We start from the raw sequence: 110,551 nt of genomic DNA on the forward strand, positions 1-110,551 counted from the left end.
CTTCACATTCGGGCGGTCGATGTCGAAGCGGTGCGGATCGGGGAACACGGCCGGGTCGCGGTTGGCACCGGCCAGCGACAGGATGACGGTGGTCCCCGGCCGGAGCCGGACGCCGTCGAGTTCGACCGCCTCGAGCACCTCGCGTGCGGTGGTCTGCACCGGCGGATCGAACCGCAGCGTCTCCTCTACCACGTCGGCCCAGCGATCCGGATCGCGCTGCGCGATCGCGAGCTGATCGGGATGGGCCGACAGCGCGGCCACGGCGTTGCCGATCAGATTGACCGTGGTCTCGAAACCGGCGCCCATGAGCAGGCTCGCCCCGGCCTGGAGCTCGCGCAGGTTCAGCTCACCCGAGACCACCAGTGTCGAGAGGATGTCGTCGCCGGGCTCGCGGCGCAGCTTCGCGATGTGGGCGGCCAGGTAGTCGTCCATCGACTCGATGGCGCGCATGGCGTCGCGGTAGGCGGCCCATGGGGTGCCGATGTCGAGCAGCGGCGTCACCCGGTCGCCCCAGCGCAGGAACATCTCCCGGTCGGCGGCGGGGAAGCCGAGCATCTCGGCGATGATCGCGATCGGCACCCTGGCCGCGAAATCGGTGATCAGGTCGACCGAGCCGTGCGCGGGCATCGCGTCGAGCAGTTCGGCGGTGACCACCTCCACCCGATCGCGCAGCCTGGCGATCGCGCGCGGGGTGAACGCCGAGGCCACCGGCTTGCGCATCCTGGTGTGCTCGGGCGGATCGAGCACCAGCATCGAGGGCGGCTCGACGGGATTGGGCGGGACCGTGACCCGCGCGGCCAGCGATCGCCACGGCGCGGGCAGGTCGCCACCGAGTGCCTGACGAACCCCGAATCGGTTGTCGCGCAGGATCGCCCGGACCTGGGGATGATCGAAGGCCGCGTAGGACACCGCGGTGCGAACCGGTCCGCCGGGCGCGCGCAGTTCGTCGATCAGCGGATACGGATCGTGCAGCCCGCGCTGTCCGCTGAGCAGATCGGCGAACGGATCACCCTTGCGGCGTCGCCAGCGCAGGATCGCCCGCGCCGCGCCGTGCTCCGCCGACCATCGCAACCAGTACTGCGCGATCATGGGCCACCCCTGCCACTGTGCCGAATGGATTCCTCCACCGTACGGACTTATCCGACAGAGCGAAACGTGTTCCAGTCGGAGTACGACCTATACCTGGGTAGGAGCCTCAGCGGCGTACCGTCACGCGCTCGGTGGCGACGCGGTGTTCCAGCGCGGCCGGATCGGGGTTGACGACCTGCACCAGCGAGGCACCGGCCACCAGGACCGCGAGATAGCCCTCGATCAGCTCCTCGGCGGTGTCCCAGCGCGCGCTCGACAGCACCCGGTCACCGGCGGTGATCCCGTGCAGCGCGGCCGATTTCCTGGCCTCGGCGAGCACCTCGGCGACCGAGCGCCCGTCGAGCGCGGCCCGGAAACCACCGGGGTGGAACTGGTCGCCGTGCACGCGCACCGCGGTCGCGAAATCGGTGACGCCGACCGGCAGATCGCGCACCGGCGTGCCCATGGCGTCCAGCGACAGCACCGCCACCTCGTCGACACCGTCGGCGTCGTCGAGGCGGTCGGGGGTGACCAGCGCCAGATCCGCGTCGGGATCGGGAGCGAGCACGACTTCGGTTCCCGCCCACCAGCATCCGAGCAGGGCAGCGGCGGTCTGCCAGTGCGCGGGCAGCAGCACCGCGACCCGGGCGCCGGGGCTGAGCGCGAACTCGTCGCGCAGCAGGTTGGCTGTCTTGGCGGCCCAGTTGGCCAGGGTCAGACCGGACAGCTCGATGCGGGCGCCGGTGGCGTCGTCGTACCAGGTGACGCGGGGGCCGGCGGGGTCGCGTTCGAGGATCGGGTCGAGGAGGGCGTCGGTGAGGGTGGAAGTCGGCTCACGCATTGTTCAGTTCACGCATTTCGGTCCGTTCTGGCCTGCGTCGATCGGCGGGGCTGGCGGTACTGGCGTCGCGGTCGCGGAGGACGTTCCGTCGAAATCGAACATGCCTCCGGCGGCCGAGCCCGGACCAGAGTAGTCGCTCGCCAGCACGGCGCTCACGGTATCCGCCGACAGTGACGGATCCGCGATCACCGGGAGACCGCCCAGTGCCTCGGCGACCGCGGCCGCCTTCGGATCCTCGGCGTCGACGGCGAGCACCCGGCTCGAACTGACGCTTCCCCCGGTGTAGTTCCCCACCAGGCCCTCACGGAAACCCTTGCCCGTCAGGGCCGTCGACACCTTGCCCGCCAGGCCCGTCGCGCCACCGGCGTTGAACACGCTCACCGTGACCGTCGACGGGTCGACCTTCGGCTTGTCGTCCTTCGCCTTCTCCTCGCCGACCAGCCCGGCGACGTAGTCCTGCACCGCCTTGGGTTCCACCCGCACGACCGATTCGCCCGCCGAGGTCATGGAGTTGAGGTCGGCCACGGGGATGGTGTCGAATTCCACCTTGCCGCCGGAGAGGTCCTTGAGTTGCTGCAGGAACGCCAGCACGTCCCAGTCCTCGTCGAGCACGACGGTCCGGCCGACGGCCTCGCTGATCTCGCTCAGTTTGCCGGGGTTGGCCAGGATCTTGGCGTTGAGCAGCTGACCGACCAGCTGCGCCATGAACACCTGCTGGCGCACGATGCGGTCGATGTCACCACGCTGCAGGCCGTGGCGCTGACGCACGAAGCTCAACGCCTGCTGGCCGTCGAGGCGCTGCTGCCCGGCCGGGAAGTCCGCGCCCGACATGTACTCGTCGACCGCGTTGTTCAGGCACACCTCCACCCCGCCGACGGCATCGGTGAGCAGCACGAACCCGAGCAGGCTCACCTCGGCGTAGTGGTCGACGGTGATGCCGGTGAGCGAGGCCACCGACTTGATCAGCGCGGTGCGGCCCGCCTTGGTGGAGTCGCGCTCGGCGTCGGCCTCGGAGGCGCCCTTGTCCAGCAGTTTCGCGCGCTCGGTCTCCTTGGTGGCGCCGTAGGCGGAGTTGATCTTGCCCTTGCCCTGGCCGGGGATGTCGACGTAGGAGTCGCGCGGGATCGAGATCGCGGTGGCCGAGCGGCCGTCGTTGGGCACGCGCACCAGGACGACGGTGTCGGTGTTGGTGCCCACCTCGTCGCCCGCGTGCAGCATGGCGCGTTCGGCGGAGGTCAGCGGGTTGCCGTGGGCATCGGTGCGGCTGTCGACACCGACGAGCAGGATGTCGACCGCGCCGTCCCGGCCGCCGCCGAGCCCGAGCCCGCCGATGCGGTCGATATTGGCGATCAGATTGTCGACGCTGCGCCACGCGAATCCGGTGAGAGCCAGCACCAGGACCGCCGCGATCGCCACCATCACTTTCGCTGGGCCGAAGGCGCCAACGGGCGTGGCCACCGTCGGTGGTCTGGTCGACTCTCGCATCGTGCATCCTCTCGACGAACTCCGCGCCCAGCTCCGCATCTCCCCCGGCAAACTCCGCCATCTCGCACACCCGGGCTCGTCCGCCGAAACCGGCCATCACAGGCTAACCAACAGTTACCACACTCGGGCCGAACCGCAGGTGTCCCGGCGTGCCAGACTTGCCGCGTGAACGCCGATTCCCCCGCCCCCACCCGCCTGATCGTAACCGGAGCGCGCGGGCTGCTGGGGCGTGCGATCCTGCGGCTCGCGCCACATGCCACGGGCCTGGGCAGGGCCGATCTCGACATCACCGACCGGGCCGCCGTGGACGCGGTCCTCACTCCGGGCACGGTCGTGCTCAACTGCGCCGCCTACACCGCCGTCGACGCCGCCGAGACCGATCGCGAGGCAGCCTTCGCCGCGAACGCGACCGGGCCCGCGGTGCTGGCGGCCGCGTGCGCGGCGGCGGACGCCCGGCTGATCCAGGTGTCCACCGACTATGTGTTCCCCGGCACGGCGCGCACGCCGTACGAACCGGACGACCCCACCGGGCCCGCCACCGTCTACGGGCAGTCCAAGCTCGCGGGCGAACAGGCGGTGCTCGAGCTGTGTCCCGCCGCCCAGGTCGTGCGGACCGCCTGGGTGTACTCCGGGGTCGAGGGGGATTTCGTCGCCACCATGCGCAGGCTGGAAGCCGAACGCGACACCGTCACCGTCGTCGACGACCAGGTGGGCTCACCCACCAGCGCCGCCGACCTGGCCGCCGCGCTGCTGGAACTCACCACCCGCCCCGACGCGCCCCGCGTCCTGCACGCCACCAACGCAGGCACCGCCACCTGGTTCGACCTGGCCCGCGCGGTCTTCGGCGAGCTCGGCGCCGACCCCGCCCGGGTGCTGCCGTGCACCTCCGACGCCTTCCCCAGACCTGCCCCGCGCCCCGCCTATTCGGTGCTCTCCCCTGCGGTCTGGGACGCGGCCGGGCTCACCCCGTTGCGTTCCTGGCAATCCGCGCTGACCGACGCACTGCGGCCGGTGTCCGGCTAGGCTGCCCAGTCGTGAACGCAGCCGAATCCGCGGCCCCTGCTGGCCTTGCCGTCGTCACGGTGACCTACTCACCGGGCGAGCACCTCGAGCACTTCATCACCACCCTGGCCGACGCCACCAGCGAGAAGCCGCAGGTCATCCTGGCCGACAACGGCTCCACCGACGGCGTGCCCGAACTCGTCGCCGAGGCCAACTCGCACGTGCGGCTGCTGCGCACCGGGGGCAACATCGGCTACGGCGGCGCGATCAACCGGGCCGTCGCCGAGATCGACCCCTCGATCGAGTTCGTGATCCTGGCCAACCCGGACATCCGCTGGGGCGTCGACTCCATCGACAAGCTGCTCGAAGCCGCCAAGCGCTGGCCGCGGGCGGGCGCGTTCGGCCCGATGGTGCGCGAGCCCGACGGCAGCGTCTACCCCTCCGCGCGCCGGGTCCCCGGCCTGGCCGACGGCGCCGGGCACGCGATCCTGGGCACGATCTGGCCGAAGAACCCCTGGTCGGTGCGCTACCGCCAGGAGAACGAGGAGATCTCCGAGCGGGTCGTCGGTTGGCTGTCCGGCTCCTGCCTGCTGGTGCGCCGCGCCGCGTTCGACACCATCGACGGCTTCGACTCGCGCTACTTCATGTACATGGAGGACGTGGACTTCGGTGACCGCATGGGCAAGGCGGGCTGGCACAATGTGTTCGTCCCCGACGCCGAGGTGACCCACGCCAAGGGTCACGCCGCGGGCAAGCATCCCGAACTGATGCTGCCCGCCCACCACGCCAGCGCCTACCGGTTCCAGGCCGACCGGCATCCGCACTGGTGGCAGGCGCCGCTGCGGGGCGCGCTGCGCGCCGGACTTGCGGTCCGCTCCCGGATTGCGGTTCGATCGGCGCTGCGCGAGAAGGCGCGAACCGGGGCCTGAGTGGGTCCCGGTCCACTGTGAACAGGGGAAACTCGATGGCAGGCAATGCAGGCACCGACGCGGTCATCCTCGTCGGCGGACAGGGCACGCGGCTGCGTCCGCTCACCCTCTCGGCGCCCAAGCCGATGCTGCCGACGGCCGGGCTGCCGTTCCTGACCCACCTGCTGGCCCGCATCGCCGAGGCCGGGATCACGCACGTGGTGCTCGGCACCTCGTTCAAGGCCGAGGTGTTCGAGGAGCACTTCGGTGACGGCGCCGACCTCGGCCTCGAGATCGAGTACGTCACCGAGACCGAGCCGCTGGGCACCGGCGGCGGTATCCGCAACGTGCTGCCCAAGCTGCGCGCAGACAACGTCATGGTGTTCAACGGTGACGTGCTCGGCGGGACGGACCTCGGCGCGATCCTCGACACCCACGAGTCGACCAATGCCGATGTCACCCTTCATCTGGTCCGGGTGAGCGACCCGCGCGCGTTCGGCTGCGTGCCGACCGACGCCGACGGCCGGGTCACCGCGTTCCTGGAGAAGACCCAGGACCCGCCGACCGATCAGATCAACGCCGGCTGCTACGTGTTCCGCCGCGAGTACATCGAGAAGATCCCGACCGGCCGCCCGGTGTCGGTGGAGCGCGAGGTCTTCCCCGCGCTGCTCGCCGAGGGCGCCCGCGTGCAGGGCCACGTCGACGCCTCCTACTGGCGCGACATGGGCACCCCCGAGGACTTCGTGCGCGGCTCGGCCGACCTGGTCCGCGGCATCGCCCCCTCGCCCGCCCTGCCGGGGCAGCGCGGGGAGTCGCTGGTCCATCCCGGTGCCGGGGTCGCGCCGGGCGCGCTGCTCATCGGCGGCACCGTCGTCGGCCGCGGTGCCGAGATCGGCGCGGGCGCGCGCCTCGACGGCGCGGTCATCTTCGACGGCGCGGTCGTCGAGGCGGGCGCGACCGTGGAACGTTCCATCGTCGGCTTCGGCGCCCGGATCGGCCCGCGCGCCCTGGTCCGCGACGGCGTGATCGGCGACGGCGCCAACATCGGCGCCCGCTGCGAACTGCTGCGCGGTGCCCGTGTCTGGCCGGGCGTGGAAATCCCCGACGGCGGCATCCGCTTCTCCACGGACGTGTAGTCGGACATAGCGCACACGTATCCGATCCGGGTACGCTGCGATCCATCTCAAGGGGAGGGATGTAGTGATGGTTTGGTCGATACGACGTGTCACTGTCGTTGTCGGCGTCGTCGGCATGATCGTCGCAGTCGGCAGCTGCGCCTCAGCAGAGGATGGCGGAATGAATCCGACCTCCACTCTGTCAGTGAATGGGCATGAGCTGGCGAAGGACGTTCCCGCCGGGTTTGATCCGTGCCGAGATATTCCCGAACAGGTTCTCGCCGAAGAGCGCCTCGGCCATCAAGAACCGGACATCACCGAAGCGCCCGGGGGAGTGGTGTGGAAGGGCTGTGATTGGGTCTACAAGGGTGGTGGCGGCTACTCAACGAGCGTCCGCGTCACGAACCTGACAGTTGAGATGGTGCGTGACAAGAACTTTCAGGATGCGCAGGAATTCACGATCGGCGGGCGTGGGGCTATTTCCACGCGGCAGTTCGACGGACCGCACGTGAACGAAGTCTGCGATATTAACGTGGCGGTGCGCGGCGGCAGTGTTGAGGTGAATGTGGTGAATCCGCCGTCACGTCGGGATACTGGCCACCTGGACTCTTGCCAAATCGCTCGCTCGCTCGCGGAGAAGATCGCCCCTTCGATTCCCGAAAGTCTTTGAGAACCAACAGTTATCGGCGTAGGAGGGGAGTTCTGTGGCAGGCGAGAACGATCAGAGTGCCTTCTCAGGATTGATCGAGCAGGCACGGGGCGGGAGTCTTAATCTGCGGATGGAGCCGGAGGAGTTCGCACGAATTGAACGCGAATGCACCGAATTCCAAACTGCAATCGGACAGATCCAACAGGTGATGACCGATATTTCGAAGATTGAGACGTGGGGTTTCGGTGATCACGCGAACTCAGGACTGTCCTCGGCGAGAGTGATGGCGGATCGGTTCAGGTCAAAGGCTCGCGGCGGGGAAGACTCGTTCTTTGATGTCCTCGAAGAGCACTACGCGATCGTCGAAGACATCCGCGTACTCCATCAGGTGATCCGCGACCGGTTCATGGCCGAAGATGAAGCGTGGGCCGCACGCTTCCAAGCAGAAGTCGCTGCTCTTGACGCAGGAGGATCAAAATGACAGGTACGGAGCCCGTCCAGATCCCCCCTGCCACCGAGATACCGCTGTGCTGGACCCACAAGGGAATTCTCAACGCATTCGAGCAAGTCGCCACCGAGCCCGCGAACGGTGCGGCCACGAAATACCGTGAGTCCGGGACGAAGTGGACGAATGCTCTCGAACAGTTCCGCCAGCGCATGCAGGTCTCGATCGCGTCAGCGTGGGAGGGCGACTCGGCGACGGCATCGGTCAACGCCATCCGCCAGTACACGTCCGACGCGGACAAACTCACCCCCGCGTTCACGGCCATGAGCGATCAGGTCACCGCTGCCGCCGCAGCAGCGGTGAAGACGAAATCCGCGCTCCCCGGAGAAGTGGACCCGGGCTTCCTAGACAGCATGCCGTGGAACAAGGCCGTCGTTCGCGGCCAGCGCGAGGATGCCGAAGACGACGCACGTGACGTAATGGGCAACCAGTATGTCCTGCCCTTCTCCGGAACGGACAACTCGATCCCGGTTCTGCCCCGGCCGACCAACCCCACCCAATCCACCGAAGACCCCGGCGGAAGCACCGTCACCGACAACACGAATGGTGATGGCAACCAACCCGGCACGAACGACGGGACGCAACCGGCCCAAACGACCGACACCGAGAACCCAGAGGCGGAGACTCCATCCGAATCCTCGCCAACAGAGGATCCCTCGTCGTCGAACCCCACCTCCACCGAAGAAGACGACTCCACAGATACCGCTGGAACAAACAACCCGACCACCGACTCGCCGTCGACTTCGCCTGCGGCCACAAACCCGGCCACCACCAACCAGCCGACGGGGCTGGGGAGTGGAAGCGGTGGCGGATCGGGTGTCCCTGGCGGAGCGGGCGGCTCGCCCGGCACTGGCTCGCCAGTCGCCCCGAAGTCGGGTACCGCATTGCCAGGCGGCCTCGCGGCATCCGCGCCGGCTGCTGCGGCCGCCGCAGCGGGCGCCGGGTCAGCCGGATCCCGCGGAATGACCGGCATGCCAGGCATGATGGGCGCGGGTGCGGGCCGGGGTAAAGACGACGAATCCGAACACAAGATCCCCGACTACCTGATCACCGAAGCCAATGCCAGCGAGCTCATCGGCGATCTCCCACCAGCGGTGCGCGGTGGAGTGCTCGGTAGTCATTTCCCCGCCGCGAACCCGCCACGTACGGACGACCGCGCATCGGGAGGCACCTGATGTCCGAATGGACCTGGGATCCAGACCATTTTGCTGCGCTGTGGCTGAACGAAGGCCGTGACCGGTTCCCTCGCCCGCTGCATTTCACCAGCCGCTTCCGCTACCGCGAGGAGTTCGACGCCTATGGCAGGGAGATTCGTTCGCAATACTCCGGGGAGGAATCATCGGCGATCGAGCTGACACTGAATACTCTTGCAATGGCAGAGATTCGCGTCGAAGTCATCGCCGAGACAGGCCGATCGGGCAGCCACACTCATAGGATCGTGGGCGCAAGGGATCTCCACCATGCTGTGATCGCAGCGCAAACAGTCGTCGAGGGTGTTGATGGCCCGATTTGGGTTCGCCGTGGTCGACCAGAGAACCTGGGCAAGGGCATTGCCTCTCGAATCCCCCGATGCGCGCCTGGGGGAGGCCGGCCCGAGGAATTTTTCACACGTGATCTCGACACCAACTGCGAAAAATATTTCACTGACGTCGCCCACAATGCGCCAATCGAACGCTACCGGCGTTTGATCAATTGCCCTCGTGATGGATCAGGTTCTGCTGCGATCCGAGTCGGCGACTTTCAAGCTCGTAACGAGCCTCGCCGCTATTTCGAATGGCTCGATACGGCAGATGATGGGCGGTATCTCCTTCGCAGAACACCGGATCGCATCGTGGTTGAACCAGGCGATGATGTGAAAATTTCGTCGATATTGACGCATTGGATCCAAATCGAGTTGGACGAGTTACGAGAGAGCGTTCGAAATTGGTAGGGGATAATACGACGACGACTGCAGCAACTCGTGGTGGTCGCATCAACCAGGAAGCGACGATGGCACACGTTCCCGCACATGGCATTTCCGAGCCGACCCTCGCTGCAGCGTGGCGTGGTCCACTGAAGAGGCGTGCCGCCATCCTCGGTGCCGCGATTTGCGCGACGATAGCCCTGTGCGGGTGCGGAGGCAAGAATGACAATCTGGCATCCGATACAACGACGAGTTCAGCGGCACCCACCATACTGGTGACCGTCGAACCGCCCGAGACCGATCCAGATGAGAAGCCCGTCGGTGCCGACCCCTGCACAATCAGCGACGCCGCAATCGTGCGAGCGGGATTCGACCCCGCAACGCGTGAACGCAGTGAGGCCGAGATCTCCTCAAGCCTGAGTACCTCGCGGGGCTGCACGTTCGGCAAGTTCGGGATGGAGAGCGGAGAGCCCAAACCGACTGGTCGATTGGACATCCTGACAACATCCCGGCCATTGGCAGAAGCTCGGGAGCGAGGCGAGTCGATCGTTTCGACGGCACCGATCAACGGCGTAGACGCCGTCGTCTATCGAGCGTCGAAGGCCGCCGAGGGTGTCTACAACAGCTGCACTGCCGTCCTCGCGACGCCGCAAGGCAGCTTGGAGATTCAGGTCGGCGAATACCCGACAACTGCACCCGACGGAACTCTTCGGGCCGACGCACGATCGTCATGCGCGGTAGCGACCGAAGTTGCGCGAATCGCCGCAGAAGCGCTGGGCATCGGGTGATGAGGGTGTTGGAGTTCCTGCGGAAGTACGGGTTGTTGGGACCGGCCGGGCGCCTACTGGTGGCACTTGTGGCACTGGTCGTCGGAATCGCCGCGATCGTGTGGATCGGGAATCCGCACATATCCGAGGGGCAGCAGACAGCGTCGCCAGTGTGGACGAACGAAGAGCTACCGGAGCCGGAAACGACGGTGGTGCCGCCGCCTTCGGGGTTCCCGTATATGGAGTTTCCGCCGCCGATGCCGCCGGCCAGGAATGGTCTCCAAGAGGTTCCGACCAGGTTCGGGCTCAGCTACTCGGTGCCTGATTCTGAAAATTGGATGGCAACCAATGACATGGTCTTCGGATTTACCGGTCCGGGGAGAAGTCCGATCACATTCGGTGCCGGGAGCAGATTCTCGCGTGGCTACTGCAGTGGTGATGAGTCTGCTGTCACCGCTTATGTCGGACTCACCGGAAGGAACGGTGTAAGTCTGGACGCCGCAGCGCGGGAGGCCGTCGTGGGGGCGGAATGGGTCTACTCCAATTCGGAGCGAAAGAAGCCGCGGATGTCAATTTCTGGGCCATTTGAGTCGGTGGTGTCGGGTCTTCCTGCGATCAGGTATTCGGCTCAGCTATCCGAAATCCCTGAAGATGGCCCCTGTACTCCCCGTGAAGCGACATACGAGATTGTGGCGACCAGGGGGTATGCAAACGCTGAAGTTGCAATCTTCATGCTGGCCAGAAATGCGGAAGGTGAGAGTCTTCTGCCGACTGGGATAGCGGAAATGATCGTGGGATCTCTGCGGAAGACTGGAGCGTAGTAACTATGGCTGAGGTATTTAGCGCTCGGCCCGGACACATTGCCGGGCTGAGTAATCTCGTGAAGGAGATCGGCGACGACGCCGGCAAGTGCGGTACATTCGTGCGCACCGAGGGCCCGCCGAAAGGCGAGCTGTTCACCGGTGTGATAATCAGCGACCTACTTACCCCGCTACAACTGCTGTGCGATATGACTAGTGGTCGGATGTCCGACCTTGGTACCCATACGATATCGACTTCCACCGAGCTGAACAAGGCTGCGTGGATGTACCACAACCAGGACATGAAGACCTATCAGGCCCTGAACCAGCATACCCACGATGTACCAAGTGCCACTCCACAGAATGTAGACGGATCTACCGAAAAGGTGGGCACCACTGACCCGTATACTGCTGCTGAGAATTACCCTAAGAAGAGTGAGTTCAAGCTGGAAGCGCCGAACGTGAATCGGGAGGATCTAGCGGGCCTCATCGGTGAGGTGTCGCCGGTTATCGGCGATGTCAACGAGTCGATCAAGAGCGTCACTCGCACGGTCGGGGAAGAGTTCGATCCGCTTGCGAAGCTCTTGACGCCGATAGAGGGGAACTGGAACGAAGTACGGCGTATTGGCGAGGTCTACAAGGCTGCTGGTAATGCCATGGAGATCTGCGGAGTAAATCTCGAAGAGGGTGTTAAGAAGGTCGGACCGAACTGGGATGGCAAGGCGGCGATCTCCTTCGAGACGAACTGGGCGAACCGGCAAATAGCGGCGATGAAATGGGAGGGGCCGGTAGGGCGCCTGATTGCGGACTTGTTCGGCCGGTTCGCTGACTCTATTCGGAATGGGATCAAGCGCGCCCTCACGGCTCTGAAAGAAATGCTCGAGGACTACCTCGATATCAAATCTATCAAGGGTATATTCAAACAAGTCATTAAAAAGATTCCAGGGCTCGGCGCAATCGCTGAAGTGATGGACCTTGCGCACAAGATCCTCACCATCATGAACAAGGTAAAGGCGATCGTCGACGAGATCGAGCAGGCCAAGAATCAGCTGAAGGAGTTCCTGTCGTTCCTGCAGAATCCGACCCAGGTGGCAGCGGACAACCTTAATCAACGGCTGGAGCCTGCGCTGCGTCAGACAGCGCGTGCTGTGGACCTGAACTCTGCAGTGCGCGTAAACAATACGTTGGATCGCCCCCGCGAGAGCTACGAGGTCGGCGCAGGCACAGACCCGTGGAGCAATGGATGAAGCCGCAGTGGGAGCAGTCGTACGATCCGGACCTCGATCCCGCGGTTGAGGCGGCCGCTCGACGAGTCGACAGGGCTATTGCCGATCTCGACACTGCCTCGCTTCAGGTGGCGAGCATAGACGTGCACGCCATCCTGTCAACTCCGACAGTGGTTACCGAGGAGTTCATGGCCAATCTGGCTGCGGTGCCAGGGATGTCGGCCGAACTATATGCTTACGCCGAGCGAGTACGAGCGGGTGAATGCCGGTGGTCCGAGATCGAATCATGCGCGCGCCCCGTTCCCCCGGAGGTAGTCGATCTCAAGGCTTCGCCGCAGTTTGTCTGGAACTGGTCGCTCCACGATTCGTATGCCCAGCCGACTAGCCCGCTCGCTGGCCCTGCCTACTTTGACGATGACGAGGAGGAGAACCAGATGCCGGACAGCTGGCTGGAATGAAGATAGCCATGTCGGTCGTGTCGCATCTCAGGGTCTATGCCCCCGCTCGCCAGCGGTAGCGGGTCTTCGGACGACCCGCCCGGCCGTAATCGGCGCGGCGCTCGGCGAGTCCGTCGTCGGCGAGCTTCTCCAGGTAGCGCCAGGCGGTGATGCGGGAAACACCAACGGCGGCAGCGGCATCGGTGGCGGTTATGCCCGCTTCGGCCGAGCGCACAGCGCGCGAGACTTCTTCCAGGGTGTGCTGGACGACGCCCTTCGGTGCGCCGGCGCGCTGGTCGGCGGTGCGCAGGGCGCCCAGCGCCCGGTCGATGTCGTACTGCGAGAGGGCGGCCTCGCCGGCGGGTAGCGCGGTGTCGAAATCGCGGTAGCGTTCCAGCTTTTCGCGGAAGGCGGCGAAGGTGAACGGCTTGAGCAGATACAGCACCACGCCGTGCGCGACGGCGTTGCGGACCATGGTGAGCTCGCGGGCCGAGGTGATCGCGATGACGTCGGGGCGCGGTTCGAGGCCGTTGAGCGCGGCCGCGACCTCGAGGCCGCTGATGTCGGGCAGGCCGATGTCCATGAGCACCAGGTGGAACGGCTTGCCGTCGGCGATCGCCTCGGCGGCCAGCGTGAGCGCGTCGCGTCCGGTGTGCGCGACACCGCCGGTGACGAAGCCGTCGAGCCGCTCGAGGTAGGCCCGGTGCGCCTGCGCGATCAGCGGTTCGTCCTCGACGATCAGGACGCGGATCATGATTTCTCCCTCAGCGGAATGCGAACGATGACCGCGCTGTGTGGTGCGGCCGTGGTGGTGATGGTGCCGCCGTGCCGGTCGACGAGGCGGTGGACGAGCGCCAGGCCGAGGCCGGCGTGGTCGGTCTTGGTGGTGTAGCCGCGTTCGGCGGCGCGCGAGAACATCTGGGCCGACATGCCAGGTCCGCTGTCGGCGACCTGGACCAGCAGCTCCCGGTCGCGGTGGCGTATCGAGACCTCGACGCGCTTGTCGACCGTGCCCGCGGCGGCATCGATCGCGTTGTCGACCAGGTTGCCGACGAGGGTGACCGATTCGTGCGCGGACAGCGGGTCGGTGGAGTCCAATGCGGTGTCCTCGCTGATGGACAGGCTCACCCCGCGTTCGGCGGCCTGGTCGACCTTGCCGAGCAGCAGCGCGGCCAGCGCGGCGTCGCCGACGGAGGCCAGCAGCCGGTCGATCAGGACCTGGGAGAGCCGCAGTTCGGCGGTCGCGAAGGCCACGGCCTCCTCGGGCCTGCCCAGCTCGACCATCGTGACGACGGTGTGCAGCCGGTTGGCCGCCTCGTGCGCCTGCGCGCGCAGCGACTCGGCGAAGCCGCGCACCGAGTCGAGCTCGCCGAGCACGGCGCGCAGTTCGGTCTGGTCGCGGATGGTGAGGACGGTGCCGATGGCCTTGCCCTCCCAGCTCACGACGTCCTGGTTGACCAGCAGCACCCGGTCGGTGGTCACGTGGGTCTCGTCGCGCACCACGCCCCAGCGCATCTGCCGCAGCGAGACCGGCAGGTCACCGCGGTGCACGGCGCCGTCGGGCAGGTCGAGCAGGGTGCGCGCCTGGTCGTTGACGACCTCGGCCGGACCGGGACCGGCCCCGAACACCACCAGGCCCTCGTGCACCGAGTGCAGCACCGCGTCGTGGTGTTCGTACATGGCGCGCAGTTCGTCGGGCGCCAGCCCGTGGGTCTGGCGGCGCAGCCTGCGGCTGATCAGGAACGACGACAGCGCGGCCAGCGCGAGACCGGCCGCGGAGACCCCCAGGATCACCGGCAGCTGCGAGGCGACCTGGGTGCTGATCTTGGCGCGGGTCACGCCCGCCGAGACCAGCGCCACCACCCGGCCGCCGTCGTAGACCGGGGTGACCGCCCTGATCGAGGGACCGAGTGTGCCGGTGAAGGTCTCGGTCAGTGTCTGCCCGGCCAGGGCGCCGTCGATGCTGCCGATGAACGGCTTGCCGATGAGTTCGGGGTTGGTGTGGGTGTAGCGGGTGCGGTCCGTCGCCATGACGACGATGAAGTCCATCCCGGTGTCGACCCGGATCCGCTCGGTGGTCGGTTGCAGCAGGCCGCTGGGGTACGGCGAGTTCACCGCGGCCAGCGTGGACGGGGCGCGGGCGACCGTGACGGCCACATCGCGGACCTTCAGCTCGGTGGCCACGTCGTGGTCGTGCCTGGCGTCGAGGACGGCCAGGGCGGTCCCGGTGCCGATCATCAGCGCCAGCACCACCAGCTGCCAGAGGAAGGCCTGTCCGGCGAGCGACAGCCGCCGACCTCGCATCTTTCCCTCCGACCTCATCCTCTGAACCTTATGCACCAATTGTGATGGGCATCACAGCACATGCTCATGATTGGTCTCCATGAGCACAACCGCCGCATCAACGCGAAAACGCGACCATACCCACTGGCTGTACATCGCGGTGATTATCGCCGTCCTTGCGGGCATTCTGGTCGGCCGGGTCGCGCCGGAATTCGGACAGTCGCTGGCGCCGCTGGGCACCCTGTTCGTGAATCTGATCAAGATGATGATCGCGCCCGTCATCTTCTGCACCATCGTGCTCGGCATCGGTTCGGTGCGCGCGGCGGCCACCGTCGGCAAGGTCGGCGGGCTGGCCATCGCCTACTTCCTGGTGATGTCGACGATCGCGCTCGGCATCGGGCTCGTGGTCGGCAATCTGATCGAGCCGGGGTCGGGGCTCGGCACCGGGAAGGCCGGGGCCGGGGCGCAGTACGCCGAGCAGGCGCACGGCGCCGGCGGCACCTGGGACTTCATCCAGAACATCGTGCCGACCACGCTGGTCTCCTCGCTGACCGCGGGCAGCGTGCTGCAGGCGCTGTTCGTCGCGCTGCTGGTCGGGTTCGCGGTGCAGGCGATGGGGGAGACGGGCGCGCCGATCCTGCGCGCGGTCGCGCTCGCGCAGAAGCTGGTGTTCCGGATCCTGGCGATGATCCTCTGGCTGGCTCCGATCGGCGCGTTCGGCGCCATTGCCAACGTGGTCGGCCGCACCGGCTGGTCGGCGGTGGTGCAGCTGGCGACGCTGATGATCGCGTTCTACCTGACCTGCCTGGTGTTCGTCTTCGGCGTGCTGGGTGTGGTGCTGCGCGCGGTGTCGGGGGTGTCGATCTTCAAGCTGTGCCGGTATCTGGCGCGGGAGTACCTGCTGATCGTGGCGACCTCGTCCTCGGAGTCGGCGCTGCCGCGGCTGGTCGCGAAGATGGAGCACGCCGGCGTCGAGCGCACCACCGTCGGCGTCGTCGTGCCGACCGGGTACTCGTTCAATCTGGACGGCACCGCGATCTACCTGACCATGGCGTCGATCTTCATCGCCGACGCGATGGGCAAGCCGCTGAGCATCGGCGAGCAGATCGGCCTGTTGCTGTTCATGATCATCGCCTCGAAGGGCGCCGCCGGCGTCACCGGCGCCGGTCTGGCCACCCTCGCGGGAGGCTTGCAGAGCCATCGGCCCGAACTGCTCGACGGTGTCGGCCTGATCGTCGGCATCGACCGCTTCATGTCCGAGGCCCGCGCGCTGACCAACTTCTCCGGCAACGCGGTCGCCACCCTGCTCATCGGCACCTGGACCAAGACCGTCGACGCCGACCGCACGCACCGCGTCCTGAATCGCGAACTGCCCTTCGACGAGGAGACCATGGTCGACGACCACCCGGTCGAGCCGCCCGTCACCGACGCGAAACCCCCTGTCCCGGTGCGGTGACACGCGAAAGGCCCCGCGGGACACGCGGGGCCTTTCGGCGTGCCCTGGCTCAGGCGCGCGCCCACTTCTCCGGATGCAGGTGGTACTGCACGAGCGCGGTGGCGTGACCGTGCCCCATGCCGTGCTCGTCCTTCAGCCAGCTGACCAGTGCCGTGTGTCCGGTGGGCTCGGCCGTGCCGAGCAGGGTCAGCCACTCGTCCACGCTGCGGCCGTACTTCGCCTCGATGGTGGGGAAGTAGGACGCGGGGCCCTTCGGTGCGTCGGCCATGGTGGTTTCCTCCTCGGTACGTGATCTTCCTCCGTGCAGACGGTGGCTCCGCGCCGAACTCATCGGCGGTGCGCGAGGTCACACGGTGAGGGGCTGGGTGGTCGCCGACTTGCGGTGTTCGCGCAGCAGCAGGATGCCGCTGGTGGCGACAATGGCCGCGGCGACGCCGTGCATGCCGAACGCGAGCGCGGTGGAGCCGCCGCGGCTGAGGACGATGAGCATGTCGCCGAAAGGAGCCGCGGTCATCGCGAGCATGGCGACGCCGAGCGCGAGGCGCTGCCGGAGGGCGACCAGGGCGAGGATCACGAGGCCGGAGGCGATGTCGCGGTCGCCCTTGACGTTGAGGAAACCGGCGGCCTCGCCCTCGGGCCAGGCGGGCAGGCCGAATCCCGATGCTGTGGCGACGGGATCGATCAGGAACGTGATGCCGGTGTAGATGATGAAGACCCCGGTGACCAGGGCGAGGGCAGTGGCGATGCGTGTGGCGTTCATGGGGCGCTCCCTAGACCGTATTGCGATGCTCTGAAATCTAGCGGCGCTAGATCGTGAATGAACGATAGCGCGAGCCTCGCTAACTTGTCTAGCGGTGCTAGAATTCGGTCATGAGCACCCAGCTGCGCAAGGAACGGGAACGCGCCCAACGCCATCAGCGGATCATCGACACCGCGCGGGAGATGGCCGAGGCGGAGGGCTGGGACGCGGTCACCATCCGCAAGCTCGCCGAGCGCATCGAATACAGCCAGCCCGTGCTCTACAGCCACTTCGCCAACAAGGCGGCCATCGTCGGGGCCGTCGCCCTGCAGGGCTGCGTGGAGCTCGCCGAACAACTCCGGCTGGCCCGCGAAGCGGCGAGCACGCACACCGAGGTGATCGCCAACGTCGCCCGCGCCTACCTCGATTTCGCCGAGGCCAACCCGGCCCGCTACGACGCGATCTTCCAGCAGAAGACCGACCTGGCCTTCGGCCTCGACGCCCCCCAGCCCTTGCGCGACGCCTTCGCCGGGCTGGAGGCGATGTTCGCGCCCTTCGCCGAGGGTGACGACTTCGGCGCCCGCACCGAGGTGGCCTGGGCCTCCCTGCACGGCCTGGCCACCCTCGACCGCAGCGGGCGGCTGCGCCCCGAACTGCGGGAACGCCGAATCTCGCTGCTGGTCGACGGGGCCGCCGAGGGCGCGACAGACCCGTCCTGAACGGACCCGCCGCGCTGTCGGTGTCGGTTGCCGCGCGACACCGGGTCCGGCGCACCCGCGCGCCGCGAACATCCCGGCGCGGCGCCGGGCAGTCGGCGACCCGGTGATCGAGCACACGGCACCGGACCTCGCACGCCGCGTAGGTTGGAGACGACGACGCGGGTCGGACACGAAGGGGACGACGGATGGCGGAAGTCGTAGTAGTCGGTTCGGGGCCGAACGGCTTGGCGGCGGCGGTGATCGCGGCGCGCGCCGGAATCTCGGTGCGGGTGCTCGAGGCCCAGGAGCAGCCGGGCGGCGGCTCACGCACCGCCGAGCTCACTCTGCCCGGTTTCCACCACGACGTGTGCGCGGGCGCCCACCCGATGGCCTTGGCGTCGCCCTTCTTCCGCGCCTTCGACCTGCCCGCGCACGGCGTCGAACTGCTGACCCCGACGATCTCCTACGCGCATCCGCTGGACGGCGGCATCGCCGGACTGGCCTGGCGCAACCTGGAATCGACCGTGGCCGACCTCGGCGTCGACGGCGCGGCCTGGCGCGCGCTGTTCGGCCCGCTGGTCGAGCACTGGCCCGACGTCGTCGACCTGGCCATGTCGGATCTCCGGCATCCGCCGTTGCGGCGCCCGGCCACGGCCGTCCGGTTCGGCCTGCGCCTGCTCGAGCAGGGATCGCCGCTGTGGAACAACCGTTTTCGCGAGCAGGTGGCACCCGCGCTGCTCACCGGCGTCGCCGCGCACGCCATCACCCAGCCCCGCGCGCTGCCCGCCGTCGGCGCCGGATTGCTGCTGGGCACCCTGGCGCACGCGGGCGGCTGGGTGATCCCGCGCGGTGGCAGCCAGGCGATCCCGAACGCACTGATCGCGGAGCTGCGACGGCTCGGGGGCGAACTCGTCACCGGCCACCGCGTCGACGATTTCGCGGAGCTGGCGCGGGCGCGCGCGGTCCTGTTCGACACCTCGCCCGCCGAACTCCTGCGGGTGGCGGGCGACCGGCTGCCCGACCGCTACCGCAACGGGCTCGGCCGGTTCCGCTACGGCGGGGCGGCGTGCAAGGTCGACTTCGCGCTGTCGGGCCCCGTCCCGTGGGCGGCGCCCGGCTGCGAACTCGCGGGCACGCTGCATCTGGTCGGCACCCGCGAGGAGGCGATGCGGGCCGAACGCCAGGTCGCCGCGGGCGAATTCGCCGAGCGGCCGTATGTGCTGGCCATCCAGCCCGGCGTCGTCGACAGCACCAGGGCGCCCGAGGGCAAGCACACCTTCTACACCTACGCCCACGTCCCCAACGGATCCGACCGCGACATCAGCGAGGCCGTCATCGCCCAGGTCGAACGCTTCGCCCCCGGCTTCCGCGACCTCGTCCTCGCCACGCACGTCACCCCCGCGGCCTTCATGCCCGCACACAACGCCAACTACGTCGGTGGCGACATCTCGGCGGGCGCGATGACCCTGCGCCAGACCGCCTTCCGGCCGCTGGCGCGCTGGAATCCGTACGCCACCCCGATTCCCGGCACCTACCTGTGCTCGTCGTCCACCCCGCCGGGACCCGGCGTGCACGGCATGCCGGGGCTGCACGCCGCCCGGCACATGCTGCGCGAGCGCTTCGGCATCATCACCGATCCGCTGGAACTGCTGCGCGGAGCGACGCCCGCCTACCACTGAATCAGGGCGCCGCCGGGGCGGATTCGGGATCGAACACGTGCGGTTCGAGATAGACGGTGTAGACATTGGGCGCGGCGGCCCTGATCCGGCCGTCGGCGGCGTCGATGGCGGCGCCCACCTCGGCGATGTCGAGGCCGGGCGACAGCGCGATCCGCGCGTTGACCAGCAGGTCCTCCGGACCGAGGTACTGCGACTGCATGCGCAGCACCGCCACGATGCGTGGATCCTCGAGCAGGGCCGCCCGAATCGCGGTGTCCTCCTTGGCCGTCGCGCCCTCGCCGATGAGCAGGCTCTTGGTCTCCACGATCAGCACGATCGCGTTGACGCCGAGCAGCAGGCCGATCAGCAGGGTGCCGATCCCGTCCCACACGCCGTTGCCGGTGAGCACGGTCATGCTCACCCCGCCGAGCGCGAACAGCAGGCCGACCAGTGCGCCCATGTCCTCGAGCAGCACCACCGGCAGTTCCGGGTTGCGGGTGTTGCGGATGAAATGCCACCAGGAGTGCTTGCCCTTCAACGGGGCCGACTGCCTGCGCGCGGTGCGGAAACTGGCGGCCTCGAGCACCATCGACACCAGCAGGATCACGATGGCGACCGACGGTGACTCGAGCTCGTGCGGGAAGCGGATCTTGTGCACGGCCTCGTTGAGTGCGAACAGGCTGCCCATCGTGAACAGGATCAGTGCCACGACGAACGAGTAGAAGTATCGGTTGCGTGAGTACCCGAAAGGGTGCAGCGTGTCGGGGTCCTGTTCGGCCCGCCGTCGCCCGAGCAGCAGGAGCGCCTCGTTGCCGGTGTCGGCCACCGAGTGCACGGCCTCGGCCAGCATCGACGAGGAACCGGTGATGAACGCACCGACGAACTTCGCGATCATGATGCCCGCGTTCGCACCGAGGGCGGCCAGGATCGCGATCTTGCTGTCTCCACCTTCGGCCGCCATGGCACCGAACGGTACCCCGGACTCCCCGCCGTACCGGCCACGCGCCGGACCGTGTCGCGCAGACGACGATCGCCGCCCTCCCGGGCGGGACGACGGCGATCGGTGGGAAGGATCAGACGGACTGGGTCCGGTACAGGTCGGGCTCGAGGTAGATCAGCCGGGCGGTCGGCACCGCGGCGCGCACCCGCACCTCGGCCGCGTCGATCGCCTCGGCGATCTCGGCGATGTCGAGATCCGGCGCGATCGCCACCTTGGCGGCGACCAGCATCTCCTCCGGGCCGAGGTACTCGGACTTGAGGTGGATCACCGAGGTGATCTTGGCGCCGTCGACCAGATTGTCGCGGATCGCGCGATCCTGCTCCGGCGTGGCGCCCTCACCGATCAGCAGGCTCTTCATCTCCACGATCAGCACGATCGCGATGAGGCCGAGCAGCACGCCGATGGCCAGGGTGCCGATGCCGTCGTAGACCGGGTCGTCGGTGACCATGGTCAGGCCGACCGCGCCGAACGCGAGGATCAGACCGATCAGTGCGCCCGTGTCCTCGAGCAGTACCACCGGCAGCTCCGGGCTGCGCGAGTTACGGATGAAGTGCCACCAGCTGGCCTCGCCCTTGAGCGGCTTGGATTCTCGCACCGCGGTGATGAAGCTGAAGGTCTCCAGCCCGATCGCGATGCCGAGGATGACGATCGCGACGATCGGCTGACTCAGCTCCTCGGGATGCTGGATCTTGTGGATGCCCTCGTAGATCGCGTACACCGAGCCGAGGGTGAACAGCACGAGGGCGACGACGAACGAATAGAAGTAGCGATTGCGGCCGTAGCCGAACTGGTGCAGCTCGTCGGCGTCCTTGGCGGCCGCGCGCTGACCGAACAGCAGCAGACCCTGGTTCGACGTGTCGGCGACCGAGTGCACCGCCTCGGCGAGCATCGATGCCGATCCGGTGATCGCCGCGCCGATGAACTTCGCCACCGCGATTCCCGCGTTGGCCGTCAACGCGGCGAGAATCGCCTTCTTGCCACCACCAGCCGACATCCTGGCCCGCCCTTCTGCTCCGCTGAACACGCTTGTGCCCGCAACAGCCTAAGCGCCGATCCCGGTGGGCGCGAAGGCGGCAGCGCAGTGTGACCACGCAGGGCCCTCGGGGTCGGCGCCGGACAGCACAGCGGATCGCCGCGAAAGGCGCGCCTCGAGGTCAGTTCTCGCGGCCGACGCAGGCGCTGAACAGCTGTGCCGCCCCACCGACCGCGCGTGCCTTGATCTCGCTGTCGGCCGCCGAGATCCAGGCCGCGCTGCCGCACTCGACGGTGAGGGTGCGCCCGTCCTGGGACAGCTCGACCGTGCCCGCGGTGCACAGCACGATGCCCGGCCCCGCGTCGGCGAGCACGATCGGCTCGGCATCGGCGGTCAGGTCGAACCGGCACAGCGCGAATTCCGGTGCGGGCGTGCGGTACCGCGCGCCGCCGTCGGCGTGTAGCTCCGGTTCGATCACCGGCAGATCGATCGGCTCGAAGTCGAGCACCCGCAGCAGCTCCGGCACGTCGACGTGTTTGGGAGTCAGGCCTCCGCGCAGGACATTGTCGGAGTTGGCCATGATCTCCACGCCGACGCCGTGCAGGTAGGCATGCAGATTGCCGGCGTTGAGATACAGGCCCTGTCCCGGTTCGAGGGTCAACCGGTTGAGCAGCAGCGCGGCGAGCACGCCGGCGTCGCCGGGGTACACCTCGGCCAGTTCCAGCGCGGTGCGCACCTCGGCGGAGAACTCGCGTGCGCCCTTGCCGGACAGGTAGCGCACGCAGCCCTCGAGCACCGCGGGCAGCAGCGTCGACAGGGCGGCGGCGGGCAGGGTGATCCAGGTGGTGAACAGTGTGCGCAGACCGGCCGAATCAGGCTGGGCGGCAAGCAGTTCGGCGTAGACGTCGAGCCCGGGGACGGCGAGCGCGCGCAGCAGCTCGACGGTGCGGTGCGGGTCGCGGAACCCGGCCAGCGCCTCGAAGCGGTCCAGGGCGACGACCAGTTCCGGCTTGTGGCTGTCGTCGCGATAGTTGCGCAGCGGCGAGTCGACCGGGATGCCGCTGCGGTTCTCCCGTTCGAAGCCGACCCGCGCCTGCGCCGAACTGGGGTGCGCCTGCAGCGACAGCGGCTCCTCGGCGGCCAGGATCTTGAGCAGGAACGGCAGCCGCGGGCCGAAGGTGTCGGCGACGGCGCCGAGCTCACGGACCGGATCGGCGCTGACGACATCGAGCAGTGAGCGCTGGCCGCCGTCGGCCTTCACCCGCGCGGGGTCGGCGGGGTGTGCGCCGAACCAGAGTTCGGCCTCGGGATGGGCCGAGGGCACCGGCCGGCCGCACAGCTGAGCGAGCGCGGTGCGCGAGCCCCAGGCGTAGGAACGCAGCGCACCAACGAGTTCCTGCACTAGTAGCGACCCCCGTCGTGGTATCGATCCGGGTCCGGCGCGGTCTCCCCGCGCGCACCCGTCAGTCGGAGATAGGCGGCGGCCATGTCCAGGCGCACCGCGAGCACCGCCAGCTGCTCGATCTCGCTGCCGTGCCCGCCCCCCGCGGCGGACGTAGCTGCCGCGCCCTCGGTGGTCGGGGCCGCGCCGGGCTCGGCGAGCTGGGCCTGCAGGACGTCGACGTCGGCGTGCACGAGATCGGCGTCGACGAGCCCGCGGCCCGCGCCCTCGAACACGGCCAGCTTGCGGCGCGCGGCGGCCTGATCCGGATGCACGCTCAGCGCGAGCACCCGCACCCGCTCGACCGGGGCCGGACCGTCGAGTTCCTCGTCGTGGAACAGCGGGTCGAAACCGGGCGCAGCGCCACCGACGGCCTCGCCGAGCCTGCCCACCGCGGCGACCGTCTCGGCCAGATCGGCGGCGGCGACCACCTTGCCCGCCGACTGCAACAGCACCTCGGCGCCGTGCCCGGCCAGCTCGACCGCGGCGGGCGCGTCACCGGCCAGCACCACGCCCACCCCGTGTATGCGGGCGGCGAGGGTCTTGGCCGGATTGCGGAAGACCTCGTTGTGCGGGCCGCCGCGCAGCGCCTCGGCGTCGAGCATGTCGGCCAGCTCGGTGAGTTCGGGTGTGGCGGGCACACTGCGCTGGGCGTCGACCCCGCGCAGCACCGCGATGCCGACGGCGAGGAAACGCAACAGGCGATTGTGGTCGAGCACCGGGACGCGCGGTTCCAGCACGATCGCGCGGCCTGCGGCCACCGCGCGCAGCGGGCCCTCGTTCGGCGCGGCGATCACCACCTCGGCGCTGCGGCGGATGGCCCGGTCGACGGCGTCGATCAGGCGGGGGTCGCCGGCATCGTCACCGGCGACGAGCACCACGTCCAGCGGGCCCACCCACGGCGGCAACGAGGTGACGGGCACGATCGGCAGCCCCGCCCTGTCACCGAGCGCGGCGACAAGGAGCCCGGCCGCGCGGGTGGCGCGGCCCGAACCGGAGACGAGGACCAGGCTGCGCGGACGCAACTCCGCCAGCCGATCGATCAGCGAGGTCTCGGCGACCGCCGCGGCGGTGGCGCGCACCTGCGCACCGCCGGAGGCCGCCGAACGTAAGGCGCCGCCCGTATCGGCCGCCTCCAGCGACGCGGCATCGTCGAGGTCGAATACCGGTGTTCCAGCGATCATCGCCGATCCCACCTCCCCTCATCGCGCTGTGTCGTCTGCCGATCTGTCGGCGAATACAAGGTCTGTGATTCCACTATTCCAGTCAGGCGCGGACGATGGCGAGGATCTCAGTCACGAGTGTGTTTACTTCGGCCTGCGATCCGGCTTCGACGTTGAGCCGAAGCAGCGGTTCGGTATTCGAGGCACGCAGATTGAACCAGGCGTGCTCGCCCAGATCCACGGTGACGCCGTCGAGGCGATCCACCGAGACGGTCCGGTCGGCGAAGGCGGCCAGCACGGCGTCGGTGCGCTCGGCGGCGTCGGCCACGGTCGAGTTGATCTCGCCGGAGGCCGCGTAGACGTCGTAGGCGGCCATCAGCTCCGAGACCGGACGCTGACCCTCGCCGAGCGCGGCCAGCACGTGCAGCGCGGCCAGCATGCCCGAATCGGCGCCCCAGAAATCGCGGAAGTAGTAGTGCGCGGAGTGCTCGCCGCCGAACACCGCGCCGGTCGCCGCCATCTCCTGCTTGATGAACGAGTGGCCGACCCTGGTGCGCACCGGCTTGCCCCCGAGCTCCTCGACCAGCTCGGGCACCGCGCGCGAGGTGATCAGGTTGTGGATGACGGTGGCGCCCGGCTCCTTGGCCAGCTCGCGCTGGGCCACCAGCGCCGTGATCGCCGAGGGGGAGACCGGCTCGCCGCGCTCGTCCACGACGAAGCAGCGGTCGGCGTCGCCGTCGAAGGCGAGGCCGATGTCGGCGCCGCTGCGGCGCACCAGCTCCTGCAGGTCGACCAGGTTCTTCGGATCGAGCGGGTTGGCCTCGTGGTTGGGGAACGAGCCGTCGAGCTCGAAGTAGAGCGGCACGATGGTGATCGGGCCGAGCGTGCCGAGCACGGCGGGGACGGTGTGGCCGCCCATGCCGTTGCCCGCATCGACCGCGATGGTCAGCGGGCGGATCTCGTCCAGGTTCACCAGCTCGCGCAGGAAGTTCGCGTAGTCGGCCAGCAGGTCGACGGTGGCCGCGGCGCCGGGCGTGCCGTCGTAGGCGGGGACGCCATCGACGATCTCGGCCGAGATGGTCGCCAGGCCGGTGTCCTGCCCGACGGGCAGCGCGTTCGCGCGGCACAGCTTGATGCCGTTGTAGCGGGCGGGGTTGTGGCTGGCGGTGAACATGGCGCCCGGACAGCCGAGCTTGCCGGAGGCGAAGTAGAGCTGGTCGGTGGAGGCCAGGCCGATGTGCACCACGTCGAGGCCCTGGGCGCGGACGCCATGGGCGAAGGCCTCGGCCAGCTCGGGGGAGGACTCACGCATGTCGTGGCCGATCACGACCCGGCTCGCGCCCTCCGCGCGCATCAGCCGGGCGAACGAGGCGCCCACGTCTTTGACGAACCCCGCGTCGATCTGTTCGCCCACCACCCCGCGGACGTCATAAGCCTTGATCACGGCGTTCACGAGTTCGCCAGAGCGCGCGACAGTCGTCATGGGAGATAACCCTAGCTGGTCCGCCTCGCCGCGTACTCAGGCCGTACGAGTCCGGGAGCTGGACCGCTTTCGGCAGGTCCCGGGCCCCTACGGGTCGGGCAGGACGCGCAGGTGACCGCGCCGGCCGGTGCGGGTGGTGCGCGGCGGCGGTGGTGTGGCGTCGCGGTAGCCGGGCTGGTCGGCGTCGGCGGGGCGGCGGCGCAGGCCCGCCTCGCGGACGGCCTCGGCCAGTGCGGTCAGATCGTCGTCGTCCGGGGTGCTCGAGGAGAACCCGCCTTCGTGGCGCACCAGTTCCCAGCCCTTGGGGGCGGTGATGCGGCAGGCGTGGGTTTCGCACAGATCCCAGGAATGCGGTTCGGCGACGGTGGCCAGCGGTCCGACGACGGCGGTCGAGTCGGAGTACACATACGTCAGCGTCGCTACAGCCGGGTTCTTGCAGCCGGGTCGGCAGCAACGACGCATGGGGATCACGACGTCGAGATTAGCCGTCCGTATCGCAAAAGTGGATACGGACACGCCCTTATTCGGGTTCCGGATCGATCAGATCGGGGTCGACGCCGAGATAGGTGGCGATCTGCTGGACCAGAACCTCGCGCAACAATTCGACGAGATCGTCCGGATCGGCGGCGCGCAATTCCAGCGGTTTCCGGAACAGCACCACCCTGGCGCGGGTGGCCGCGCCGTGCCGGTCGACACCCGCGGGGATCAGCCGCGACAGCGGCACCGGCCCGTCGGCCACCACCTCGTCCGGCCAGGTGACCGAATCAGGGTGCAGCGGACGGATTTTCGGAACATCGTCGACGGCGATGTCGAGCTTGGTGAGCCGGTCGTGCCACCGGGTGTCCAGGGGCGCGAAGGCCTCCAGCACGAGCCGATCGAATTTCTGGCCCCTCGTTCGCCACGCGGGAACGGTGGGCGGGAGCATGGGTCCGCGGACACCACGGCCGCGGCGGGTCACCGAGCGCGCGGTGGGTGCCGGGGGATGACGCCGGGAACGTGCCATGGAACTCGTCCACCTCTCTCGCCTGCACTGCATCGTGCCCGTCGAGCCGGTAGACGGCGCGACCCTGGGCGTTCGCCCGAAGCACCGACGTACTGCGCCTGCGTGCTCCGGGCTGGAGCCTCAGAGTCTACTTTCGAACATTCTCTCAGCCGATTCCACGCTTCAGCCTGCGACGCTCCCGTTCGGAGAGACCGCCCCAGATGCCGAATCGTTCGTCGTGCGCCAGCGCGTACTCCAAGCACTGGTCACGTACCTCGCAGCCCAAGCAGATGCGCTTGGCCTCACGGGTCGAGCCGCCCTTCTCGGGGAAGAACGCCTCGGGGTCTGTCTGGGCGCACAGTGCACGTTCCTGCCACTGCTCTTCGATGGAGTCGAACATTTCGTCGAAGCCCGGCACGACCAGACTCAGCCGGGGAGCCGCGACCTCGTTCGCCACGTCCGGTTCCGGCCAGCTCATATCGGCGCAGACAGCGTGAGCTGCGCCTGCTGTGGAATCGGTCGGCGAGACCATGTCTTCGGTCATCGTTCCGCCTCCTCACTATGTGTTAGCGCAGAATGATTCTTTCCGCCGGGCGGCCGACACAGACCCCGGCAGCAAAACACCGCGACGTAGTCTCGCGGGCTTCCCCGAACCTGTCTTCCGGCGAGCCAACTCGCTCTCGCAAACGCCCCCGCGCCATGTCTTCTCGCGGTGACCGGAATGACATGTCTGTGATTAGACACGCCGCACGCGCCGGTGGTCAACCCGCCGTCACCCTTCCGTTACACTCGCGACCCGCCTTTCGTTTTGATCTTGTTATGTGCTGTGGCAAATGACCAGCAACTTTGCCGGAATTCGCCGCGGAACAAGTCGGCCACCCGCACCGCATAGGCTGTGACCCTGTGACTGCACAACACGCGGTGCGCAAGCCCGAGATCGCCGTTCTGGTCGGCGGCGTCGGCGGTGCGCGGTTCCTCCAGGGCGTCAGGCGGCTGCTGCCCGACGCCGACATCTCCGCCATCGTCAACGTCGGCGACGACGTCTGGATGCACGGTCTGCGGATCTGTCCCGACCTCGACACCTGCATGTACACCCTCGGTGGTGGCATCGACCCCGAGCGCGGCTGGGGCCACGCGAACGAGACCTGGCACGCGAAAGAGGAGCTGGCGAAATACAACGCCCAGCCCGATTGGTTCGGCCTGGGCGATCGCGACATCGCCACCCATCTCATCCGCACCGAGATGCTGCGCGCCGGATATCCGCTGTCCGCGGTCACCGAGGCGCTGTGCAATCGGTGGCAGCCGGGTGTCCGTTTGATCCCGGCAACCGACGACCGTTGTGAAACCCACGTCGTCGTCAGCGATCCCGACAACGCCGGCGAACGTCGCGCGATCCATTTCCAGGAATGGTGGGTGCGGTACCGCGCGGCGCTGCCGACTCACGGATTTGCCTCGATCGGGGCGGAACAAGCCTCCCCGGCCCCCGATGTGACCGAAATCATAGCCTCGGCCGACGCGGTGCTGTTGGCCCCGTCGAACCCCGTCGTGAGCATCGGCGCGATCCTCGCGGTGCCCGGGATCAGGGGCGCGCTGCGCACCACCGAGGCCAAGGTCATCGGGCTCTCGCCGGTGATCGACGGAAAACCGTTGCGGGGCATGGCCGATGAATGCCTGTCGGTGATCGGCGTCGAATCCACCGCCGAGGCGATCGGGCGCCACTACGGCGCGCGCTCGGCCACCGGCATCCTCGACGGCTGGCTGGTGCACTCCACCGATACCGCCGAGGTCCCCGGTGTCGAGGTGCGCAGCGTGCCGCTGCTCATGTCCGACCCGGAAGCCACGGCCGAAATGGCCCGCGCGGCACTGGAACTGGCGGGGGTGAAACCGTGACAGCGCTGCCCGACCACGCGGCAGGCGAGCTGCGGATCCTGCCGGTGACCGGGCTGCCGGAGTTCCGGCCCGGTGACGACATCGCCGAACACCTTGCGGCCCAGGCGCCGTGGCTGGCCGACGGTGACGTGGTGGTGGTGACGAGCAAGATCGTCTCCAAGGCCGAGGGCCGCATCGTCACCGCGCCGACCGACCCCGACGAGCGCGACACCGCGCGCCGCAAGCTCGTCGACGACGAGGCCGTGCGGGTGCTCGCCCGCAAGGGCCGCACCCTGATCACCGAGAACCGGCTCGGCATCGTGCAGGCCGCCTCCGGCGTGGACGGCTCCAACGTGGCCGAGGGCGAACTCGTGCTGCTGCCCACCGATCCCGACGCCAGCGCCAAGGCGCTGCGCGGCGCGCTGGCGCAGCGGCTCGGGGTGAACGTCGCCGTCGTCATCACCGACACGATGGGCCGAGCCTGGCGCAACGGCCAGATCGACGCGGCCATCGGCGCGGCGGGCCTGCGGGTGCTGCACGACTACGCGGGCGCGGTCGACGGGCAGGGCAACGAACTGCACGTCACCCAGGTGGCCGTGGCCGACGAGCTCGCCGCCGCCGCCGATCTGGTCAAGGGCAAGCTCGGCGGCGTCCCGGTCGCGGTGGTGCGCGGCCTGCGTACCGACGACGACGGGTCGAGCGCGGCGGCGCTGCTGCGCGGCGGCGTCGACGACCTGTTCTGGCTCGGCACCGCCGAGGCCATCGAGCGGGGCCGCAAAGAGGCTGTGCCGCTGCGGCGTTCCGTGCGCGCGTTCGCCGGCGAGCCGGTGGCCCCGGAGCGGATCAGGGCGGCGATCGCGGCCGGGCTCACCGCGCCCGCCCCGCATCACACCCGCCCGGTGCGCTTCGTCTGGCTGCGCACGCCGGAGCTGCGCGCGCGTCTGCTCGAGGCGATGGCCGCGAAGTGGCGGGCCGATCTCACCGCCGACGGTCTCGCGCCGGAGCGGGTGGAGCGCCGGGTCGCGCGCGGGCGCATCCTGTTCGACGCGCCCGAGGTCGTCATCCCGTTCTGCGTTCCCGATGGCGCGCACGACTATCCGGACGCCCGCCGTCAGGCCGCCGAGCAGACGATGTTCACCGTCGCGGTCGGCGCCGCCGTGCAGGGTCTGCTCGTGGCGCTGGCCGCCGACGGGCTCGGCAGCTGCTGGATCGGGTCGACGATCTTCGCCCCCGAGGTCACCCGGGAGGCGCTCGGCCTCGACGGTGATTGGATGCCGTTGGGCGCCATCGCGATCGGTCATCCGCTCGAGGAGCCGGCGCCGCGCGCGGTCGGCGCCCCCGGTGCCGGGCTGGTGGAACTGTGAGCGCGGAGTCGCTGCACGCCTCGGCGACCGCCCTGCTCACCGAGTGGAAACCGGAAGCGGGGCAGGACAGCTCGTTGCGTGAGGCGATGCTCGCCTTTCTCGGCTCCGCGCCGCGCGGTTGCCTGCGCGAGCACGCGCCGGGCCACATCACGGCGTCTGCGATCGTGCTCTCGCACGATCGGCGTGAGGTGCTGCTGACGCTGCACCCTCGGGTCGGTCGCTGGATCCAGCTCGGCGGTCACTGCGAGCCGTCGGACGAGACGGTCGCCGATGCCGCGCTTCGGGAGGCGGTCGAGGAGTCCGGCATTCCCGACCTGCGGCTGACGCCCGGTCTCTTCGGCGCGCAGGCCCATCCGATCACCTGCTCGCTCGGCGTTCCGACGCGGCACCTCGACCTGTTGTTCGAGGTGATCGCGCCCGCGGGCGCGGTGCCGGTGCGCAGCGCCGAATCGGCGGATCTGCGGTGGTGGCGGGTCGACGAGCTACCGGCTGGCGCCGATGTCCTGCTGCCGCCGTAAAGGGCTCTTGCAATAGATCTGTGACCTGCGAAGACAGCGACCGCCCCCAGGTGGGCGCGGTCGCTGTTCCGTTACCGGGCGATTGCAGCTTTACAAATCGGCCGATTTGTCTAGACGGCGGACAGATCGGGACCTATCGTCTGTGACAGAGAGTTACGCACATCACAGGTGTGATCTGTGCCGCAGGATGGAGACGACGATGTCTACAGATGCCAACGCGTCCGAACAGCGGGTGGCGCCCCCGCAGTGGCGCGACACCAAGCGCTATCTCTGGCTGTGGGGCCTGTTCGCCCCGACCGGGCTGTTCACGATCGCGATCCCACTGATCTGGGGTCTCAACCAGCTCGGTTGGCACCGGCTGGCCGAGGTGCCGTTCTGGCTCGGGCCGGTGCTGGTGTATCTGGTCATCCCGCTGGCCGACCTGTTCTTCGGTCCCGACGGCAACAATCCGCCCGACGAGGTCATGGAGTACCTGGAGAACGACAAGTACTACCGGTATCTGACCTATCTGTACCTGCCGTTCCAGTACGCCTCGCTGATCTTCGCCTGCTACATCATCACCGCCGACAATCTGCACTGGCTGGGCTTCCCCGGCGGCGCGAACGTGATCGACAAGATCGGCATCGCGATCAGCGTCGGCATGATCGGTGGCATCGGCATCAACACCGCGCACGAACTCGGACACAAGAAGGTCGACCTGGAACGCTGGCTGGCCCGCATCGCGCTGGCGCAGTCGTTCTACGGGCACTTCTACATCGAGCACAACCGCGGCCACCACGTCCGCGTCGCCACCCCCGAGGATCCGGCCAGCGCCCGCATCGGCGAAACCTTCTGGGCCTTCTGGCCGCGCACCGTCGTCGGCAGCCTCCGCTCCGCCTGGCATCTGGAGAGGGAGCGGCTGCACCGCCTGGACAAGGGCCCGTGGACGCTGCGCAACGACGTGCTCAACGCGTGGGCGATGTCGGTGGTGCTGTGGCTGGGTCTGATCCTCGCCTTCGGCATCGAGGTGCTGCCGTATCTGATCCTGCAGGCCGTCATCGGATTCAGCCTGCTGGAGTCGGTGAACTACCTCGAGCACTACGGGCTGGTGCGGCAGAAGACCCCGTCGGGGCGCTACGAGCGGCCCGCGCCCGAGCACAGCTGGAACAGCGACCATCTGGTCACCAACATCTTCCTGTACCACCTGCAGCGACACAGCGACCACCACGCGTACCCGACCCGGCGATACCAGACGCTGCGCAGCTGGGACGGCGCGCCGAACCTGCCGAGCGGCTACGCCAGCATGATCCTGATCGCCTACTTCCCGCCGATCTGGCGCAAGGTCATGGATAAGCGCGTGCTCGCGCACTATTCGGGTGATGTCACCCGGGCCAATATCGAACCCAAGCGCCGGGAGAAGGTCCTCGCGCGCTACGGCCAGCAGGGAGATCCGGCATGAGTGCGTTTCGTTGCCCAGTCTGTGATTATGTCTACGACGAGACGAAAGGAGCCCCGCGCGAAGGTTTTCCGGCGGGCACCCCGTGGGCGTCGGTTCCCGACGACTGGTGCTGCCCGGACTGCGGGGTGCGGGAGAAGATCGACTTCGAGGCGGTAGGAGTATCGCGGTGACCGAGTACAAGCTCTACCAGTGTGTGCAGTGCGGTTTCGAGTACGACGAGGCGCAGGGCTGGCCCGACGACAACATCGCCCCGGGCACCAGGTGGGAGGACATCCCCGACGATTGGACCTGCCCCGACTGCGGTGCCGCGAAATCGGACTTCTTCATGGTCGAGATCGAACGTTCGTGAGCGTGGCGGGCACGCCGCGCGCGGGAGCGCGCATCCCGTACCAGGAGGCCGCGCGGGAACTGCTGCGCAGCTCGGTCCTGGACGGGATGCGCGAGCTGCTCACCGAGCGGGACTGGTCCAAGATCACCCTCGGTGACGTCGCCGCGCGCGCCGGGGTCAGCAGGCAGACGCTCTACAACGAGTTCGGCTCGCGCGCCGGGCTCTCCCAGGCCTACGCGCTGCGCCTGGCCGACGAACTCGTCGATCACGTCCGCGAGGCGCTCGACGACAACGTCGGCGACGCGCGCGCCGCCATCCGGGTCGGCATGACCGGCTTCTTCTTCGCCGCCGCGGCCGACCCACTGGTGCGCTCGCTGCTGGCGGGGGAGATGAAGCCGGACCTGCTGCGCCTGATCACCCTCGACGCGGGGCCGTTGCTCGAGCACGCCACCGCCCGGCTGGCCGATGTGTTCCAGCACAGCTGGGTCGACGCGACCGATTCCGAGGCCGATGTCCTCGCGCACGCGCTGGTGCGGATCGCGCTGAGCTACATCCCCAACCCGCCCGTCCCCGAGCGGGACGCGCCCGCGGAGATGAGCGCTCTGCTCAGCCCGTACGTCGAGGCGATCGTGCAGGTACGCGGCATCAGGACACCCGTGGGTGACGCCGGTCACTCCGGCGCCTGAGACGGCCTGAATCGCCCGCGTGTAACCATCACCACGTTTGCCGAATTGGCGCTGTGTAACGCGCCCGGGGTCTGTCAGTATTCACATCGGTCGGCGATTGGTCTTTTTACAGCGGAGCGGGTGTGCAAGCGGTTGGCAAACCGGGGGGATTTCGCGATCCCAAGCGGTATCTCTGGGCTCTAGGGTTGATCGCGCCGGCGTGCGCGCTCCTGCCCTCCCAGCTCGTGTACCGGACCGGCGCCGAAGTGTTCTGGTGGATCGGTCCCGCGATCGTGCTCATCGCCATTCCCGTGCTGGACTGGATCGTCGGCGAGGACGGCAACAACCCGCGCGACGAGGACTACGAGGCGCTGTCCAACGATCGCTACTACCGCTGGTGCACCTACCTGTTCCTGCCGATCCAGCTGATCGGCCTCGTCATCGCCTGCGCCATGTGGGCGGGCGACGAACTCGACGTGATCGACAAGCTCGGCCTGGCGGCCACGGTCGGCTTCGTGAGCGGGATCGGCATCAACGCCGCCCACGAACTGGGCCACCGGGTGGAGCGTGCTGAAAGATTGCTGTCGAAGGTCGCGCTCGCCCAGTCGGGGTACGGGCACTTCTTCGTCGAGCACAATCGCGGCCACCACGCCCGCGTCGCCACACCGGAGGACCCGGCCAGTGCGCGGCTGGGCGAATCGCTGTGGGAGTTCTTGCCGCGCAGTGTGTTCGGTGGCTTCCGGTCGGCGCTGCAACTCGAGCGCGTGCGCCTGGCCAGGCAGGGCCGCGGCTGGTGGTGCAGGCAGAACAACATCCTGCAGGCATGGGCCATGAGCGCGGTGCTCTTCGGTTCGCTGGTCGCGGTGTTCGGGCCCGCGATCCTGCCGTGGCTGGCGTTGCAGGCCCTGGTCGGGATCGGTCTGCTCGAGGCCGTCAACTACGTCGAGCACTACGGGCTGCTGCGCGCGCGCAAGCCCAACGGTCGGTGGGCCCGCTGCTCCCCGCGCGACAGCTGGAACAGTGATCGCCTGGTCACCAACATCTTCCTGTTCCACCTGCAGCGCCACAGCGACCATCACGCCAACCCGGGCCGCCGCTATCAGACCCTGCGCAGCAGCAGCGAATCGCCGCAGCTGCCCGCCGGCTACGCCACGATGCTGCTGCTCGCCGCCGTCCCGCCTCTGTGGCGCGCGGTGATGGACCCGAAGGTGGCCGCCCACTACGGCGGTGATCTGACCCTGGCCAACCGCGCCCCCGCCAAGCCGCGCCGTTTGCTGGCCCGATACCGCGCCACGGCCTGAGCGCACCCGGCGACGGACCGGGGAACGAGCGCGCCGACAGGCGGTAGCCTTGCCTCGGTACTGACTACCAGGAGAGGCTGATGACGACCTCAGAACTTCCCGCGCGCACCGAGCTCACCGCTGACGTCCGCAACGGCATCGATTACAAGGTGGCAGATCTCTCGCTGGCCGAATTCGGCCGCAAGGAGATCCGCCTCGCCGAGCACGAGATGCCCGGCCTGATGGCGCTGCGCCGCGAATACCACGATGTGCAGCCCCTGAAGGGCGCGCGCATCTCCGGTTCGCTGCACATGACCGTGCAGACCGCTGTCCTGATCGAAACGCTGGTCGCTCTCGGCGCGCAGGTGCGCTGGGCGTCCTGCAACATCTTCTCCACCCAGGATCACGCCGCCGCGGCGATCGTCGTCGGGCCCAACGGCACCGTCGACGAGCCCAAGGGCACCCCGGTCTTCGCCTGGAAGGGCGAGACGCTGGAGGAGTACTGGTGGGCGGCCGAGCAGATGCTCACCTGGCCCGGCGAGCCGGCCAACATGATCCTCGACGACGGTGGCGACGCCACCATGCTCGTGCTGCGCGGCGCGCAGTTCGAGAAGGCCGGCGTGGTCCCGCCCGCCGACGAGGAGCACTCGGCCGAGTACACGGTCTTCCTGAATCTGCTGCGTGAGCGGTTCGAGACCGACAAGGGCAAGTGGAGCGCCATCGCCGAGTCGGTCAAGGGCGTCACCGAGGAGACCACCACCGGCGTGCTGCGGCTGTACCAGTTCGCCGCCGCGGGTGAGCTGGTGTTCCCGGCGATCAACGTCAACGACTCGGTCACCAAGTCGAAGTTCGACAACAAGTACGGCACCCGCCACTCGCTCATCGACGGCATCAACCGCGGCACCGACGTGCTCATCGGCGGCAAGAAGGTGCTGATCTGCGGTTACGGCGATGTCGGCAAGGGCTGCGCGGAGTCGCTGGCGGGCCAGGGCGCGCGCGTGCAGGTCACCGAGATCGACCCGATCAACGCGCTGCAGGCGCTGATGGACGGCTACGACGTGGTCACCGTCGAGCAGGCGATCGGTCAGGCCGACATCGTCATCACCTCGACGGGCAACAAGGACATCATCACCCTCGAGCACATGAAGGCGATGAAGGACCAGGCCATCCTCGGCAACATCGGTCACTTCGACAACGAGATCGATATGGCCGCGCTGGAGCGTTCGGGCGCGACCCGGCTCGAGATCAAGCCGCAGGTCGACCTGTGGACCTTCGATTCCGGCAAGTCGATCATCGTGCTGTCGGAGGGTCGTCTGCTGAACCTGGGCAACGCCACCGGCCACCCCTCGTTCGTGATGTCGAACAGCTTCTCCAACCAGGTCATCGCGCAGATCGAGCTGTGGACCAAGCCGGAGGAGTACGACAACGAGGTCTACCGCCTGCCCAAGCACCTGGACGAGAAGGTCGCGCGCATCCACGTCGAGGCCCTCGGCGGCACGCTGACCAAGCTCACCAAGGACCAGGCCGAGTACATCGGCGTGGACGTGGAGGGCCCGTACAAGCCGGACCACTACCGCTACTAGCTCGCGAAACGCGAACCGGCCCAGCGACTTCCCATGTCGCTGGGCCGGTTTCCGTTGGCGGGTCCGATCAGTTCGAGCAGGGATCGGGCCGGCTCGGACCGAGCCCGCCGCTGCCGAGGCCGAGCGCGCACGCCGAACCGGTGAGCGGGTCGGACAGTGCCGCCGAGCCCGCACTGGTCCCGGTGTTCGCGATCAGCGCCGCGAGAATCTGGTTGACGATGACCATCCCGTCCTGGGCCGAGCCGAGCGGGAGGTCGATCGCGGTGACCGTGCCGTCGGTGGCGGCGCTTCCGGTCTCGGGGGAGAACGAGCCGGCGACGACGTCCGGCGATGGCAGCGCGATGGCCGTGCCGGTGGCGCCGGGGTTCGGGCCGGTGCACCAGGGGTTGCTGTCGGATCCGGAGCTGATCGAAGTCACACCGCACAGCAGCGCCCATCCGATGGTGGAGGACCCGGTCGCGGAGGCGGAGCCGCTGTCGACCCCTTCGGCGAGCGCGGGGCCCGCCGTGAGCACGGTGGTGGCGGCCAAAGCTGCGAGGGAGATGGTGAACGTGCGGAACATCGGCGGTCCTTCGGCGGTGCTGGTGCGATATGCGCACACGATGCCGCGCGGTCACATCGGACTCCAGACCCGAAAAGCCGGGGGATGTGAAACGCACTCACTTCTGACCCTGTGTGCTACTGGCGCCTTCGCCGACGGCGTGGACGTGGAAGGCCCGTACAGTTCCGTTGTCGGGGGACGTTCAGCCGACGGGGCTGGTGGTGCAGATCGTCGGACGGCCGTCCGCGCTGGCCGTCAGGGCGCCGCACAACAGGGCGCCGAACAGGTCGGACGAGCCGGTCGCCGCGCCGAGCGCGTTGCTCCCGGTGATCACGGCCTGTCCCGAGCCGGACATGACCAGGTCGTTGAACAGCGGCATGACGGCGTCGGAGCCGCTGGCGATGTCGGCGGCGTGCGCGGTCGCGCCGGCGCCGCACGACGAGCCGCACCGGACCGCGTCGAGCAGTCCGGCGAGGAAACCCAGCGGGGCGAGCAGCGCGCTGCCGCTGTCGGCGACCGCGGTGGTCGGTGCGGGCGCGGGCTGCTGCGCCGTCGCGGTGCCCGTGCCGAGCAGGGCGACGGCGGCCAGGGCGGCGGTTGAGGTGGTCAGTGTGCGAACGAGCATGGTGTGCCTTCGGGGAGAGCGTTCGGGTCCGGTGCCTGGCTCCGTCAGCCGATGATCACACCGGTGCAGAAGATGTTGTGCTGGCTGCTGATGCCGAGGACGGCGCACATCACGGAGTTGAAGGCCTCCGACGATCCGGTGGCGGGGCCGGCGACCGGAGTCTCGGCGGTGGCGGTCGCGGTGGCGGTGCCGCAGGCCAGGGCGGCGGTGAGGGCGAGCGTTGCGGCGGTGGTGTGGACGATCTTGTGCATGGCGGAATCCTCGTCGGGTGCGGTGGGCACGGACCAGACCGCAGTTCTGGTGGCAGGGTCCGTGCCCGTCGCGCTCAGCTGAGCAGCAGGCAGACCGGCAGCGGGACGACGGCCTCGAGCAGCACGCAGGCGGCGAGTTCGGCCGAGCCGCGGGCGGCCGAGCCGAGCGCGGAGGACCCCGCCTCGGCGGAACCGGAGAGCAGGCCGGCGTGGTGGCCGTGCCGGATCGGTTCGGCGGCGGGCGCGGCGGCGGCGAGGCCGCTCCCGGCGAGGGTGAGTCCGAGGGCCGCGGCGGCGACGGCGGCGCGGAGGGTGGTGCGGTGACGCATGGTGACTCCTGGGTCGAGCGGGTTCCGGCCGGGCCGGGGGTGGTGCGCCCCCGAAGCCGGGGCGGGCACCGGCTCCGGGGACTCTGGAATGAGAACACTTCACATATCCGGGAATGGCGGAAACGGCGAATATCGCCCCGCTCAGAGCGTCAATGGGCCTACCTGGGCCGCCCGGCCCGCCCCGCGCGGTCACACCGGCGTCCGCCCTGATTCCGGGCCGGGTAATCTCACCGATCATGGGCGTACTGCTTGCGGTGGAAGGACTCGACGGCGCCGGCAAGCGCACGCTCATCGACGGCCTGATCGAGGACCTGTCCGGTAAGGGCCTGCGCGCCGCGAGCCTGGCCTTCCCGCAATACGGCCGGTCGATCCACGCCGACCTCGCCGCCGAGGCGCTGCGCGGCGCGCACGGCGACCTCGCCGGCTCGATCAGCGCCATGGCGATCATGTTCGCCCTCGACCGCGCCGACGCGCGCGCCGAGCTGTCGAACCTGTTGGACGCCAACGACATCGTGATCCTGGACCGCTGGGTCGCCTCCAACGCCGCGTATTCCGCGGCCCGGGCCGAGCAGGACGCCGACGGTGAAATCGTCTCCTGGGTGGGCGATCTGGAGTTCGGCAGGCTGGCCCTGCCGGTGCCCGACTTCACCGTCCTCATCGACATCCCCACCGAGGTCGCGGCCGAACGCGCCCGGCGCCGTGGTGAACTCGACGCCGCCCGCGCCCTGGACGCCTACGAGCGCGACGGCGGTCTGCAGCACCGCACCGGGGAGGTCTATCGTGAGCTGGCCGACCGCGACTGGTTCGGTCGCTGGTGGACATACCGATCCGATGACGATAGGCCCGCCCTACTCACCCTCTGCACGGAAATCTTTGCCGGATAAGGTTGGATACGCGACGGGTTCACACCATTAATGGCGTGGCGGCCCGATCCTGGCCTGGGAGATGACAACATAGGACTATGAAGCCCAAGATTCTGGTCGTCGACGACGATATGGCGCTCGCTGAGATGCTGACCATCGTCTTGCGCGGGGAAGGGTTCGACCCGCACGTGGTCGGCGACGGCACGCAGGCCCTGTCGGCGGTGCGGGAGATCCGCCCCGACCTGGTGTTGCTGGACCTGATGCTGCCCGGCATGAACGGCATCGACGTGTGCCGGGTCCTGCGGGCCGATTCCGGCGTCCCGATCGTGATGCTCACCGCCAAGACCGACACGGTCGACGTGGTGCTCGGTCTGGAGTCCGGCGCGGACGATTACATCGTCAAGCCGTTCAAGCCCAAGGAGCTCGTCGCCCGCGTGCGCGCGCGGCTGCGCCGCACCGAGGACGAGCCGGCCGAGCTGCTCTCGATCGCCGACATCGTCATCGACGTGCCCGCGCACAAGGTGACCCGCGGCGGCACGCAGATCTCGCTCACCCCGCTGGAGTTCGACCTGCTGGTCGCGCTCGCGCGCAAGCCGCGGCAGGTGTTCACCCGCGAGGTGCTGCTCGAGCAGGTCTGGGGCTACCGGCACGCCGCCGACACCCGGCTGGTCAACGTGCACGTGCAGCGACTACGCGCCAAGGTCGAGAAGGATCCGGAGAACCCGGAGATCGTGCTGACCGTCCGCGGTGTCGGCTACAAGGCCGGACCGCCGTGATCGGTACCCGCGAGGCGCCGCTGTGACCGACGGTCGACCTGCCGGTACAGCGTCAGCGCCTCCAGCGCACGACGGACGTGCGCACACCTTCGTCACGCGGTTGCGGCGATGGGCGGATCCCGTCATGGCCTGGTTCCAGGCCGTCGGGACCGCGCTGGGTCATCTCTGGCGCCGGTCGCTGCAGCTGCGTGTCATCGTCTCGACGCTGACCCTCTCGCTCATCGTCATCACGATCCTCGGCGTCGTGCTGACCGGTCAGATCACCGACCGGCTGCTCGAGGCCAAGATCAACGCGGCGGTCGAGGAGATGGATCGCGCGCGCAGCACGATCGAGAACATCCTCTCCGGCGTGCACGACGCCACCAGCCAGCAGCAACAGCTGGCCGACGCGCGGGCCGCGCTGTCGAGCCGCAGCGGCGGGCAGTCCAGCGGCGCCGCCGGCAGCTTCGACTCGGCGCTGGCGATGGTCGGCGGTACGCCGCCGCAGGAGATCGCGACCAGTTCCATCTCCGAGGTGCCGCAGGAGCTGCGCCGCTTCGTGCAGCGCAACCAGGTGTCCTACCAGTTCACCACCGTCGCCGACCCGGACGGCTACCGCGGCAGGGCGCTGATCATCGGCAGCCCGAGCGCCGAGGTGGCGACGCTGGAGATCTACCTGATCTTCCCGCTGGCCAGCGAGGAGTCGAGCCTGTCGCTGATGCGCGGCACGATGCTCATCGGCGGCGTCGTGCTGCTGGTGCTGCTCGCCGCGATCACGGCGCTGGTCACCAGGCAGGTGGTGCTGCCGATCCGGTCGGCGGCGCGGATCGCGGGCCGCTTCGCCGACGGCAGGCTCAAGGAACGCATGCTCGTGCGCGGCGAGGACGACATGGCCCGGCTCGCGCAGGCGTTCAACGAAATGGCCGAGAGCCTGTCCAACCAGATCACCCAGCTCGAGGAATTCGGCAATCTGCAGCGCCGGTTCACCTCCGACGTCAGCCACGAGCTGCGCACGCCGCTCACCACCGTCCGGATGGCGGCCGACCTCATCCACGGCTCCAGCGACGACCTCGATCCGGCGCTGGCCCGCAGCTCCGAACTGCTGGTCAACGAGCTCGACCGCTTCGAGGGCCTGCTCAACGACCTGCTCGAGATCTCCCGGCACGACGCAGGCGTCGCCGAGCTGCAGGTGGAATCGCTGGACATGCGGATGTGCGCGCGGGCCGCGATCACCACGGTGCGGCACCTGGCCAAGGAGGCCGGGGTCGAGCTGGTCATCGATCTGCCCGAGGAGCCGGTCGTCGCCGAGGTCGACCCGCGGCGTGTCGAGCGGGTGCTGCGCAATCTGCTCGCCAACGCCATCGACCACAGCGAGGGCAAGCCGGTGCTGATCCGGATGCGCGGCGACAGCGAGGCCAACGCGGTCGCGACCGTGGTCCGTGACCAGGGCGTCGGCCTGCGGCCGGGCGAGGAGAAACTGGTGTTCAACCGGTTCTGGCGCTCGGACCCCTCGCGGGTGCGCCGGTCCGGCGGTACCGGTCTCGGCCTGTCGATCAGCGTCGAGGACGCCAACCTGCACGAGGGCAGGCTCGAGGCGTGGGGCGATCCCGGCGTCGGCGCCAGCTTCCGGCTGCTGCTGCCGATGGTGCGCGGGCGCAAACTGGGCGGGAGCCCGCTCGCGCTGGAACCCATGCTGCGCAAGGTGCCCGCGCTGCCCGAGGTCGGCCAGGACGACGAACCCGATACCGTCGAGCCCGCGGCACCCGAGGCCCCCGAGCCCGCAGGCGCGGCCGAGCCGCGGGCCGCCGGGCCCGCCGCCACCGACGCCGACGACGAGGAGCCGATGTCCACCGAGACCGGAGACCGACAGTCATGACGAACGCGGGTCGTGGCGCAGCCCTGCTGGCGACCGTGCTGGCGGGCCTGCTGGTCCTGAGCGGTTGCGCCAGCCTGCCGGAGTCCTCGGCGCCACAGGCACTGGGCACCATCAACCGCGCGCCGACCTCCGAGGGCCCGCCGCCGCCCCAGTCCGGCCGCGATCCCGACCTCCTGGTCGGCGACTTCCTCACCGCCAGCGCGGATCCGGCCAACCGGCACGCGGCGGCCAGGCAGTACATGGCCCCCGACGCGGCGGCCGAATGGAACGACGAGGCGAGCACCACGATCGTCGACCGGCCGGACACCCTGCGCGAATCGCGCTCCGGTGACAAGGCCAGCTATGTGATCCGGGCCCGCAAGGTCGGCGAGCTCGCGGGCGACGGCAGCTACCGCGCGGTCGAGGGGACGCTCGAGAACAAGATCGAGATGAGCAAGATCGACGGCGAGTGGCGGATCACCGACCTGCCCGACGGCGTCGTCTTCGATTCCAGCACGTTCGAGAAGGTCTACCGCCGCTACGTGCTGCAGTACGTCGATCCGGCCAGTTCGGTGCTGGTCCCGGACCCGCGCTGGGTCTCGGTGCCGCGCGCCCAGCTCACCGAGCGGCTGGTCGCCATGCTCGGCAGCGGTCCGCAGTCGACCATCGCGCCCGTCGTGCGCAATCAGCTGGCCGCGCCGATCAGCGTCCGCGGCCCGATCACCAAGGCCAACAACGAACCGGGCGAGGTCGGCATCGGCATCGGCGGGGTGCGCATCGACTTCGCGGGCGCGGGCAATCTCGGCCAGCGCGAACGCGAGCTGCTCGCCGCGCAGGTCGTGATGACCCTGGCCGGCGCCGACATCCTCGGCCCGTACGTGCTGCTCGCCGACGGCAAGCCCCTCGACGACCGGTACGCCGCCAACGGCTGGTCGGTCGCCGACCTCGACCAGTTCAGCGCGTCGGCGCCCGGTCAGAACCGGATCGGGCTGCACGCACTGCGCAACGGCACCCTGGTGCAGGTGACCCAGGACGGCATCGTCACCCCGAGCGGCTCCTTCGGCGAGGCGACCAATCTGCAGTCGGTCGGGATCTCCGCCGACGGGCAGTTCGTCGCCGCCGTCGCCGACACCGGCCGACCGGCGCCGGAGCCTGGCCGGACCCTGCTGATCGGCAACTACGGCGCGAAGGCGTTCGGGGTCGCCGAGGGCGCCACCATCGCCCGCCCGTCCTGGACCGCCGACGGCGGCGCGGCCTGGACGGTGGTCGACGGCGACCGCGTGATCCGGGCGGTCACCGATCGCGCGACCGGCAATGTCTCGGTGCAGGACGTCGACACCTCGGCGCTGTTCGAGGGCTCGGGCGCGCCGCGGCCGCCGATCTCGGAGGTGGTGGTCTCGCGCACCGGGGTGCGTGCGGCGCTGATCGCCGACGGCAAGGTCTACGTCGCGGTCGTCGAACGCGGCGGCGACGGCCGATACGCGCTGACCAGGCCGGTGCCGGTGGCGCTCGGTCTGAGCACCCGCGCGGTCTCGCTGAGCTGGGTCACCGGTGACACCCTGATGGTCGCGCGGGAGGGCAATGTCGATCCGGTCTTCACCGTCTCCATCGACGGTTCCCAGTTCAGCCCGGTGACCTCGCAGAACCTCACCCCGCCGGTGCGCGTGGTGACCGCGGCGGCCGCGACCCAGTACGTCGCCGACTCCAGGGCCGTGCTGCAACTGCAGACCGCCGACCCGGCCCGCAACGACCGCTTCTGGCGCGAGGTGCCCGGCCTGACCGGTGACAGCGTCGTCCCGGTGCTGCCCAGCTGATCTGTCGGTGGCCGGGGTGATACTCGGTCGCTGTGAACACGCTGCTCGATCTGGTGATCCCGGCCCGGTGTGGCGGCTGCGGGGCGCCCGGTACCGCCTGGTGCGGCGACTGTGCCGCCGCGTTGCGTCGCGGCCCGGTGCGGGTGCGCCCACGCACCGATCCGGGCGTCCCGTGCTGGGCGCTGGGTCCCTACGCGGGCCCGGCGGGGCGGGCGGTGCTGGCCGCCAAGGAGCGCGGACGCCGCGATCTGGCCGAGCCGCTCGGTCTGGCACTGGCCACCGCGCTCACCGCCCTGCGGGCCCCGCATCGCCCGCTCGTGCTCGTTCCGGCGCCCACCCGTGGCACGGCCGCCCGGCGCCGCGGCGGTGACCCGGTGACGCGCTGCGCGACCGTCGCGACGCGGTGGCTGATCGATAGCCGGACCGTGCCGCTGCTGCGGATGGGCCGGGGTGTGCGCGATTCGGTGGGCCTGACGATCCATGAACGAGCACACAATCTGCGCGGCCGGATCATGGTCGTCCACAGTGGTGCCGCGGCCGCCGCGATCGCCGCGAACGCCGAGGTGATCCTGGTCGACGATGTGCTCACGACCGGGGCGACTGTAGCCGAATCGGTCCGTGTCCTTAGCCGGTTCGGTGTACGTCCGCGCGCGGTTTTGGTGACTTGCACGGCTTGACTCCGCGAAATTTGCGTGAACAGTGGCGCACTTGCCCGTGGCGGACTAGCGTCGCGATCACACACCGAACGAGCAAGTTTTGGGAGGTGGCGCCGCGGACATCTGGTGCCGAGCGATTCCCGATCGGCACAGCTCAATCCCGCTGTACACATTCCCTCGTGTACAGCCATATCCGGGAGGTACGCGTGACGACTTCTGCACGGGCATCAGTACGAGATGCTGACCCCACGGCGCTGGAGGACAGCGCCGACACGTCGACCCAGGGTCCCAACGCCGAAGTGGTGGTCTCCGGTCGAAATGTCGAAGTCCCCGACCACTATCGAATCCACGTCGCGGAGAAGCTGGCTCGGCTCGAGCGCTTCGATCCGTCGATATTCCTGTTCGATGTGGAACTGTTCCACGAACGTAACCGTCGTCAACGCAAGGCCTGCCAGCGTGTGGAGATCACCGCACGCGGACGTGGCCCGATCGTGCGCGCGGAAGCCTGTGCAGACAGCTTCTACGCGGCGCTCGAATCGGCCACCCAGAAGATCGAGAGCCGGCTGCGCCGCAGCAAGGACAAGCGGCGCGTCGTGCACTACGGCGACAAGACGCCGGTCTCGGTCGCGCAGGCCACCGCGACTCTCGTGGACGACGCGCTGTTCACCGCGCCCAACGGCGCGGCCGCGCACGACCACGGTGAGGAACAGGAGGACCTCAGCGGTCCCGGCCACATCGTGCGCACCAAGGTGCACACCGCGACGCCGATGTCGGTCGACGACGCGCTCTACCAGATGGAACTGGTCGGGCACGACTTCTTTCTCTTCCACGACCGCGAAACAGACCGCCCCTCGGTGGTCTACCGCAGACACGCCTTCGATTACGGCCTGATCCGACTGGCCTGATCGCTTCGACCGAATCCGGGCATCCGCCACCAGCGGGTGCCCGGATCGTGTTCAGCCACCGAAGGTTTCGCGGTGCACGGCCTCGGCGAGCGCGCGCCCGGAGCGCCACCCGAACCGTTCGAGGTCCGGCACCCGCTGGAACTCGCGCACCGGACCGACACACAACCAGGCCACCGGCTCGATGCCGGCGGGCAGGTCGACCAGCGTCCGCAGGAAGTCCGGATCGTAGAACGACACCCAGCCGACCCCGACCTGTTCCGCGGTGGCCGCGAGCCACAGGTTCTGGATCGCCAGCACCGTCGAGTACACCCCGGTCTCCGGGACGCTCGCCCGTCCGAGCACCTGCGGCCCGCCGCGGCGATCGTCATGGGTGACGACCACGCCGGTGCCGCTCTCGACGATGCCCTCGATCTTGATCGGGTCGAAGGTCGCCGCGCGATCGGCGGGGAGCGCGTCGCGGAACTCCACCCGCTTGTCCGCGACGTGCTCGGCGAAGCGGCGCAGGGTCTCCGCCTGCCGGACCACGACGAAATCCCACGGCTGCGAATTGCCGACGCTGGGCGCGCGATGGGCGGCGTCCAGGATGCGCCAGAGGGTCTCGTCGTCGACGGGCTCGCCGGTGAATTCGGCGCGCACGTCACGGCGCAGGCGGATCGCGTCGTAGACGCTGAGCTGGTCGGCACACACGCCGATCAGTCAACCAGACGGTCAGGCCGCCGAACGGCGGGCCAGCTTGCGGCCTGCTGCCAGCGCGGTGCGCAGGCCACGCCTGCGACCGGTCACCGGGTCGACGGTCGCGACGGCGTTGCCGCCGAACAGCTTCTCCGACTTGGTTTCCGGCGCGTCGTCGGTGGTGTGGCGCAGGTATTTGTTCGGCAGCGACAGCTTGAGGATCGTGCGCCACGACTTGAAGTACTGCACCGGCAGCGAGCCGGTGGTGTAGGGCAGGTCGTACTTCTCGGCCAGCTCGCGCACCCGCACCGCGATGGCGGCGTAGCGGTTGCTCGGCAGGTCGGGGAACAGGTGGTGCTCGATCTGGTGGCTGAGGTTGCCGGTCATGAAGTGCATGACCGGGCCGCCGCTGATGTTGGCGCTGCCGAGCATCTGGCGCAGGTACCACTCGCCCTGGGTCTCGCCCTCGATGTCGGCCTTGGTGAACTTCTCGGCGCCGTCGGGGAAGTGCCCGCAGAAGATCACCGCGTTGGTCCACACATTGCGGACCACATTGGCGGCCAGGTTGGCGGTGAGAGTGCTGAAGAACGACGGGCCGGTGAGCAGCGGGAAGATCAGGTAGTCCTTGGCGGCCTGCTTGCCGATCTTCTTCAGCACCAGCTTGCGGTCGGCGTCGAACTGCTGCCACTCCGGCGAGTCCTTGGACCACTTCTTCTTGGCGACCTTGCCCAGCTCCAGGTGCTGAATGGCGACGCCGTACTCGAACAGCATCTGCAGCAGCAGGTTGTAGATCGGGTTGCCCAGGTAGAACGGCATCCAGCGCTGGTCGCGGGTGACGCGCAGCAGGCCGTAGCCGATGTCGTCGTCCATGCCGAGCACGTTGGTGTACTTGTGGTGCAGGAAGTTGTGGGTGATCTTCCAGTGCGCCGAGGGGCCCGCGTTGTCCCATTCCCACGAGGTGGAGTGGATCTCCGGATCGTTCATCCAGTCCCACTGCCCGTGCATGACGTTGTGCCCGATCTCCATGTTCTCGATGATCTTGGCGGTGCCGAGCAGGGCGACGCCGGCGAGCCAGGCGGGCGGTAGGAAGCTGGCGAACAGGACCGTGCGCCCGCTGATCTCGAGCGCGCGCTGTAACCGGATGACGTTGCGGATATAGCGCGCGTCGGCCGCTCCCCGCGAGGATTCGATTTCGCGGCGGATCGCGTCGAACTCCGCTCCGAGGGCTTCGACATCCGCAGCGGTGAGGTGCGCGTATTCCTTGACATCCGAGATCGCCATGCCGGTTACACTACCGTAGGTTACGAGAGCGTAGGTTGGCGATTTCGGGTCTGGAATGTGTGAAACGTCCTATTGCGGAATCGAAACCGAGATGTTATCTCAGTGCTGGCGCGCCATCCGCCGGGCCGCTTTGTCGCGCAAAACGCCCCGCTCCTGCTTGGCCCGCTCGCTCAGCGCGCGCTTGGCCTCGCGCAGCGCCAGCTTCTCCTGCCTGGCCCGCGCCTTCAGCGTCGCCTTGGCCTCGCGCAGCACTTCCTTCTCGTGCCGTGCCTTGATCTCGAGCGACACCTTCGCGTCGTGCAGCGCCGAGCGCAGGCCGAAGCGCTTGCCCGTGTCGGGGTCGACCCGCAGGGCCTCCGGCAGGGTGATGCCCGCGAACTTGCGCTCCGACGAGGTCTCCGGCGCGTCGTCGGCGGTGCGCTTGAGGAAGCGGTCCGGCAGGGCCAGCTTGTGGATGGTGCGGAAGGCCAGCAGGTACTGCTTGCCCAGCGAGCCCGTGGTGTAGGGCAGGTCGTACTTGTCGCACAGTTCGCGCACCCGCACCGCGACCTCCGGGTACCGGTTGCTCGGCAGGTCGGGGAACAGGTGGTGCTCGATCTGGTAGCAGAGATTGCCGCTCATGAAGGCCATCACCGGGCCCGCCTTGAAGTTGGCGCTGCCGAGCATCTGCCGCAGGTACCACTCGCCCTGGGTCTCGCCGTCGAGCTGCTCGATGGTGAACTTCTCCGCGCCGTCGGGAAAGTGCCCGCAGAAGATCACCGCGTAGGCCCACAGATTGCGGACCAGGTTGGCGGTGGCGTTGGCCTTCAACGTCGACTTCCACGCGGGGCCGGTCAGCACGGGGAACAGGACGAAGTCCTTGGCCACCTGACGGCCCGCCTTGCGCGCGAAGTCCTTGTTCGGTTCCGAGAACACCTGGGTGGCCCGGATCCCGGCCAGTTCCTTCTCGATGCCGAGGTCGTGCAGCGCGATGCCCCACTCGAAGGTGGCGGCCAGCAGCAGGTTGGCGGCCGGCTGCACCAGGTGCTTCGGGTGCCAGGCCTCGTCGCGGGTCATCCGCAGGATGCCGAAGCCGAGGTCCTCGTCCTTGCCGAGCACGTTGGTGTAGGTGTGATGGGAGTAGTTGTGGGCCCGGCGCCACTGCGCCGAGGTCCCGGTCATGTCCCACTCCCAGCTGGTGGAGTGGATCTCCGGATCGTTCATCCAGTCCCACTGCCCGTGGCTCACGTTGTGCCCGAGCTCCATGTTCTCGATGATCTTGGCCACCGACAGCAGCGCGGTGCCGCCGAGCCAGGCCCAGCGGTTGCGGCTGCCGAACAGCACCGCGCGCCCCGCGACCTCGAGCGCGCGCTGGGCGGCGATGGTGCGCCGGATGTACTTGGCGTCGCGCTCACCGCGTGAGGTCTCCACGGAGCGGCGGATCGAATCGAGTTCTTTCCCCAGGGTCTCGATGTCGGCCGCCGTGAGATGGGCGAAGGCCTGGATATCGGTGATGGCCACCGGGGTCCTCTCTTGTCGGTTGGCGGCTGGTCGGTCCGGGAACGGAGCGGGCCGGAAACGAGCGGCCGTGCCGCTGTTCCCGGCCCTGGTGCACCGGTCGGCACACGGGCCCTTGACCAGCCGCTGGCGGCCAGTCATATGGCCGACGCATGACTCCGAGGGTACCTGGTGGCCGACGCGGGTGGGGTGTTCAGATGTCGAGCGTGCAGTCACCCGCCGCGGCGGAGATACAGGTCTGCACCTTGTCGCCGGGCTGACGTTCGTCGCCGTTGCGCAGGTCGCGGGCGTGTCCGGCCGACAGTGTCACCACGCAGGTCTGGCAGATGCCCATCCGGCAGCCGAAAGGCAGCTGCACGCCGACCGATTCGCCCGCCTCGAGCAGGCTGGTCGCGCCGTCGACGGTGAGGGTGCGGCCGGTGGTGCCGAAGGTGACGGTGCCGCCCTCGCCGATCGCGGAGCGCTCCACCTCGAAACGCTCGATGTGCAGCTTCTCCGGGATTCCCGCTGTCTTCCAATGCTGTTCGATCGCGTCGAGCATCGGCGCCGGGCCGCACGCCCAGGTCTCGCGCTCGCGCCAGTCGGGGTAGAGCTCGTCGAGGCTGGCCAGGGAGAACAGGCCGTGGGCGTCGGTCAGCTGCAGGTGCGAGACGAAGCTGGGGTGCTTGTCGTGCAGGGCGCGCAGCTCGGCGCCGAACATCACGTCGGCGTCGGTGGGCGCCGAGTGCACGTGCACCACGTCGGTGACACCGTCGCGCCGGTCCATCGTGCGCAGCATCGACATCACCGGGGTGATGCCGCTGCCCGCCGTGAGGAAGAGCACCTTGGCCGGGGTCGGCTGAGGCAGCACGAACCCGCCCTGCGGCGCGGCCAGCCGCACGATGGTGCCCGCGGGCACCCCGTTGACGAGGTGGCTGGACAGCTTGCCCTCCGGCATGGCCTTCACCGCGATGGAGATGAGGCGCTTGCCGCCCTCGCCGGTCCAGTCCGGCGGGCAGGTCAGCGAGTACGACCGCCAGTTCCAGCGACCGTCGATCAGCACGCCGATGCCGATGTACTGGCCCGGCTGATACTTGAAGTCGAAGCCCCAGCCCGGCTTGATCACCAGTGTCGCCGAGTCGGCCGTCTCCTTGCGCACCTCGACGATCCGCCCGCGCAGCTCCCGCGCCGACCACAGCGGGTTGGCCAGGTGCAGGTAGTCGTCGGGGAGCAAGGGGGTGGTCACCCGGGCGACCGCGCCGCGCAGCACATTGAGCTTGCCGCCGCGGTCGGCGACCTGCGCCGCAGGCGCTTCGAGCCATTCCCGGAACTTGTTCATGACCATGCTTGCCGTTGTCTCCCTGTTGTGCATCCGAGCCGCCGTGGGGTGGCTCGCTCGCTGCCAGGTTACGGCATCGTAGGTTTTAGAGCAGATCCAGCAGGAAGGGCAGTTCCTGGGTGGCGTACCAGGCCAGTTGGTGGTCCTCGGCATCGCCGAGCACGAACTCGGCGTCCGGATCGCCCAGATCCGCGGCGTCGATCACGTCGACGGCCTTGGCGACCTGGGGTTCGGCCTCGATCAGGTCGACGTGCACCGAGGCCACCTGGTCGTAGGTGATCGGCCCGGCCAGCTTCACCACGGCGTCGTCGAGGTCAGGACGCAGCTTGGCGCCGGTGACGTCGGCGGCGATCACCGCGCGGCGGTACACCGGGCCGCCGGGGGTGGTGTCCGCGGCGTCGGCGGTGTCGTCGTCGGCGCCGTCGCGCTCGGCGGCGAGCAGCCGCAGCGACGCCCTGGCCGCCTCCTGCATCGCGACCTCGGCCAGTTCGTCGTCGTCGCCCGCGGCGTAGGCCTCGCGCAGGGCGGGCGTGACGGCGAAGGCGGTCGCGCCGAGCGGGAACAGTTCCCGCTCGGCGACGAGCTGACGCAGCATCGGGATCGTGGCCGGGACGTAGACCCGCAGTTTGCCGTTCTCAGAGACAGGCACCGAGCAACTCCTCCATCGATTCGTGCACCGACGCGGCGAGAACGTCGATATCGGCCATGGCGTCGCGGTCGGCGTTGAGTCCGTAGAAGACCTGACCGTCGTACGAGGTGAGCCCGAAACTCAACGTCTGGTTACGCAACAGCGGCGAGACCGGATACATCTCCAGCATGCGCGCGCCGCAGATGTACATCGCGGTCTGTGGTCCCGGCGCGTTGGTGATCACCAGGTTGAACGTGTTGTCGGCGAAGGTACTCGCCGAGCGCACACTCATCGCGTGCAGGCTGGCCGGAGCGAACCCGGCCAGGTGCACCAGGGTACGGGCGCGCACCCCGCGACGCTGCCGTCCGGCGGCCTCGGTGGCATGCGAGATGTGCGACAGGCGCATCACCGGATTCGGTTCCCCGACGGGCAGATCGATGAGGAACGAGGACACCTCGCTGGCGGGCGTCGGCTGGTCGCCACCGTCGACGTAGACCGACATCGGCACCACCGCGCGCAGATTCGTCGACTCCACCAGCGCCTCGTTGCGCGAGAGCAGCCAGTTGCGCAGCGCTCCGGTGACCACCGCGAGCACGGTGTCGTTGATGGAGCAGTCGAAGTGGCGCCGGATGGTGCGGTAGTCCTCGAGATCGGTGCGGACCACGTCGAAGCGGCGGCTGCGCGAGGTGCGGGCGTTGAGTGGGCTGTCGGCGACGCCGGAGGTGGCCGCGCGCACCGCGTTCGCCGCCGCCTGCACCGCCATCCTGGTACCCCTGACCAGTCCGAACGCATTGGACCCCGCGTCACGGGCCACCTTGTAGGCCTCGCGCGGCTGGGCAGCCAGCTGACTCAGCGCGCCGGCGAGCAGCTCCACCTCGGAGGGTTCGCGCGGCGCGCGCCACGCGTCGGCGGCCAGCTCGCGCGGCAGCGGGCTGTTGTCCAGGATCACGTGCCCGATCTCGAGCGCGGTGTCCCCGTCGACGAGCGCCGAGTGCGACTTCGTGAACACCGCGCTGCGCCCGTCGGACAGGCCCTCGATCAGATACATCTCCCACAGCGGCCGCCCCTGGTCCAGCGGCCGGGAGGCCAGCCGGGCGACCAGATCGTAGAGCTGCTCGTCGCTGCCGGGACCGGGCAGCGCGGAGCGGCGGATGTGGTAGCTGATGTCGAAGCGGCTGTCCTCCACCCACACCGGCCTGCCCAGTTCGAGCGGGATCTCGCGGACCTTGCGCCGGTAGCGCGGTACCAGCGGCAGCCGGGATTCGACCAGGTCGAGGAGCTTGTCGTAGTCGAGGACCGGGTCGGTCGCGCCGGGAACGGAGTTCTGCAGGATCGCGAGAGAGCCGATGTGGATCGGGTTGCTGCTCGATTCGAGCCGATAGAACGACGCGTCCTGCGGCGTCAATCTCGTGATCACGCGCTCCGATACTCCTTCCGGTGCCGAATGGCGCAGATCGGGCACGTGGCCCATCCTACGTCACGGCAGGTGAAACGCGGTGCCGGGCAACGAGCCTCGTCGGCCGCCGTGACCTGGGCCGATGCGTCCGCCCGGTACGCCGGGCACGGGTACTCCCGGCCGGGTACGGTGGTCTGCGGACTACGATGGCCCATAACACCGTGGCTCACTAGCCGAACACACTCCGACCAGAGGACTGACGAGACCCGTGCCTGCGCTGACACTGACGAGGTTGCTACGGATTGGTGAAGGTCGCATGGTCAAGCGCCTGTCGAACCTCGCCGACGAGGTCATCGCGTACGGCGACGAGATCGAGCAGCTGACCGACGACGAGCTGCGCGCCAAGACCGACGAGTTCCGGCATCGCTACGCCGACGGTGAGACCCTCGACGACCTGCTGCTCGAGGCCTTCGCGGTGGCCCGCGAGGCGTCCTGGCGGGTGCTGAACCAGAAGCACTACAAGGTCCAGATCATGGGCGGCGCCTCGCTGCACCTCGGCAACATCTCGGAGATGAAGACCGGTGAGGGCAAGACCCTGACCTGTGTGCTGCCCGCCTACCTCAACGCCATCTCCGGCGACGGCGTGCACGTGGTCACCGTCAACGACTACCTCGCCAAGCGCGACGCCGAGTGGATGGGCCGCGTGCACCGCTTCCTCGGGCTCGAGGTCGGCGTGATCCTCGGCGGCATGACCCCGGCCGAGCGCCGCGTGGCCTACGGCGCCGACGTCACCTACGGCACGAACAACGAGTTCGGCTTCGACTACCTGCGCGACAACATGACCCACTCGCTCGACGATCTCGTCCAGCGCGGGCACAACTTCGCCGTGGTCGACGAGGTCGACTCCATCCTCATCGACGAGGCCCGCACTCCGCTGATCATCTCGGGCCCGGCCGACGCCTCGTCCAAGTGGTACGCCGAGTTCGCGCGCATCGCGCCGCTGCTGAAGAAGGACGTCCACTACGAGGTGGACATCAAGAAGCGCACGATCGGTGTGCACGAGGCCGGCGTGGAATTCGTCGAGGACCAGCTCGGCATCGACAACCTCTACGAAGCCGCGAACTCGCCGCTGGTGAGCTACCTGAACAACGCCATCAAGGCCAAGGAGCTCTACACCCGCGACAAGGACTACATCGTCCGCGACGGTGAGGTGATCATCGTCGACGAGTTCACCGGCCGCATCCTGGTCGGGCGCCGCTACAACGAGGGCATGCACCAGGCGATCGAGGCCAAGGAGAAGGTCGAGATCCAGCCGGAGAACCAGACCCTGGCGACGATCACCCTGCAGAACTACTTCCGCCTCTACAACAAGCTGTCCGGCATGACCGGTACCGCCGAGACCGAGGCCGCCGAGCTGCACTCGATCTACAGCCTCGGTGTGGTGCCGATCCCGACGAACAAGCCGATGATCCGCAAGGACCAGGCCGACCTGATCTACAAGTCGGAGGAGGCCAAGTTCGCCGCCGTCGTCGACGACGTGGTGGAGCGGCACGAGAAGGGCCAGCCGGTCCTGATCGGCACCACCAGCGTCGAGCGCTCGGAGTATCTGTCCAAGCAGTTCACCAAGCGCGGTGTGGCCCACTCGGTGCTGAACGCGAAGTTCCACGAGCAGGAAGCGCAGATCATCGCCGAGGCCGGTCGGCCCGGCGCGGTCACCGTCGCCACCAACATGGCCGGTCGTGGTACCGACATCGTGCTCGGCGGCAACGCCGACATCATCGCCGACATCCTGCTGCGCAAGCAGGGCCTCGATCCGGTGAACACTCCCGAGGAGTACGAGGCCGCCTGGCATTCCGCGCTCGAGCAGGTCAAGAAGCAGACCGAGGACGACGCGGAGAAGGTGCGCGAGGCCGGCGGCCTGTACGTGCTCGGCACCGAGCGTCACGAGTCGCGCCGTATCGACAACCAGCTGCGTGGTCGTTCCGGCCGTCAGGGCGACCCGGGCGAGTCCCGCTTCTACCTGTCGCTCGGCGACGAGCTGATGCGCCGCTTCAACGGCGCCGCGCTCGAGGCGATCATGACCCGCCTGAACCTGCCCGACGACGTGCCGATCGAGGCGAAGATGGTCTCCAAGGCCATCAAGAGCGCGCAGACCCAGGTCGAGCAGCAGAACTTCGAGATCCGCAAGAACGTCTTGAAGTACGACGAGGTGATGAACCAGCAGCGCACCGTCATCTACGGCGAGCGCAACCGGATCCTGCGTGGCGAGGACATGGAGGGTCAGGTCCAGAACATGATCACCGACGTGATCACCGCCTACGTCGACGGCGCGACCGCCGAGGGGTACGTCGAGGACTGGGATCTGGACAAGCTGTGGACCGCGCTCAAGACGCTGTACCCGGTGAGCCTGGATCACAAGGAGCTGGCGGGCGAGACCATCGCCGGTGACGCGGGCGAGCTCACCCGCGACGAACTGCGCGAGGCCCTGCTCGAGGACGCGCACAACGCCTACGAGAAGCGCGAGCAGGAGATCGACGGGCTGGCGGGCGAGGGCGCGATGCGCAATCTCGAGCGTCAGGTGCTGCTCTCGGTCCTCGACCGCAAGTGGCGCGAGCACCTCTACGAGATGGACTACCTCAAGGAGGGCATCGGCCTGCGCGCGATGGCCCAGCGCGACCCGCTGGTCGAATACCAGCGCGAGGGCTTCGACATGTTCGCCGCGATGCTCGAGGGCCTCAAGGAGGAGTCGGTCGGCTTCCTGTTCAACCTGCAGGTCGAGGTGCAGCAGCCGCAGCCCGAGGGCGTCTCGGTCGGCACCGGCCTGCGTTCCCCGGTCGGCGCCACCCGCCCGCAGGACACGCCCGCCGAGACCCAGGCCCCGCCCGCCCTGCGCGCCAAGGGCATCGGCGACTCCACCCCGCGCGGCCTGAACTACTCGGGCCCCGCCGAGGACGGTCGCGCCGAATCCCATTCCGACGCCCAGGAATACGGCGGCAGGCAGCAGTCCGGCACCCGCCGCGAGCGCCGCGAAGCCGCCCGCTCCGACGCCAAGGGCAAGCGCCGCCGCTGAGGCATTGATCGAACAGTGCGGGCTCCCACGGAAATCCGTGGGAGCCCGCACTGTTTCCTGACCGACTAAGCCCTGTCCAAAGCGTCGAACGTGACCGCCAAGGTCACCGGACTGTCCAGGACCAGCGCGGTTCGATGTACTCGATGCGGCATATACCGCATCCCCGACCAATCGAGCCGATACTCCTCGACGCGATCGATGGCTTCCCAGCTCTTGTCGAAATGCACGATCAGATAGACCGGAATACCCGCACGCGCGTACATCTGCCGTTTGATCCCGGTATCGCTGTCGACAGTCTCGCGGGAAGCGACTTCGACGACCAACAGGATGTGATCCCGGACGGTGCTCACGTCATACGGTTCGCAGTCCCGAACGAAGATGTCGGGATACCGAACATTCAATCTGCGATCGGCCGACTTGTCCTCGGCGTCGGCGAATCGCACCGCGACATCGGATCCGACGCGAAGGCAAGGGCCCGCGGGGTCACGCGCGTCCTCGAGGGCCGACGCGAGGCGTCGCACCACCCGACTGTGCGCCTCGCTCTGGGCCATCGCTCGCACCACACGACCGTCCACGACCTCGAAATCGCCGAAGGTGCTGCTGAGCGCATCCGGCTCGCCCGTCAGAAACTCCTCGGCAGTGATGCGCTGCGGCTCATCGGGGTGCACCGCGGTCATGGTCGACTCCTCCTAGTAGCAGGCGACCACAGCCTACTGCGGCCGGGAACTCTCCATCCGATCGCGAACGCGCTGGGCATCACGTGCCCGGTACGGGTTCTCGACGAACTCGGACCGCCGGGCGACCAGAGTCCGTCCGCCGGGAGTCCGTCGCGTTCAGTTCCCGACCCCAGGCGGCCCGCCGGTGGGACCGGCGTGGTTCCGGAGTCGGTGGTCGTGTTTCTCAGTGCAACGAACGAACCGTTACGTTCGGAGCGCCCGAGGAGGCGAACCACGAGGCCAGCTCGGCGCCGTCGAGCCATCGGGGAGCGCGCTCACCGACATCGACGGGGCCGTCGATCGTGCCGACCGCGTCGGCCACCTCGCACCGCGCCAGGCGGGCACCGCGGAAGCTGGCTTTGTCGACGCGGCACCCGCGCAGGCTCGCGTCGCGGAAGTCGGTGTCGCTGAACGTGGCTCGGCGCAGATCGGCGCCGGTGAGGTCGGCGCGATGGAAGTTTGAGCTCGCGAAGTCGGCCTTCATCAGGCGGGCGCCGTGCAGGCGGGATTCGCGCAGAGTGCAGTCGCGCGCCTGGGCCTTGCCGAGGTCGGCGCCGGTGAGGTCGGCGCCGGACAGATCGGTGGACAGCATCCACGCGCCGAACAGGTCGGTGTCGACCAGTCGCACCCCGGTCAGCCGGGCCTCGCCGAGTTCCGCGCCGCCGAGATCGAGGCCGGACAGGTCGCTGCCGCCGAGGTCGAGTCCCCAGCCGTTGAACAGCATTTCGGTGGTGCGTGGCGCGGTCGGGTCGGCGGGTAGCCGGTCGAGATAGCGGGCCAGCGCCTGTCGGGCATCCGGGTCGGAGGGCCAGCGAGGGACCGTGTGCTGATCGCCTTTCGGTCGGCGCCGCCAGAAACTCATGGGAGATGTTCTACACGGTGTGCTCAGCTGGCTCGGTGGATGGGATGCACTCGTGACAATGCCCGCTTCGCCTCGGCGAGCGAGATCAGCTGATCCTCGTCGTCGATCTCGGCGACAGCGGCCTCGGCCCATTCCCGCAGCAGCGTGGACACCCCGACGCGGCGTTCGTCGGCCAGGTCTTTCAACCGTGAATGCAAGCCGAGGGGCAACCGGATGGAGGTGGTCACCATGATGTCCTCGTTGGCGGGCAGCCGGGGCGGAGCGTCGGCATGTTCGTCGAAGAAACTCAGCCGGTCCATGAAATCGGCCAGTTCTTCCTTACTCGACGGATAGTCCTGATCGCTCATGAGGCTTTCCCACTTTCCCACTGCTCGAATCGCGCCAGTTCCTCGGCGCGCATCGCGCGTGCGCCGATGATCACCCACGTCCAGTCGTCGCGCTGTCGTGTCACCACGATGAGCGGACGTCCGGCCGTGGTGCGCCCCCACACCGTCAGCACGGCCACCCTGCCGTCGAAGGCCGGGCGCGGCCACCGTCGTGACGCTGCGAGGACCTGCCGAACCTCGCTGGGTTCGATGCCGATCAGGTGAGCGATCGCCCAATCAGGCCACTCGAAACCCATAAGTCCATAATACGCACGTAGTACCAGGCTGGGAAAGTGCTGAGAACCGGTGTAGTTTTGAAGCGAACGCTACAGAACTCGCGAAGGGCTGCTCCATGATCGAACGCGTCCGTGTCACCGCCGAGCCCGACTGGTACGACGGCGCGGGCATCGCGCTGGGCACGCGGGTGGGTGACCTGGTCTTCACCTCGGGGCAGGCGCCCATCGACGAGGACGGGAGGACCGTCGGAGCAGGCGACTTCGCGGCACAGGCCCGCCGCGCCCTCGCCAATGTGGCCACGGTGCTCACCAACGGTGGCTCCGGGCTGGACCGCGTGGTGAAGGCCACGGTGTTCGTCACCGATATCGGTCGGCAGGACATCTTCGCCGAGGTACGGGCGGAGTTTCTCCCGGCGCACTCGTTCGCCGAATCGTTCGTCCAGGTCGCGGCCCTGGCCGAGCCCGAATGGATGATCGAGATCGAGGCGATCGGCGTGGTCGGGCCGGGCGCCTAGGGTAGGGGCGTGGCGCGACCGCGGAAGTTCGATCGGGACCGTGTCGTCGACGCGGCGATGGACGCGTTCTGGCGACACGGCTACGAGGCGACCTCGACCCGCGATCTCACCGAGCGCACCGGGCTCGGCGCGTCCAGCCTCTACCACGCGTTCGGCGACAAGCGCGGCCTGTATCTTGCCGCGCTGCAACGGTATTACGACCGGAGCACCGCCCAGCAGCTCGACCTGTTGCGGCGCCCCGGCCCGGTCCGGGATCGGCTGCGCGCGCTGATGACCAGCGCGATCGATGCCGACCTGCCCGCGGGCGACACCGCCACCGGCTGCTTCGCGATCAACGCCGCGATCGACAGGGGCGCCGCCGATCCCGAGATCGACGCGCAACTGCGCAGGCACTTCGACACAGTGGCCGAGGCGCTGCGCGAGACGGTCACGCGGGGGCAACGTGCGGGCGAGCTCGCCGCCGACCGCGACGCGGACACGCTGGCCCGGCAGATCCAGAGCACGTACTACGGGCTGCGGGTGCTCGCCCCGGTCCAGCGTGATCGGGACGCGCTGCTCGGCATCGTCGACAGCGTGCTCGCCGGGTTGTGAGGCGCGGCGGGGCGTGTAGGTTGCGCTGAATGCTGACCATCAGTCGCCTCGTCGCCGATCCCGCGCTCGGGCTGCGGGTGGTGACGCCCGGGCCGGCGGAGCGGCTCGACGCCGAGATCCGCTGGTTGCACACCACCGAACTGCCCGATCCGTCGCCGTACGTGCGCCCCGGTGAGCTCGTGCTGACCAACGGTCTGTGGTACCCGCAGGTCGGCGCGCGGCGGTTCATCGACGCGGTGGCGGGTGCGGGTGCCGCGGGGCTGGTGTTCGGGCTGACGGCCCAGACGCCCACGCTGCCCGCGGAGCTGGTGACGTTGTGTCTGGCGCGCGGTCTGCCGCTGGTCGAGCTGTGCATCGGCGTTCCGTTCGCCGCGCTCACCCGGGCCGCGGCCCGCATCCAGAACGAGGTGCTGCAGGCGGAACTGACCGCGACGGTGCGCCGCGGTGACGCCTTGGCGACCGCGCTGTCGCGGGGCAGCGGCGCGGCCGGAGTGCTCGAGATCCTGCGCGGCGATACGGAATTGCCGCTGCTGGTCGTCGACCGGCGCGGCCGCTGCCTGGCCGCCATCGGGTGTGAACCGGAGGGCGAGCAGATCCGGCTGGCGGCCGCCGCGCTCAACCGCACCCCGCCACCGCTGGAGGTCGACCTGCTCGGTGCAGGCCCGTCGGCGCTGTACCTCGTCGAGGGCGCGATGGGCGAGATCGACGCCGGCCTGTACTGCCTGGAACCGGCCTCGGCCCTGACCGCGGCCGATCGCGAGGCACTCGATCAGGCCGCGCGTTTCCTGAGCCTCGAAGTGACCAAACAGCAGGCGGTGCAGGCCATCGAGGCGCGCTTCGCGACCGAGCTGCTGGAGATGATCCTGTCCGGTCCGGCCCGCTCCGGCGAGGTGAGTCAGCGGTTGCGCGCCTACGGTGTGCCGCCGGACGGACCGCTGGCGGTGTTCGCGCTGGCGCCGGGCGACTCGACGCCCCTCGACGACGTCGCCGACGCGGCGGGTGCCCTCTTCGCCACCCACGGCCTGCCCGTGTTCACCGCGGCGGGCAGCCGGGACGTGGTGGCGGTGTGCCCGTGGGAGCGCGGCGCCGCGGAGCTGTCACGCTTCACCGGGTCGCTCCCGGCCGATGTCGCCCGGCGCGCCGGTGCGGGCCGGATCGTGATCGGACTCGGTGACATCGCGTCCACGGCGAGCGACCTGCGGGACTCGCTGGTCCGCGCCAGGGAGGTCTGCCAGGTGCTGCGTGCCGGAAACGGCCCCGACACAGCTACTTTCGCCGATATCGCCACCCACCGCATGCTGCTCGGCCTGCTCGACACCGACGTGCTCGCCCGCTTCGCCGACCAGGTGCTCGGCGCGGTCCGCGCCCACGACGCCCGCGCGGGCGCCGACCTCGAGCACACCCTGCGTGTGTTCCTCGCCAACGACGGCCAGTGGGGCGTCACCGCGGCCGCGCTGCACGTGCACGTGAACACGCTGCGCAACCGGATCGGCCGGATCGCGGAGCTGACCGGCCGCGACGTCAACCGGCTCGACGATCTCGTCGACCTGTTCCTCGCCGCGTCCACCCCGCGGCGATCCCCACGCGGGTGAACCGCGGCGGCCTGTCGCCTCAGTGCGGGAAGACCGCCGCGTCGATGTCGTAGGCGGGCAGCGGGCGTACCGGGGTTCCCGGGTCGGCGCGTGCCCACTCCGCGACGTCGCGGCAGCGCGCGAAGGTCACGTCACCGCGGTCGCGCGCATGCTCGATCAGCCTGCGCAGCACCAGCATCCGGCTCGGCCTGCCGGTGAGGAACGGATGCATGCACAGATTGAACAGGCAGCCGTAGTGCCGCATCCCGTCGAGCTCGGCCCGCCACATCCGCTCGACCTTGTCCGGCTCCTCGATGACCGACCCGATGCGCGGTTCCGGCAGGAACGCGTACTGCTCCCAGTCGTCGAGCGACCAGTGCACCGGCAGCTCGACCACCGGACCGCCCGTGTCCGGTACCAGGTACGGCCGGTCGTCGCCCATGAGCGAGGAGTCGTAGGTCAGTCCGTATTCGGCCACCAGGGACAGTGTTTCCGCGCTCGCGCTCCACATCGCGGCCCGATGTCCGCTGACCGGAATGCCCTGCGCGGCGAAAACCTCCAGTGCCCGAACGAAATCCGCGCGTTCGGCGCCCGGCGGCAGTGTGGTCGGGGCGCGGTGGCTGTAGGAGTGGTGGGCCACCTCGTGGCCGCGCTCCACGATCGAGGCGGCGAGGCCGGGACGCCGCTCGGCGACCCAGCCGGGCACGAAGAACGTGGCGGGAACGGCCATCTCGTCGAGCAGGTCGAGGATGCGCGGCACTCCGACATCGGGTCCGTACGACTGGTGCGACATCACCATCGGATGGGCGGCGTAGCGCCCGCCCTCGGCGAGGACGGGGGTCTCCGCGTCCACGTCGAAGGTCAGGGTCGCCACCGCCGCGGCGCCGCGCGTCCAGGTCATCGCCGTGCGCGCCAGGCCGCGGTGCTGTCCAGATTCGCCATGGGATGCAGCATCTCACGGTCGAACGGTGTCAACGGCACCCCGGTCTCGACCCGGCGGGGCAGGTCGGGGTTGGCCAGCGCGCCGGTGCCCACCGAGAGCAGGTCGGCGTGTCCGCCGGTGAGGACATCGGCGGCCTGGGGGAGGGCGTGCATGCCGCCGTTGGCGATGACCGGTCTGCCCGACACCTCGCGAGCGAGCTGGGTGATGGTCGCGCCGTCGGCCAGCCGTGCCGTCTCCAGGAAGTTGCGTCCCTCGCTGGCGATGTGCAGGTAGGTGGCGTCGGTGAGCGCGCCGAAGATCACCCGCGCGTCGGCCTCGGCGCCGGGCCAGCGGTAGGTGAAGTCGTTGACCTTGGTCTGCGAAAGACGAACGCCCACCGGCAGATCCCCGACCGCCGCGCGGACAGCCGCCAGCACGCGTGCCGTCAACCGGATCCGGTTGGCCACCGAGCCGCCGTACTCGTCGGTGCGCTGATTCGTGTAATCGGTGAGGAACTGGTCGAGCAGATAGCCGTTGGCGCCGTGGATCTCGACACCGTCGAACCCGGCCCGTTCGGCGTTCACCGCGGCCGCGGCGAACCCGGCGATCACCGCGTCGATGTCGGCCTCGGTCATCTCCGCCGGCGCGGCCCATGCTCCGCCGGCGCCGCCGTAGTCGGCCATCATCCGCCCGCGCGGCGCGATCGCCGATGGGCCGATGGTGCCGAAGCCGTAGTGGTTGCCCTGCGAGATCGCCCCGGCGTGCATGAGCTGGGCGAAGATCGGCGCGCCCGCCGCGTGCACGCCGTCGACCACCGCGCGCCAGCCCGCGACGTGGTCGTCGGTGACCAGGCCGGGCTGGTTCAGGTAGCCCTGGCTGTGGGTGGCGTCCGGGTAGATGCCCTCGGTGAGGATCAGGCCGAAGCCGCCCTCGGCGTATTCGCGGTAGTACCCGGCCATCTGGTCGGTGGGCGTGCCGTCCGGTGTCGCCGAGATCCGGGTCATCGGGGCGACGGCGAAGCGGTTGCGCAGCCGCAGGCCGGCGAGGTCGAACGGGGCGAGGGCGGGGTGGGCGAGGTCGGTGGTGGTCATCGGTGGTTCTCCTCGGTGGTCTGGACGGTCAGGGTCAGCGGGCTCGGTCCGGTCCCGTTGATGACGTTGTGGTCCTGGGGGCAGGCGGAGACGACGAGCAGGCAGTCCAGCTCGGCGCGGAAGGTGATCGCGTCGCCCGGCCGGGTGGCGGCGGGCAGCCAGGTCAGGTTCGCGTCGGCGTCGACGGGGATGCGCATGAACACGTTGATCGGCTGCGGGATGTGCGTAGGCGCCGGATGTCCGTGCTCGGCCAGGGCCGCGATCAGGTTCTCCGCACAGCTGGCGTGTCCCGGATCGCCGTATGCCGCATAGCGTTCCGGGTCGCAGGCGGCGATCAGCAGGTCGTGCGTGCCCGGCGAGGTGTCGGCCAGGTAGGTCAGGATGGGGCGGCGCCGGTTCGTCACGAACGCCTCGCCCAGCGCCGGGAACAGACGGCTGGTGTGGGTGCGGGTGTGCGCGGCGCTGTGGTACTCGGTGAGATCGGTGGCGTGATAGGCGAAGACGTCGCCGACCTGTCCGCCCGCGACGTCGGTGATCCGGACCGTGTCGCCGGTGCGCAGGAGCACCGACCTGGCCTGCCTGGCCGGTATCGTCACCGGCTCGGTGTAGCTCGCTGTCATGCCGTTCAGTCAACCGGTCCGCGCACCGCCCGGCCATGGAGATACATACATGATCTCAGGTCGTGAATGGATGTTTCTACATTCATGTCGGGGGTGGCGCGCGATAGCGTTCGAGCGTCCGCTTATCGACGACCAGGAGTTCCGATGACCAGTGCGATCGCATCGGCGCGAGCCGTCACCACCGGCGAGACGACCGCGGTCGAGCTGGCCGAGGAAGCGATATCTCGTGCACAGCAACCCGATTCGTCCGCAGTCTTGATCACGCTGACCGCCGAGCGTGCGCGTCGGCAAGCCGAGGCCAGTGACCGGCGCGCCGGTCGCGGCGTCCGTCGCGGGATGCTCGACGGAGTGCCGATCGTGTGGAAGGACCTGTTCGACCTCCAGGGCACCGTCACCACTCTCGGCTCGGCCAGCCACCTGTACGACGAACCCGCCGCCGTCGACAGTCCGCTGGTGCGCCGGGCGCACGACAGCGGCCTGGTCACCCTCGGCAAGAGCACGCTCAGCGAATTCGCGTTCTCGGGTCTCGGCATCAACCCGCGCTTCGGCACGCCGGCCAACCCGCTCGATCCCGCCGTCGTGCCCGGCGGCTCGTCGTCGGGGTCGGCGGTCGCGGTGGCGAGGGGCCTCGTCCCGCTCTCGGTCGGCACCGACACCTCCGGCTCGGTCCGAGTGCCTGCCGCACTGTGCGGAATCGTCGGATTCCGCGCCAGCCCAGGGCGATACGGCCCGCACGACTTCGCGCCGCTGTCCCCGACCCTGGACAGCGTCGGCCTGTTCGCGAGAACCGTGGCCGATATCGTCGCGCTCGACAGCGTGCTCCTCCCGACCGGTTCACCCCGCCACCGGCCGGCGCCGCGACCCAGGTTTGTCGTGCCCGCGGGGGAATGGACCGAGGACCTCGCCCCGCCGGTGGCGGCCGCCTTCGCCGCCGCCGTCGCCCGGCTGCGCGCCGCGGGCGCCGAGATCGAGACCCGCGTCCTCCCGTCCCTGCGTGCGGCCCAGCACCTGATGGACACCCACGGCACGATCGTCGGCGCCGAGGCCTACCGTCTGCACGGACACCGCCTGTCCTCCACGCTGCCGATCGACGAGGCCACCCGTCGCCGCCTCGCGGCCAACGCCGCCACTCCCGACACCATCACCCCCGTCTACACCGCGATGCCCGGCCTGCGCACCGCCTTCGCCGCCGACCTCGCCGGCGCGATCCTGCTCTGCCCGACCGTCCGCCACCCACCCCCGCGCCTGGCCGACCTCCGCACCGACCCCACCCACTACGACACCGCCAACGCCACCCTCCTCCGCACCACCATGCTCCTCAGCTACCTGGCCACCTGCGGTATCTCTCTCCCCACCCCCGAACCCCACACCGCCGTCCTGCTCTCTCTTCCGCCGACCACCGACCCCACCCTTCTCGCCACCGCCGAGTGGACCGAACGAGCACTCGACTCCGCCGCGGCACGGTGACTCCTGAGAACAGCGCCACAAAACCGGACCAAGAGGTTCGCTTCTCCCCGCGCTGTGCGATGATCGCCGATGGCTCATGACCGTCTGGTTCCGGTGGGGGATACGGCGGCAACCTCGACGACGAAGGTTCCGACTATGAGAAGAAGCTGCGCGGCCGGTGGGCTGGCGATCAGCATGACGGTACTGGCCGCATGTGCCGACAATGCCGCCGATCAGGGTGCCGACACGCCGGCGACCGACACCCAGGCGGCTGTTTCCATCCAGGTGAGTGTCCCGCCTGCGCCTACGCAGACCGGTGCCGCACAGGTGCGTTTCGATCCCTGTGTACGGGTGGGTGACGATTTGGTGAGCAGAGCCGGATTCGACCCGGCGACGAGGGAAAGATATGCGGCGGAGAGCGTTTCCTCTCCTTACACGAGAATCGGCTGTCAATTCTGGCGCGAAGCCGTGGTCGACGGTGAGAAGTACCCGACCGGACTCGTCACCCTGACCTCGAGCGATACGACTCTGGACGAGATCCGCAAGAACCCAGACCACAGCGTCTTCGGCTCGGAGCGGATCGGCGGCCGGGATGCCGTGCGATACCGGACCCCGCAGAACAGCACGACGTGCTCGGCGTCCATCGCCTCCGCCGACGGAACATTCACGGTGGCGCTCATGGTGCACCCCGGCCCCGTACCCGTACCGGCGTCATGTGACCAGATCGGGGAGATCGCCGCGATCTTCGGCGAGTCGCTGGGCAACGCCTAGCCGTATCGGGAAGGGGAACGAACATGTCCGAAACCTTCGCGGCGAATCCGGGCGAGATCGCGGGTCTGAGCAACCTGGTCACCGCTATCGCCGCTGACGCGCAGTCGGCGTCCACTTTTGTGGCGACCGAGGGGCGGGCGGCGAACTGGCTACACGGTCCGATCATCGACACACTCGCCGACAAGATCGACGACGCGGCCGAATGGATGTCCCAGCGGCACGCGGTGCTCGCGAACACGACCTTGGCCACCGGCACCGAGCTCAACAAAGCCGCCTGGATGTATCACAGCCAGGATCAGAAAACCTACGCCGCGCTGAACGCGCACACCGAGTCGAACTTCGTCGGCGACGACAGCACGGAAGAGGTCGGCGTCACGATGCAATACACCGGCGCGGCCAGCTATCCGAAACCGGAGCAGTTCAAGCTCGAGGCGCCCGCCGCGAACAAAGAGGAACTGGCCGCGCTCATCGCCGATGTCTTCCCGGTGCTCGGCAATGTGAACGAGTCCATCAAGAGCATCACCCGTGCCGCGGGAACCGAGTACGACCCGTTGGTCAAGTGCCTGGAGCCGATTCCCGGAAACTGGTCCGAGATCCGCAGATTGGGGGACGTGTACAAACAGGCGGGAAACGGACTCGAGGCATGCGGGAAGAATCTCGAATCCGGTGTCAAGCGGATCGACAGCAGCACGAACAATGTTCCGCACTGGGATGGCAAGGCTGCCATCGCCTTCGGCGACTGGGCCACCAAGCAGATCGCGGCCATGAAGTGGGAAGGGCCGGTCGGCCGAGTCGTCAGCGACTGCGCGGGTGAAGTGTCCGACATGATTCGGGACGGGATCAGATTGATCCTCGAGAAACTGTGGGGGATGCTCAACAAGTATGTCGATTTCGACGACATCAAAGGCGCGCTGAAGTCCGTCGCCAACATCTTGTCCGCAGCCGTCCCCGGCCTCGGTGCGGCGCGCATCGCCAAACTCGTCTATGACATCGGAGTGCTCGTCAACGCGGCCATCGAGGTGGTCGGGAAGATCAGGGAGCTGGCCGATGCCTTCAACAAGCTTCTCGACTTCATCAAGGATCCGGTAGGCCAATTGCAGGACAAGGCGAAGCAGAAGCTGGATGAGGCCATCGCGCCGGTCACCAAGAAGATCGATGATGCGACGCGGGTGGCCACCATCGGCAAGGACATCGAACAGATCGCCCACTACGGTGACATGGTGAATCGGCCCACCGAGGGTTACGACGCCGGAACCGGTGCGGCTCCGTGGGAGAACGCGTCATGACGCGACCGCAGTGGGGCAGCATGCGAGAGCCGGATCTCGACCCCACGGTCGAGGCGCTCGCCAGAAAGGTCATGGACGCGGTCGACAATCTGCGCACCGCGACCATCCGGTTGGCGAGTATCGACGTCGACGAGCTCTTCGACGGAGCGACCGAGGTCACCGAGGAGTTCATGGCCACGATCGCGGGTATGGATACCGCGTCGCCTGCGTTGAAGGCGTACGCGGAGCGGGTGGCCGCGGGCGAATGCCGGTGGGCCGACATCGAATCCATGGCACGCCCGGTCCCGCCCGAAGTCGCCGAGATGAAGGGTTCGCCACGGGAGTTCACGTGGAAATGGTCCCCGGAGCCACCGCAGGCACCAGCTTCGGAGCCCAACTGGCCGCCCCCGCCGACCCGCCGCACACGAGCGGGCGAAGCCGTCGTCGGCCCGAGTGACTGGCCGGACGACTTCGAAGAACATCCCGATGAGCGGCGTTGGCGCTGAGGAGTTGAGGTGGCGCGATCCAATCAGATGATCGGCCCGATGTCGCTGGTGTGGACGTTGGGTGTGGCCGCGGGCGCGGTCGCCTTCATGGTCGGTGCGCTGAACGTGGGTTTCGCGGTGGCGGAACGGCTCGGCTCGCCGGTGGCGATGGCGCTGGTCCTTCCGGTGAGCGTGGTTCTCGGCGTGCTCGGATGGATGCTGGTACTCAATGGCGCGTGGCGGGTGCGCCGGTGGTACCTGCGGCGCACCGGCGTTCGCGCGGTGGCCGAGGTGATCGAATCGGAGCTGCGGTGCAAGAACAATCAGGGACCGCTGAACTTCGATCTGTGGCGGGTGCGGGTCGAAGTGCGGTTCCGGCATCCTGATTCGGGCGCTGACGCCCAGGTGGGAAAGCAATACTTCTATTCGCAGTTCCGTGCCGGTCGAGCCGGCGATCTGGCCGAGCGCCTGAGTGTCGGGTCCACGGTTCCCGTGCTGATCGGTAAGAATGCCGCCATGGTGGACATCGCGAAGCGGCCGGTCTGGACCGATATCTGGTGACCGCGCGCCGGGGCGACGAGGTGGGGCGGGCGTTGTCGGCGGGGGAGCGGTGGTTCTGGCTGGTGGATCAGTTGTCGCCGGCGAATTGTGTGGTGCGGGTTCGGGTGCGTGGGGCGATCGGGGGATACGGGCTGGAGGAGGGGGCCGCGGCGTTGGTCGCGGAGTTTCCGTTGTTGCGGGCGGTGGTGGTGCCGGGGCCGCGGTTCGCGCGGTCGGCCGATCCGCATCTGCCGGTGCTGCACCGGATCGTCGACGATCCGGAGGAATGGCGGCGGGTCTTCGACGAGCAGTTGGCGGAGCCGGTGGATATCGCCACGGCGCCGGGACGGATCATCGATCTCGCTTGGCGGCCGGGCACTTCCGAGGAGATCCACGACGTGATCGTGGTGTTCTCGCATGTGTTCGTCGACGGCCGGTCGATGGCGTCGTTGGCCTCCAGGCTGCTCGCCTACACCTTCGGCGCACCGCCGCCGGGCGGTTCCCGTGCCCCGATCCCGGCGCCGGACGACCTGATCCCGCCCGAATACGCCCGCCTCACGCGCTGTCTCCGGGTGAACCTCACCGGGCAGTTCGGCGCCGTCGCCCGCAGGGCGCTCGGCATTCCCGGCACCCCACCGCCGCTGCCGATCCGCCGCACCCGCACGGTGATCCGCACCATCACCGGCGACCGGCTCGCCGCCCTGCGTGCGCGCTGTCGCGCGGAGGGCGTCACGGTCAACGCCGCTCTCGTCGCCGCCCTGGCCGCGGCGATGGGCGAGTCGTTCCGGCCGGGCCGCGACGGCGCCGCCGGGATCGGTATCCCGGTGGACCTGCGCACCCGCCTCGACCCGCCACCTGACGGCGAGGAACCGGGCATGTTCACCGGCGTCGTCCCCACCTTCGTCCCCTTCGGGCCGCGGCGAACGGTCTGGGATGCCGCCCGGAAGACGAAAGAACAACTGGACCAGCGCATCTCCCGAGGAAACGACCTCACTGCCCTGGCCGCGATCCGCTACGGCTGCCCCCGCAGCCTCGAATCCGGCAGGCGCACCATCGAACTCATCGACCGCCGCGCACCATGGAACGTCACCCTGAGCAACCTCGGTCGGCTCGCCGCCCCGAAAACCCCTGAGCCCCTGGACCTCACCGACCTCACTGTCGCGGGCACGAACTCCTGCGCCAGCGCCCTCACCGTAGCCGTCGCCACCCTGGGCGACACCCTGTCGATCACCTTCTGCTACGTCGACACCCTGCTACCCCGCCCCACCATCGACGCCCTCGCCGACCGCACCCTCGTATCCCTCGCCGTGGACAGTTGAGCAATCACACCGCGATGACGTTGAGCAGCGGTCCGAGGCCTTTGAAGTCATCGGGGTTGCGGGTGTAGAGCGGCAGTGCGTGTTGGACAGCGGTCGCGGCGATCTGCAGGTCCGCCACTCGACCTCTCGGTTTGCGTCCGATCTGCTTTACCAGCAACGCCAGCGACCCGTACACCAGCGCGGTCTCGGCATCGAAGGGAAGCGGATCGAACGTCCGCACCACCCATTGGAACTGGAGTTGTCGTTGTACCTGCCGTACCGGATCCTTCGTCGCGTGGATACCGGCAGCGAGCTCGGCCAGGCTGACAGCGCTGATCGCGGCATCGGCGTCGCTGGGTAGCCCGGTGTGAATCTCGGCGTAGTCGATCAGGACGGAGGTGTCGAGCAGGATATGGAGTGGATCCGCCGACTCACTCACGGTCTGGAATCTCCGGGTCGATCATCGCGTCCAGATCCGCGCGCCACTGTCGGTAGTCGACATGGGGAAGCGGAGCGCTGGTCCGGGCGAGCTCACTGACCGGCACGAATGCGCGCCGAACGAGCGGCTCGAGTTTGGCGACCGGGTTGCCGTTGCGCGTGATGATGAAGCTTTCGCCCGCCTCGACAGCGGCCAACACCTTGCCGCTGTCATTGCGGAGGTCGCGTTGCTGGATCTGCTTCATGTCTACAAGCATAGCGAACTGCTACAACGTGTGCAGAATGCTACGCACCGGGGCGCCCTCAGCCCAGGCGGGTGCGGAGGAGGGTGCGGAGGGCGGCGCGGTCGGGCTTGTTGGTGCGGCCGCTGACCGGGATGCGGTCGACGAGGACGATGTCGTCGGGGACGGCGGTGGTGTCGATGAGCTGGGGCAGGCGGGTGCGGAGGCGGGCAGGGAGGTCGTCGGCGCCAGGGTCGGCGACGACGGCCAGCACGATGCGTTCGTCGCCGATCTCGTCGGGCAGGCCGACCATGATCGCCTCGCGGACGCCGTCGAGCGCGGCGATCACCGGCTCGTAGAGGCCGGGATAGATGTTGGTCTTGCCGCGGATCATCATGTCCTTCTTGCGGCCGGTGAGGACGAGTTGTTCGCCGTCCCAGCGCGCGAGGTCGCCGGTGTGGATCTCGGCGAGGGGTTCGGCGCCGAGATAGCCGCGACACAGGTTGGGGCCGGTGAGGATCAACTCGCCGTCCTCGGCGATCCGGGCGCGCACGCCGGACACCGGAGCGCCGAGCAGGTCGCCGGTGTGCGCGAGTTTGGCGGCGTGGTTGGTGACGGCGACCGGCAGGATCTCCGTCATCCCGTAGACGGCGAGGAATTCGGTGTACGGCAAGGACTCTCGCGCTCGGCGCAGCAGCGCGGCGGTGACCGGCGCACCGCCGAGCGCGACCTGCCGCAGGTGCGAGGGCGGGGTGATCGTCCCCGCTTCGAGAGCGTCCAGGGCGCGGGCGAGATCCGCGGGCGTGTAGAAGGCGTGGGTCGCGGAGCCGAGGGACGCGGTGAACCGCACCGGATCGATGTGGGTCCCGAACCGCGGATAACGCGGCATGGCCCAGCGGGCGCCCGCCATCAGCGCGGGCAACCCCATCATGAGCTGTTCGGTGTGCAGGAACGCGCCGGGCGCGAGACTGGTCTGCCCGCCCATCGCCGCCAGCCCCGCGCTGAGCGAAGCACGCGTGTGCACAACGGCTTTCGGATCCTCGGTGGTGCCGGAGGTGAACACGATCAACGCGGGTGCGTCGAGATCGGTGGGCATTCGTGCGACGCGCTCGGCACCGCCGGTGAAGCGGCGCAACGGAATCGAGCGCAGCGGCGTACCCGGCAGCCAGGCCCCGCTGTGGATGTGCCGGACGTCGAGCGCGCCGAACCGGGGCAGGCTCAACCCACGCCTTCGCCCGAACCCGGCCAGCGGGCCGCTCACCGCGTAGAGCAGTGATTCGGTAGCGGCCCAGGTGGGTTCGACGAGATCGACCCGCCGCGCAAACAGTTCCGGTCCCACCCCGGGGTCGACGAACACGATGGATCCGCCCGCCGCGATCACCCCGAAGATCAGGCTCACCGACGCCACACTCGGCCGGATCGAGAACAGCATCCGATCGCCCGGCCGGAACCCGGCCGCGCCGAGATTGGCCGCCACCCGCTCGACGGTGTCGACCAGTTCGCGATAGGTGAGCGCGCGTGCGCCGACCGGGCCGAGCGCCGAGGCATCGGGGATGCGGTCGGCCTGCATGGCCAGGTGGTCGAGGAAGTCGGCGGTCATCGGATGTCGACGACGTCGGGCCGGTAGCGGTGGTCGGCGTACCAGGCCAGGGTCTTGCGGATACCCCAGGCGCGCACCCGCCGGTTCGAGCCGAAAACCCGGACGTCGCGGCGCAATCCGTACTCGGTGGTGATGGTGCGCACGGCGTTCACGAGCGCGCGGTCCTCGTGCAGGTCCTCGATGGCGGTGCGCGGGAACCCGCCGGCGGCCAGGTACAGCTCGGCGGTGATGGCCATGTTGCAGCCGGGCGTCATCACGTAGGGCCCCAGATACTTGGGGTCACGGTTGCCCGAGCGCACCTTGCCGAAGGCCGAGGCCACCTCGAGGGCCACCCGGATGATCATCCGGTCCCGCCACGAAACCCCTTCGTCCGTCCGGGGAATCAACTGCCCGCTCACCAGCCGCAATCCCGTCGTGAACGCCACCTTGATCCGCTCGGTCCAGTCGGGTGCGGGCAGGCAGTCGGCGTCGGTGCGGGCCAGCAGGGTCGCGCCGCGCTCGATCGCGTACCGCATGCCGGTGTCGGCGGCGGCACCGGTGCCCTTCTGCTGCTCGGTGATCACCTCGATCGGGGGAACGGGATGCGCCTCGGCGAACGCGCGCACGATCTCGACGGTGCGATCGGTGGAGTTGTTGTCGACCACCACCACCGTGAAGTGGGTATCACTCTGTGCCGCTATGGCTTCCAGCGTGGCACCGATACCGCGTTCCTCGTCGAAGGCGGGAATCACCACCCACAGCCCGCTCACAGCTCCTCCAACAGCCGGTCGAGTCCGCCGATCTCGGTGACCCAGGCGTGGAATCGGTCCAGCCCGTCGGCGAACGAGACGCTCGGCCGGTAGCCGAGTTCGCGCTCGGCGCGGGAGATGTCGTAGGTGGCCGAGCGGGTGACCAGGGCGACCGCGTACCGCGACAGCGGGGGCGTCCACCGCCGCGCGACCGCGGGAATCCGCCACACCGCCTCGATCGCCGCCACCGCGCCACCGAGCACCGGGGCGGGCAGGGTGACACTCGGCGCGGGCAGATCGAAGCGGTGCGCCACCGCCGTCAACGTCGGCCAGACCTCGACGGGTTCGGCATCGGCGACGAAATAGGCTCGGCCACCGACGTTCTCGGCTTCCAGCGCCAGGGAAACCGCCTGCACGAGGTGATCGATGTAGCACAGCGATGCCCGGACGTCCCTGCCGCCGGACAGGTCGGGCAGCCGGCCCGCCCGCAGCTTCGCCAGCAGTTGTACCACCGGACCGCGGCGGTCGCCCGGCCCCCACACCGCGCGCGGGCGCAGCGAGCAGGTGGTGAATTCCGGTGTGCCGGAGGTGAGGACGAGCTGTTCGGCCACCGCCTTGGTCTCGCAGTAGCTGTTGAGGAACCGGGCGGGGTACGGCTCGGTCTCGTCGATTCCGAGCTGATCGCCGCCGTCGGGCGCCATCAACGCGCTCGGACTGCCGATGAACACGAAACGCCGTGCCCCGGCCGCCACGGCCTCCTGCAGCAAGCGGTCGGTGCCCGCGACATTCACCGCGAAGAACTCCGCGGGCCGCCCGAACTCGCCGAGCAGCGCCGCCGCGTGCACCACGGCCGAGGTGCCCGCCACCGCCGCCGCGAGTGCGCCCGCGTCCGCGAGATCGGCGACCGCGACCTCGGCGCCCGCCGGCGCGGCGGCCGCGTCGCGCACCATCGCGCGGACCGCGACACCGCGGGCGAGCAGGCCGCGGGCGATCGCCCCGCCGACGAACCCGCTCGCGCCTGTCACCAGCACCGTCATCGCGTCCGCCTAGAACCCGGGACCGTCCGGGCGGACGCCGATCGGCCGGTTCACCGCGCGTCCTCGCCGAGGGTCTTCCACCAGGTCGCGCCGAAGAGCATCGTCATCACCGCGGCCCGGCCCGGCGCGATCCCGCGCTCGGCGGCCACCCGGCGGGCGGCCGGGATCTGGGCCGCGTGCACGCCCACGCTGAGCACCGCGTCGATCCAGAACGCCACCCGCAGCAGCCGCGAACGGAACGGCCGGACGACGCCGAGGAGCAGGAACGCCCACCCGAACACCGGGATCGACCGCAGCGCCAGCACGGCACCCCGGCTCGGGGCTGGCGCGCGATGCCTGGCGTGTTCCTGCCGGGGCGCGTCGACCGTCCAGACCCGGCCGTTCTCGCCCCGGTCCGGGACCGCGTGCATGGCCATCACCGCACCTCCGGTCCGCGATAGGTGACCGCGGCGGCGGTCGGCCCGCCGTCGGCGGCGACGAACAGCAGCGGACGGTCGACGAGCCCGGCCTCGCGGGCGGCCACGTAGGCGGCGGTCAGCGCGGAGGTGTGGGCGTCGCCGGCGAAGTCGTCGGTGATCACGGTGTCGATGCCGAGTTCGGCGGCGAGCTGCCCGGCGTACTCGGGTGTCGGTTTACCGCACACCAGCACCACCTGGTCGAGGTCGAGGTGGTCGGCGGCCAGGGCCTCCCGCGCGGCCGTGGCGGCGTGCTCGACGAGTTCCGGTGTGCTGGTGCCGAGTTCGAGCGTCAGCGCCGAACGTCCGGTGGCGCCCATGGCCGACAGCGTCACATAGCCCTGCGGATCGGGCAGCGTGTCACCGGCACTCACGTGCACCGCGCCGAAACCTATTGCGGTGGGATGGTTTTCGAGGACGATCGCCGCGCCGACCGGCTCGAAGGCGAACTCCGCGTCGGCCGAGCCCGAGGGGTGCGCGTCCCCGGACACCACCACCACGTGGCCCGCGGGCAGATCGGCCAGCAGCGAGGTGGCCACCCCGACCGCGTTGACGAGCCCGCACGCGCCGTTCATCAGGTCGAACGACAGGCACGGCACATCGCCGGGGCGGTATTCCAGGCCGATCCCGGCGGCCTGCTGGATGAGCGCGGCCACCGCCGGTTCCACGAGGTTGGCGTCGCGGTACACCCCGACGTTGATCAGCGCGTCGACCTGTTCCGGCCCGCAGCCCGCGCCGGTGAGCGCCGACTTGGCCGCGTCGGCCGCCTGGCCGACGGAGCTGACCCCGCCGGTCTGTGTCACGGCCGAAGAAATGATGATTCCCATACTGTCCTATACCCGAAGATCGCCGATTGTCACCGACAGGAACCCGGCGACCACCCCGGAGGCGGCCGGAACGAGCAGCACTTTGGACCCCGGTGCGAGCAGTCCCTGGCGCAGCGCGTCGTGCAGCACCACGAAGTGCGAGGTCGAGGCGGTGTTGCCGTACTTGTCCAGCACGGCCAGCTTGGGCGGCATCACCGAGTCGAACTCGCGCTCGGCGATCTTGTCGATCAGTTCGACCGCGGGCCCGCTGAACTGGTGGTGGATCACGTAGTCGTAGCCCTCGGCGGCGAAGCTGGAGCCCCGCTCGGCGAGGAACTCGCGCTGCCGGGAGGTCCACAGCAGATACCTGGACTCGTTGTGCATCGCGCGGTTGTCGGTGTAGAGCGCGACGCCGGGGCCCTGATCGCTGGGCATGCCGAGGCACAGTTTCGCGAAGGCGGCGCTGGTGTTGAGCTCCACGTAGTCCAGCCCGGGGCCGTCGGTGCGGTCGAGCAGCACCGCCGCGCCCGCGTCACCGACGGTGAGCGAGGCGAACTGCGGGTCGTACTTCTGCGAGATCTCGCGCACGGCGGTGTCGGAGATCGGGGTGATGCACTCACCGGAGACCACCAGGCCGCGGCGGACCGCGCCCGCGCGAATCATCCTGTCCAGCAGCAGAACTCCGGTCAGCATGCCCGCGCAGGCGTTTGACACGTCGAAGTGGATCGCGCGGGTGGCGCCGAGGGTGTTGCGCAGCATCAGGGCGAAGGACGGTTCGAAGCAGAAGTCCTCGCCGCGGGTGCGGGTGATCGAGCAGGAGATGATCACGTCCAGGTCGGCGGCGGCGTAGCGGGAATTCGCCAGCGCCGAACGCGCGGCCGCGAGGGCGATGGTGAACGAGTCCTCCTCGGCGCCCTCGGCGTCGCGACCGCGCACCCGCCGGGCGACCACCCCGCTGACCTTCTCCAGGTCGAGCGGCGCGTCGACGGCCAGTCGGCTCATCAGTTCCGCTGTGGTCACTTCGCGGGCAGGCAGATACGCGCCGACCGCTTCGATTGTGGATCTCACCATGTGCCAGTTCACTTCCCCGGATATCGCGCGTGATGCGAAGTCCTCCATCCGCGCATCTCGCCGATCCTAGTCACAGACCTTCACTATTCGGTCACGCTCGACTAGATTGTGCCGGGGTGTGGAGCGCTGCCCGACGCCATGAACTCACCCTACTAGCCGCAGGCCAGCCCTGGCTGCCGGGAGTTCTGCTCCTCGGTCGGGTCGCGCGCCCGATCCGCAAGGTCCCCAAGCTCGGCTGGTTCGTCGCCGACCCGCTGGTCGCGCGGCAGATCTACAACGACAGCACGCACTTCAGCATCGTCTCCGAGGGTGCGGCCGGGCACTGGTGGGCGCAGGTCATCGGGGACTGGGTGGAGGACCTCTTCGAGGGGCCCGGGCACACCGAACTGCGCACCAAGGTGCGCGATCTGTTCACTCTCGCGCACACCGATGCCCTGGTCGAGCGGGTGATCGGGCCCGATCTGCGCGATCTGCGCACGCGCCTGGCCGCGGGCGAGACCGTCGACATCGCCGCGCGGGCCCAGATCCTGGTCGGTCGCAGTGTCTCCGACCTGGTCGGGATGCGTCCCGAGGACATCGCCGCGGCCATCGGCGGCGATCCCACCGAGGACACCGACGCGCTGTTCCTGCGGCTGTTCCACCACGTCGAGGAACTGGTCAACCTCGGTTTCGGCACCATGGCCTCGACCACCCTCGACCCGGTCGCGGTGGCGCGGGCGCGGAAGCTGGCGAGCCAACTCGCTGTCAATGTCCCTACCGCCTACGAGCGGGCCGACCCCGACACGACGCTGGGGCGCTGCCGGGAACTCGGGCTCGAGGTCCAGCACGCGGCCGGACTGGCGATCCTGATGGCGGTGGCGGGCACCGACACCCTGGCCAGCGCGATGACCAGGATGGTCGCGATCATGCACGACACCGATCAGCATCGCGCGCTGATCGCCGCGCCGGACCGGATGCCCGACGCGGTGCGCGAGATCCTGCGCGTCACCAGCCCCGCCTATCTGGTCGGCCGCTCGGTCACCGCCGATGTCACCGTCGCCGGGCGCGAGCTGCGCGCCGGGGAGCACGTCAAGATCCTCACCTGGACCATCAACAACGCGGTCGGTGAGTTCGACATCGCCCGCGACTACGTGCCCGAGACCCGTCAGCTCTGGTTCGGCGGCGGCCGCCACCTGTGCCTGGGCGCGCAGCTCGTCCACTCCGAACTCACCGCGCTGCTCACCGCGCTCACGGCAGCGGGGCGGCCGTGGGAGATCGTCGAGCGGCGCTACCGCCGCAAGGTCTTCATCCCCACCTACGAGACCCTGCGCATCCGGCTCGCGCGCTGAGGCTCACCCGGCGGCCACCAGGCGCAGGCGGCGCGAGAGGTCCGAGGCGAACACCCGCTCCGGGTCGACCCGGTCGCGCACCCGCCGCCATTCGTCCAGGCGCGGGTACATGGCCGCGATCATCTCCGGCGTGGTGCGCGAGTCCTTCGCGAAGTACAGGCGCCCGCCCGCCGCGAGCACCCGCTCGTCGAGCCGCGCGCAGAACCGGTCGAGCCCGGGGGTGAGCGCGAAGTCCAGGCTCAGCATGTAGCCGGGGTGCGGCCAGGACAGCGGGGCGGGATTGCCGGGGCCCATCCGCTTGAAGACGTTCAGGAACGAGTGGTGCCCGGATTCGGCGATGGCCCGCACGGCATCGGCGAGCTGCTGTTCCGCGCCGAACGGCATGGAGAACTGATACTGCAGGAAGCCCCGCTTGCCGTAGGCGCGATTCCACTCCCCGAGCAGATCCAGCGGGTGATAGAACTGCGTCAGATTCTGGACGCGCCCACGGGCGCGGCGCGGGAACAGCCGGTAGGCGGCCTCGGCGGCGATCCGCGTGGTGACGCTGTTGACCATGCCGTTCGGGAAGATGTCGGGCACCGTGAACAGTTGCGGCGCATCGAAATTCAGCGGTCTTCTACGCAGCTTCGGCGGCAGCTGGTCGAGGGTGGCCAGCGACCCGCGGCTGAATCCGGCCCGGCCGAGCGACGGCCCGGTGGAGATGGTGTCCGGCACCGACATCGAGTAGTCGTAGCCGTCGTCGGAGCCACCGGTGAGCAGTTCCATCGTCTCGTCGAGGTCGCGGGTGCGGTCGTTGTCGACGAGGAAATACGCGGTTTCGGTGTGCTTCAACCGGATTCGCGCCCCGGTGATGATGCCGGTCAAGCCCATGCCGCCGACCGTCGCCCAGAACAGGTCGGCCTCGGAGCCCTCCGGGGTGAGCGTGCGCACCGTGCCGTCGGCGGTGAGCAGGTCCAGCGAGACCACGTGATTGCCGAAGCTACCCTGCGAATGATGGTTCTTGCCATGGATATCGGAGGCGATCGCACCACCGACGGTGACCTGCCGCGTTCCCGGCAGCACAGGGACCCACAGGCCGTGCGGCAGTGCGCGCCGCATGAGCGTGTCCAGGCTGACCCCGGCGTCGACCTCGACGATGCCGCTGTCCGGATCGATGCGGTGGATGCGGTCGAGCGCGGTCATGTCGACCACCACGCCGCCGCCGTTCTGCGCGGGATCGCCGTAACTGCGGCCCAGTCCGCGCGCGATCACCCCGCGTGGCCCCGCGGTCCGCACCCGCTCGGCGATCGCCGCGACGTCCGGCGTGCGCACCACCTCCGCGACGGTCGGCGCCGTCCGTCCCCATCCGCTGAGCGCCCGTCGTGAACCCGTCTCGTACCCCTGCGTGAAAGTCACGGGAGCACACGCTAAGACGGCTTCCTGAGGACACGCTGAGCGGTGGGCCGAGCAGGTCGGCGATCGAGGGTGCGGACCCGCACGCAGTCACCCGCGTCGGCGTTGTGCTGGTCAGCGGCTTCGCGGTGTCTTGCTACCGCGTTCTTGCCCTTGGTCGGGCGACCCGTCCGCAGTCGCTCTCGGCGCGACAACCACGGGACCGGCAACCTCGTCCGCTGAGGGTGGCGACGACTCGTAGCTCTCGGCGAGGGCTTCGTACTCGGCTTCACCGAGTGGGGTGCGCTTGGCCATGGCAGCGAGGGTAGTAGTCGGATGCCGTTGGATCAGTGGGGCGTGAGGCTGCCATCGGCGACGATGGTGATTGTCGTGCAGATGGCTTCCAACAGTGGCTGGTCGTGGGTGATGAAGAGGGTGGCGAAGTCTCGGGAGCGGGACTTCAGGAGGTGGACCAGGGTGGCGGTGGTGGCGGCGTCGAGCATGGCGGTGGGTTCGTCGAGGATGAGGTAGCGGGGGGACTGGGCGAGAGCTCTTGCCACGCAGGCGCGTTGGAGCTGGCCGTCGCTGAGGGCGTGGGGGCGGCGGTCGAGGAGGTCGGGGGTGAGGCCGACCGCGGCGGTGAGGGCCGCCAGGTCCGGCGGGGGAGTGCGGCGGATCTTCGTGGGCTCGGTGATGATGTCGGCGAGGGTGAAGTTCGGGTTGGTCGCGGCGCGCGGGTTCTGGAAGACCATGGCGATCTCGCCGCGGGCGTCCCGTGGTGATCTGCCGCCGACGGTGACCCGGCCCGCGGTGGGGGCGAGGAGCCCGGCCAGGGTGCGGGCCAGCGTGGTCTTCCCCGCCCCCGAATCGCCGGTGATCCCCATGATCTCCCCGGGCGCGACCCGCAGGTCCACCCCGGTGAGCACGGGAGTGCCGGGGCGATATCCGGTGGTGACGGCCTCGGCGATGAGCGCCATATCAGGACCTCGCTCGGCGGATCAGGCGCTGATCCTCGCGGAACAGGGCGGTGGGGCCGCCCGCGTACGGGCAGTCGTCGGACAGATCGGTGAGCGCGCGGGGCGGATGCGGAAGCGGGGTCAGCCCCCGTTCGGGGAGCGCAGCGAGCAAGTCACCGGTGTAGTCGTGCCACGGATCTGCGAGCACCTGCGCGGCCGGCCCGACCTCCATCAGCCGGGAGGCGTACATGATCGCGACGGTGTCGGCGATCCCGGCGCGCAGCAGATGACTCAGATCGTGGGTGATGAGCAGGACCGCCGCGCCGCCGTCGGCGCAGTCGCGCAGCAACTCACCGATCTGATCGGTGCGGTCGCGGTCCAGCCCCGAGGTCGGTTCGTCGGCGACGATCACGTCGGGGTCCCCGGCCAGTGCCGCCGCCACCGCCGCGCGCTGCGCCATCCCGCCCGACAGCTCGTGCGGGTAGAGCGCCAGCGCCGACGCGGGCAAGCCGGCCTTGGCCACGAGATCTTCGGGGCTGTGCGCGGTGCCGAGCGCCGCGATCGCCTCAGCCAGCTGCGAGCCGATCGTGCGGACGGGGGTGAAATGCGTGCCGGGCGACTGCGGAATCAGCGCGATTCTCCGTCCACGGAGTCCCGCTCCTTGCCGCCTACCCCCGTGCTGCCCGGCGTCGATGAGTTCGTCGTGGCGCGGTTCGGGCGTGGGCACGGAGTCCGGGCCGGGTGCCGGTACGGTTCCCCCGCGCCGGCGACCCGCCCACGCGCGCCTACCCGGACGGCCCAGAGGCCAACGGCGAGAAGCAGATCCGCTCATCCCGTCCAGCACATCGACGGAGAGCTCGCCGACGTGCAGCCGCACCGACCCGCTGACCACGGCCTCGGGCGGCAGCACACCGAGCACCGCACTCGCCACAATGGACTTTCCGCAGCCGGATTCGCCGACCAGCGCGGTGATCGACCCGGCGGGCACGTCGAGCGAGACGTCGGTCGCGGCGTGCACGACACCCTTGCCGCCCAGGGGAATTCGCACGGTGAGCGCGTCGATGGTCAGGCTCATCGGGGCATCCTCGACGGTTTCGGCGGCAGCAGCACCCGGCGCAGCGCCGATCCGGCGACGGCGACCGCCACGGTGGTGAGCACCAGGAATCCGGCCGGGAACACCAGCGTCCACCAGCCGCCGAGCAGCAGCGAGGTGCGCGCCTCCGCGAGCAGCGTGCCGAGGCTCGGTTCGTGCGGCGGCAGACCGAAACCGAGGAACGACAGCGTCGACTCGTGCCAGATCGCGTGCGGCAGCAGCAGGACCACCGCGATCAGTGCCTGCGGCGCGACCGCGGGCAGCAGATGCCGCACCAGCAGATGCCGCCTGCTCGCGCCCGCGAGCACCGCCGCCGCCACGTATTCGCGTTCGCGCAGGCTCAGGCTCTCCGCGCGCACGATCCGCGCCACCTGCACCCAGTGCGTGAGCCCGATCGAGAGCACCACGGCGAGGGTGTTGCCGCGGAACAGCGCCACGATCACGATCCCCAGCAGCAGGTGCGGCAGCGCGTTGGCGGTGTCGGCGAACCGCATGACCGCGCGGTCGACCCACCCGCCCGCCAGCGCCGAGACCGCGCCGACGAGCACGCCGATCGCCGTCGACACCGCCGCCGCGCAGGCCGCGATCACCAGCGAAGTGCGCAGCGCCGCCGCGATCCGGGTGAACAGCGACCGGCCCGCCGCGTCGGTGCCGAACCACCACTGCCCGGACGGCGCCTGCCTGGCCGCGGCGAAATCGGTGAGCCGATCGTCGACGCCGCCCAGCCACGGCACCAGCACCGCGTAGAGCACGACCGCGCCGAGCACCGCCAGCGCGAGAGACAGCCGCCGCTCAGCCATCGGCCCGCACCCGGGGATCGAGCACGACGACGGCGATGTCGGCCAGCAGCGACCCGAGCATGACCGCGCAGGTCGTGCCGACGGTCAGCACCGCCAGCAAGGCCATGTCCAGGTCCTTCGCCGATTGCACGAACGCGCCGGCGACACCGGGCCAGGAGAAGATCTCCTCCACCAGCACCGCCCCGACGACGACCTCCGGCAGCCGGACCCCGAGGATCGTCACGAACGGTGCCAGCGAGGTCGGCAGGATGTGTCTGCGGGTGATCGTCGAGGTCGCGATGCCACGTGTCGCCGCGCCCACCACGAAGTCCTCGCCGCGCCGGTCGGCCACCGATTCCCGCACCGCCAGCAGCAGCCACGGCACCTGGGAGACCGCCAGCGCGGCGGCGGGCAGCACGAGATGCCGTGCCACCTGGCCGAATCCGGCGTCCGCGCCCGCGTCGGTGAGCCCCGCAGGCGGCAGCCAGCCGAGCCCGACTGCGAACAGCGCGATCGCGCCGAGCGACACCACGAACGGCGGCAGCCCCTGCAACACCACGCAGGTCGCGGCGACCAGCTTGTCGATCGTGCCGCCCCGGTGCATGCCCGCCCACACGCCGACGCCGAGCGCGATCGCCACGGCCGCGCTCATGGCGACGACCACGAGCAGCATGGTCCACGGAAGGCGTTGGGCGAGAAGCTCACTCACCGGTTGGGTGAAGCTGCGCGAGACGCCGAGGTCGCCGGTCCCCAGGTCGGTGAGCCAGCGCCAGTACAGCTGGTACCAGGGCGCGTCGAGGCCGAGCTGCTGGGTGAGCAGGGTGCGGTCGGCGGCACTCGTCGTCTCGTAGCGGGCGCCGAGGTAGCCGACGAGTGGATCGAACGGCGACACGGCGGCGGCCGCGAACAGGGCGGCCGAGACCACCCCCAGCACCGGGACCAGGGTCAGCAACCGTCGCCGGGTCATCGCGCCGATGCCGCGGTCGCGCCAGCGGCTGCGTCTCACCGGCGCGTCCACGTCTGCACCGACCACCACGGACCCCAGGTGACGCCGTGGGTGTGCGGCTCGAGAATCGGGCCGGAGGTGTTCCAGCCGGCGTCCTTCACGACATAGGTGTGGTTGAGGTGGACCAGGAACACGTAGCTGGGGTCCTGGGCGTATTCGGTCTGCACCTCGCGGTAGGCGCGCGCCCTGGCGGCCGGATCGGTGGTGCGCCTGGCGGTTTCGAGCAGCGCGTCGACGGCGAGGTCGGAGTGGCGGCTCGCGTTGTCGTACGGGCTGCCCGCGCTCGTGTCGGCCGCGGGCGAGTGCAGGGTGGCGTAGGCCTGGGTGTCGGGATCGAAGGGTTCGCTGCCGCCGCCGAGCAGGATGCCCGCCTGCCCGATCCGCGGCTCGATCCGATCCCAGGACAGCGCTTCCAGATCGACCTCGACGCCGACCCGCTTGGCGTCGGAGGCGAAGGCCATGGCCAGATCCCGGCGCAGGGTGTCGGTGGAGTTGTACATCACCGTGAACCGCGCGCGCACACCGTCTTTCGCACGGACGCCGTCGGCGCCGAGCCGCCAGCCCGCACCGTCGAGGATCTGTTCGGCCTTGGCCCGGTCGAACGCGAAAGACACCGCCGGATTGTGGGATTCGCCGTAGACCGCCGGGAACGGGGTGTAGGCGGGGCGGCCGTAGCCGCCGAGGATGTTGTCGATCATCGCCTGCCGGTCGACGGCGTGATTGAGCGCGAGCCGCACGGCGGGATCGCCGGCGACCGGATCCGCGGCGGGCAGGGACACCCCGCGCCAATCGGCGGAGGTGTTGGCGCGCACCGTCATCGGTGGGCGCTGGGCGAAGGTCGCGGCGAGCAGGGGCGGCAGGGTGGTGCCGTCGAGCTCGCCGGTGGCCATGCGTTGCGCGCGGGTGTTGTCGTCGGGAACGTAGAGCAGCGTCAGCCGTTTCACGGCAGGCGCTCCGCCCCAGTAGCTTTCGTTCGCTTCGAACACCGCCCTGGTCGGTTCCAGCGCGGTGAGGCGGTAGGGGCCGGTGCCGATCGGCGCGGTGTTCAGCGACGACTCCGCGGCGGGGCCCGGCGTTGCGACCGACTCCGCCGGGACGATGCCGATGAGCAGCTTCGTCGGGAACGCCGCGTACGGGTGCCGCAGGGTGAACCGGACCGAAGTCGGGTCCACTACCTCCACCCGCTCGATCATCGAGAACGAGGAGCGCGCCTCCGAGGCCGATGCCGGATCCAGGATCGCCCGATACGTGGCGACCACATCGGCGGCGTCGAAGGTGGACCCGTCGCTGAACCGCACGTCCGCGCGCAGCGGCGCGGTCCACACCGTGGCGTCGGCGTTCGGGGTGGGCAACTCGGTGGCCAGTGACGGGGCGAACCCCGGCATGCCCTCGCCGCCGGTCAGCCGCAGCAGGCCGTCGTAGACCTTGGCCTCACCGGCGGCGCCGTAGCCGGCGATCGGGTTGTAGCCGCCCAGCTCATAGGCGTCGGCGAGGACGAGCGAGTCGGTGTTTCCGCTGGTCGGCGTCCCGCACGACGACAGCGACACGGCCAGCGCGCACGCGGCCCCCACGGCGAGCAGCGGCCTGGCGCGGAGCTTCATCTGGCAGTCCCAACTGTTTATCTGAACAGATGGACAGATGATAGACGAGTTGTAAGCTGAAGGTCGCCATGGGAGAGCCACGCACACTGGACGGATCGCCGGTCGAACTCGGCCGTCGCGCGATCGGTGATGTCGAAATCGCCGCCTGGGCACAGCGATTCGACCTGCTCTCGGATCCGAACCGCCTGGAGATCCTGCTGTGCCTGCATCGCACGCCCGGGATCAGCGTCGGCGAACTGGCCGCCGCGATCGGGCGGACCGAGAACGCCATCTCCCAGGCGCTGCGCGTGCTGCGCCACGAAGGCTGTGTCACGTCGAGCCGGGAGGGCCGGACGGTCACCAACCGCCTGACCGACCCGATCATCCACGACATCCTGCATCGCATCGGCGCCGAGCACGGCTGACCGCGCGATCGTCAGCCCGCGCCGGGCCGCACGATCATGAGCACGACCACCACGGTCCAGAGCAGGTTGTAGATCCCCGCGAGCATCGAGAGCGTGCGCAGCCGCTTGCCGTCGTCGGGGGAGTCCAGCGCGGCGCGTTGGAGTGGATGGATCTGCAGGGCGAGCAGGCCACCCGCGACGGCGGTGAGGATCATCGCCAGGGTGATCCAGATTTCGTTCATCCGGCCCTGGACCGTGGCCAGGGCGATGCCGACCACCGGGACGATGATCGCGAGTTTGGCGTAGTTGCCGGTGATGCGGTGCATCGCCACCGCGACGGCGCCGTTGCGCACGGATTCGGCCTGTTCCGCCCCGGCGAGCACCGGCGCGTAGCGCGGGAACAGGCTCGCGGCGACCGCCGAGCCGCCGACGAAGACGATGCCCGCCAGGACATGTACGGACAGTAAGACGTGTTCCACCCGACCTCCAACCTTCAGTGTGACTGAAGCCTAGCTCGAGCTTCAGTCTATTTGAAGGTTGGCTGGGTCACGATGTCAGGAATCGCCGGGCGCGGTGCCGGTGAAGGCCGCGACGATCGCCGCGCCGACCTGGCGCTGGATGGGATCGGCGTCGGGCCCGAACAACTGAGAATCGACCTGGGTCACCACTTTTCGTGCCTCGCCGAGGAGCCGGATGCCCGCGTCGGTGAGTTCGATCGCCGAGGCCGATCCGGCCCGCGCGGTCCTGTCCTGCACCAGGCCCGCGGCGACCAGCGCTTTCACCGCGGTGTGCACGCTCTGCACGCTGGTGCCCGACATCCTGGCCAGTTCGCTGAACGACGCGCCGGGCACCCCGTTGATGTGCCCGAGCAGGCCGAGTCTGGCCACCGTGAGCTCCAGTGGCGCCAGCGCCGCCGCCAGTTCCGCCTCGACCCGGCGGCTCAGCGTGATCACCAGGATGGTGGGGCTGATCGCCGGTGGGCCGGGGCGGGTGTTCTCGGTGGTCACCGGAGCATTTTCCCGCACGTGCCCGCGCCGGGGCCCACCGGCCGGGGCGCGGGTCGCGCGCGAAATCAGATTCCCGAGCGGATCATCCCCTTGCAGCGCATGAGGAATTCGGCCAGGTAGCCGTCGTGCGGGACGCCGGGGCGCAGCCAGGTGGTCGGGTTGTCGCCGAGGTAGAGATTGGTGATCGTCGGTTCGGTCAGCAGGGCGTCGACGAGCTCGGCGCGGGTGGTCATGGCCGTGAGGACCAGTGAATCACGCAGGGGCGCAATGCCGTCCGACGGCTGCCACGGGCCCACCCAGACGCACGGGAAGGCCAGTTCGATCCCCAGCTGCGGCGCGTCCGCCGAGTCGACGAGGTGCACCGCGGGCCGCAGCACCGCGCCGCCGCCGGGCAGTTCGTCGACGATGCTCTGCCCACCCAGCAGTGGGGTCGACGTCCCGGCGACCTCGTGCAGGTAGGCGTCGATCGCGGTGACCGTCGGCACCGGCTGCACGGTGAGCAGGGCGTCGGGGTGCTCGGCGGGCAGGCTCGGGATGCGGTCGAGCCGCTCGGCCAGCGCCGTGGCCAGCGGTTCCGGATCACCTTCGACCAGTATGCCGGTGGTGCAGGTGCAGGCCGTCCCGCCCAGGTGGCTCACCGAATCGGCGATCACGTCGAGGTGCTCGCGCCAGTCGACGTCGGCGGTGACCAGGATCTTCGACCGGCCGGGGCCCTGGGTGAGGACCCGCGGGCTCGCGCCGTACTTGTCGACGACGTCCTGCCCGCCGTACACGATCGCGTAGTCGGCCTCGGCGATGATCACATCGGCCGCCGCGTAGTCCGTGGGCAGCAGCACGATCGTCTCGGGCGGGAACCCCGCCGCGCGCAGGGCGCTCACGAGCCGGAACGCGGTGAACGGTTCACGCGCCGACGGCCGGACGACGACCTTGTACCCCAGCGCCAGCGCCTCGGGCCAGAGCCCGTGCACCGCGGGGGTGTTGCCTGCCGCGTGCACCGCGAAGACATCACCCTTGCGCACCCACACCGCCGCGCCCGCGCGGGTGCGCTCGTCGGACCACTCGGCGACCGCGCCGTGCGGCATCGCCGATTCGATGGTGTCGCACTGGGATCGGAGCACCTCGGCGACCCACTCGACCGACTGCCGCACCACCTGGCGGGGCACCCCGGACACCGTCGAGACGATCCGGATGTACTGCTCGGGATCGAGCTCGCCGATCGTGGCGGTGGTGAACAGCTCGGCCGCCTTGCTCATCAGGGCGAACCGGTCGGCGGCGGGCACGGTCGGCGCGGCGCGCATCGCGGCCAGCGCGCGGCGCACGTACAGTGCCGGAACCTGGCCGAGCGCACCGACTTCGGTGCCGTCCAGCGCGGTGATCGGCACCCGCTGCCTGGCACGATAGGGTCCGGTGGGGCCGAGGGCGTCGATCTCGATCATCAGTACACACCCTCGATGACGGACTTGTCGGCGAACGTCGCCACCGGCCGCACATCGGCGACCGCGCAGCCGAGGGTCCCCGGCGCGGGTTCGGCGGCCACGGCGGTGTCGCGTTCCAGATTGTTGGGCAGCAGTGCGTATTTGGTGAGGTGGTTCATCACGACCTGTCCGCGTTCGCCGTGGGCGAGGTCGTCACCGGTGGCCGGGTCGACCACGCGGAACGCGATGAACGGGCTCGGGGTGTCGAACACAGCGAGGCCGTCGGCGCGCTCGTCGTCGCGTTCGCGGGACATGCCGAGAATGGTGGTGCTGCCGTAGAGGCCTTTGAGCGGGATGCCGGGAAAGACCGCCTGGCGCAGGATCTCTCGGGTGTCGGCGTCCATGTGCGCGCCGCTCCAGCACAGGAACTTCACCTGCTTGCGGACGGCCTCGACCAGCTCCTCACGCCGGGCCAGGCGTTCGAGCAGCGGCGGAGTGGCGATCAGGATGCCGACCGACTGGGTGGTCAGGATCGCGGCCGCCTGGTCGATGAGGTGCTCGGCGTAGCGGTCGGCGCCCTCGGTGTCGCCGGCGCCGATCAGGTATTTGATCCAGCGCGGGTCCAGGTCGACGGTGAATTTCACTCCGTGGTGCCTGCGGGCGCGGCGAGTGGCGAACTCGCCGAACATGTGTGGGCCGCTCGGCGCGATCGCCAAGGTGTTCATCGTGCCCAGGTCGGCGTAGTGGTGCTCGTCCCAGGACAGCGCGAACTCCATCCACGGCTCGAACATCACGAACCGCTTCGGGGCCCCCGTCGTGCCGCCGCTCTCGAAGATCCCCGCGATCTCCCGGTCCGGCCCGGTCAGCCCGCGCGGAACGAGATCCTCGACGGCGACCGTGCGGAACTCGTCGATCACATTCGGGAACAACCGCAGATCGTCGAAGGTGCGCACGTCCACCCGCGGATCGAAGTCGAGGCCCTCGGCCCGCCGTAGCCAGTACGGACTCCCCGTCTCGGCATCGAAATGCCACCTCATCAACGCCCGGACGTAGTCGTCGGGATCGACGTCGACAGCGTCCAGCTCGAGTATGTCGGACCACATGGCACAGCCTCCGGAGTGCGCAAAAAATGGGCGTTTTGCGAGCTTCATCGTTGCGCCGCACCACCTTCCACCGCGCCCGCCACGACCCACGTCGATCAGACGATAGGAAGGTCTATGCCAGAGCCGGAGATAGGCACACCGGCGTGGGTGATGGCGTCACTGCCGCGGCGGCCGTCAGCACGTGTGGACCGCGCCGCCCGGGTGACGGTCAGGCCGGGAGGGCGGGTGCGGTGCGGGGGTGGGTGGTTTCGGGGGTGACGGTGATGAGGTCGCAGACGGCGAGGAGCGGGTCGGCGAAACCGTCGAGGTGGCTGAGGGTGGGGGTGACGACGGCGGCGGCCTCGGAGGCGGAGACCACGTCGAGGAGCCGGCCGATGGGGTCGACCGTGCGGTCGCTGAAGACGACCGTCTTGGTGAAGCGGTAGCCGAGACGTTCGGCTAGGGAACGGATCTGCGTTTCGTCCCAGGATTGGGCGACACCCGAGATGTCGCGGCGCAGATAACCGATCGCCGGTGGCTTCATGGGGGTAGACGGTACCGGCGCGCAGTGTCCGTTACCGGGTACGTACGTGAACGTGAGGCTGATTCGCAATCTGACTGAGACATGTTTCGGAATTTGGTCCGTGGGGAACCCTGCCGTGATCTACTGCTGCCCACGCGGACGCGACAGCGCATCGACGACGGGGTCGAGCGGCGTCCGGGGCCATGTGGGAGACAACGATGGTGGACAGCAGAATGCAGCGGGCGGCAGGCTCGATGGCCGTGTTCGCGGTGGCGGCGGGCTTCGCGGTGGCGGCGATGCCGGGAACGGCCGCGGCCGCCCCCGGCTCGATCACCTGGAGCGACGGGAACAGCAAGTTCACCCGGACCGTGTCGAACACGACACCGGTCGTCGGCGACACGATCACCGTGACCACCAGGTTCGAGCGAACCGGGATCCCGGTCGAATACATCTACAACATCAAGGATCTGCACCCCGCCTGCCTGACACCGGTGGCGGGCTCGGCGAGGATGGGCGGTGACGTCGTCACCCTCGACACCTCCTCCTCGGACTGGGTGCGCGCGGAATTCGGCATCACCAAGTACCCGGTGTATCCGAACATCGAGCCGAAGTCGCAGACCTTCGAGGTGCAGTACAAGGTGGGCGTGAACTGCGCCCGCGACACCCCGCTGCCGACCTCCATGCACTACGGCGGCTCGCTCGGCGACGGCACCTATCAGGGCAAGGGCCCGGCGATCACGGTGTCCAGCGACGCCGTGTCGAACACCGCGCTCGCCGAAGTCACCGGCGCGCAGGTGGGCAAGGCCGTCACGCTGGAGGCGACCGTCACCCCGGCGGGCGCGGGCGGCACGATCCAGTTCAAGGCGGGCGACCAGGTGCTCGGCGACATCCCCGTCGCCGCCAACGGCAAGGCCTCGCTGGTCTGGACGCCCGGCGCGGCCGGTTCCTACACCATCGGCGCGACGTTCTCCGGCCGCAGCGGCGTGGCGAGTTCGTCCACGACCAAGGTGGTCACGGTGGCCGACCTGCCGACCGAGCCCGAGCCGGGTGGCGGCGACGGCGGTGGCGGCTTCGGCTCGCTCGGCTTCTGAGCACGGCCCCGGCACGGAACCGGTTGCTAATACGTCTCGTTGGAGATCAACGCGGTGAGCAGCTGGCGGATCGCGGCGACGCGCCGTTCCGTGCCGGGGAGCTGGTCCAGAGCGCACTCGGGATCGGCGGGCGGGCCCAGGTGGGTGCAGCCGCGCGGGCAGTCCTCGATGGCGTCGGCCAGATCGGTGAACGAGGCGATCACGTCGTCGGGCGTGATGTGGGCCAGCCCGAACGAGCGCACGCCCGGCGTGTCGATCACCCACCCGCCCTCGGGCAGCGGTAGCGCCACCGACTGGGTGGAGGTGTGCTTGCCCTTGCCCACCCCGGACACCTCGCCCACGGCCCGATAGGCATCGGGCACAAGACGATTCACCATCGTCGACTTGCCGACCCCGGAGTGCCCGATGAGGGCAGTGAGCCGGTCGTCGAGCAGCTCGAGCACCGGCTCGATCGGGTCGTCGATGCCGGCGTAGAGGATCTTCAGATCCAAACCCTCGAAGGCCGAAGCGAATTCGGATTCCGCGGCCAGATCGCGCTTGGTGAGCACCAGGATCGGTTCCAGCCCGCCCGCGTAGGCGGCCACCATGGCCCGCTCGACGAAGCCGGTGCGCGGCGGCGGATCCGCGAGCGCGACCACGATGAACAGCTGCTCGGCATTGGCGACGACGATCCGCTCGAACGGATCGGTGTCGTCGGCGGTGCGGCGCAGCACCGTCGCGCGGTCGGCGACCCGCACGATCCGGGCGAGCGTGTCGGGTTTGCCGGTCAGATCGCCCACGACGTCGACCTGATCGCCGACCACGATCGGCGTGCGGCCCAGTTCCCTGGCACGCATGGCGACGATGCGCCGGTCGGCGTCACCGTCGAGCACGCACCCCCAGCGCCCGCGATCCACCGAGACCACCATCGCGGCTTCGGCGTCGCTGTGCTGGGGACGGGTCTTGGTGCGCGGACGCGAGGCCTTGCCGGGACGGACCCGGACATCGGATTCGTCGTAGCTGGCTGCGGTGCGGCCGCGGCGGCTCAGCGCGCCGCTCCCTCACCCGATAAGGCGGGTGCCAGCATCTGCTCCCACAGGGTGACGAAGGTCGGCAGCGTCTTGGCGGTGGTGCCGATGTCCTCGATCTCCACGCCGGGCACCCGCAGTCCCAGGATCGCGCCCGCGGTGGCCATCCGGTGATCGGCGTAGGAGTGCCACTGCCCGCCGTGCAGCGGGGCGGGCACGATCTCGAGCCCGTCCTCGGTCTCGGTGACATTGCCGCCGAGCCGGTTGATCTCCGCGGAAAGCGCTGCGAGGCGGTCGGTTTCGTGGCCGCGCAGGTGCGCGATGCCGCGCAGGACCGACGGGGAGTCGGCCAGCGCGGCCAGGGCGGCGACCGTGGGGGTGAGCTCGCCGACGTCGTGCAGGTCGATGTCGATGCCGGCCAGGCGCTCCGGGCCGCGCACGGTGAGCACGCCGTCGAAGATGCGGGCCTCGGCGCCCATCCGCACCAGGATCTCGCGGATCACGTCACCGGGCTGGGTGGTGCCGCGCGGCCACATCGGCACGCTCACCTCGCCGCCGGTCACCGCGGCCGCCGCCAGGAACGGGGTGGCGTTGGACAGGTCGGGCTCGATCTCCCAGTCGACCGCGCGGATCGGGCCCGGTTCCACCGTCCAGGTCTGCGCGCTGCGCGAATCGGCGGGGGTGTGCACGCGCACGTCGGCGCGGCGCAGCATCTCCACGGTCATCTCGATGTGCGGCATCGAGGGCAGCTGATTGCCGTCGTGGTGGACGGTGATGCCCTCGTCGAAGCGGGCCGCCGAGAGCAGCAGACCGGAGACGAACTGCGAGGACCCCGAGGCGTCGATGGTGACGGCGCCGCCGCGCAGGCCGCCGGTGCCGTGGACGACGAACGGCAGGGCGTCACCGTCCACATCGAGGCCCAGCTTGCGCAGGGCGTCGAGGATGGTGGTCAGCGGGCGGTGCTTGGCCTGCTCGTCACCGAAGAACGCGACGTCGCCGGTCGCCAGCGCGGCGGCGGGCGGCAGGAACCGCATGATGGTGCCCGCCAGGCCGCAGTCGACCGCGGCGCTGCGCAGCGGGGCTGGAGTGACCTCGAGGGTCTCGGCGTCACCGATGATCTCGACGCCGAGGCCCTGCAGGGCCTTGATCATCAGGTCGGTGTCGCGGCTGCGCAGCGCACCGGTGAGGGTGGACGGGCCATCGGCCAGTGCGGCCAGGATGAGCGCGCGGTTGGTGATGGATTTCGAACCGGGCAGGGTGACGGTCGCGTGGACGGGGACCTCGATGTGGGGCGCTGGCCAGAAACTCACTCGCCCATCTTCGCGCATGTGCGGCCGGGACACACGGGTGGTGGTGAATTCGGCGTGGTCGGCACTTGTCACCGGCTGGTGCGACGATGGCCTCATGTGCGGACGATATGCGACGACCACCAACCCCGGTCGCCTCGCGGCCGACCTCGACGCGATCGACGAGACCGACCTCGACGCGGCAACCCAGGAGTCCACCGTCAGCTACAACGTGGCGCCGACCACCCAGGTGCTGACCGTGGTGGAACGCCACGAGCACGGCGCCCCGGACGACGACCCCGCGCTGCGGGTGCGGCGGATGCGCTGGGGACTGATCCCGGCGTGGACGAAGGCGGCGGAGCCCGGCGTGCCCGCCAAGGGCAAACCGCTGTTCAACGCCCGCGCCGACAAGGCGATCACCGCCCCCTCGTTCCGTGACTCGGCCAAGCACAAGCGGTGCCTGGTGCCGATGGACGGCTGGTACGAGTGGCTGGTCGAGTCGGACCCGACCGCCAAGGGCAAGGCGGTGAAGCGGCCGTTCTACATGTCGCACGCCGACGGGTCACGGCTGTACATGGCCGGGCTGTGGTCGGTGTGGCGCGACCGCGCGGTTCCCGACGCTCCGCCGCTGCTCTCGTGCACCATCCTCACCACCGACGCCATCGGCGAGCTCGCCCGGATCCACGACCGGATGCCGCTGCCGATGCCGCGTGAGCACTGGGACGCCTGGCTCGATCCGGACCGGCCCGCCCCGGCCGAGCTGTTGCGCGGCGCCGCGCCCGCCGAGGTGGACGCGATCGTCGCGCGGCCGGTCTCCACCCTGGTCAACAATGTGCGCAACAACGGCCCGGAACTGCTCGCTCCCGCCGACACCACGGGCGGCACCCCCGCGCTGTTCTAGCCACCGAAAGCGGTGGGGCCGGACCAGCGGTCGCCGGCCCGGCCCCACCGCTGCCGTGCTCAGAGCTTGCAGGGCACCGAATCGGTGGCGATGTTCAGACCGCACTTGATGATTCCGGTGGCCAGGTCGATCAGTTCGGTGGCGACCCCGCCGCCGAGCTTCTCCGCCTTCTCGGCCTTCTCGTCGTCCTGGGGCGCGGCCTGCGGGGAGTTCTTCGGGGTGCCCTGCCCGTTGAGCGGGTAGTCGCCCGGCTCGGTCGGCGCCGACGGCGCGACCGGCGGGATGGCGGTGGCGGGCGCGGCGAAGGCGAGCGCGCCGAAGGTCAGGACGAGAGCACCGGACAGGGTGGCGATCGTCGAACGAGTGGACATTTCTCGCATCACATCCTCGGGTCGAATCGGTCGTACCGGGCGCGGAATGCGTCGCAGTGGATTCGGAACCGGGCCACGATCGGATGGCTGCCGTACCGGTTCAGCTCGTGACGGGCGCCGTCACGGCCCCGGCCGCGCGGACCAGATCGGCAGGGGCGAGCTCGATCTCCAGGCCGCGCTTGCCCGCGCTGCACAGCACCCGATCCCAGGTCAGCGCCGAGGCGTCGACGACGGTGGGCAGCTTCTTGCGCTGGCCGAGCGGGCTGACCCCGCCGAGGACGTACCCGGTCGTGCGCTCGGCCTTCGTCTTGTCCGCCATGGCGGCCTTGGGCGCCCCGAGCGCCGCCGCGGCGGCCTTCAGCGACAACTTGGCCGGCACCGGCAGCACGGCGACGGCCAGCGCACCGGTGGAGAGTTCGATCACCAGCGTCTTGAAGATCTGCTCGGCCCGCACGCCCAGCTCCGCGCCGAGGGCGTCCACCGCCTCGTCGCCGAAGGATTCCGCGCGCGGATCGTGGTGGTAGCTGTGCACGCGGTGCGCGATCCCCGCGGCGGCGAGGGCCTTGATCGCCGGAGTCGATGCCATGGGCGTCACAGTAACCACGCGCCGCACCCGGGCGGCAACCACATTTTTCGGGCGGCCCGGGAACACGGATCAGGGGGTCCATGTTGCACACGAATGACGAACACCCGCCCGTGACCCGTGAAGGAGAGAGCGTGACACTGCTGCTCGAGGAGCGTCCCAGCTCGCCCGGGGGTGCGCGATTGCCGCTCGATTCCGTGCTGCCGGTAGATTCGGTGACTACGGCGATCGAAGGGATTGGTGTGACGAGCGACGATGACGCGATGCCTGCCGGGGCATCCGGCTCAGGAGTCGACGAAGCCGAGCTGGCGGCACGGTTCGAGCGCGACGCGCTCCCGATGCTGGACCAGCTCTACGGCGCCGCCCTGCGGATGACCAGGAACCCGGCCGACGCCGAGGACCTGGTGCAGGAGACCTACGTCAAGGCGTTCCAGGGGTTCAAGTCCTTCAAAGAGGGCACCAACCTGCGCGCCTGGCTCTACCGCATCCTGACCAACACCTACATCAACTCCTACCGCAAGAAGCAGCGTCAGCCCGCGCAGTACCCGACCGACGAGATCACCGACTGGCAGCTCGCGGCGACCGCCGAGCACTCCTCGACGGGCCTGCGCTCGGCCGAGGTGGAGGCGCTCGACGCCCTGCCCGACGACGAGATCAAGGCCGCGTTGCAGCAGCTGCCGGAGGAGTTCCGGATGGCGGTGTACTACGCCGACGTCGAAGGTTTCCCGTACAAGGAAATCGCCGACATCATGGGCACTCCGATCGGTACCGTGATGTCCCGGCTGCATCGCGGCCGCAAGCAACTCAAGGGTTTGCTCGCCGATGTGGCGCGCGAACGTGGATTCGACCGTGGGGAACGCCAGGAGGTAGTCAAGTGAGCGACCCCGATATGGAGATGGACTGCACCGCGGTTCTCGCGGACGTGTGGCTCATGCTCGACGGCGAATGCGACCAGGCCACCAGGGATCGGCTCCAGGAGCACATGGACCACTGCAGTCCGTGCATCGAGGCCTACGGCATCGAGGAGAAGATCAAGAGCCTGCTCAGCCGCAAATGCGGTGGTGAGCACGCGCCGGAGGGCCTGCGCGACCGGTTGAAGCTGGAGATCCACCGCTCGATCACGGTCACCAGGATCGAGACCACCGAGGGCTGAGCACCCGGTTCCGGCACAAAAAAGGGGCACCCGTCGGGTGCCCCTTTTCCAGCTTCTGAGCGCGGCTCAGGAGTTGGGCCGCTTGCCGTGGTTGGCTGCGTTGCCCTTGCGGCTGCGCTTCTTACGTCCACGCTTACCCATGGGTGGCTCCCTTCTTCGGTCTGATCGACGGCCATTGTTCCACGTGTGATTGGCTGTACCTTCGGCGGATACGGCCATCGCCACATCGCGGTGGCCGAATGACTACGTGAACGGGGTGCCATGCCTGAAGAAGTGCGCGCGGAGATGGTCTCGACCGTGCTCGCTGTCGAGGTCTCGGTGGGCGAGCATGTCGCGGTCGACCAGACCCTGGTGCTGCTCGAGTCGATGAAGATGGAGATCCCGGTCCTCACCGAGGTGGAGGGCGACGTCACCTCGATCGACGTGAAGCCGGGACAGGTTCTGCAGGCGGGCGATCTCATCGCCACCATCTCCTAGCGACACGACAGAAGCGGTAGATCCCCCGTGGCAACACTGAGCGAGCTCCTGGCCGAACACACCGACCTTCCCGGCACCGCCGTGGATCATCTGCAACGGGTGGTGGGCGACTGGCAGTTGCTGGCCGACCTCTCGTTCTCGGATCTGCTGCTGTGGGTGGGCGCCGGACCGGTCGCCGAGGGGGCCGACGTGGTGTGCGTCGCCCAGATCCGGCCGACCACCGCGCCCACCGTCCACCTCGACGACAAGGTCGACACCACCGCCTCGCGCGCGGACTTCCCGCAGGTCTTCGACGCCCTGCTCACCGGGCGCACGGTGCGCACCGACACCGAGGTCGAGGTGAGCGGGGTCTATCACCCCAGCCCGGTGCACGCGGTCCGCGAGGCCATCCCGGTGCGCTGTGGTGACGACGTGATCGCGGTGCTCAGCCGCGATTCCGATCTGGCGCGTTCGCGGGTCCGCAGCACGCTGGAGACGGCCTATGTGTCCTGCGCCGACGACCTGTGCCAGATGATCGCCGACGGCAGTTTTCCGACGCCGGAGGATCGCGCGGCCACCCATTCCAGCCCGCGCGCCGGCGACGGATTCATCCGTCTCGACACCGAGGGCATCGTCGTCTACGCCAGCCCGAACGCGCTGTCGGCCTATCACCGGATGGGGATGCAGGCCGATCTCGTCGGCCAGGACCTCGCGGTCACCACCCGCTCACTGATCACCGATCCGTTCGACGCGCAGGAGGTGGTGGCCGACATCCAGGCCGCGCTGGCCGGGCGCACCGGACGCCGGATGGAGGTCGAGGCGCGCGGGGCCACCGTGCTGCTGCGCACGCTGGTGATGCGGCCCGGCGGGGAACTGGCCGGGCCCGCGGTGCTGGTGCGCGATGTCACCGAGGTGAAGCGGCGCGATCGCGCGCTGCTCAGCAAGGACGCGACGATCCGCGAGATCCACCACCGCGTGAAGAACAACCTGCAGACGGTGGCGGCGCTGCTGCGGTTGCAGGCGCGCCGCACGGAGAACCCGGAGGCGCAGGTGGCGCTCACCGAGTCGGTGCGCCGGGTCACCTCGATCGCCTCCGTGCACGAGATGCTGTCGATGTCGGTGGACGAAGAGGTCGATCTCGACGAGGTCGTCGACCGGCTGCTGCCGATCATGGCCGACGTGGCCACGGTGCACACGGCCAGGATCAAGGTGCGCCGAGCCGGTTCGCTGGGAGTGTTCTCGGCGGAGCGGGCGACTCCGCTGGTGATGGTGCTGACCGAGCTGGTGCAGAACGCCATCGAGCACGCCTTCGACCCGGGCGAGAACGGTACCGTGACGATTCGGTCGGAACGGTCGGCCCGCTGGCTCGACGTGATCATCAGCGACGACGGCCGTGGCCTGCCCGCCGGCTTCAGCCTGGAGAGCTCCGACCGGCTCGGCCTGCAGATCGTGCGGACCCTGGTGACCTCCGAACTCGGGGGTTCGATCGGCCTGCACCCCGGCGCCGACGTGGGCACCGACGCGGTGCTTCGGGTTCCGCTGGGGCGGCGTTCCGCGCGCTGAGAAACGCCGAAAACCGCTGTGGGGCAACAATAAACCCGGCACCGCGAGGTGCCGGGTTCTCACATGCGTTACCGGGCCGGGGCTGCTGGCCCGGCAACGCCTCCTCGTCGACTAGACGGAGGTACGCGTACGGGTGCGCGCGTTGCGCCGCTTGAGCGCGCGACGCTCGTCTTCGCTCATTCCACCCCACACGCCGGCATCCTGTCCGGACTTCAGGGCCCACGACAGGCAATCGGCAGTGACGGGGCAGCGGGCGCAGACCAGCTTGGCATCGGCAATCTGCGCGAGCGCAGGACCACTGTTACCCACCGGGAAGAACAGCTCGGGGTCCTCGTCGCGACAGATGGCCTTGTGGCGCCAGTCCATTCCTCTGCTCCTTTGCACGGGCGCCACAAAGGGCACCGCTGGTTAGTGGATCGTTCACTTGTGCGACTCGAATGTTTCCGCACGGTTGCTTGTGAATGCTTTCACGAACACCGTAGATGTCAATAGGTGTCCGGCGCACCGTGGGGGAGATCACGCTCTAGAGACCCCGTAAGGGGAACCCGCCCGGTCCTTTGTACTCGCGTCTCCCGGTTTTCGCAGCGCAACCGGGAGATTTTTCCGCGTGTCCCGAGCTCAGGAGGGTTTGGGGGCCACCACATCGAGGATGCCGGGCACGGATGTGAAATGCACCATCTTGCGTTTTCCGATGAAGTCGCCATCGATTTGCAGGCCGATCTCACCGTCGGCCTCGACGTGCACCGACGGCACATCGTCGACCCGGAACAGCTTGTCCGACTGGGGATTTCCATTCTCGGCCAGCAACTGCCGAGCAAGCAGCAGGGTGCGGGTGACACTCATCGATCGCATCGCGAACACCCCGAGCCCACTTTCGAAGGTGGTACCCGGATTGGTGCGAACCGGACGGTCCTCGAGATAGGTCCACGGGCTCGAATTCGTGACGAAGGCGTAATAGACCGACTCCACCGGATCGTGTCCCTCGACCTCGACGGTGACACGCGGTTCCTCGCGCCGGGCGCGGAAGAACTGCGCCACGGTGGTACGCAGATAGCGCGCTGGCGTGGCTTTGCGGCCCTTCGCCCTGGCGACATCGATCGACTCGCACACATCCGCGTCGAGCCCGACGCCCGCACTGAAGGTGAACCACCGATCGTCGGCGAGGCCGAGACCGATCCGGCGGTCGGCGTCGCGGGCCAGCAGATCGATGAGCTGGTTGGTCGCGGTGACCGGATCGGGCGAGATGCCGAGGGCGCGGGCGAACACGTTCGCCGAGCCGCCGGGGATGATGCCGAGGCGCGGCCGCCAGACCTGGTCGTCACCGACCTGCGGCAGCGGCAGGAATCCGTTGATGGTCTCGTTGACCGTCCCATCGCCACCGTGCACGACGATCAGGTCCATCTCCTGCGTGGATGCCCACTGGGCAAGCTCGGCCGCGTGGCCGCGATGCTGGGTGTGCGCGACGGTCAGCTGGGTTCGGCTCTCCAGCGCATGGGCGAGCAGATCCCGGGTCGCCGGGGTGGTCGAAGTGGCATTCGGATTGACGATGAGCAGCGTCCGCACGAGTCGAGGGTAATGGGAGATCGTGAACAGACCGCGCGGTGCGGTCGGGCGCTGCGGTGGCGCGCGTGCGCCGAGGGGCGCGTCGTAGGCTTGGCCGTGTGGTGGAGCGCGACGTGACAGACGGTGACCAGCAGTCCGGCGACGGCGGGCGTTCGGGCGGGATCCCGACGGCGATCCGGGTGGCCGGGGCGCTGGTGACCTTCGAGGGCCTGGTCGGCGTGATCACCGCGATCGTGCTCGTCGTGCGGGCGCTGACCGGCCACGATCAGTCGGTGGCCAGCGGGGCAGGCACCGCCATCTGGTTCGGTGTGCTGTTCGGCGGGGTCCTCGCCGCCGGTATCGGGCTGCTGCGCGGCAAGCGCTGGGGCCGGGCCATCGCGGTCATCGCGCAGGTGCTGCTGCTGCCGGTGGCGTGGTCGTTGCTGACCGACTCCCATCAGCCGCTGTGGGGCACCCTGCTGGCGATCGTGGTGGTCGGTGCGCTCGGCGCGCTGTTCGCGCCCGCGTCGAGCCGGTACATGGCCCAGGACTACGGCGAGATCCCGGACGAGCGGCCCTAGCCAGAGGTCGCCGCGCGCAACGCCGCGCGGCACAGGTGATCGGCTCGGCGGGTGGTTTCCGGCTGCCGGAAACCCTGGGTGAGCGCGAGCACCTGGGCGCACGCGGTGTCGAGGTCGATGAGATGACCGACCGAGACGAACAACGGCTTCACCTCGTCGCGGGTGCGCAATGCCCGGCCGACGACCTCGCCGTCGATCCGGATATCGCTGACATCGCCGCGCCGCGCACCGGGCGGCTCGTATTCACCCCACACCGATTTGGCCACGCCGATGGTCGGAATTCCGGTCAGCAAACCGATATGACAGGCCAATCCGAAGCGGCGCGGATGCGCGATTCCCTGCGCGTCGCACACCAGCAGATCCGGGGTGCCGGTGAGTTTGCCCAATGCCGCCACGGTGGCGGGAAGTTCGCGAAAAGCGAGCAGTCCCGGAACATAGGGAAAAGTCGAAATTCCCTGTGCCACTGCGGTTTCCAGGGTTTCCATGGTCGTCAGGTCGAGCACGACCGCCGCGGTGGCGACGGTGCCGTCCTCGGCATAGGCCGAATCGATGCCCGCCGCCGTCGAAAAACTTGGCGGCGCCGGGTTTTCCGCGCGCACCAGCGGCCGCAGCTCGTCCTGCAGCGCGATCGCCTCGGCCGGGGTGCGCGGCCATTCGCCCGGTACTTCGACGCGCACGGGATTCAGCTCGCGGTCGCGGCCAGCGCGGCGAGTTCGGCGCCGGAGATCCGGTATCCGATCCACTCGTCCTGCGGTGCGGCGCCGAGGGATTCGTAGAACGCGATCGACGGCGTGTTCCAGGTGAGCACCGACCACGACACCCTGCTGTACCCGCGCTCGACCGCTTCCGCCGCCAGCGCCGCCACCAGCGCCCGCCCGAGCCCGGTCCCCCGAACCTGCGGCCGCACGTACAGATCCTCCAGATAGATCCCGTGCACACCGTCCCAGGTCGAATAATTCAGGAACCAGATCGCGCACCCCACCACCACACCCTCGTGCTCGGCGACATGCGCGAACAGCGCGGGCGCGGCCCCGAACAGCGCGGAGTGCAGCTGCTCGTCGCTCAGCGTGCACTCGTCCGCCGCCTTCTCGTACTCGGCCAGCTCGTGCACAAGCCCCACCATCGCGGGCACATCGGCAGGGGTCGCGCTACGAACGCTCATCGGGCTCCCTCGGATGGTTCGGTGCGGGTGGTGAGGTTGTGGGCCCAGATGGTGTGGGCGTCGTGGTCGTAGCCGAGTTCGCTGATCGCGCCGGTGGTCATCGCGAAGCGGCGGCCCTCGGTGACGGCCAGTTCCGCCCAGCGGGCGATGAGGACGCGGGAGAAGTGGCCGTGGCCGACGAGGATCACGTCGCGGTCGGCGAGGATCGGCTCGGCCTTGCCGAGGACACGGTCGGCACGGGCGCCGACCTGCTCGGCGGTCTCGCCGCCCGGGGTCGGGGCGGTCCACACGGTCCAGCCGGGGACGGTCTCGCGGATCTGGGCGGTGGTCAGGCCCTCGTAGTCGCCGTAGTCCCACTCGGCCAGGTCGTCGTCGATCTCGGCATGGCCGAGCCCGGCCAGTTCGGCGGTGTGCCTGGCGCGCAGGCGGGGGCTGCTGAACACGATCGGATCGCGCAGGTCGAGCGAGGCCAGCACCAGTCCGGCCGAGCGGGCCTGGTCCTCGCCGCGCGGGGTCAGCGGCAGATCGGTGTGGCTGGTGTGGCGGCGCTGACTGGACCAGGTGGTTTCGCCGTGGCGCAGCAGGACCACTCGGGCGTCGGGTGTGGACATGAGTCCATCATGGCAGGCGCCGCCGGGCTCAGCCGAGCGCGTAGAGCTGACCGCCACGGCGTTCGAGCACTGTGGTGCCGAGCACGGCGGTGGAGATGGTGCCGCCGTCGTAGTCGTTGCGGTGGACCGGAATCCGGGCGACGGTCGCGCCGTTGGCGGTGTCGACCGCGAGCAGTCCGTCGGCGACGGGGACGAGCAGTCTACCCGCCATCAGCGCCGGGGTGCCGAGCGCGTCGGGGACGGTCCAGACTGGCTGTAAAGTGCTGGCGCTCAACGCGATCAGGCTGTCGCCGGTGAAGACGTAGAGGGCCGAACCCAGCTTGGTGACGGTGGCGCGCTCACTCCACGGCGCGGCCAGCTGGTGCACCGCGATCTCGTTGCCGGTGCCGTCGTGCACGGCGATCCGGGCCGGCTGGCCGAGGCCGGTGGCCGTCGCGGGGGTGGGCGGGTAGTAGACGGCCACCTTGTTGTCCGAGACGGCGAGCACCCGGACCTCGGGGGAGTCGGCGCCCGGCGCGGTGAGCACGCGCGAGCCGTGCTCCTCTGGCTGGGTCGCCTCCTTCGGCGCCGGATTGAGCACGGTGAGCCGGGCGGTCGGGTCGGCGGGGCAGCGTTCCAGCACCGCGAGCCGCGACGAACTCGACGCGGCCGAGGTGAGCGTGCAGCCGCTGCGCGGCTGGTAGCCCGGATTGATCGGCGCGTCGACGTAGCCGTATTCGAGCGTGCGCACCAGGTCGGAGCGCCACATCTCCAGCCGGTCGGTGCCGAGGGCGACCAGGTAGGTGCCGTCGCCGCTGACGCGGACGGCGTCGTCCATGTAGCTGCTGCGCGCCGCCTCGCGCTCGCCGGTATCGGCCGCGAGCATCGTGGTCTGGCTGCACCCGCGCTGATCGCGGTAGGTGGCGATCACGGTGCCGAACTGGGACTCCACCGCGCACAGCGGCATGTCGCGGTGATACCACCACAGCTGCTCGCCGCTGACCGGATCGCGCCCGCTGACGGTGCCGTCGTCGCCGGTCACCACCACGTTGCCGGAGGTGAGCGCCCGGCTGCTGCCGGAGTCGGCCGCGTGCCACATCTCGCGCAGCGAGGCGGGCAGCTGCGTCGCCGCGGTGACAGTCGGGGCGGGGGAGCCGGCGGTGACCGAATCGGTCCCGGTGACATCGGCTCGCGCCCACACCACGATCGCCGCCACCACAAGGATGACGGCGATCGCTACTGCGGCAAAGATATCGGCGCGCGTCCGCCGCTCGGGTGCGAGCACACAGCGAGTGTATTTGCAGGGCAGGCGCGGGCGGGTCCGCGCCCCTGGCGGACCGCCCGTACGGAAGGGTTGCGCCGCCGTCGGCACGCGCCTGACCGGGGAAGCTGTCCGAACGGAAGCGACCCCCGTCCCGCAGCGGGACAGGGGTCGCTCGGCGTGGCGTCGGCGTCAGGCGTCGACGGTCACCTGGTTGTCGGCGGACGCCGGGCTGTCGGCCGAGGCGGACTCGGCCGGCTTGCGCCGACGGCGGCGCCGGGCCGGCGCGGCGTCGGTCTCGTCCGGTGCCGCCTCGGCGGTGGCCGGGGTGGATGCCTCGGCGGTCGACTCGCCCGACTCGCCCGACTCGGCGGACTCGGCGGACGTGCGACGGCGTCGGCGGGCGGGCGCGGCGTCGGTTTCGTCCGGTGCCGTCTCGGCGGTGGCCGGGGCGGACGTCTCGGTGGTCGACTCGCCCGACTCGGCAGACGTGCGGCGACGGCGTCGGCGAGCGGGCTTGGTCTGGTCACCGGTGGCGGGCTCGGCCTGCGCGTCGCCGGTCGTGGCCTGCGCGTCGCCGGAGGCGGCCGGAGCGGACTCGATCGGAGCGGACGCGGTCGCCGACTCGGTGACCGTCGCCTCGCCCTCGGCGGGCTTGCGGCGGCGGCGCCTGCGTCGGGCCGGCTTGTCGCCCTCGGCGCCATCCTCGGCCGGGGCCGCGTCGGTCGCGGACTCGGTCGCCTCGGTGGCGGTCGCCTCCGTGGCCTTGCCGCCGCGGGTACGGCGACGGCTGCGGGTCGACTTCGGGCGCTCGGCGCGCTCCTCGACCACGTCGCCCTCCTCGCGCACCGGCTTCGGCTTCCGGATGACGCCGGTGACGCCCTCCGGGATACCGAGGTCGGCGTAGAGGTGCGGCGAGCGCGAGTAGGTCTCGGCCGGGTCGGGGATGCCGAGGCCGAGCGCCTTGTCGATCGAGGCCCAGCGGTGCAGCTCGTCCCAGTCGATCAGGGTGATCGCGACGCCGGTGCGCCCGGCGCGGCCGGTGCGGCCGATCCGGTGCACGTAGGTCTTCTCGTCCTCGGGGCATTGGTAGTTGATGACGTGGGTGACGTCGTCGATGTCGATACCGCGCGCGGCGACATCGGTGGCGACGAGCACGTCGATGCTGCCCTTGCGGAACTTGGTCAGCGCCTTCTCGCGGGCGATCTGGCCCAGGTCGCCGTGCACGGCGCCGACCGCGAAACCGCGCTCGGCCAGGTCGTCGGCCACCTTCTGCGCGGTGCGCTTGGTGCGGGTGAAGATCATCGTGGCGCCGCGGCTCTCGGCCTGCAGCACGCGCGCGACCAGTTCGCTCTTGTCCAGCGCGTGCGCGCGGTAGACGAACTGCGCGGTGCGATCGTGCACGGCCGAGTCGTTGGCCAGCTCGGCGCGGATGTGCGTCGGCCTGGTCAGGAACGTGCGGGCCAGGGTGATGATCGGGCCCGGCATCGTGGCCGAGAACAGCATCGTCTGGCGCTTGTCGGGAACCATCGACAGGATGCGCTCGATATCGGGCAGGAAGCCCAGGTCGAGCATCTCGTCGGCCTCGTCGAGGACCAGCACGCCGATCTTGCCGAGGATCAGGTGGTTCTGGTTGGCCAGGTCCAGCAGGCGGCCCGGGGTGCCGACGACCACGTCGACGCCCTCGCGCAGCGCGGCGATCTGGGTGTCGTAGGGGCGGCCACCGTAGATGGCGGCGACCTTCAGCGAACCCTGGTGGTTGGTCAGGTACTTGCTCGCGTTCTCCAGGTCCTTGGTGACCTGGATGCACAGCTCGCGCGTCGGCACGATGACCAGCGCGCGCGGGGTGCCGTCGAGCGGGGTGGTGCCGGTGTCGGCGGTGGCGATGCGGTGCAGCAGCGGCACGCCGAAACCGAAGGTCTTGCCCATGCCGGTGCGGGCCTGGCCGATGAGGTCCTCGCCCGCCAGCGCCAGCGGCAGGGTCAGTTCCTGGATCGCGAAGGTGCGCTCGATCCCGATCTCGCCCAGCGCGCGCACGATTTCGGAGCGCACGCCCAATTCGGCGAAACTCGGCGGGATGTGGGTGTTGTCCAGTTCGGCCGTCAGGAGTGTGTCGGTCAAACCGGGTTCCTGTTCGACAGTGATCTTGCTCAGGGTTCGTGCCTTCCTCGTCATTGCATCTCGCACGCACGAGGTGGGGCGGGCCGGTCGGCCCGCGACGACCACATATCCGCCTGTGATATTCACCGGGCCTGCACCGAGCGCTATCGCGTCATCGGCGCGGCACATCGGTGATGCGGATTCGGTGCGCGCACATTTTCCGTGGACTTCGCCGCCGCCGTCCGCCCGCATGTCGCGCGGGTGGAGGCTTCGCCAGCCGCGTCCGCACAGTGCGCCGGAGCGATGAATCTAGCGTTGTCCACGGTGATTGTAGCGTGATAATGTGCGCAACCCGAATTTCGGGAGTGGCGCCGGTCTCGCGAAAACGGGTGTGACCTTCGCTTTCGGCGGTCGGACGGTGTGTCACAGCGCAATTCGGAGTACCGGATTTTCGCGCGTGTCCGCCGATGTAACAGAACTCACTTGGTACCGCCGGTACCAGGTATGAGACATTTCTTGTCGTGAGGATCACCGAGACAGTCACCACCGCCGCGCGCAACGCGTGGGCGCTGAGCTTCGGCGCGGGCATCGAGGCGCCCGACCCGGCGCCGTCGACCGTGCTGTACGACGAGCCGCACCGCCTGCTGCGTCGCTACGACTCCGGATCATCCTCGGCCACAACGGATTCCGCGGTCCTGCTGGTGCCGCCGCTGGCGGCCCCGGCGACCTGTTTCGACCTGCGCCCCGACCAGAGCCTGGCCAGGCATCTGGTGTCGAACGGCCGCCCCACCTACCTGGTCGACTACGGCGACATCTCCTTCGCCGACCGCGCCATGGGCTTCGAGGACTGGGTCACCGACATCCTGCCCGAGGCGATCCGGCGGGTGAGCGCCGATCGCGGTGGCGCCCCGGTCGACCTGGTCGGCTGGTCGATCGGCGGGGTCTTCTCGTTGCTCACCGCCGCCGCGAATCCGGAATTGCCGATCCGCTCGGTCACCGGGGTCGGCGCGCCGCTCGATTACGACAAGATGCTCGGCATGCCGCAGGTGCGCGCGGTCGCGAGCCTGACCGGCGGCCGGGCCACCACCGCGTTCGTCCGCGCGGCGGGCGGAATCCCCGCGCCGCTGACCAAACTCGCCTACCGGATCGCCGCGATCGACCGGGAAATCGCGCGGCCGCTGTTCGTCGCGAGCAATATCGCGCGCACCGAGACACTGGCGAAAATGGAGTCCATCGATCGTTTCCAGGCGGCCATGCCCGGCTATCCCGGCCGCTTCTACGGCCAGATCTGGGGCCGGTTCATCCTCGCCAACGACATCGGCAACGGCCGCCTGAAGCTGCGCGACCGCACGGTCGAACTCGCCGACGTGCGGGTGCCGGTGCTGCTGGTGGGCGGCACCGCCGACGTGATCACCCCGAAGGCCGCTGTCGAGGCCGGTCTACGCACGCTCACCGGCTCGCCGTCGGTGACCTACGAGGTGGCGCCGGGCAGCCACCTGGGCATCCTCGCCGGTCCCGACGCCCGCCACTCCACCTGGACCTACCTCGACAAGTTCCTGGCGGAGCGCGACTGATCATCGATCGGGACTAAGGTTGGTAGCCATGGGAGCACAGACCTCTGCCGCGCCGGATGTTGTCTCGACCGAACCGCTCGCCGCGGACCACCCCGGGGTGACCGAATTGTTCGCGGTCCTCGCCTACGGCGAGCTGACCGCGTTCTACCGCCTGGCCGAGGAAGCCAAGCTGGCGCCCTCGCTGCACGGCCGGGTGGCGGTGGCCAAGATGGCCGCCGCCGAACTGGCGCACTTCGAGGCGCTCGAGGCCGCGCTCACCGCCCGCGGCGCCGACGCGGAATCGTCGATGGCGCAGTACCAGGGCGCGCTGGACTCCTATCACGCGTCGACCGATCCCTCGACCTGGCTCGAGTCGATGGTGAAGTTCTACGTCGGTGACGGACTGGCCGCCGACTTCTACTCCGAGATCGTCGGCGTGCTCCCCGCCGAGGTCGCCGATGTGGTGCGCGAGGTGCTCGCCGAGACCGGCCACTCGCAGTTCGTCGTCGACGAGGTCCGCGGCGCCGTCGCGGCCAGTCGTTCCGAGCGCGACCGGCTCACGCTGTGGGGTCGCCGGCTGCTCGGCGAGGCGATCACCCAGGCGCAGTACGTGATGGCCCAGCGCGACGAGCTCGCCGAACTGGTCCTCGCCGCGACCGGCGACCTCAACGGCATCGCCACCCTGTTCGACCGCATGCAGCAGCGCCACGCCGCGCGCATGGCCGAACTCGGTCTCTGACCGGCGCTACTCGCCGACCGCGTGTCCGGGCACGAGACGCAGTTCCGGTGCGCGGGCGGCGGTCTGGCGCGGTAGCCAGACGACCACCTGCTGATCGCGGTCGGCCGACAGGGTCTGCACGGTGAAGGTGAGGGTGCCCCGGGTGGGGTGTTCGACGCCGAGCAGGCTCGGGACGTCCTCGGCCAGGCGGTGCGGCTGCCAGCGGCGCGCGAACTCCGGTTCGGTGCACAGGAACGCGATGATCGCCGCGACCCGCTCGTCGTCGGGACGGCGCAGGCGGGTGCGGGCCAGCTGGTCGGCCAGGTGATCGGCGAACTGCGGCCAGTCGGTCACGGTCTCCCGGGCCAGCGGATGCCGGAAGGCCCACACCGCGAGGTTCACCTGATCCGGATCGTCGAGCATGCCGAGCGGGGTGACCAGGTCTTCCCAGGCGCTGTTCCAGGCGAGGATGTTGGCACGGGGGCCGAGCGCGAAGGCGGGCGTCGGCGCGAGCGCGTCGATGACACCGCGCAGCGCGGCGGGCACCTGGTCCAGCGCCGGGTCGAAGGCGGTGCTCGGGCAGCGGGCCTCGGCGCTCGAGGTGAGCGCGAGCCAGCCGAAGTGTGAGCGCTCCGTCTCGTTGAACCGCAGCGCGGTGGCCAGCGCGTCGACCACGGCCATCGACGGGTTGGTGTCGCGGCCCTGCTCCAGCCGGGCCAGGTAGTCGGCACTCACCCCGGCCAGCACCGCGACCTCCTCGCGGCGCAGCCCCGGCGTGCGGCGCCTGCCGCCCGCGGGCAGGCCGACGTCCTCGGGACGCAGCTCGGCGCGGCGCGCGATCAGCAGTTCGGCGAAGGCGGAGTGGACCATCCCTCAATGGTGCCCGGTTCCCGGCGCGGCAGCCACGCCCTGGCGGGTCCAGGATAAGCGCGGTCTGGTTGGCGGACCACGGTCCGGTCAGGCTGGAGTCATGACTTCCTCGACACAGACCCAGCAGCTCAAGACCGGATCGTGGGCGCTGGACGCCAGCCATTCCACCGTCGCGTTCACCGTGCGCCACCTCGGCATCGCCAAGGTCCGCGGCGGGTTCACCCGCTTCGAGACCGAGTTCGTCGTCGACGAGAGCGGGGCCGCGACCATCGGCGCCACCATCGACCTCGACTCCTTCGACACCGGCAACGCCGATCGCGACGCCCACGTGCGCAATGCCGACTTCCTCGACGTCGCCAACCGTCCCACCCTCAGCTTCCGCGCCACCGGCCCGGTCCGGATCGCCGAGTCCTTCACCGTCACCGGCGAGGCCACCCTGGGCGCCATCACCAAGCCGCTGACCCTCGAGGTCGAGTGGGGCGGCGTCGCCGACTTCATGGACGGCACCCGGCACGCGGGGTTCTCGGCCACCGGTGCCATCAAGCGCACCGACTTCGGCGTCGGCGCCCCGATGCCCGGCATGCTCTCCGACACCGTGAAGATCGAACTCGACATCGAGCTGATCGAGCCCGCGTAGTTCGCTCTCAGCGCAGGCCGGAGTGTTACCGGCGTCGGCGCGCTCGACTAGCCTGGTGAGGACAACACAGGACTCTTACGTTCGGAGGTTGGCCGTGGAGGTCAAGATCGGTATTTCGGATAGCCCGCGTGAGCTCGTGATCAACAGCGCGCAGAGCCCCGAAGAGATCGAAACGCTGGTGACCGAGGCGCTGACCAGCGCGAGCGGCGTCGTCTCGCTCACCGACGAGAAGGGTCGCAAGTTCCTGATCCAGTCGGCCAAGGTCGCCTACGTCGAGATCGGCTCGCCGGCCGTCGGCCGGGTCGGCTTCGCCACCATCTGAGTCCTGACAGCGAAAAGCCCCGCACCGGGTTCCGGTGCGGGGCTTTCGTCTGTCTGTCAGCCGATCGGGTGCAGTGGCACGTGCTTGAGGCCGCCCCAGGCGAGCGCGACGGTGGTGTCGACCGCTTCGTCCTTGGGGATCGGGCGGTCGGCCTCGAGCCAGTAGCGGGCGGTGAACTGGCTCGCGCCCACCAGACCGACGGCCAGGATGCGGGCCCGGTACGGATCGAGGCCCGAGTCGTGGGCGACCAGGTCGAAGACCGCGTCGACGCAGGCCTCGGTGGCCTGCTCGACCCGGCGCTGCACCTGCGGCTCCGAGGTCAGATCGGACTCGAAGACCAGGCGGAAGCCCTGCATCTCGTTGTCCACGAAATCGAAGTAGGCGGCGACGGCGGCGCGCACGCGCTGCTTGTTGTCGGTGGTGGAGCGCAGCGCCTGGCGCACGCTCGACACCAGGATGTCGACGTAGTTCTGCAGCACCGCCAGGTACAGCTCCAGCTTGGAGGTGAAGTGCTGGTAGAGCACCGGCTTGCTGACACCGGCCACCTGCGAGATCTCGTCCATGCCCGCGGCGTGGTAGCCGCGCTGCACGAACACTTCACTGGCCGCGAGCAGCAGCTGCTGACGCCGCTCGTCGCGGGGTAGCCGGGTGCCGCGCTTGGCCGGGACCGTTTCCGGCACCGATCGGCGCGAGGTCATGCGGTCCACGAGGTCTGTCATCTCGGCTCTCTTTGTCGTTTACTCCGCGGCAGGGGTACGCCACCGGTGTCCCACGAACGATACCCGCCTGGTGTTCCCGATAAGTTTCGCCCTGGAAATGTAGTACCAGGCCGCGGGGTTCGCCGGGCCGTAACCGCGCGATCGCGCGCGGCCGCCGCGCGGGCCCACCGACCCACTGTGAGAATCTGGTGGGGTGACCGACCGCCCGGAACGACCATCCGGCGGCGGGCGCGATGCCGCTCGCCCCACGCCACCCACCGAGTCCGGTGCTGTGACATCGGCGCCAGAAGGGCGAGAACTCGAGGTCTACGACCCGCTGGGGCTGTATCAGCCCGCCGACCGATCCCGCCAGCCGCTGCGCGCCCGCTGGGACCCCACCGACGCCGACACCGGCAGGCCGCGCAGCCCGCAGCGCGACGCGAAGAAGCAGAGCGCGCTCGGCCGATTCGTCTCCCGCTACGGCTGGCGCGCCTACGCGCTGCCGGTGCTGCTCGCCGTGACGGTGCTCGTCGTCGTCGACGCCGCGCGCGCCGGGCGCACCGCCCCGCCCGCCGAACCCGGCTTCGGCGCGCTCAGTCCCGGTGTCGCGCAATCCGGCATCATCGGCGCGCCGCCCGAGGGCGACGGGAAGTTCCCCGCCGATCTGCCGCTGGGCGCGCTGCCGGAGGGCGGCGAGTTCGTCGAACGGGCCGCGGGCACCTGGCATGTCGTGCCAGGCACCACGGCCCAGGTGGGCGCGGGCACCGAACGCGTCTTCCGCTACACCGTCGAGGTGGAGGACGGCATCGACACCACCCCCTTCGGTGGGGACGCGGCCGTGGCGAAGATGATCGAGACCACCCTGGCCAACCCGAAGAGCTGGACCAACGATCCCCGCTTCGCCTTCCAGCGCGTCGACGCCGGCGAGCCCGACTTCCGGCTCTCGCTGTCCTCGCGCGAGAGCACCCGCGCCGCCTGCGGATTCGAGATCCCGATCGACTCGTCCTGCTACAACGCCGACATCGACCGGGTGGTGCTCTCGGAGGTGCGCTGGGTGCGCGGCGCGCTCGCCTTCGACGGCGACATCGGCTCGTATCGGCAGTACCTGGTCAACCACGAGGTCGGCCACGCCATCGGCTACCACGGCCACCAGCCCTGCGAGAGCGACGGCGGGCTCGCGCCGATCATGATGCAGCAGACCTTCGGCACCAGGAACAACGACATCGCCCAGCTCGATCCGCACGGCGTGGTCCCCGCCGACGGCAAGACCTGCCGCTTCAACCCCTGGCCGTACCCGAGGGGCTGACCCACAGGGTGATGCGCGACGATGGACGGGAAGAACCCGGCGCCGGGCGACGTTGACACGATTGCCCACCCGCACGGGTTTCGGCCGCCTCGCCGCCGCGGGGCGAGGCGTAACGGCGCAGCCGCAGAATCGCCCCGCGGCGGCGAGGTCACGAGGCCGAAACCCCGCGGCGCCAGCCGCCATAGATACAGGAGCTCTGACGTGTCATTGAACGGGTCTCTGCCGCCGCTCGTCGAGCCGGCCGCGGAACTGACCAAGGACGAGGTCGCCCGCTACAGCAGGCACCTGATCATCCCCGATCTGGGCGTCGACGGTCAGAAGCGGTTGAAGAACGCCAAGGTGCTCGTGATCGGCGCCGGTGGCCTCGGCTCGCCCGCGCTGCTCTACCTGGCCGCGGCCGGGGTCGGCACCCTCGGCATCGTCGAGTTCGACGAGGTCGACATGTCGAACCTGCAGCGCCAGGTCATCCACGGTGAGTCCGACATCGGCCGGTCCAAGGCCGACAGCGCCCGCGATTCGATCCTGGAGATCAACTCCGGCATCGACGTGCGGCTGCACAAGATCCGCCTCGAGCCCGACAACGCGGTCGAGTTGTTCCGTGAGTACGACCTGATCGTCGACGGCACCGACAACTTCGCCACCCGCTACCTGGTCAACGACGCCGCCGTCCTCGCGGGCAAGCCCTACGTGTGGGGCTCGATCTACCGCTTCGAGGGACAGGTCTCGGTGTTCTGGGAGGACGCCCCCGACGGCCGCGGCATCAACTACCGCGACCTGTACCCGGAGGCCCCGCCGCCGGGCATGGTCCCCTCCTGCGCCGAGGGCGGCGTGCTCGGCGTGCTGTGCGCCTCGATCGGTTCGGTGATGGTGACCGAGGCGATCAAGCTCATCACCGGCATCGGTGAGACGCTGCTTGGCCGCCTGATGGTCTACGACGCACTGGACATGAACTACCGCACCATCAAGCTGCGCCGCGATCCCGAACGTCAGCCGATCACCGAACTGATCGACTACGAGGCGTTCTGCGGTGTGGTCTCGGAGGAGGGCATGGCCGCCGCGGCCGGCTCGACGATCACCGCCGCCGAGCTGAAGGACCTGCTCGACGCCGACAAGATCGAGCTGATCGATGTGCGCGAGCCGGTCGAGTGGGACATCGTGCACATCCAGGGCGCGACCCTGATCCCCAAGGACCGCATCCTGTCCGGCGAGGCACTGGCCGAGCTGCCGCAGAACAAGCCGATCGTGTTGCACTGCAAGACCGGTATCCGTTCGGCCGAGGCGCTGGCCGCGCTCAAGCGCGCCGGTTTCGCCGACGCCACGCACCTGCAGGGCGGCGTCGTCGCCTGGGCCAAGCAGGTGGATCCGTCGCTGCCGGTGTACTGATCGAGTAGCTGCGCCGTTGCCGACCTCGCCGAAGATTGCGGCGAGGTCGCAATGTGCCGGTGTGCCAGCGTGGCTTCGGGCTTCGGCGGCGGCACCGGGGTTACGGTACGGCCGTGACCTCAGTCGAACCTCCCGAACATGTGCGAGCCACATTCGGGCTTCGCGAAGTGACACCGGTGTCCCTGGGCGATTGGGACGGCGGCTGGCGGCTGGGTGAGGTGGTGCTGAGCCCGGTCGCCGATCACGCGCGGGCCGCCTGGTCGGCGAAGGTGCGCGAGACGCTGGTGGTCGACGGCGTGCGGTTGGCTCGGCCGGTGCGCGCCACCGACGGCAGGTACGTGGTCTCCGGCTGGCGGGCCGACACCTACATCGATGGCGCCCCGGAGCCACGGCACGACGAGGTCGTGTCGGTCTCGCTGCGATTGCACAAGGCCACAGCGCAATTGGAACGGCCACGTTTCCTGGTCCAGCCGCCGGTCGCGCCGTGGGTCGACGTCGACGTGTTCGTCGCGGCCGACCGCGCCGCCTGGGAGTCGGTGCCGCTGCGCAGCCTGCGCGCGGGCGGCGTGCCCATCGCCCCGACCCCCGACGGTCAGCGCAGCCTGGAACTGATCGGCCAGCTGGCCACCCTGCGCAAGCCGGTGCGCAGCCCCGACCAGCTGGTGCACGGCGATCTGTTCGGCACCGTCCTGTTCTCCGGCGCGCATACGCCTGGTCTCACCGACATCACCCCCTACTGGCGGCCGGCGGCCTGGGCGGCCGGCGTGGTCGTCGTGGACGCCCTGGCCTGGGGTGGCGGCGACGACGGCCTCCTCGACCGCTGGTCGACCCTGCCCGAATGGCCGCAGATGCTGTTGCGCGCCTTGATCTTCCGCCTGGCCGTGCACGCCCTGCACCCCCGCTCCACCCCGGAGGCCTTCCCCGGCCTGGCCCGCACCGCCGACATGGTCCGTTTGGCACTGTAAGGGCGGATTGCGCCGATCGTGACCGATGGGTCGGATGTGGTTTCAAATCCATTGAGACCCAACGTTTCCTGACATAGCGCGTGCTATCTTCATCGAGCATCGCCGCCATGTGTCCTGCGCCGGACCGGGGGACCCACCGCGGCCCGTCACGAGCGGTGAGGATTGCTGCGGGTGA

120 protein-coding genes (2 of these 120 running past the window's edge) are annotated in these 110,551 nt (G+C 69.3%); 56 read left to right on the forward strand and 64 right to left on the reverse strand.

The genetic code is table 11. The features are described 5' to 3' along the window. The 3 genes from AB0H56_RS04835 to AB0H56_RS04845 all read right to left on the reverse strand — a co-directional run. Positions 1-1,089: the 5' portion of a cytochrome P450 gene (locus AB0H56_RS04835; protein ID WP_357157194.1), read on the reverse strand. 240 nt of this gene lie to the left of the window's left edge; the window shows 1,089 of its 1,329 coding nt (coding positions 1-1,089); the start codon lies at positions 1,087-1,089; its stop codon lies beyond the left edge, outside the window. 106 nt (positions 1,090-1,195) lie between these two features. Beyond that, complete coding sequence (locus AB0H56_RS04840) at positions 1,196-1,909, reverse strand: TIGR03089 family protein (RefSeq protein ID WP_357157197.1); 714 nt, start codon at positions 1,907-1,909, stop codon at positions 1,196-1,198. A 3-nt stretch (positions 1,910-1,912) separates the two neighbouring features. Beyond that, positions 1,913-3,328 carry an LCP family protein gene (locus AB0H56_RS04845; RefSeq protein WP_357157878.1) on the reverse strand — a complete coding sequence of 472 codons (1,416 nt, stop codon included), beginning with the start codon at positions 3,326-3,328 and terminating at the stop codon, positions 1,913-1,915. 231 nt (positions 3,329-3,559) lie between these two features. Between AB0H56_RS04845 and rfbD the strand changes: the two genes are divergently transcribed. From rfbD to AB0H56_RS04900, 11 genes are all read left to right on the forward strand, one after another. After that, positions 3,560-4,417: a dTDP-4-dehydrorhamnose reductase gene (gene rfbD, locus AB0H56_RS04850; RefSeq protein WP_357157200.1), complete on the forward strand. Its 858-nt coding sequence runs from the start codon at positions 3,560-3,562 to the stop codon at positions 4,415-4,417. 11 nt (positions 4,418-4,428) lie between these two features. Further along, a complete protein-coding gene (locus AB0H56_RS04855; RefSeq protein ID WP_357157203.1) occupies positions 4,429-5,325 on the forward strand; it encodes a glycosyltransferase family 2 protein in 897 nt (298 codons plus the stop codon). 35 nt (positions 5,326-5,360) lie between these two features. Next, entirely contained in the window at positions 5,361-6,440 is a 1,080-nt protein-coding gene (locus AB0H56_RS04860) for an NDP-sugar synthase (protein ID WP_357157206.1), read from the forward strand. A 115-nt stretch (positions 6,441-6,555) separates the two neighbouring features. After that, entirely contained in the window at positions 6,556-7,089 is a 534-nt protein-coding gene (locus AB0H56_RS04865; RefSeq protein WP_357157881.1) for a DUF3558 domain-containing protein, read from the forward strand. A gap of 34 nt (positions 7,090-7,123) precedes the next feature. Further along, the gene (locus tag AB0H56_RS04870) at positions 7,124-7,549 is read left to right on the forward strand and encodes a hypothetical protein (RefSeq protein WP_357157209.1); all 426 of its coding nucleotides are present in this window, start codon (positions 7,124-7,126) and stop codon (positions 7,547-7,549) included. Further along, positions 7,546-8,748: a WXG100 family type VII secretion target gene (locus AB0H56_RS04875; RefSeq protein ID WP_357157212.1), complete on the forward strand. Its 1,203-nt coding sequence runs from the start codon at positions 7,546-7,548 to the stop codon at positions 8,746-8,748. Before AB0H56_RS04870 ends, AB0H56_RS04875 begins: the two co-directional genes overlap by 4 nt. After that, entirely contained in the window at positions 8,748-9,503 is a 756-nt protein-coding gene (locus AB0H56_RS04880; protein ID WP_357157215.1) for an ESX secretion-associated protein EspG, read from the forward strand. Before AB0H56_RS04875 ends, AB0H56_RS04880 begins: the two co-directional genes overlap by 1 nt. Positions 9,504-9,562: 59 nt before the next feature. Continuing rightward, a complete protein-coding gene (locus AB0H56_RS04885) occupies positions 9,563-10,264 on the forward strand; it encodes a DUF3558 family protein (RefSeq protein ID WP_357157218.1) in 702 nt (233 codons plus the stop codon). A 5-nt stretch (positions 10,265-10,269) separates the two neighbouring features. Further along, the gene (locus AB0H56_RS04890; protein WP_357157221.1) at positions 10,270-11,064 is read left to right on the forward strand and encodes a hypothetical protein; all 795 of its coding nucleotides are present in this window, start codon (positions 10,270-10,272) and stop codon (positions 11,062-11,064) included. 5 nt (positions 11,065-11,069) lie between these two features. Further along, positions 11,070-12,290 carry a hypothetical protein gene (locus AB0H56_RS04895; RefSeq protein WP_357157224.1) on the forward strand — a complete coding sequence of 407 codons (1,221 nt, stop codon included), beginning with the start codon at positions 11,070-11,072 and terminating at the stop codon, positions 12,288-12,290. Then, positions 12,287-12,727 (forward strand): hypothetical protein, encoded by a 441-nt coding sequence (locus AB0H56_RS04900; protein ID WP_357157227.1) that lies wholly within the window; start codon positions 12,287-12,289, stop codon positions 12,725-12,727. Before AB0H56_RS04895 ends, AB0H56_RS04900 begins: the two co-directional genes overlap by 4 nt. Before the next feature lie 34 nt (positions 12,728-12,761). On the opposite strand, the gene AB0H56_RS04905 is transcribed toward AB0H56_RS04900, so the two are convergent. Beyond that, complete coding sequence (locus tag AB0H56_RS04905) at positions 12,762-13,460, reverse strand: response regulator (RefSeq protein WP_233000440.1); 699 nt, start codon at positions 13,458-13,460, stop codon at positions 12,762-12,764. Next, the gene (locus tag AB0H56_RS04910) at positions 13,457-15,010 is read right to left on the reverse strand and encodes an ATP-binding protein (RefSeq protein ID WP_357157231.1); all 1,554 of its coding nucleotides are present in this window, start codon (positions 15,008-15,010) and stop codon (positions 13,457-13,459) included. The genes AB0H56_RS04905 and AB0H56_RS04910 overlap by 4 nt, the downstream gene beginning before the upstream one ends. Positions 15,011-15,089: 79 nt before the next feature. Here AB0H56_RS04910 and AB0H56_RS04915 point away from each other — a divergent pair, with 79 nt between their 5' ends. Further along, positions 15,090-16,445: a cation:dicarboxylase symporter family transporter gene (locus AB0H56_RS04915; RefSeq protein ID WP_357157233.1), complete on the forward strand. Its 1,356-nt coding sequence runs from the start codon at positions 15,090-15,092 to the stop codon at positions 16,443-16,445. 49 nt (positions 16,446-16,494) lie between these two features. Here AB0H56_RS04915 and AB0H56_RS04920 read toward each other — a convergent pair whose 3' ends face one another. Together AB0H56_RS04920 and AB0H56_RS04925 are read right to left on the reverse strand one after the other, a co-directional pair. Further along, positions 16,495-16,713 carry a DUF4287 domain-containing protein gene (locus AB0H56_RS04920; RefSeq protein ID WP_357157235.1) on the reverse strand — a complete coding sequence of 73 codons (219 nt, stop codon included), beginning with the start codon at positions 16,711-16,713 and terminating at the stop codon, positions 16,495-16,497. Between the two features lie 78 nt (positions 16,714-16,791). Beyond that, complete coding sequence (locus AB0H56_RS04925) at positions 16,792-17,205, reverse strand: DUF4267 domain-containing protein (RefSeq protein ID WP_357157238.1); 414 nt, start codon at positions 17,203-17,205, stop codon at positions 16,792-16,794. A gap of 110 nt (positions 17,206-17,315) precedes the next feature. Between AB0H56_RS04925 and AB0H56_RS04930 the strand changes: the two genes are divergently transcribed. After that, entirely contained in the window at positions 17,316-17,903 is a 588-nt protein-coding gene (locus AB0H56_RS04930; RefSeq protein WP_357157241.1) for a TetR/AcrR family transcriptional regulator, read from the forward strand. Between the two features lie 185 nt (positions 17,904-18,088). Then, positions 18,089-19,561 carry an NAD(P)/FAD-dependent oxidoreductase gene (locus AB0H56_RS04935; RefSeq protein ID WP_357157244.1) on the forward strand — a complete coding sequence of 491 codons (1,473 nt, stop codon included), beginning with the start codon at positions 18,089-18,091 and terminating at the stop codon, positions 19,559-19,561. 1 nt (position 19,562) lies between these two features. Here AB0H56_RS04935 and AB0H56_RS04940 read toward each other — a convergent pair whose 3' ends face one another. The 8 genes from AB0H56_RS04940 to AB0H56_RS04975 all read right to left on the reverse strand — a co-directional run bounded on the left by AB0H56_RS04940 (position 19,563) and on the right by AB0H56_RS04975 (position 26,982). Beyond that, positions 19,563-20,501 (reverse strand): cation diffusion facilitator family transporter, encoded by a 939-nt coding sequence (locus tag AB0H56_RS04940; RefSeq protein ID WP_357157247.1) that lies wholly within the window; start codon positions 20,499-20,501, stop codon positions 19,563-19,565. A 112-nt stretch (positions 20,502-20,613) separates the two neighbouring features. Next, a complete protein-coding gene (locus AB0H56_RS04945) occupies positions 20,614-21,534 on the reverse strand; it encodes a cation diffusion facilitator family transporter (protein ID WP_357157250.1) in 921 nt (306 codons plus the stop codon). A gap of 160 nt (positions 21,535-21,694) precedes the next feature. After that, positions 21,695-22,915, reverse strand: a complete 1,221-nt coding sequence (manA, locus tag AB0H56_RS04950) for a mannose-6-phosphate isomerase, class I (protein ID WP_357157253.1) — start codon at positions 22,913-22,915, stop codon at positions 21,695-21,697. Then, positions 22,915-24,138 carry a tobH protein gene (locus AB0H56_RS04955; RefSeq protein WP_357157256.1) on the reverse strand — a complete coding sequence of 408 codons (1,224 nt, stop codon included), beginning with the start codon at positions 24,136-24,138 and terminating at the stop codon, positions 22,915-22,917. Before AB0H56_RS04955 ends, manA begins: the two co-directional genes overlap by 1 nt. An 82-nt stretch (positions 24,139-24,220) precedes the next feature. Continuing rightward, positions 24,221-25,600, reverse strand: a complete 1,380-nt coding sequence (locus AB0H56_RS04960) for a phosphomannomutase/phosphoglucomutase (RefSeq protein ID WP_357157259.1) — start codon at positions 25,598-25,600, stop codon at positions 24,221-24,223. A gap of 87 nt (positions 25,601-25,687) precedes the next feature. Continuing rightward, positions 25,688-26,071: a DUF3499 domain-containing protein gene (locus AB0H56_RS04965; RefSeq protein WP_233000430.1), complete on the reverse strand. Its 384-nt coding sequence runs from the start codon at positions 26,069-26,071 to the stop codon at positions 25,688-25,690. A 49-nt stretch (positions 26,072-26,120) separates the two neighbouring features. Continuing rightward, positions 26,121-26,603, reverse strand: coding sequence for a metallopeptidase family protein (locus tag AB0H56_RS04970; RefSeq protein ID WP_208643915.1), 483 nt, complete (start codon positions 26,601-26,603; stop codon positions 26,121-26,123). 145 nt (positions 26,604-26,748) lie between these two features. Continuing rightward, the gene (locus tag AB0H56_RS04975; RefSeq protein WP_167456194.1) at positions 26,749-26,982 is read right to left on the reverse strand and encodes a WhiB family transcriptional regulator; all 234 of its coding nucleotides are present in this window, start codon (positions 26,980-26,982) and stop codon (positions 26,749-26,751) included. Positions 26,983-27,485: 503 nt separating this feature from the next. On the opposite strand from AB0H56_RS04975, the gene cofD reads away from it, so the two are divergent. The 9 genes from cofD (at position 27,486) to ahcY (ending at position 35,627) form a co-directional block, all read left to right on the forward strand. Continuing rightward, on the forward strand, positions 27,486-28,472 hold the full coding sequence (gene cofD, locus AB0H56_RS04980; protein ID WP_357157263.1) for a 2-phospho-L-lactate transferase: 987 nt from the start codon (positions 27,486-27,488) through the stop codon (positions 28,470-28,472). Next, positions 28,469-29,815, forward strand: coding sequence for a coenzyme F420-0:L-glutamate ligase (locus tag AB0H56_RS04985; protein WP_357157266.1), 1,347 nt, complete (start codon positions 28,469-28,471; stop codon positions 29,813-29,815). The genes cofD and AB0H56_RS04985 overlap by 4 nt, the downstream gene beginning before the upstream one ends. Continuing rightward, positions 29,812-30,333 (forward strand): NUDIX domain-containing protein, encoded by a 522-nt coding sequence (locus AB0H56_RS04990; RefSeq protein ID WP_357157268.1) that lies wholly within the window; start codon positions 29,812-29,814, stop codon positions 30,331-30,333. The genes AB0H56_RS04985 and AB0H56_RS04990 overlap by 4 nt, the downstream gene beginning before the upstream one ends. A 199-nt stretch (positions 30,334-30,532) precedes the next feature. Next, positions 30,533-31,771, forward strand: a complete 1,239-nt coding sequence (locus AB0H56_RS04995; RefSeq protein WP_357157271.1) for an alkane 1-monooxygenase — start codon at positions 30,533-30,535, stop codon at positions 31,769-31,771. Beyond that, positions 31,768-31,941: a rubredoxin gene (locus tag AB0H56_RS05000; protein WP_110036493.1), complete on the forward strand. Its 174-nt coding sequence runs from the start codon at positions 31,768-31,770 to the stop codon at positions 31,939-31,941. Before AB0H56_RS04995 ends, AB0H56_RS05000 begins: the two co-directional genes overlap by 4 nt. Then, entirely contained in the window at positions 31,938-32,120 is a 183-nt protein-coding gene (locus tag AB0H56_RS05005; protein WP_280339781.1) for a rubredoxin, read from the forward strand. Before AB0H56_RS05000 ends, AB0H56_RS05005 begins: the two co-directional genes overlap by 4 nt. Beyond that, a complete protein-coding gene (locus AB0H56_RS05010; RefSeq protein WP_357157275.1) occupies positions 32,117-32,785 on the forward strand; it encodes a TetR family transcriptional regulator in 669 nt (222 codons plus the stop codon). Before AB0H56_RS05005 ends, AB0H56_RS05010 begins: the two co-directional genes overlap by 4 nt. A 185-nt stretch (positions 32,786-32,970) precedes the next feature. Continuing rightward, positions 32,971-34,065: an alkane 1-monooxygenase gene (locus tag AB0H56_RS05015; protein ID WP_357157278.1), complete on the forward strand. Its 1,095-nt coding sequence runs from the start codon at positions 32,971-32,973 to the stop codon at positions 34,063-34,065. Positions 34,066-34,145: 80 nt separating this feature from the next. After that, positions 34,146-35,627: an adenosylhomocysteinase gene (ahcY, locus tag AB0H56_RS05020; protein ID WP_280339785.1), complete on the forward strand. Its 1,482-nt coding sequence runs from the start codon at positions 34,146-34,148 to the stop codon at positions 35,625-35,627. Between the two features lie 67 nt (positions 35,628-35,694). Here the strand turns inward: ahcY and AB0H56_RS05025 are convergent, their stop codons facing one another. From AB0H56_RS05025 to AB0H56_RS05040, 4 genes are all read right to left on the reverse strand, one after another. After that, positions 35,695-36,189, reverse strand: a complete 495-nt coding sequence (locus AB0H56_RS05025) for a hypothetical protein (protein WP_357157281.1) — start codon at positions 36,187-36,189, stop codon at positions 35,695-35,697. Positions 36,190-36,370: 181 nt separating this feature from the next. After that, positions 36,371-36,793: a hypothetical protein gene (locus AB0H56_RS05030; protein WP_357157284.1), complete on the reverse strand. Its 423-nt coding sequence runs from the start codon at positions 36,791-36,793 to the stop codon at positions 36,371-36,373. A 44-nt stretch (positions 36,794-36,837) separates the two neighbouring features. Next, the gene (locus tag AB0H56_RS05035) at positions 36,838-37,074 is read right to left on the reverse strand and encodes a hypothetical protein (protein ID WP_357157287.1); all 237 of its coding nucleotides are present in this window, start codon (positions 37,072-37,074) and stop codon (positions 36,838-36,840) included. A gap of 44 nt (positions 37,075-37,118) precedes the next feature. Next, positions 37,119-37,373 (reverse strand): hypothetical protein, encoded by a 255-nt coding sequence (locus tag AB0H56_RS05040; RefSeq protein WP_357157290.1) that lies wholly within the window; start codon positions 37,371-37,373, stop codon positions 37,119-37,121. Positions 37,374-37,609: 236 nt separating this feature from the next. Between AB0H56_RS05040 and AB0H56_RS05045 the strand changes: the two genes are divergently transcribed. From AB0H56_RS05045 to raiA, 6 genes are all read left to right on the forward strand, one after another. Then, positions 37,610-38,257, forward strand: a complete 648-nt coding sequence (locus AB0H56_RS05045) for a dTMP kinase (RefSeq protein ID WP_357157293.1) — start codon at positions 37,610-37,612, stop codon at positions 38,255-38,257. A 77-nt stretch (positions 38,258-38,334) separates the two neighbouring features. Further along, entirely contained in the window at positions 38,335-39,012 is a 678-nt protein-coding gene (mtrA, locus tag AB0H56_RS05050) for an MtrAB system response regulator MtrA (protein WP_067491393.1), read from the forward strand. 124 nt (positions 39,013-39,136) lie between these two features. Next, the gene (mtrB, locus tag AB0H56_RS05055; RefSeq protein WP_357157296.1) at positions 39,137-40,867 is read left to right on the forward strand and encodes an MtrAB system histidine kinase MtrB; all 1,731 of its coding nucleotides are present in this window, start codon (positions 39,137-39,139) and stop codon (positions 40,865-40,867) included. Then, positions 40,864-42,660: an MtrAB system accessory lipoprotein LpqB gene (gene lpqB / locus AB0H56_RS05060; RefSeq protein WP_357157299.1), complete on the forward strand. Its 1,797-nt coding sequence runs from the start codon at positions 40,864-40,866 to the stop codon at positions 42,658-42,660. The genes mtrB and lpqB overlap by 4 nt, the downstream gene beginning before the upstream one ends. A gap of 32 nt (positions 42,661-42,692) precedes the next feature. Further along, the gene (locus AB0H56_RS05065) at positions 42,693-43,337 is read left to right on the forward strand and encodes a ComF family protein (protein ID WP_357157301.1); all 645 of its coding nucleotides are present in this window, start codon (positions 42,693-42,695) and stop codon (positions 43,335-43,337) included. A gap of 185 nt (positions 43,338-43,522) precedes the next feature. After that, positions 43,523-44,221 (forward strand): ribosome-associated translation inhibitor RaiA, encoded by a 699-nt coding sequence (gene raiA, locus AB0H56_RS05070; RefSeq protein ID WP_357157303.1) that lies wholly within the window; start codon positions 43,523-43,525, stop codon positions 44,219-44,221. 51 nt (positions 44,222-44,272) lie between these two features. Here raiA and bluB read toward each other — a convergent pair whose 3' ends face one another. The 6 genes from bluB to AB0H56_RS05100 form a co-directional block, all read right to left on the reverse strand. After that, positions 44,273-44,908, reverse strand: a complete 636-nt coding sequence (gene bluB, locus AB0H56_RS05075) for a 5,6-dimethylbenzimidazole synthase (protein WP_357157305.1) — start codon at positions 44,906-44,908, stop codon at positions 44,273-44,275. A 21-nt stretch (positions 44,909-44,929) separates the two neighbouring features. Next, positions 44,930-46,174: a fatty acid desaturase gene (locus tag AB0H56_RS05080; protein WP_357157308.1), complete on the reverse strand. Its 1,245-nt coding sequence runs from the start codon at positions 46,172-46,174 to the stop codon at positions 44,930-44,932. Positions 46,175-46,273: 99 nt separating this feature from the next. After that, positions 46,274-47,674, reverse strand: a complete 1,401-nt coding sequence (locus tag AB0H56_RS05085; protein ID WP_357157311.1) for a fatty acid desaturase — start codon at positions 47,672-47,674, stop codon at positions 46,274-46,276. A gap of 190 nt (positions 47,675-47,864) precedes the next feature. After that, positions 47,865-48,995, reverse strand: coding sequence for a ferredoxin reductase (locus AB0H56_RS05090; RefSeq protein ID WP_357157314.1), 1,131 nt, complete (start codon positions 48,993-48,995; stop codon positions 47,865-47,867). Positions 48,996-49,074: 79 nt separating this feature from the next. Beyond that, positions 49,075-49,584 carry a hypothetical protein gene (locus AB0H56_RS05095; RefSeq protein ID WP_357157885.1) on the reverse strand — a complete coding sequence of 170 codons (510 nt, stop codon included), beginning with the start codon at positions 49,582-49,584 and terminating at the stop codon, positions 49,075-49,077. Between the two features lie 40 nt (positions 49,585-49,624). After that, entirely contained in the window at positions 49,625-51,034 is a 1,410-nt protein-coding gene (locus AB0H56_RS05100; protein WP_357157317.1) for a wax ester/triacylglycerol synthase family O-acyltransferase, read from the reverse strand. Positions 51,035-51,281: 247 nt separating this feature from the next. Between AB0H56_RS05100 and secA the strand changes: the two genes are divergently transcribed. After that, on the forward strand, positions 51,282-54,083 hold the full coding sequence (gene secA / locus AB0H56_RS05105; protein ID WP_357157320.1) for a preprotein translocase subunit SecA: 2,802 nt from the start codon (positions 51,282-51,284) through the stop codon (positions 54,081-54,083). Between the two features lie 65 nt (positions 54,084-54,148). On the opposite strand, the gene AB0H56_RS05110 is transcribed toward secA, so the two are convergent. From AB0H56_RS05110 to AB0H56_RS05125, 4 genes are all read right to left on the reverse strand, one after another. After that, positions 54,149-54,760, reverse strand: a complete 612-nt coding sequence (locus tag AB0H56_RS05110; RefSeq protein ID WP_357157323.1) for a Uma2 family endonuclease — start codon at positions 54,758-54,760, stop codon at positions 54,149-54,151. A 223-nt stretch (positions 54,761-54,983) separates the two neighbouring features. Continuing rightward, on the reverse strand, positions 54,984-55,661 hold the full coding sequence (locus AB0H56_RS05115) for a pentapeptide repeat-containing protein (RefSeq protein WP_357157326.1): 678 nt from the start codon (positions 55,659-55,661) through the stop codon (positions 54,984-54,986). 23 nt (positions 55,662-55,684) lie between these two features. Next, positions 55,685-56,008 (reverse strand): hypothetical protein, encoded by a 324-nt coding sequence (locus AB0H56_RS05120; protein WP_357157330.1) that lies wholly within the window; start codon positions 56,006-56,008, stop codon positions 55,685-55,687. Continuing rightward, positions 56,005-56,283 carry a hypothetical protein gene (locus AB0H56_RS05125; protein WP_357157333.1) on the reverse strand — a complete coding sequence of 93 codons (279 nt, stop codon included), beginning with the start codon at positions 56,281-56,283 and terminating at the stop codon, positions 56,005-56,007. The genes AB0H56_RS05120 and AB0H56_RS05125 overlap by 4 nt, the downstream gene beginning before the upstream one ends. 95 nt (positions 56,284-56,378) lie before the next feature. On the opposite strand from AB0H56_RS05125, the gene AB0H56_RS05130 reads away from it, so the two are divergent. From AB0H56_RS05130 to AB0H56_RS05140, 3 genes are read left to right on the forward strand one after another with little or no spacing between them, the layout of a single operon-like run. Beyond that, positions 56,379-56,777 carry a RidA family protein gene (locus tag AB0H56_RS05130; RefSeq protein WP_357157336.1) on the forward strand — a complete coding sequence of 133 codons (399 nt, stop codon included), beginning with the start codon at positions 56,379-56,381 and terminating at the stop codon, positions 56,775-56,777. 9 nt (positions 56,778-56,786) lie between these two features. After that, on the forward strand, positions 56,787-57,368 hold the full coding sequence (locus AB0H56_RS05135) for a TetR/AcrR family transcriptional regulator (protein ID WP_357157339.1): 582 nt from the start codon (positions 56,787-56,789) through the stop codon (positions 57,366-57,368). A gap of 29 nt (positions 57,369-57,397) precedes the next feature. After that, positions 57,398-58,960: a PucR family transcriptional regulator ligand-binding domain-containing protein gene (locus tag AB0H56_RS05140; protein ID WP_357157342.1), complete on the forward strand. Its 1,563-nt coding sequence runs from the start codon at positions 57,398-57,400 to the stop codon at positions 58,958-58,960. Positions 58,961-58,979: 19 nt separating this feature from the next. On the opposite strand, the gene AB0H56_RS05145 is transcribed toward AB0H56_RS05140, so the two are convergent. The 3 genes from AB0H56_RS05145 to AB0H56_RS05155 are packed head-to-tail and all read right to left on the reverse strand — an operon-like array spanning position 58,980 to position 61,572. Continuing rightward, positions 58,980-59,840, reverse strand: coding sequence for a polysaccharide deacetylase (locus AB0H56_RS05145; protein WP_357157345.1), 861 nt, complete (start codon positions 59,838-59,840; stop codon positions 58,980-58,982). Continuing rightward, on the reverse strand, positions 59,837-60,952 hold the full coding sequence (locus AB0H56_RS05150; protein WP_357157347.1) for an NADH:flavin oxidoreductase: 1,116 nt from the start codon (positions 60,950-60,952) through the stop codon (positions 59,837-59,839). Before AB0H56_RS05150 ends, AB0H56_RS05145 begins: the two co-directional genes overlap by 4 nt. After that, positions 60,949-61,572, reverse strand: coding sequence for an urea carboxylase-associated family protein (locus AB0H56_RS05155; protein ID WP_357157350.1), 624 nt, complete (start codon positions 61,570-61,572; stop codon positions 60,949-60,951). Before AB0H56_RS05155 ends, AB0H56_RS05150 begins: the two co-directional genes overlap by 4 nt. A 144-nt stretch (positions 61,573-61,716) precedes the next feature. Between AB0H56_RS05155 and AB0H56_RS05160 the strand changes: the two genes are divergently transcribed. The 6 genes from AB0H56_RS05160 to AB0H56_RS05185 all read left to right on the forward strand — a co-directional run bounded on the left by AB0H56_RS05160 (position 61,717) and on the right by AB0H56_RS05185 (position 67,398). Further along, the gene (locus tag AB0H56_RS05160) at positions 61,717-63,039 is read left to right on the forward strand and encodes an amidase family protein (protein WP_357157353.1); all 1,323 of its coding nucleotides are present in this window, start codon (positions 61,717-61,719) and stop codon (positions 63,037-63,039) included. Positions 63,040-63,108: 69 nt separating this feature from the next. Continuing rightward, a complete protein-coding gene (locus tag AB0H56_RS05165) occupies positions 63,109-63,789 on the forward strand; it encodes a DUF3558 domain-containing protein (protein WP_357157356.1) in 681 nt (226 codons plus the stop codon). Between the two features lie 224 nt (positions 63,790-64,013). Beyond that, positions 64,014-65,075: a hypothetical protein gene (locus tag AB0H56_RS05170; protein ID WP_357157359.1), complete on the forward strand. Its 1,062-nt coding sequence runs from the start codon at positions 64,014-64,016 to the stop codon at positions 65,073-65,075. Beyond that, on the forward strand, positions 65,072-65,560 hold the full coding sequence (locus AB0H56_RS05175) for a hypothetical protein (RefSeq protein ID WP_357157362.1): 489 nt from the start codon (positions 65,072-65,074) through the stop codon (positions 65,558-65,560). Before AB0H56_RS05170 ends, AB0H56_RS05175 begins: the two co-directional genes overlap by 4 nt. Positions 65,561-65,623: 63 nt before the next feature. Next, entirely contained in the window at positions 65,624-66,100 is a 477-nt protein-coding gene (locus AB0H56_RS05180) for a hypothetical protein (protein ID WP_357157365.1), read from the forward strand. Next, positions 66,097-67,398, forward strand: a complete 1,302-nt coding sequence (locus tag AB0H56_RS05185; RefSeq protein ID WP_357157368.1) for a hypothetical protein — start codon at positions 66,097-66,099, stop codon at positions 67,396-67,398. Before AB0H56_RS05180 ends, AB0H56_RS05185 begins: the two co-directional genes overlap by 4 nt. Before the next feature lie 4 nt (positions 67,399-67,402). Here the strand turns inward: AB0H56_RS05185 and AB0H56_RS05190 are convergent, their stop codons facing one another. The 8 genes from AB0H56_RS05190 to AB0H56_RS05225 are packed head-to-tail and all read right to left on the reverse strand — an operon-like array spanning position 67,403 to position 73,733. Continuing rightward, entirely contained in the window at positions 67,403-67,816 is a 414-nt protein-coding gene (locus tag AB0H56_RS05190; RefSeq protein WP_357157371.1) for a type II toxin-antitoxin system VapC family toxin, read from the reverse strand. Further along, a complete protein-coding gene (locus AB0H56_RS05195) occupies positions 67,809-68,060 on the reverse strand; it encodes a type II toxin-antitoxin system prevent-host-death family antitoxin (RefSeq protein WP_357157374.1) in 252 nt (83 codons plus the stop codon). Before AB0H56_RS05195 ends, AB0H56_RS05190 begins: the two co-directional genes overlap by 8 nt. A gap of 58 nt (positions 68,061-68,118) precedes the next feature. Further along, on the reverse strand, positions 68,119-69,636 hold the full coding sequence (locus AB0H56_RS05200) for a class I adenylate-forming enzyme family protein (protein WP_357157377.1): 1,518 nt from the start codon (positions 69,634-69,636) through the stop codon (positions 68,119-68,121). Then, positions 69,633-70,385, reverse strand: a complete 753-nt coding sequence (locus tag AB0H56_RS05205) for a glycosyltransferase family A protein (protein WP_357157380.1) — start codon at positions 70,383-70,385, stop codon at positions 69,633-69,635. Before AB0H56_RS05205 ends, AB0H56_RS05200 begins: the two co-directional genes overlap by 4 nt. After that, positions 70,382-71,401 (reverse strand): NAD-dependent epimerase/dehydratase family protein, encoded by a 1,020-nt coding sequence (locus tag AB0H56_RS05210; RefSeq protein ID WP_357157383.1) that lies wholly within the window; start codon positions 71,399-71,401, stop codon positions 70,382-70,384. The genes AB0H56_RS05205 and AB0H56_RS05210 overlap by 4 nt, the downstream gene beginning before the upstream one ends. Before the next feature lie 50 nt (positions 71,402-71,451). Then, positions 71,452-71,817 (reverse strand): hypothetical protein, encoded by a 366-nt coding sequence (locus AB0H56_RS05215; protein WP_357157386.1) that lies wholly within the window; start codon positions 71,815-71,817, stop codon positions 71,452-71,454. Continuing rightward, positions 71,817-72,659, reverse strand: a complete 843-nt coding sequence (locus AB0H56_RS05220) for a hypothetical protein (RefSeq protein ID WP_357157389.1) — start codon at positions 72,657-72,659, stop codon at positions 71,817-71,819. The genes AB0H56_RS05215 and AB0H56_RS05220 overlap by 1 nt, the downstream gene beginning before the upstream one ends. A gap of 30 nt (positions 72,660-72,689) precedes the next feature. Further along, positions 72,690-73,733 carry a 3-oxoacyl-[acyl-carrier-protein] synthase III C-terminal domain-containing protein gene (locus tag AB0H56_RS05225; RefSeq protein ID WP_357157392.1) on the reverse strand — a complete coding sequence of 348 codons (1,044 nt, stop codon included), beginning with the start codon at positions 73,731-73,733 and terminating at the stop codon, positions 72,690-72,692. A 116-nt stretch (positions 73,734-73,849) separates the two neighbouring features. Between AB0H56_RS05225 and AB0H56_RS05230 the strand changes: the two genes are divergently transcribed. Then, entirely contained in the window at positions 73,850-75,061 is a 1,212-nt protein-coding gene (locus AB0H56_RS05230) for a cytochrome P450 (protein ID WP_357157395.1), read from the forward strand. Between the two features lie 3 nt (positions 75,062-75,064). Here the strand turns inward: AB0H56_RS05230 and AB0H56_RS05235 are convergent, their stop codons facing one another. The 6 genes from AB0H56_RS05235 to AB0H56_RS05260 all read right to left on the reverse strand — a co-directional run bounded on the left by AB0H56_RS05235 (position 75,065) and on the right by AB0H56_RS05260 (position 81,867). Beyond that, a complete protein-coding gene (locus tag AB0H56_RS05235) occupies positions 75,065-76,456 on the reverse strand; it encodes an FAD-binding oxidoreductase (RefSeq protein ID WP_357157398.1) in 1,392 nt (463 codons plus the stop codon). Positions 76,457-76,779: 323 nt separating this feature from the next. Further along, a complete protein-coding gene (locus AB0H56_RS05240) occupies positions 76,780-77,409 on the reverse strand; it encodes an ATP-binding cassette domain-containing protein (protein ID WP_357157401.1) in 630 nt (209 codons plus the stop codon). Between the two features lies 1 nt (position 77,410). Then, positions 77,411-78,463 carry an ATP-binding cassette domain-containing protein gene (locus tag AB0H56_RS05245; protein ID WP_357157404.1) on the reverse strand — a complete coding sequence of 351 codons (1,053 nt, stop codon included), beginning with the start codon at positions 78,461-78,463 and terminating at the stop codon, positions 77,411-77,413. Then, a complete protein-coding gene (locus tag AB0H56_RS05250; RefSeq protein WP_357157407.1) occupies positions 78,460-79,281 on the reverse strand; it encodes an ABC transporter permease in 822 nt (273 codons plus the stop codon). Before AB0H56_RS05250 ends, AB0H56_RS05245 begins: the two co-directional genes overlap by 4 nt. Continuing rightward, positions 79,274-80,227 carry an ABC transporter permease gene (locus AB0H56_RS05255; protein ID WP_357157888.1) on the reverse strand — a complete coding sequence of 318 codons (954 nt, stop codon included), beginning with the start codon at positions 80,225-80,227 and terminating at the stop codon, positions 79,274-79,276. The genes AB0H56_RS05250 and AB0H56_RS05255 overlap by 8 nt, the downstream gene beginning before the upstream one ends. A 35-nt stretch (positions 80,228-80,262) precedes the next feature. Further along, positions 80,263-81,867 carry an ABC transporter substrate-binding protein gene (locus AB0H56_RS05260; RefSeq protein ID WP_357157409.1) on the reverse strand — a complete coding sequence of 535 codons (1,605 nt, stop codon included), beginning with the start codon at positions 81,865-81,867 and terminating at the stop codon, positions 80,263-80,265. Positions 81,868-81,935: 68 nt separating this feature from the next. Here AB0H56_RS05260 and AB0H56_RS05265 point away from each other — a divergent pair, with 68 nt between their 5' ends. Further along, positions 81,936-82,271 carry a metalloregulator ArsR/SmtB family transcription factor gene (locus tag AB0H56_RS05265; protein ID WP_357157412.1) on the forward strand — a complete coding sequence of 112 codons (336 nt, stop codon included), beginning with the start codon at positions 81,936-81,938 and terminating at the stop codon, positions 82,269-82,271. 11 nt (positions 82,272-82,282) lie between these two features. On the opposite strand, the gene AB0H56_RS05270 is transcribed toward AB0H56_RS05265, so the two are convergent. From AB0H56_RS05270 to AB0H56_RS05290, 5 genes are all read right to left on the reverse strand, one after another. Continuing rightward, positions 82,283-82,729 (reverse strand): hypothetical protein, encoded by a 447-nt coding sequence (locus tag AB0H56_RS05270; protein ID WP_357157415.1) that lies wholly within the window; start codon positions 82,727-82,729, stop codon positions 82,283-82,285. 75 nt (positions 82,730-82,804) lie between these two features. Beyond that, on the reverse strand, positions 82,805-83,257 hold the full coding sequence (locus AB0H56_RS05275; RefSeq protein WP_357157417.1) for a MarR family winged helix-turn-helix transcriptional regulator: 453 nt from the start codon (positions 83,255-83,257) through the stop codon (positions 82,805-82,807). A gap of 65 nt (positions 83,258-83,322) precedes the next feature. Then, positions 83,323-84,693: an aldehyde dehydrogenase family protein gene (locus AB0H56_RS05280; protein WP_357157419.1), complete on the reverse strand. Its 1,371-nt coding sequence runs from the start codon at positions 84,691-84,693 to the stop codon at positions 83,323-83,325. Beyond that, positions 84,693-85,775 (reverse strand): AMP-binding protein, encoded by a 1,083-nt coding sequence (locus tag AB0H56_RS05285; protein WP_357157422.1) that lies wholly within the window; start codon positions 85,773-85,775, stop codon positions 84,693-84,695. The genes AB0H56_RS05280 and AB0H56_RS05285 overlap by 1 nt, the downstream gene beginning before the upstream one ends. 208 nt (positions 85,776-85,983) lie before the next feature. Beyond that, positions 85,984-86,298 (reverse strand): hypothetical protein, encoded by a 315-nt coding sequence (locus AB0H56_RS05290; RefSeq protein WP_357157425.1) that lies wholly within the window; start codon positions 86,296-86,298, stop codon positions 85,984-85,986. 197 nt (positions 86,299-86,495) lie between these two features. On the opposite strand from AB0H56_RS05290, the gene AB0H56_RS05295 reads away from it, so the two are divergent. Beyond that, positions 86,496-87,368, forward strand: coding sequence for an Ig-like domain-containing protein (locus AB0H56_RS05295; protein ID WP_357157427.1), 873 nt, complete (start codon positions 86,496-86,498; stop codon positions 87,366-87,368). Between the two features lie 26 nt (positions 87,369-87,394). Here AB0H56_RS05295 and rsgA read toward each other — a convergent pair whose 3' ends face one another. Both rsgA and aroA read right to left on the reverse strand, forming a co-directional pair. Then, positions 87,395-88,396, reverse strand: a complete 1,002-nt coding sequence (gene rsgA / locus AB0H56_RS05300; RefSeq protein WP_357157891.1) for a ribosome small subunit-dependent GTPase A — start codon at positions 88,394-88,396, stop codon at positions 87,395-87,397. Further along, on the reverse strand, positions 88,393-89,703 hold the full coding sequence (gene aroA / locus AB0H56_RS05305) for a 3-phosphoshikimate 1-carboxyvinyltransferase (RefSeq protein WP_357157894.1): 1,311 nt from the start codon (positions 89,701-89,703) through the stop codon (positions 88,393-88,395). The genes rsgA and aroA overlap by 4 nt, the downstream gene beginning before the upstream one ends. A gap of 76 nt (positions 89,704-89,779) precedes the next feature. Here aroA and AB0H56_RS05310 point away from each other — a divergent pair, with 76 nt between their 5' ends. Further along, a complete protein-coding gene (locus AB0H56_RS05310) occupies positions 89,780-90,562 on the forward strand; it encodes an SOS response-associated peptidase (RefSeq protein ID WP_357157430.1) in 783 nt (260 codons plus the stop codon). Positions 90,563-90,621: 59 nt separating this feature from the next. Here the strand turns inward: AB0H56_RS05310 and AB0H56_RS05315 are convergent, their stop codons facing one another. Next, complete coding sequence (locus AB0H56_RS05315) at positions 90,622-90,933, reverse strand: hypothetical protein (protein WP_357157433.1); 312 nt, start codon at positions 90,931-90,933, stop codon at positions 90,622-90,624. 100 nt (positions 90,934-91,033) lie between these two features. Beyond that, positions 91,034-91,519, reverse strand: coding sequence for a Cys-tRNA(Pro) deacylase (gene ybaK, locus AB0H56_RS05320; protein ID WP_233000367.1), 486 nt, complete (start codon positions 91,517-91,519; stop codon positions 91,034-91,036). A 260-nt stretch (positions 91,520-91,779) separates the two neighbouring features. Here ybaK and AB0H56_RS05325 point away from each other — a divergent pair, with 260 nt between their 5' ends. The 4 genes from AB0H56_RS05325 (at position 91,780) to AB0H56_RS05340 (ending at position 94,688) form a co-directional block, all read left to right on the forward strand. Next, positions 91,780-92,394: a sigma-70 family RNA polymerase sigma factor gene (locus tag AB0H56_RS05325; protein WP_357157897.1), complete on the forward strand. Its 615-nt coding sequence runs from the start codon at positions 91,780-91,782 to the stop codon at positions 92,392-92,394. Positions 92,395-92,405: 11 nt separating this feature from the next. Next, positions 92,406-92,669 carry a mycothiol system anti-sigma-R factor gene (gene rsrA, locus AB0H56_RS05330; RefSeq protein ID WP_110036847.1) on the forward strand — a complete coding sequence of 88 codons (264 nt, stop codon included), beginning with the start codon at positions 92,406-92,408 and terminating at the stop codon, positions 92,667-92,669. A 261-nt stretch (positions 92,670-92,930) separates the two neighbouring features. Further along, the gene (locus tag AB0H56_RS05335) at positions 92,931-93,146 is read left to right on the forward strand and encodes a biotin/lipoyl-binding carrier protein (protein WP_357157437.1); all 216 of its coding nucleotides are present in this window, start codon (positions 92,931-92,933) and stop codon (positions 93,144-93,146) included. Between the two features lie 27 nt (positions 93,147-93,173). Then, a complete protein-coding gene (locus tag AB0H56_RS05340; RefSeq protein WP_357157440.1) occupies positions 93,174-94,688 on the forward strand; it encodes a histidine kinase N-terminal domain-containing protein in 1,515 nt (504 codons plus the stop codon). Between the two features lie 111 nt (positions 94,689-94,799). Here AB0H56_RS05340 and AB0H56_RS05345 read toward each other — a convergent pair whose 3' ends face one another. Beyond that, complete coding sequence (locus AB0H56_RS05345; RefSeq protein ID WP_022567051.1) at positions 94,800-95,054, reverse strand: WhiB family transcriptional regulator; 255 nt, start codon at positions 95,052-95,054, stop codon at positions 94,800-94,802. 252 nt (positions 95,055-95,306) lie between these two features. Further along, complete coding sequence (locus AB0H56_RS05350) at positions 95,307-96,251, reverse strand: diacylglycerol kinase family protein (RefSeq protein ID WP_233000363.1); 945 nt, start codon at positions 96,249-96,251, stop codon at positions 95,307-95,309. Between the two features lie 113 nt (positions 96,252-96,364). Between AB0H56_RS05350 and AB0H56_RS05355 the strand changes: the two genes are divergently transcribed. Next, entirely contained in the window at positions 96,365-96,811 is a 447-nt protein-coding gene (locus AB0H56_RS05355) for a hypothetical protein (RefSeq protein WP_357157442.1), read from the forward strand. Here the strand turns inward: AB0H56_RS05355 and AB0H56_RS05360 are convergent. The 5 genes from AB0H56_RS05360 to AB0H56_RS05380 all read right to left on the reverse strand — a co-directional run bounded on the left by AB0H56_RS05360 (position 96,808) and on the right by AB0H56_RS05380 (position 101,999). Then, positions 96,808-97,488, reverse strand: coding sequence for an endonuclease V (locus AB0H56_RS05360; protein ID WP_357157445.1), 681 nt, complete (start codon positions 97,486-97,488; stop codon positions 96,808-96,810). The two genes, AB0H56_RS05355 and AB0H56_RS05360, sit on opposite strands and share 4 nt — an antisense overlap. 5 nt (positions 97,489-97,493) lie before the next feature. Next, positions 97,494-97,973, reverse strand: coding sequence for a GNAT family N-acetyltransferase (locus AB0H56_RS05365; protein ID WP_357157447.1), 480 nt, complete (start codon positions 97,971-97,973; stop codon positions 97,494-97,496). Further along, positions 97,970-98,584 carry an acid phosphatase gene (locus AB0H56_RS05370; protein ID WP_357157450.1) on the reverse strand — a complete coding sequence of 205 codons (615 nt, stop codon included), beginning with the start codon at positions 98,582-98,584 and terminating at the stop codon, positions 97,970-97,972. The genes AB0H56_RS05365 and AB0H56_RS05370 overlap by 4 nt, the downstream gene beginning before the upstream one ends. 28 nt (positions 98,585-98,612) lie before the next feature. Continuing rightward, positions 98,613-99,848: a hypothetical protein gene (locus tag AB0H56_RS05375; RefSeq protein WP_357157453.1), complete on the reverse strand. Its 1,236-nt coding sequence runs from the start codon at positions 99,846-99,848 to the stop codon at positions 98,613-98,615. Between the two features lie 168 nt (positions 99,849-100,016). Then, positions 100,017-101,999, reverse strand: coding sequence for a DEAD/DEAH box helicase (locus AB0H56_RS05380; RefSeq protein WP_357157456.1), 1,983 nt, complete (start codon positions 101,997-101,999; stop codon positions 100,017-100,019). A 446-nt stretch (positions 102,000-102,445) separates the two neighbouring features. Between AB0H56_RS05380 and AB0H56_RS05385 the strand changes: the two genes are divergently transcribed. Together AB0H56_RS05385 and AB0H56_RS05390 are read left to right on the forward strand one after the other, a co-directional pair. After that, the gene (locus AB0H56_RS05385; RefSeq protein WP_357157459.1) at positions 102,446-103,498 is read left to right on the forward strand and encodes an alpha/beta fold hydrolase; all 1,053 of its coding nucleotides are present in this window, start codon (positions 102,446-102,448) and stop codon (positions 103,496-103,498) included. Positions 103,499-103,526: 28 nt separating this feature from the next. Beyond that, complete coding sequence (locus AB0H56_RS05390; protein WP_357157462.1) at positions 103,527-104,216, forward strand: ferritin-like fold-containing protein; 690 nt, start codon at positions 103,527-103,529, stop codon at positions 104,214-104,216. 6 nt (positions 104,217-104,222) lie between these two features. Here the strand turns inward: AB0H56_RS05390 and AB0H56_RS05395 are convergent, their stop codons facing one another. Beyond that, positions 104,223-105,065: a helix-turn-helix transcriptional regulator gene (locus AB0H56_RS05395; protein ID WP_357157465.1), complete on the reverse strand. Its 843-nt coding sequence runs from the start codon at positions 105,063-105,065 to the stop codon at positions 104,223-104,225. A gap of 100 nt (positions 105,066-105,165) precedes the next feature. Between AB0H56_RS05395 and AB0H56_RS05400 the strand changes: the two genes are divergently transcribed. Then, entirely contained in the window at positions 105,166-105,702 is a 537-nt protein-coding gene (locus tag AB0H56_RS05400; RefSeq protein WP_357157468.1) for a YceI family protein, read from the forward strand. A 94-nt stretch (positions 105,703-105,796) separates the two neighbouring features. Then, complete coding sequence (locus AB0H56_RS05405) at positions 105,797-106,024, forward strand: DUF3107 domain-containing protein (RefSeq protein ID WP_280217457.1); 228 nt, start codon at positions 105,797-105,799, stop codon at positions 106,022-106,024. Positions 106,025-106,080: 56 nt separating this feature from the next. Here AB0H56_RS05405 and AB0H56_RS05410 read toward each other — a convergent pair whose 3' ends face one another. Then, on the reverse strand, positions 106,081-106,743 hold the full coding sequence (locus AB0H56_RS05410; protein ID WP_110036433.1) for a TetR/AcrR family transcriptional regulator: 663 nt from the start codon (positions 106,741-106,743) through the stop codon (positions 106,081-106,083). 316 nt (positions 106,744-107,059) lie between these two features. Between AB0H56_RS05410 and AB0H56_RS05415 the strand changes: the two genes are divergently transcribed. The 4 genes from AB0H56_RS05415 to AB0H56_RS05430 all read left to right on the forward strand — a co-directional run. Beyond that, a complete protein-coding gene (locus AB0H56_RS05415) occupies positions 107,060-108,028 on the forward strand; it encodes a DUF3152 domain-containing protein (RefSeq protein ID WP_357157900.1) in 969 nt (322 codons plus the stop codon). Positions 108,029-108,229: 201 nt separating this feature from the next. Beyond that, on the forward strand, positions 108,230-109,411 hold the full coding sequence (moeZ, locus tag AB0H56_RS05420) for an adenylyltransferase/sulfurtransferase MoeZ (protein ID WP_357157471.1): 1,182 nt from the start codon (positions 108,230-108,232) through the stop codon (positions 109,409-109,411). A 113-nt stretch (positions 109,412-109,524) separates the two neighbouring features. Further along, positions 109,525-110,376 (forward strand): TIGR02569 family protein, encoded by an 852-nt coding sequence (locus AB0H56_RS05425; protein WP_233000351.1) that lies wholly within the window; start codon positions 109,525-109,527, stop codon positions 110,374-110,376. A 171-nt stretch (positions 110,377-110,547) separates the two neighbouring features. Continuing rightward, positions 110,548-110,551: the 5' portion of an SCO2524 family protein gene (locus AB0H56_RS05430; protein ID WP_357157474.1), read on the forward strand. It continues 1,853 nt past the right edge of the window; 4 of the gene's 1,857 nt are visible here — the first part of the coding sequence; the start codon lies at positions 110,548-110,550; the stop codon falls past the right edge of the window.

Origin of the sequence: Nocardia sp. NPDC050717, assembly GCF_040654275.1 — a bacterium.
Lineage (GTDB): Bacteria > Actinomycetota > Actinomycetes > Mycobacteriales > Mycobacteriaceae > Nocardia.

What these genes read in the sequence shown, in the direction of transcription:
- AB0H56_RS05225 (WP_357157392.1), bottom strand. Translation starts at nt 73,733, where the DNA reads ATGGTGAGATCCACAATCGAAGCGGTCGGCGCGTATCTGCCTGCCCGC.
- AB0H56_RS05115 (WP_357157326.1), bottom strand. Translation starts at nt 55,661, where the DNA reads ATGAGTTTCTGGCGGCGCCGACCGAAAGGCGATCAGCACACGGTCCCT.
- AB0H56_RS04915 (WP_357157233.1), top strand. Translation starts at nt 15,090, where the DNA reads ATGAGCACAACCGCCGCATCAACGCGAAAACGCGACCATACCCACTGG.
- ybaK (WP_233000367.1), bottom strand. Translation starts at nt 91,519, where the DNA reads ATGGCATCGACTCCGGCGATCAAGGCCCTCGCCGCCGCGGGGATCGCG.
- AB0H56_RS05315 (WP_357157433.1), bottom strand. Translation starts at nt 90,933, where the DNA reads ATGTCCACTCGTTCGACGATCGCCACCCTGTCCGGTGCTCTCGTCCTG.
- AB0H56_RS05400 (WP_357157468.1), top strand. Translation starts at nt 105,166, where the DNA reads ATGACTTCCTCGACACAGACCCAGCAGCTCAAGACCGGATCGTGGGCG.
- mtrA (WP_067491393.1), top strand. Translation starts at nt 38,335, where the DNA reads ATGAAGCCCAAGATTCTGGTCGTCGACGACGATATGGCGCTCGCTGAG.
- AB0H56_RS05200 (WP_357157377.1), bottom strand. Translation starts at nt 69,636, where the DNA reads ATGACCGCCGACTTCCTCGACCACCTGGCCATGCAGGCCGACCGCATC.
- AB0H56_RS05210 (WP_357157383.1), bottom strand. Translation starts at nt 71,401, where the DNA reads ATGACGGTGCTGGTGACAGGCGCGAGCGGGTTCGTCGGCGGGGCGATC.
- AB0H56_RS05000 (WP_110036493.1), top strand. Translation starts at nt 31,768, where the DNA reads ATGAGTGCGTTTCGTTGCCCAGTCTGTGATTATGTCTACGACGAGACG.
- AB0H56_RS04865 (WP_357157881.1), top strand. Translation starts at nt 6,556, where the DNA reads ATGATCGTCGCAGTCGGCAGCTGCGCCTCAGCAGAGGATGGCGGAATG.
- AB0H56_RS04975 (WP_167456194.1), bottom strand. Translation starts at nt 26,982, where the DNA reads ATGTTCGACTCCATCGAAGAGCAGTGGCAGGAACGTGCACTGTGCGCC.
- AB0H56_RS05150 (WP_357157347.1), bottom strand. Translation starts at nt 60,952, where the DNA reads ATGACCACCACCGACCTCGCCCACCCCGCCCTCGCCCCGTTCGACCTC.
- AB0H56_RS05030 (WP_357157284.1), bottom strand. Translation starts at nt 36,793, where the DNA reads ATGCTCGTTCGCACACTGACCACCTCAACCGCCGCCCTGGCCGCCGTC.
- AB0H56_RS05110 (WP_357157323.1), bottom strand. Translation starts at nt 54,760, where the DNA reads ATGACCGCGGTGCACCCCGATGAGCCGCAGCGCATCACTGCCGAGGAG.
- AB0H56_RS05295 (WP_357157427.1), top strand. Translation starts at nt 86,496, where the DNA reads ATGGTGGACAGCAGAATGCAGCGGGCGGCAGGCTCGATGGCCGTGTTC.
- AB0H56_RS05390 (WP_357157462.1), top strand. Translation starts at nt 103,527, where the DNA reads ATGGGAGCACAGACCTCTGCCGCGCCGGATGTTGTCTCGACCGAACCG.
- AB0H56_RS05140 (WP_357157342.1), top strand. Translation starts at nt 57,398, where the DNA reads ATGCTGACCATCAGTCGCCTCGTCGCCGATCCCGCGCTCGGGCTGCGG.
- AB0H56_RS04895 (WP_357157224.1), top strand. Translation starts at nt 11,070, where the DNA reads ATGGCTGAGGTATTTAGCGCTCGGCCCGGACACATTGCCGGGCTGAGT.
- AB0H56_RS04840 (WP_357157197.1), bottom strand. Translation starts at nt 1,909, where the DNA reads ATGCGTGAGCCGACTTCCACCCTCACCGACGCCCTCCTCGACCCGATC.
- AB0H56_RS04940 (WP_357157247.1), bottom strand. Translation starts at nt 20,501, where the DNA reads ATGGCGGCCGAAGGTGGAGACAGCAAGATCGCGATCCTGGCCGCCCTC.
- AB0H56_RS05395 (WP_357157465.1), bottom strand. Translation starts at nt 105,065, where the DNA reads ATGGTCCACTCCGCCTTCGCCGAACTGCTGATCGCGCGCCGCGCCGAG.
- AB0H56_RS05265 (WP_357157412.1), top strand. Translation starts at nt 81,936, where the DNA reads ATGGGAGAGCCACGCACACTGGACGGATCGCCGGTCGAACTCGGCCGT.
- AB0H56_RS04945 (WP_357157250.1), bottom strand. Translation starts at nt 21,534, where the DNA reads ATGTCGGCTGGTGGTGGCAAGAAGGCGATTCTCGCCGCGTTGACGGCC.
- mtrB (WP_357157296.1), top strand. Translation starts at nt 39,137, where the DNA reads ATGGCCTGGTTCCAGGCCGTCGGGACCGCGCTGGGTCATCTCTGGCGC.
- AB0H56_RS05025 (WP_357157281.1), bottom strand. Translation starts at nt 36,189, where the DNA reads ATGTTCCGCACGTTCACCATCTCCCTCGCAGCTTTGGCCGCCACCACC.
- AB0H56_RS05260 (WP_357157409.1), bottom strand. Translation starts at nt 81,867, where the DNA reads ATGAAGCTCCGCGCCAGGCCGCTGCTCGCCGTGGGGGCCGCGTGCGCG.
- AB0H56_RS04860 (WP_357157206.1), top strand. Translation starts at nt 5,361, where the DNA reads ATGGCAGGCAATGCAGGCACCGACGCGGTCATCCTCGTCGGCGGACAG.
- AB0H56_RS04935 (WP_357157244.1), top strand. Translation starts at nt 18,089, where the DNA reads ATGGCGGAAGTCGTAGTAGTCGGTTCGGGGCCGAACGGCTTGGCGGCG.
- lpqB (WP_357157299.1), top strand. Translation starts at nt 40,864, where the DNA reads ATGACGAACGCGGGTCGTGGCGCAGCCCTGCTGGCGACCGTGCTGGCG.
- AB0H56_RS05145 (WP_357157345.1), bottom strand. Translation starts at nt 59,840, where the DNA reads ATGACCTGGACGCGCGGCGCCGCGGCGGTGGCGACCCTGACCTTCGAC.
- AB0H56_RS04955 (WP_357157256.1), bottom strand. Translation starts at nt 24,138, where the DNA reads ATGATCGCTGGAACACCGGTATTCGACCTCGACGATGCCGCGTCGCTG.
- AB0H56_RS05175 (WP_357157362.1), top strand. Translation starts at nt 65,072, where the DNA reads ATGACGCGACCGCAGTGGGGCAGCATGCGAGAGCCGGATCTCGACCCC.
- rsrA (WP_110036847.1), top strand. Translation starts at nt 92,406, where the DNA reads ATGGAGATGGACTGCACCGCGGTTCTCGCGGACGTGTGGCTCATGCTC.
- AB0H56_RS04960 (WP_357157259.1), bottom strand. Translation starts at nt 25,600, where the DNA reads ATGACGACTGTCGCGCGCTCTGGCGAACTCGTGAACGCCGTGATCAAG.
- AB0H56_RS05090 (WP_357157314.1), bottom strand. Translation starts at nt 48,995, where the DNA reads ATGGTCATGAACAAGTTCCGGGAATGGCTCGAAGCGCCTGCGGCGCAG.
- AB0H56_RS04920 (WP_357157235.1), bottom strand. Translation starts at nt 16,713, where the DNA reads ATGGCCGACGCACCGAAGGGCCCCGCGTCCTACTTCCCCACCATCGAG.
- AB0H56_RS04880 (WP_357157215.1), top strand. Translation starts at nt 8,748, where the DNA reads ATGTCCGAATGGACCTGGGATCCAGACCATTTTGCTGCGCTGTGGCTG.
- AB0H56_RS04925 (WP_357157238.1), bottom strand. Translation starts at nt 17,205, where the DNA reads ATGAACGCCACACGCATCGCCACTGCCCTCGCCCTGGTCACCGGGGTC.
- AB0H56_RS04900 (WP_357157227.1), top strand. Translation starts at nt 12,287, where the DNA reads ATGAAGCCGCAGTGGGAGCAGTCGTACGATCCGGACCTCGATCCCGCG.
- AB0H56_RS05130 (WP_357157336.1), top strand. Translation starts at nt 56,379, where the DNA reads ATGATCGAACGCGTCCGTGTCACCGCCGAGCCCGACTGGTACGACGGC.
- AB0H56_RS04845 (WP_357157878.1), bottom strand. Translation starts at nt 3,328, where the DNA reads ATGGTGGCGATCGCGGCGGTCCTGGTGCTGGCTCTCACCGGATTCGCG.
- AB0H56_RS04885 (WP_357157218.1), top strand. Translation starts at nt 9,563, where the DNA reads ATGGCACACGTTCCCGCACATGGCATTTCCGAGCCGACCCTCGCTGCA.
- AB0H56_RS05380 (WP_357157456.1), bottom strand. Translation starts at nt 101,999, where the DNA reads ATGACGAGGAAGGCACGAACCCTGAGCAAGATCACTGTCGAACAGGAA.
- AB0H56_RS04875 (WP_357157212.1), top strand. Translation starts at nt 7,546, where the DNA reads ATGACAGGTACGGAGCCCGTCCAGATCCCCCCTGCCACCGAGATACCG.
- AB0H56_RS05240 (WP_357157401.1), bottom strand. Translation starts at nt 77,409, where the DNA reads ATGGCGCTCATCGCCGAGGCCGTCACCACCGGATATCGCCCCGGCACT.
- AB0H56_RS05310 (WP_357157430.1), top strand. Translation starts at nt 89,780, where the DNA reads ATGTGCGGACGATATGCGACGACCACCAACCCCGGTCGCCTCGCGGCC.
- AB0H56_RS05325 (WP_357157897.1), top strand. Translation starts at nt 91,780, where the DNA reads ATGCCTGCCGGGGCATCCGGCTCAGGAGTCGACGAAGCCGAGCTGGCG.
- AB0H56_RS05255 (WP_357157888.1), bottom strand. Translation starts at nt 80,227, where the DNA reads ATGACCCGGCGACGGTTGCTGACCCTGGTCCCGGTGCTGGGGGTGGTC.
- AB0H56_RS05335 (WP_357157437.1), top strand. Translation starts at nt 92,931, where the DNA reads ATGCCTGAAGAAGTGCGCGCGGAGATGGTCTCGACCGTGCTCGCTGTC.
- AB0H56_RS05365 (WP_357157447.1), bottom strand. Translation starts at nt 97,973, where the DNA reads ATGAGCGTTCGTAGCGCGACCCCTGCCGATGTGCCCGCGATGGTGGGG.
- AB0H56_RS05155 (WP_357157350.1), bottom strand. Translation starts at nt 61,572, where the DNA reads ATGACAGCGAGCTACACCGAGCCGGTGACGATACCGGCCAGGCAGGCC.
- ahcY (WP_280339785.1), top strand. Translation starts at nt 34,146, where the DNA reads ATGACGACCTCAGAACTTCCCGCGCGCACCGAGCTCACCGCTGACGTC.
- AB0H56_RS05290 (WP_357157425.1), bottom strand. Translation starts at nt 86,298, where the DNA reads ATGAAGCCACCGGCGATCGGTTATCTGCGCCGCGACATCTCGGGTGTC.
- AB0H56_RS04995 (WP_357157271.1), top strand. Translation starts at nt 30,533, where the DNA reads ATGTCTACAGATGCCAACGCGTCCGAACAGCGGGTGGCGCCCCCGCAG.
- AB0H56_RS04930 (WP_357157241.1), top strand. Translation starts at nt 17,316, where the DNA reads ATGAGCACCCAGCTGCGCAAGGAACGGGAACGCGCCCAACGCCATCAG.
- AB0H56_RS05195 (WP_357157374.1), bottom strand. Translation starts at nt 68,060, where the DNA reads ATGAAGCAGATCCAGCAACGCGACCTCCGCAATGACAGCGGCAAGGTG.
- AB0H56_RS04970 (WP_208643915.1), bottom strand. Translation starts at nt 26,603, where the DNA reads ATGGCACGTTCCCGGCGTCATCCCCCGGCACCCACCGCGCGCTCGGTG.
- AB0H56_RS04905 (WP_233000440.1), bottom strand. Translation starts at nt 13,460, where the DNA reads ATGATCCGCGTCCTGATCGTCGAGGACGAACCGCTGATCGCGCAGGCG.
- AB0H56_RS05370 (WP_357157450.1), bottom strand. Translation starts at nt 98,584, where the DNA reads ATGTCCACACCCGACGCCCGAGTGGTCCTGCTGCGCCACGGCGAAACC.
- AB0H56_RS05120 (WP_357157330.1), bottom strand. Translation starts at nt 56,008, where the DNA reads ATGAGCGATCAGGACTATCCGTCGAGTAAGGAAGAACTGGCCGATTTC.
- AB0H56_RS05125 (WP_357157333.1), bottom strand. Translation starts at nt 56,283, where the DNA reads ATGGGTTTCGAGTGGCCTGATTGGGCGATCGCTCACCTGATCGGCATC.
- AB0H56_RS05245 (WP_357157404.1), bottom strand. Translation starts at nt 78,463, where the DNA reads ATGAGCCTGACCATCGACGCGCTCACCGTGCGAATTCCCCTGGGCGGC.
- AB0H56_RS05345 (WP_022567051.1), bottom strand. Translation starts at nt 95,054, where the DNA reads ATGGACTGGCGCCACAAGGCCATCTGTCGCGACGAGGACCCCGAGCTG.
- AB0H56_RS05165 (WP_357157356.1), top strand. Translation starts at nt 63,109, where the DNA reads ATGGCTCATGACCGTCTGGTTCCGGTGGGGGATACGGCGGCAACCTCG.
- AB0H56_RS05215 (WP_357157386.1), bottom strand. Translation starts at nt 71,817, where the DNA reads ATGGCCATGCACGCGGTCCCGGACCGGGGCGAGAACGGCCGGGTCTGG.
- aroA (WP_357157894.1), bottom strand. Translation starts at nt 89,703, where the DNA reads ATGCGCGAAGATGGGCGAGTGAGTTTCTGGCCAGCGCCCCACATCGAG.
- AB0H56_RS05040 (WP_357157290.1), bottom strand. Translation starts at nt 37,373, where the DNA reads ATGCGTCACCGCACCACCCTCCGCGCCGCCGTCGCCGCCGCGGCCCTC.
- AB0H56_RS05410 (WP_110036433.1), bottom strand. Translation starts at nt 106,743, where the DNA reads ATGACAGACCTCGTGGACCGCATGACCTCGCGCCGATCGGTGCCGGAA.
- AB0H56_RS05250 (WP_357157407.1), bottom strand. Translation starts at nt 79,281, where the DNA reads ATGGCTGAGCGGCGGCTGTCTCTCGCGCTGGCGGTGCTCGGCGCGGTC.
- AB0H56_RS05160 (WP_357157353.1), top strand. Translation starts at nt 61,717, where the DNA reads ATGACCAGTGCGATCGCATCGGCGCGAGCCGTCACCACCGGCGAGACG.
- AB0H56_RS05280 (WP_357157419.1), bottom strand. Translation starts at nt 84,693, where the DNA reads ATGATCGAGATCGACGCCCTCGGCCCCACCGGACCCTATCGTGCCAGG.
- AB0H56_RS05095 (WP_357157885.1), bottom strand. Translation starts at nt 49,584, where the DNA reads ATGCTGCGTCAGCTCGTCGCCGAGCGGGAACTGTTCCCGCTCGGCGCG.
- AB0H56_RS04910 (WP_357157231.1), bottom strand. Translation starts at nt 15,010, where the DNA reads ATGCGAGGTCGGCGGCTGTCGCTCGCCGGACAGGCCTTCCTCTGGCAG.
- AB0H56_RS05080 (WP_357157308.1), bottom strand. Translation starts at nt 46,174, where the DNA reads ATGGCGATCTCGGATGTCAAGGAATACGCGCACCTCACCGCTGCGGAT.
- AB0H56_RS05045 (WP_357157293.1), top strand. Translation starts at nt 37,610, where the DNA reads ATGGGCGTACTGCTTGCGGTGGAAGGACTCGACGGCGCCGGCAAGCGC.
- AB0H56_RS05285 (WP_357157422.1), bottom strand. Translation starts at nt 85,775, where the DNA reads ATGTGGTCCGACATACTCGAGCTGGACGCTGTCGACGTCGATCCCGAC.